This is a genomic window from Methylobacterium sp. C1, from assembly GCF_001854385.1.
Taxonomy (GTDB): domain Bacteria; phylum Pseudomonadota; class Alphaproteobacteria; order Rhizobiales; family Beijerinckiaceae; genus Methylobacterium; species Methylobacterium radiotolerans.
This window is the reverse complement of the sequence record NZ_CP017640.1, coordinates 3,091,205-3,201,319: the sequence shown is the minus strand read 5'-3', so window position 1 is coordinate 3,201,319 and position 110,115 is coordinate 3,091,205. Positions and strand designations below refer to the sequence as shown.

Genomic DNA, 110,115 nt, shown 5'->3' with positions numbered 1-110,115 from the left:
CAGATCCGACGGGCGGGCAGCGATGCCCGCCCTTTTTCGTTGTGCCGGATCGCGTTCGCCGTCGCTGTTGCGGCGAGGCGCAAGATTCCCCGCGCGGCCCGGTGTAGGGTGGCGCCCGTGTCGTCCGCTCCGCTCCTCGCCGAACCGCCGCCCTTCCTGGGTGTCGCCGCCTCCGTGACCGGTCGGCGCTGGCAGGAGCGCTGCGGCGGCGCGGCCGTCCAGAATCAGATCGCCAAGATGGTCCAGGCCCACGGCCTCCCGGAGTTGCTGGCCCGGGTCCTGGCGGGACGGGGCATCGTCCCGGAAGCGGCGCCCCGTCACCTCGCGCCGCGGCTGCGGGACCTGATGCCGGATCCGCACACGCTGCTCGATATGGAGGCGGCCGTCCGCCGCCTCGTCCGCGCCGTGAAGCGCGGGGAGACGGTGGCGGTGTTCGGCGACTACGATGTCGACGGCGCCGCGAGCGCGGCGCTCCTCGCCGGCTATCTCCGCAACCTGGGACTGCGCGCGCCGATCCACATCCCCGACCGGATCACCGAGGGCTACGGCCCCAACGTCGCGGCGATCACCGCGCTGGCGGCGGAGGGCGCGACACTCCTCGTCTGCGTCGATTGCGGGACGAGCGGCCACGCGCCGCTGGAGGAGGCCGAGAAATCCGGTCTCGACGTCATCGTCCTCGACCACCACGCGGCTTCCGAGATCCTCCCCCCCGCCCGCGCCGTGGTCAATCCGAATCGCCTCGACGACCTGTCGGGCCTCGGCCATCTCTGCGCCGCCGGCATCGTCTTCCTGACCCTGGTGGCGCTGAACCGCGCCCTGCGGCAGGAGGGCTTCTTCGGCAGCCATCGTCCCGAACCGCAGCTCACCGATGCCCTCGACCTCGTGGCGCTGGCGACCGTGGCCGACGTCGTGCCTCTCACGGGCCTCAACCGGGCCTTCGTGACCCAGGGGCTCACGGTCATGCGCCATCGCGGCCGCACCGGGCTCGCGGCGCTGCTGGACGCGGCCTCGCTCGGCGAGCCTCCGGAAGCGTGGCATCTCGGCTTCGTGCTCGGGCCGCGCATCAATGCCGGCGGGCGCATCGGCGACTCGGCCCTGGGCGCCCGCCTGCTGACCACGGCGGACCCGGGCGAGGCGGCCCGGATCGCCGCCGACCTCGATCGCCTCAACCGCGAGCGTCAGGCGATCGAGGCGCAGGCCGTCCTGGAGGCCGAGGCCGAGATGGACCGGGCCCTGACGCTCGATCCGGCCCGTACCGTGCTGGTGACTGCCAGCGCCGAGTGGCACCCCGGCATCGTCGGCCTCATCGCCTCCCGGCTGAAGGAGCGCTTCAACCGGCCGGCCTTCGCGTTCGCGATCCGTCCGGACGGGACCGCCACGGGCTCGGGGCGCTCGATCCCGGGCGCGGATCTGGGGCTCGCGGTCCGCGCCTGCGTGGAGGCCCGGCTCGCCAGCAAGGGCGGCGGCCATGCCATGGCGGCCGGCGTGACCGTGCGGGCCGACGACATCCCCCGCTTCGAGGCGCATCTGGCGATGCTGCTCGGGGCGAGCGTCGCGGTGGCCCGGACCGCCGATGCCCTGCTGATCGACGGCGGCCTCAGCGCCGGCGGCGCCACTGCGGAGACGGTCCGGCTGCTGCAGCGGGCCGGCCCGTTCGGCCAGGGTGCGCCCGAGCCGATCTTCGCGCTGGGCCGGCACCGCCTCGTCGACGCCGGTCTGGTCGGCTCCAGCCATGTCAGGGCCCGGCTGCGCAGCCGCGACGGGCAGGTGGTGGGAGCGATCTGTTTCCGCGCCGCCGAACGACCGCTCGGCCTGGCCTTGCTGAACGGGATCGGCCGGGAGATGCACGTGGCCGGGACCCTGTCCTGCGACCGCTGGCGCGGCGCCGAGCGCGCCCAGCTCCGGATCGTCGATCTGGCGCCGTCCGAATCCTGAGACGTCCGGCGTCAGCCGCCGGCCATCACGAGCGCCCAGAAGCGCTTGTACCGGGTGGTCGGGGCATCGACCCGGGCGATCCCGATCCTGCGGATCTGCGGCAGCAGCATGTTCCTGTTGTGCTCGGGACTCGCCTTCCAGCGGGCGAGCACCTGCTCCAGGGTCTCGGACCCGGCGCTGAGATTCTCGGCCGCCCAGGATCTCGCGAGACCGGCCGACGCCATGCGCGAGGTGAAGCTGCCGCCGACATCGTGGCTGAGCTGGCCGTGGCGGGCGTTGTTGCCGGCCTGGAAGGCCGCCGCCTTCACGAGAGCCGAGTCGACCACGACCGGGCTCAGGCCGTGCTGGACCCGGTAGGCCGAGATCGCCGCGGCGGCCGCGACCTCGTCGAGCACGGCGGTGTGCGTCGCGTTCTCGACGGGAGTCTCGGGCAGGACCGAGAGACCGCCGCACCCGGCGAGGGCCAGCGGGAGGGCGACAGCGAGGGCGAGACTGAGCTTGGGCACGGTCCGGTCGGCAAATCGTGTGACGGGATCGCCTCCCTCCGGCGCGGTTGCGGCGAAAGCGCGGCGCGCGGCGCGCCCGGACCATCCCGCCGAACAGCGTGGCGCCGGCGCCACGCCGGGCCCGGATCAGGCCGCCAGGGCGCTGCCCTTGAGCATGGAGGGCGCGAAGGCGCGCAGGAGATCCGGATCCAGGTGCCCGGTGTTGTCGGCCATGATCGACAGCGCCTCCGCGGGAGTGGCAGGCTGCCGATAGGTGCGCCGCTCGGTCAGGGCGGAGAACACGTCGCAGATCGTCACGATCCGCACGAGGTCCGAGATCGCCGCACCGGACAGCCGATCGGGATAGCCCTTCCCGTCAAGACGCTCGTGGTGGTGAAGGACCACGTCGATCACCGCCTCCTCGAAATCGCCGTGCACGCGAAGCAGATCGGCGCCGATATCGGGATGGCGCTGCATGAGGCGCGATTCCTCGGGATTGAGCGGTCCCGGCTTGTTGAGGATCTCCGCGGGGATGCGCGCCTTGCCGATGTCGTGCAGCAGCGCCGAGCGCACCAGCAACGCGAGGTCGGTCTGACCGAGGCCGATCTGCGAGCCGAAGGTGGCGGCGTGGCCGGCGACGCCGAGGGTGTGCTGGTAAACGCCGATCTCGTGGCGCCACACCGCGGTGAGCCACTCGGCGATCCCGACCTCCGAGACGGCCGCGAGGACCAGCTCGGTTCCGCGATCCGCGTCGGCGCGCTGCAGACGGGCGCCGAGGGCGGCGCTGTCGAAGATCTCGGCGACGACGGCGGTGGCGCCCGAGACGCGCTCCAGGAGCCGACGCTGCCGCAACTCGGCGGAGCGCGTCGCCTCCTCGATCATGGCGAAGACATTCGCCAATACAAGCTGGCGGGGCGACGCGGCCGGCAGCTGACGGAGGTAGCGAGCGGCCGGCAGGGGTTCGCCGCGCACGAGAACGAGGCGCGGGACCGGCGGTCCGTGATGGGCGAGGGTGGATTGCAGCTCGGCGCTACGGGCCGGCGGCAGGTCCAGGATGACGAGATGTGGCCGCCCCGACGGCAGCGGGACGCCGGGCGGAATCGCACGACAGTCCATCACTAGCGCGATCGCGCGCTCGAGGGCCGATCGTTCGGACGGACGATCCGAGACGATCAGGACGAAAGGCCCGTCCGAGAAACGCGATGCGGGGCCGAGGGCCAACGCGGTAGCTCCTCGCCCGCACGGTCAACGATCGGTTCACCCTACGCGTAAAATTTGAGGAAAGCGTTAACCCTACGCATTCTCAGACGCTGCGGACCGGCCTTGTCCTCAGGCGAGCTTCGCGGACGCGACGTCGGCGGCGGGCTCGACGGTCGCGTGACCACCCTCCGCGGCGGAGAGGAAGTCCGCGAACTTCACGGTCAGCAACGCCTGGCAGGCGGCGAAGGCGACAAAGATGGCGAGGAAGCTGGCGATCATCGGACTATCCGGCGCGGTTTCGAACGGGACATGTTGCGATGCGATACGTGTCATGCCGCGGCGCAACTTGGTATGCCAGATTACGAATACCGTTCATGCCGTGCATGCATGGAGAGCGCGTGCACGCCCGCTCGCGACGGTTTTCCCTCGGCGCCATGCTCTCGATCGGATAGGTGGCGCGCCACGTTTGAGCGCTCCGCGGCCGGATTTTTTGCAGCGCCGCAACGATCGTGCACGATTCGATTTGAGATCCCGTTAGACCGGGTCTCGACTGTGCATCGGAGCCGACAGACGCGACGTCGATGATGCCGCGCAAGTGCGCGCAGGCGTGCTGACGGATGAGCCGCGACGCAATCCCGGTCTCATCGCCGCCGGGCGTGAGCTCGGGCGGCGATCAGTCCAGGTAGTCGCCGTAGGTGTCGACGTGTTGCGCGAGACCGAGACCGTGCTCGCGGACGAGCCTCTCGGCCAGATCTGCATCGCGGGCTTCGAGCGCCGAGATGATGGCGACGTGCTCCCGTATCGAGCGCTCCGCTCGGTCGCCCTGCCGGAGCGCGGTGCTGCGGATGCCGCGGACATGCATCAGCAGATTGCTGGTCAGATCGGCGATCGCCTCGCAGTGACCCAGCGCGATGATGCGCTGGTGGAAGCGGATGTTCGCATCGGAGTACTCGTCGATGTGCTCGGACGGCTGCCCCTCGAAGAATTCAGGGAACGATTCGCGCAACGAGCGCAGTTGCGCGTCGGTGGCGCGCGCGCAGGCGAGACGGGCCGCCATGCTCTCCAGCGCCGTCCACGCGTGGATCATGCTGACGATCTCGCGCTTGTTCTTCTTGATCACGAAGACACCGCGCCGCGCTTCGGAGCGGACGAAGCCCTCCTGCTCAAGAACCGTCAGGGCCTCGCGCACCGGCGTGCGGCTGACACCGAGATCCTGCGACAGCTTCCGCTCGTCGAGACGCACCTCGTCCGGACGCCCGTAGATGTCCATGTTGGTGATGGCCGTTTTGAGCGCCTCGTAGGCCAATGTCCGGAGACTGGAGCTGGCGACGATGGGCTTCACGCTCAGCGGTTCGGAATTCGACATCCCTCGTCCAGTCGGCTCACACGCATGATGTCCCGCACGCATTCTCTGTCGTGCGCTCTCAAACGACCTAACCCAAACCTTTGCAAGATCCTAGTCGATTGCGGCGCGGTCCCACAGACCTGTGACCTTTGCCGCCTTCCGGCACGTTAGAAGTGGCGCGAACGCAACCGAAATCCGGGCCCCTCGCAGCCACGTGCGAGGCACGTTCGAGCCAAGTGTTTAATCCAACCCGGCTGAGGTGTGTTTTTTTGCAGGTTCGATTGACAGCCTGGGATTAAATCAGCACCATCTTGCTGGCATACCGTCGACCATCAGACATCATCGTCCGGTGCCAGGCGGGTGGCGGCTACTACAGAGATTATTTGCCCGCGGGCCAAGAATTTTTCTAAGAATTCCGGTCAAGTTGTTCTGCCAAGCTGCGCTCTGGCAAGGCATAAAGCTGGCCTGAGCGCGAACGCCAACAATAATACTGTCCAGGAGGGAACGGTATGTCCGAGATCGTCAAACCGGTGGGGCGCGGCCGCTGGCTGCAACTCGCCTTCGGCGTCGTCTGCATGTGCATGATCGCCAACATGCAGTACGGCTGGACCTTCTTCGTGAGCCCGATGCAGGAGCGCCACGGCTGGGATCGCGCGGCGATCCAGGTGGCCTTCACGCTGTTCGTCGTCACCGAGACCTGGCTGGTCCCGATCGAGGGCTGGTTCGTCGATAAGTACGGCCCGCGGATCGTCACGCTGTTCGGCGGTCTGCTCTGCGCCATCGCTTGGGTGATCAACTCCTACGCGGATTCGCTCACCGTCCTCTACATCGCGGCCGCGATCGGCGGCACCGGTGCGGGTGCGGTCTACGGAACCTGTGTCGGCAACTCGCTGAAGTGGTTCCCCGATCGCCGCGGCCTGGCCGCCGGCATCACCGCCATGGGTTTCGGCGCGGGTTCGGCGCTGACGGTCGTGCCGATCCAGGCGATGATCAAGTCCCAGGGCTACGAGGCGGCCTTCTTCTACTTCGGCATCGGGCAGGGCGTGATCGTCATGCTGATCGCGCTGTTCCTGCGCGCGCCGGCCAAGGGTCAGGTTCCGGAGGTCGCCCGGGTCAGCCAGTCGAAGCGGGACTACAAGCCGTCCGAGATGGTCCGCACGCCGATCTTCTGGGTCATGTACGCGATGTTCGTCATGATGGCCGCCGGCGGTCTGATGGCCACCGCGCAGCTCGGCCCGATCGCCAAGGACTTCAAGATCGCCGACGTCCCGGTCTCGCTCCTCGGGATCACGCTGCCGGCGCTGACCTTCGCGGCCACGCTCGACCGGGTGCTCAACGGCGTGACGCGTCCGTTCTTCGGCTGGGTCTCCGACCATATCGGCCGCGAGAACACGATGTTCCTGTCCTTCGCGATCGAGGGCCTGGGCATCTACGCGCTGAGCCAGTTCGGCCAGAACCCGATCGCCTTCGTGCTGCTGACGGGGCTCGTCTTCTTCGCCTGGGGCGAGATCTACTCGCTGTTCCCGGCGACCTGCGGCGACACGTTCGGGTCGAAATACGCGGCGACGAATGCCGGCCTGCTCTACACGGCCAAGGGCACCGCGGCGCTGATCGTCCCCTACACCAGCGTGCTCACGACCATGACCGGGAGCTGGCACACGGTGTTCCTGGCGGCCGCGGCCCTCAACATCCTGGCGGCCCTGCTGGCGCTGTTCGTCCTCAAGCCGATGCGCGCCGCCTACACCAAGAAGCCCGAGGCGGGCCTCGCGCCGGTGCTGGCGCAGTAGCAGGCCCCGGTCGTCCGGCGCCGCGACGCGGAACCGACGTGATGAGCCCGGCGCCGTCTTTACGGCGCCGGGCTTCCTGCATACCGGGAACCGGGCCTTCCGGAGACCGGGCATCATGGACAGAGACGAGCGGATCGCGCGGGAGAGCGTCGTGGCGGCGGCGCGGGCGCTCGACGCCCAGGGGCTGAACCGCGGCACCTCGGGCAATGTCTCGGTGCGCTTCCGCGACGGGCTCCTGATCACTCCGTCCGGCATGCCCACCGACCGGACCGGACCGGACGACGTGGTCCGGTTGGACCTCGACGGCACGCACCCGCCGGACCAGAAGCCCTCGTCGGAATGGCGCTTCCACCGAGACATCCTGGCGTCCCGTCCGGGATTCCACGCGGTGGTCCACGCGCATCCGGTCTACTGCACCGCCTTCGCGATGTGCGGGGAGGCCATCCCGGCGGTCCACTACATGATCGCGGCCTTCGGCGGCCCGACAGTGCGTTGCGCGCCTTACGCGCCGTACGGCACGGCGGAACTCTCGGACCTCGCCCTCGCGGCGCTCGTCGACCGCAACGTCTGCCTCCTCGCCAACCACGGCATGATCGCGGCCGGCGCGAGCCTGGAGAAGGCGCTGTGGCTCGCCGTCGAGCTGGAAACGCTCTGCCAGCAATACGCCGTCGCGCGGCAGATCGGGACGCCGATCATCCTGTCCGACGACGAGATCGGCGCCACGGTCGAGCGCTTCCGCGGCTACGGTCTGAACGCGGCGCGGCAGACCGCGCCGGAGACGACCTGACGCGAGGTTGGCCTAGCGCCCCAGGATCTGTCCGACCGCCAGTCCGGCTTCCCGGGCGAACTCGGCCGCCGCGACCTTCTTGCCGCCCTCCGCCTTGACCTTGCGGACTTCGATCTGGCCGCCCTGGGCGCAGACGCTGAATCCCTGATCGTCGACGGCGATCACCTCGCCGGGCTTGCCGACGACGTCGGCGAGCTTGCGGATGCGATGCAGGCTGCAGTCGAAGATCTGCAGCTTCTTGCCGTCGTGGGTGGTCCAGGCGCCGGGCGCCGGGTTGGCCGAGCGGATCAGGTTGTAGATCTGCTCGGCGTGGGAGGACCAGTGGATCTCCGCCTCGGCGGCGCGGAACCAGCCCTCGTAGCTCGCTGCGTCCTCGTCCTGATCGATCTCGACATGCTGGCCGGCCACGACGAGATCGGCTGCCTCGAGCATGGCCGCAACGCCCATCGGGAACAGGTTGTCGAAGTAGACGTCGCCCAGGGTCGCGTCGGCGCCGATCGGGCAGGATTTCTGCAGGATCACCGGGCCCTCGTCGAGGCCGTCGGTAGGCCGGAAGATGGTCAGGCCGGTCTGCAACTCGCCCCGGGCGATCGGCCAGTTGATCGACGACGGGCCGCGGTAACGCGGGAGCAGGCTCGGATGATACTGGATGGTGCCGTGCGTCGGGATGTTGACGAAGCTCTGCGGCGCGAACTGGAGCACGTAGGCCATGATGCCGATATCGGCGTTCAGGCCGCGCATCGCGGCCTCGGCCTCGGGGCTCTTCAAGCTGGGAAACTGGAAGACCGTCAGCCCCTTCTCGACGGCCGCCGTCTTCAGGACGTCCGGCTTGGCGCCGGGCTTCTCGGGCGCGCAGAACACCGCGGCAACCTCATCGCCTCGCTCGAGGAACGCCTCCAGGACCGCTTTTCCGAAATCCTGTTGACCGATGAAGGCGATGCGCATGCAGGCTCCTGGGTGTCGTCCGGGCCCTGCGCGGGACCGGGATGGAACGGACCGAGCGCTGGCTCGGCGGCGCGACCGTGCCCTGGCCGTCGAACGGCGTCACCCGGAATCCGGGGCCGCGCGGCACGCGCGCCCCCGGATTGTAACTTCAGCGATCCGGAGCCTCGGCCGCGGCTCGCCGGAGACCGATCACTCGGCCGCGATCTTCTGGACCGCGCCGATCGCGCCGGACTCGGAGATCTCGCCGACCTCGGCCTCGGAGTAGCCGAGCACGGAGCGCAGGATCTCCTCGGTGTGCTCGCCGAGGAGCGGCGAGCGGGTCACCTCGCTCGGGCTCGCCGACAGCTTGATGGGATTGCCGACCGTCAGGTACTTGCCGCGGGTCGGGTGATCGACCTCCACGATGGTGCCGGTCTTCCGCAGCGACTCGTCCTCGGCGATCTCCTTCATCGACAGGATCGGGCCGCAGGGGATGTCGTACTTGTTCAGGGTGTCCATCACCTCGAACTTGGACACCTTCATTGTCCAGGCCTCGATCCGCGTGAAGATCTCGTTGAGATGCGGCAGGCGGGCCTTCGGGGTGGCGTAGTTCGGATCGGTCTTCCAATCCGGCTCACCGATGATGTCGCAGATCGGCTCCCAGACGGCGGCCTGGGTGATGACGTAGATATAGGCGTTCGGATCCTGCTCCCAGCCCTTGCAGCGCAGGATGCGGCCCGGCTGACCGCCACCCGAATCGTTGCCCGCGCGCGGGGTCGCCTCGCCGAAGGGGATGCCCTCGCCGAACTGGCTGTACTCCTTGAGCGGCCCGTGCGCGAGCCGCTGCTGGTCGCGCAGCTTCACCCGGCACAGGTTCAGCACGCCGTCCTGCATGGCGCAGTCGACCTTCTGGCCGAGGCCGCTCTGGGTCCGATGATAGAGCGCCGTGACGATGCCGAGGGCGAGGTGCAAGCCCGTGCCGGAATCACCGATCTGCGCGCCCGTCACCATCGGGATGCCGTCGCGGAAGCCCGTCGTCGAGGCGGAGCCGCCGGCGCACTGCGCGACGTTCTCGTAGACCTTGCAATCTTCGTAGCGGCCCGGACCGAAGCCCTTCACGGAGGCCAGGATCATCCGCGGGTTGGCCTCGTGGATCTTCTCCCAGGTCAGGCCCATGCGGGCGAGGGCGCCGGGCGCGAAATTCTCGACGAGGACATCGCATTCCTTGATCAGGCGCCAGAGAACCTCCTTGCCCTTGGGGTTCTTCGAGTCGAGCGTGATCGACCGCTTGTTGTGGTTCAGCATCGTGAAATAGAGGCTGTCCACGTCCGGGATGTCCTGAAGCTGCTGGCGCGTGGCGTCGCCGACGCCCGGCCGCTCGACCTTGATGACGTCGGCGCCGAACCAGGCCAGGAGCTGCGTACAGGTCGGACCGGATTGAACGTGGGTGAAGTCCAGGATGCGGACGCCTTCGAGGGCCTTGGTCATGATCGGTCTCGGAGCTGGAGTCGGTGTGGGGATGACGGAGGGCGGCTCAGGCCGCGCGGGATACCGATTCGATGCCTGCACGGGCCCGTGACGCGCGTGCCGCGACGCCGGGGCAGGGGCCTTCCATCCTCGAACGGATCATGTCTGTTCTCCCTCCCGAAGCGCGGTCTCGTCGTATCGCGACACCGTCACGCGGACTCGGGGTGACGAGTCCGCCAATTTGTATACCACATGCCATCTGGCGGACGCGAGTGCCTATTGTGGACGTCTCCGGTGACGGCCGATGCCGGAGCGTAAGCCGGGGCGCGCCGACGCTCAACACGCGGCACAGCGCGAACGCGCGTCGCCGGCAGCGCCCCCTTGGCATTCCGGGACAGGCGGTCCATGATTTCGCCAAAATTGCCTCTGGCTGCGGGATGAAAAGCGTGCCGCAGCCGTAGGGGGCACGATGTAACGCTGCACGAGGAACGCCCATGCTCGCCAGCACCAGCCTGATCAAGTCGTCCTGGATCGCCGTCGACGTCGCCCACGACCGCGCCGAGCGCGTTCTCGTGGTCGAGACTTACATTGCCGTGAGCCCGCTGGAACCGAATTACGACGCCGCGCAGTACGAGCGCGTGCTCGCCTGCGTCCAGAAGGTGCTCAAGACCCATCCGGAGATCGACCGTGCGTCGATCCTGAGCATGCATCGCGGCTCCGGCTGCACGGCGCTGTTCCGAGACACGCCCGCGAAGCAGCCCGCGGCCGCCTGAGGTGCTCAGGCCTCGCCGCTCTCGGTCGGTCGGGACAGATCCGGCGGCTCGAGGGCGACGCGGGCCGCGTGGAACCACCACAGCGGGATGTCGCGATTGGCCTTCGCCAGTTCCGACGCCCATCCCTCCTTGGGCATGACGTCGGCGCGATCGGCGAAGAGGCGCAGCGCCGCCTCCGCGCGCTCCCGTCGGCACCGCTCCTCGATCGCTCGCCGCTCGGCCTCGGCGCGGGCGTCGGTCTGCTCGATGAGGCGCCGGGTCGCGAGATCGTCGGCGTCGAAGGCGAATTGCTGCCAGAACGCCTCCGCCTCCCGGGCGACGTCGCGCTCGCGGCGCAGCGTCACGAGCGCCTCTTCCGCGGCACTCCGCGCCGTCTCGGCCGCTTCGGCGCGGGCGAGGAGGCGGTTGTTGGCCTCGAGGAGTTCCCGCTCGCGCTCGGGCGACATCCGCTGCCGGCGCAGCACCCGCAACTCCTCCTCGTCGGCCCGTCGGGCCGCCAGCAGATCCGCCAGCGGGCCGGCCGCGAGGGCGTCGGCGGATCGACGATAGCGCTCGCGGAGACCGGGGTGCCGGGCCTCCAGGTCCGGGTCGGTCCAGAGGGCGCGATCCTCTCCCTCCGTCCGCTCAGACTCGTACAGAGCCTGCGCCAGGGCCTCGCGCAGGTCGTCCGGAAATCGTGCCGCCGCGTGTCCGTTCATGAACCTGCATTCGCGTTGAGCGATCGACAGAACCTAGAACGCGGGCGGACGCCGGGAGAGACCATCGCCGTGTGACGCACGCGAATTTTTCGTCGCGGCCCAGCCGCGCGTCGGCGTCGGGCGCCGATCGTGACCTGTCCGCCGAGACGCGCAGACTGCAATCGCCGCTCCGCCTCGACCCGGCCATGCGCGCACCCCGTCCGCTTGCCTACGCCGGGGCGGGTCCAAGGTGGATCGTGGCCGAACCTGCTTGCCCGGACCTGTCGCGCGCCCGCAGGCAGAGCCCCGGCCGCGGACCCGCACCCATCCCGGCCCCGCCCTCGGGCCTCGCGGCACAGTCTCGGTATCTCGGAGACTTGGCCGGCTCCGAATCGCGATGGCGCCCGCCATCTACCCGGGATACATCGCGAGGAGCGCCCCTCACGCGTCGATCGCAGTCGATGGTCCATATTGGCTACAACCCGGCGCTGGTCGCCCTGTCGATCGGCCTCGCCGTCTTCGCGTCCTACACCGCGCTGGACCTGGGGGCGCGGATCCGCGGGCCCGTCGCGGGGCCGCGCTGGCCATGGATCGCCGGTGCCGCACTCGCCATGGGCGGCGGCATCTGGTCGATGCACTTCGTCGGCATGCTGGCCTTCGAGATGGGCATGCCGGCCGCCTACGACATCGGCCTCACCCTCCTGTCTCTCGCGATCGCCGTCGCGGTGACCGGGGCCGCCTTCCTGTGGGTGGCGCGCGTCGGCGAGGGGCCGGGCGGACTTCTCGTGGCCGGCCCCCTGATGGGTCTGGGCGTCGCCGGCATGCATTACACCGGCATGGCGGCGCTCCGGATCCCGGGCGACCTCGCCTACAGCCCGGCGGTGGTCGCGCTCTCGGTGGCGATCGCCGTGACCGCGGCGACCGCGGCCCTGTGGCTCTCCTTCCGGCAGCACGGCGTCTGGCAGAAGCTCGCCGCGGCGTGTGTGATGGGCCTCGCGGTGGCGGGGATGCACTACACCGGCATGGCCGCGGCGACGATCACCGCCGAGGCGGCCGGCGCCCACGCCGCCCACGCGGCCACCGGCGTTCCGGGCCAGCAGAACCTCGCCCTCTACGTCGCCGGCGCGACGTTCCTCATCCTGTTCCTCGCGATGCTCGCCTCCTCGCTAGACCAGCAGCGCGTGCAGCGCGAACTCCAGGCGAGCGAGGCGCGGTTCCGCGCCGCCGTGCAGGCGGTGCGCGGCGTGCTCTGGACCAACGATGCCGAGGGCCGGATGCTCGGCGAGCAGCCGGGCTGGAGCGCGATCACCGGTCAGACGCGGGACCAATATCAGGGCTACGGCTGGGCCGACGCGGTCCATCCCGACGACATGGAATCGTCCATCGAGACCTGGAACGCGACCGTCCGGGCACGGCGTACCTACGTCCACGAGCACCGGGTCCGGTCCCGCGACGGAACGTGGCGACATTTCGCGATCCGCGCCATCCCGGTCTTCGACGCGCGGGGCGAGATCCGCGAGTGGGTCGGCGTCCACACGGACATCACCGAGCAGAGACTGGCCGAATCCGATCTGCGCGAGTCCAACGAGGAGATCCAGCGCTACGCCTACATCGTCAGCCACGACCTCCGCGCGCCGCTGGTCAACGTGATGGGATTCACGAGCGAACTGGAGGCGACCCGGACCGAGATCGCCGCGGCCCTCCGGGGACATCCGGAGGCGGATCGGCTCGACGCCGATCTCGGCGAGGCGCTCGGCTTCATCAAGGCGGCGGTGAACCGGATGGAAGGGCTGATCGCCGCCATCCTGAAGCTCTCCCGGGAGGGGCGGCGACAGTTCTCGCCCGAGCCCCTCGACATGACCGGCCTGCTCCGCGGCGTGGCCGATGCCCAGCGGCATCAGGCGGAGGCGGTCGGCGCCACGGTGACGATCGCCCGCGACCTGCCCGAGATCGTCGCCGACCGGCTCGCGATCGAGCAGGTCTTCGGCAACCTGCTGGACAACGCCGTGAAATACCTCGACCCGAGTCGGCCCGGACGCATCACCGTGACGGCCAAGGCCGTGGGCGAGCGCGGCGTCTGCTTCTCCGTCGCCGACAACGGTCGGGGCATCGCCGCCCGGGACCACGCCCGCGTCTTCGAGCTTTTCCGCCGATCGGGCACACAGGACCGCCCGGGCGAGGGGATCGGCCTAGCCCACGTGAAGGCGCTGGTGCGCTCGTTCGGCGGCCGGATCGAGATCCGTTCAGAACTCGGCGTCGGCACGACGTTCGACGTGACCTTGCCGCGCGGGACAGCTACAGCGGTCCGGTTAGACCCTGAACCGGCGCCCATCGCCGCCGAATGAGCGTGGAGCCACCCGTGCACCCCGTCAGCATCGTGATGATCGAGGATGACGAGGGACATGCGCGCCTGATCGAGCGGAACATTCGCCGCGCCGGCGTCAACAACGACATCGTGCAGTTCCGGAACGGCACGTCCGCGCTGGACTATCTGCTCGGCGCGGACGGCTCCGGCGAGGCGAGCGCCCGACGTCACCTGCTGATCCTGCTCGATCTCAACCTGCCGGACATGACCGGCCTCGACATCCTCGAGAAGGTCAAGGCGAACCCGCACACGCGGCGGTCACCGGTGGTGGTGCTGACCACTACGGACGACAGCCGCGAGATCCAGCGCTGCTACGATCTCGGGGCCAACGTCTACATCACCAAGCCGGTGAGCTACGACGGCTTCGCGAACGCGATCCGCCAGCTCGGGCTGTTCTTCTCGGTCATGCAGGTTCCGCAGAACCCATGAGTGCCGGGCGTGCCAGCGTGGGCGGCACCGCTGCGGCGGCACGCATCCTCTACATCGACGACGATCCCGGCCTCGGCCGCCTGGTCCGGCGCGCCCTGGAGGCGCGCGGCTACGCCGTCGAGCTCTGTCCCGACGGTGCCGCGGGGCTGGCGCGACTGGCGCAGGGCGGGATCGACGCCGTCGCCCTCGACCACCACATGCCCGGGCAGACGGGCCTCGACCTGCTGCCGGAGATCCGCGCGCTGCCCGAGGCGCCGCCGGTCATCTACGTGACCGGTTCCGAGGACAGCCGCGTCGCCGTGGCGGCCCTGAAGGCGGGGGCGGTGGACTACGTCTGGAAGGACGTCCAGGGGCAGTTCCGGGAGCTGCTCGGCGAGGCCGTCGCCACCGCCCTCCGGCAGGAGAGCCTGCGGCGCGACAAGGAGCGGGCCGAGGCCGAGATGCGCGAGGCGCGCGACCGCGCCGAGCTGCTGCTGCGCGAGGTCAATCACCGCGTGGCCAACTCCCTGGCCCTCGTCGCCGCCCTGGCGCACATGCAGCGCAACGCCGTCACGGATCCGGCCGCCAAGGCGGCGCTCGACGAGATGCAGGCCCGGATCTCGGCGATCGCCGGCATCCACCGGCGCCTCTACACCTCGGACGACGTCGAGTCCGTCGAGCTCGACGCCTACCTGCAGAGCCTCGTCGAGGAATTGCAGGCCGCCATGCGGGCGAGCGGGCGGGACCACGCGATCCGCCTCCGGGCCGAGCCGGTGCGGCTCTCGACCGACAAGGCTGTCTCGGTCGGCGTGGTCGTGACCGAGCTCGTCACCAACGCTTACAAGTACGCCTACCCGGTCGGCACCTCGGGCGAGATCCGCGTGGCGGTCGAGCGGGACGCCGCCGACACCGTGCTGCTCGCCGTCGAGGACGACGGCATCGGCTGGACCGGGGAGGGCGAGATCCGCGGCACCGGGCTCGGGTCGCGCATCGTGCGCGCCATGGCGTCGAACCTGCGCTCGGCCCTGTCGTACGCCCCCGGCCGTCCCGGCACCCGGGCGATCCTGGCGTTCCAAGCCTGAGCCCGAGGCTGAGCGTCGGGCTCTAGCCGCCCGCTCGCCCGGCGATGCGGTCGAGCGCGTCGAGCATCGGCGCCAGGGTGTCCTCGTCGAGTTGCTGGAAGCCCAGCGCCCGGCTCATGAACAGGCCCAAGATGGCGAAGTACAGGACCGAGCCCTCGCCCGGGGGCGCGCCCTCGATCCGTCCGAGCTGGTCCAGCTGATCCGCGACGAAAGCCTGAAAGTCCTTCTGCGCTTCCGGCGATTCCATCGATGCCAGGAGGAGCGCGCGCGCGGCTTCGTTATCCTCGCAATAGTGCCCGCGGATATGGGCCACCATCGCTCTGGGCAGTTGCGACGGGCCGGCCGGGATCTCCCGCGCGCAGGCATCGATCTCCGCGCGCACGTCCGCGAGCTTGCGGGCGACCAGCGCCGCCACCAGCGCGTCCTTGGACGCGTAATGGTGCAGAACCCCGCCTTTGCTCAGCCCGGCCTCGACCGCGACCGCGTCGATCGTCAGCCCGCGCACCCCCCCCTTCAGAAGAACGGCCGCGGCCGCCTCCAGGATGATCTCGGGCCGCGCCGCCAGTCGCTGTCGCTTCACCTGCATCACAAGCCTGCACTAAAGACCGTCTGGACGGTATGTAATGGATGGCGTAGGAACGCGCCACGCAATTCGCACGAATCGCGCCGACGCAGTCGATCGCATGAACCGCATCGCCTTCCTTCCATCGACATCCGTTCTGCTGGTGTTAACCGCGCTCGCTTCGATCGGGTGCGCCCGAGCCGAGCCGGAAACGGCCTTCGATCCGGCTCTGGCCCGGGTGCGGGTGGTGCAGGCGCACCGGACGCCGCTGGCGCTCGACGTCGTGGTGACCGGCGACATCCAGGCCCAGGCGCAGGTGAACGTGTCGTTCCGGACGAACGGAAAGGTCGCCGAGCGGCGCGTCGAGGTCGGCGACCACGTCGCCGCCAATCAGGTCCTCGCCGTCCTCGAACCCCTGACGCAGCAGGCCAATCTCGACAACGCCAAGGCCGCCCTCGCTTCGGCCGAAGCGCTGCTGACACAGGCCAAGATGTCCTACGAGCGTCAGAAGCAGCTCCTCGCCGGCGGCTTCACCACCCGCTCGACCTACGACAACGCCGAGCAGGAGCTGCGCACGACCCAGGCGGCGGTCGACTCGGCCAAGGCGGCGCTGGGGACCGCGCAGGAGCAGTTCTCGTACACGGAGCTGCGCGCGGGGGTGTCCGGCGTGGTGACGAGCCGCAGCTTCGAGGTCGGCCAAGTCGTCCAGGCGGGCCAGACCGTGCTGGTCGTGGCGCAGGACGGGCCCCGCGACGCGGTCTTCAACGTCTACGAATCGCTGCTGGCCCAGCCGCCGGCCGGCGACACCATCGCGGTGGCCCTCCAGTCCGACCCGTCCGTCACCGCGGTCGGGACCGTGCGGGAGATCTCGCCCACGGTGGACGCCGCGAGCGGCACGGTGCGGGTCAAGATCGGTCTGAAGGCGACGCCCGCCGCCATGGGGCTCGGCGCCGTCGTCGTCGGCCGCGGCCGCTTCGCGCCGCACGAAGCGGTCGTCCTGCCCTGGTCGGCACTGTACCGCTACGACGGGCGGCCCTCCGTGTGGATCTACGATCCGGACCGCAGGACCGTCTCGGTGCGCGCGGTGGAGATCGACCGCTTCGGGCCCGACATCATCGCGCTGAAGCGCGGCGTCGAGCCGGGCGAGCGCGTGGTCGTCGCCGGCATCCAGTTCCTGCGCCCCGGCCAGACCGTCGCGGCCGCCGAGATCGGAGACCGCCCATGAAGACGCGCGCGTATCTCGCGCTCGGACTCGTCACGGCGGCGCTTGCCGGCTGCAACGGTCACGGCGAGGAGGGCGGCGAGGCCGCTGCCGTCCGTCCGGTGCTGACGCAGGTGGTCGCGCCGAAGGACAGCATCACGTTCGGGCCGTTCGCCGGCACGATCGAGCCGCGCTACCAGGCGCAGCTCGGCTTCCAGATTCCCGGCCGCATGGTGGCTCGGGACGTCACGGTCGGCGACCTCGTCACCCGGGGCCAGCGCCTCGCCGCCCTCGACACCATCGTGACCCGTTTCGACCTGACCCGCGCCGAGGCTGACCTCGCCGACGCGAAGGCGCAGGCCGAGAACGCCGAGGCCGCGGAGTCGCGAACCCGGCGCCTGATGTCCGGCAACGCCGTCTCCCAGGCGACCCTCGACCAGGCGGTCGCCAAGCGCGAGACCGCCCGGGCCCGGGTGGATCAGGCGATGGCGAGCCTCCAGAAGGCCCGCGACCAGATGGGCTACACCGAGCTGAAGGCCGAGTTCGACGGCGTCGTGACCCAGCGCCTCGCCGAGGTCGGCCAGGTGCTCAGCGCCGGCCAGGGTGTCGTGACCGTGGCGCGACCGGACGTCCGCGAGGCCGTGGTCGACATTCCCGAAGCCCATGCCGGGGCCCTGCCGGCGGACGGCGTCTTCACCGTCGCGCTCCAGAGCGCGCCGGAGCTGACGGCGCGCGGGCGCGTCCGCGAGATCGCGCCGCTCGCCGAGTCGGGGACGCGGTCCAAGCGCATCCGGATCACCCTGGACGATCCCGGCCCGGCCTTCCGGCTCGGCGCGACCATCAACGTGTCGCTCATGCGCAAGGTCCCGCCCACCGTACGGCTGCCCGCCTCGGCGCTGCTCGAGGACGGCGCCCGCCGCTCGGTCTGGGTCGTGTCGCCCGACGGGAAGTCGGTGTCGCGCCGCGACGTCACCGTGGCCGCGGCGCGGGACAACGCGGAGGACGGCCGCGTCGCGGTCGTCGACGGTCTGAAGGCCGGCGAGCGCGTCGTCGTGGCCGGCGTCCACGTCCTCAAGGAAGGCCAGGCCGTGCGCCTGACCGACGGCGCCGTCTGATCCGGCCGCACGGGGTTTTCGCGTGAAGGACTTCAACCTTTCCGACTGGGCGCTCGAGCACCGCTCGTTCGTCTGGTTCCTGATGCTGGTCTCGCTGGTCGCAGGCCTGATGGCCTATACCCGCCTCGGCCGCGAGGAGGATCCGCCCTTCACCATCAAGACCATGGTGGTGCAGACCACGTGGCCGGGCGCGACCATCAAGGACACCCTCGATCAGGTCACCGACCGGGTCGAGAAGGAGCTCCAGCAGCTCAACGGTCTCGACTACGTCCGCAGCTACACGACCCCCGGATCGTCGACGGTGTTCGTCCAGTTCCGCGACACCCTCAAGAAGAACGAGATCCAGCCGGCCTTCTACCAAGTGCGCAAGCGGCTCGGCGACATCAAGGGCCAGTTCCCGGAGGGCGTCCAGGGCCCGTTCTTCAACGACGAGTTCGGCGACGTCTACGGCAACATCTACGCCTTCACGGCCGACGGCCTGACGCACCGGCAGTTGCGCGACTACGTCGAGGGCATCCGCACCGAGGTCCTGCGGGTACCCAACATCGGCAAGACCCAGCTGATCGGCACGCAGGACGAGACGATCTTCCTCGACTTCTCCACCCGGAAACTGGCCGGCTACGGCATCGATTTCCAGGCCCTGATCAAGGCCCTGCAGGCGCAGAACGCGGTCTCGGCCTCGGGCGTCGTCCAGGCCGGGCCGGAGCGCATCTCGCTGCGGGTCAGCGGTTCCTTCGCCTCCGAGGCCTCGCTCCAGGATTTCAACCTGCGGGTCAATGACCGCTTCTTCCGCCTCGCCGACATCGCCGAGATCAGCCGCGGCTACGAGGACCCGCCCGCACCGCTGTTCCGGGTGGACGGCAAGCCCGCGATCGGCCTCGCCATCGCGATGCGTCCGGGCGCCAACCTACTGCATTTCGGCGAGGCGCTGAAGGAGCGCATGCGGCGGATCGAGTCGACGCTGCCGGTGGGCGTCGGCGTCCACCTCGTGTCGGACCAGCCCAAGCAGGTCGAGCACGCGGTCGGCGGCTTCACTGAGGCCCTGGTCGAGGCCGTGATCATCGTGCTGGCGGTGAGCTTCGTGAGCCTCGGCGTCCGCGCCGGCCTCGTCGTCTCGGTGTCGATCCCGCTCGTGCTCGCCATCGTGTTCGTGGTCATGCAGATCATGGACGTCACCCTGCAGCGCATCTCCCTCGGCGCGCTGATCATCGCGCTGGGCCTCCTGGTCGACGACGCCATGATCACCGTCGAGATGATGGTGGCCCGCCTGGAGCGCGGCGACACGCTCCGGAAGGCCGCCACCTTCGCCTACACGTCGACGGCATTCCCCATGCTCACCGGGACCCTCGTCACCGTGGCGGGCTTCCTGCCGATCGGCTTCAACGGCTCCGGCGCCGGCGAGTACACCTACTCGCTGTTCGTGGTGATCGCGGCCGCGCTGCTCGTCTCCTGGGTCGTGGCGGTCCTGTTCGCGCCGCTCGTCGGCGTGACGCTCCTGCCGAAGACCATGAAGCACCACACCGAGAAGCAGGGCATCTTCACCCGCCTGTTCGTCCGGGCGCTCCGGATCGCCATGCGCTGGCACTGGACGACGGTGGTGGTCTGCCTCGGGCTGATGGCGGCGGCCATCGTCGGGATGGGCCACGTGCAACAGCAGTTCTTCCCGTCCTCGGACCGGTCCGAGGTGCTGGTCGACCTGACCCTGCCGCAGAACGCCACCATCGCCGAGACCCGGGCGCAGATGGACCGGTTCGAGGCGAACCTGAAGGGCGACCCGGACGTGACGAGCTGGTCGTCCTACGTCGGTGAGGGCGCGGTGCGCTTCTACCTTCCCCTCGACCAGCAGCTCGCCAACGCGTTCTTCGGGCAGATCGTCATCGTCACGAAGTCGCTGGAGGTGCGAGACCGCGTGATGGCGCGCCTCCAGACCATCGGCCTGCGCGACTTCGTCGGCACCGACGTGCTGGTGCAGCCCCTCAGCCTCGGACCGCCCGTCGGCCGGCCGGTGCAGTACCGTCTCAGCGGCCCGAACATGGAGACGGTGCGTCGCCTCTCGCTCGACCTCGCCAACGTGGTCGCGGCCGACAAGCGCCTCGACGTGCCGACCTTCGACTGGAACGAGCCCGGCAAGGTCCTGCGGGTCGAGATCCTCCAGGACAAGGCGCGCCAGCTCGGCGTCACCAGCCAGGACGTCGCCGGCATCCTGAACGGGATCGAGGGCGGGCAGGCGATCACGCAGGTCCGCGACTCGATCTACCTGGTCAACGTCGTCGGCCGCGCCCGCGCGGCCGAGCGGTCCTCCCTGGACACGCTGCAATCGCTGCAGGTCGGTCTCGCGAACGGCACGGTGGTGCCCGTGCTCGCCTTCGCGCGGATCGGCTACGATCTCGAGCAGCCGATCGTCTGGCGCCGCGACCGCCTGCCGACCGTGACGGTGCGCGCCACGATCCACGACGCGACCCAGCCGGCCACCATCGTGGCCGCCCTGCAGCCCGGCATCGACGCCTTCATCAAGGCGCTCCCGGAGGGATACACGGTCCAGACCGGCGGCGCCGTCGAGGAATCCGCCAAGGGCCAGGGGCCGATCGCCGCCGTAGTCCCGGTCATGCTGCTCGCCATGGCGTTCCTGCTGATGATGCAGCTCCAGAGCTTCGGAAGGATGCTCCTCGTCTTCACGGTCGCGCCGCTCGGCCTGATCGGCGTCGTGCCGGCGCTGCTCCTGTTCGACAAGCCGATGGGCTTCGTCGCCATCCTGGGCATCCTGGCGCTCATCGGGATCATCATCCGCAACGCGGTGATCCTGGTGAGCCAGATCGAGGAGTTCCGGGACGAGGGGATGGCGCCCTGGGAGGCGGTGTTCGAGGCGACGCACCACCGCATGCGGCCGATCCTCCTGACCGCCGCGGCGGCGAGCCTGGGCCTGATCCCGATCGCCCGCGAGGTGTTCTGGGGGCCGATGGCCTTCGCGATGATCGGCGGGATCCTGGCGGCGACCTTCCTGACGCTGCTGTTCCTGCCGGCCCTCTACATCGGCTGCTACCGCATCCGCCCGGAGGCGAGCGGCACGCCCACGGCTCACGCCGGCTGATCCGCCGGTTCACGCGATCGCAGCGCCTGCGGGCGCTGCGAGAAACGGTCGGCCCGCCCCTCCGCCCCCTCAGGGCGGGCCGACCGTGACGATCTTTCGCGCGGGCGGGGCCGCGTCGCCGGAAACCCGACGGTGCTCCGGCGCGTAGGGTGCGACGGAAACGAGGACCGTCCCGCCCATGAACGCCTTCATCGCCGTCGTCCTGGTCTGCGCCAACGGGATCGCCCAGGATTCCTGCACGGACGCCCAGGCGCTCGAAGTGCGCAAGGTCCGGGTCGCCAACGAGCTCGGCTGCGCCACCGGCTGGCAGGAGATCATCGCCCGCACCGAGCTGCGCGAGGAGATCGGCAAGACCGCCTACCTGAAGACGGAGTGCCGCCGGGTGAAGGAGCCCCGGTGACGCCGGCGGGCCGCTACTTCTCGTACTTGATGTAGGCGAAGCGCGGATCCGTCGGGGTGCCCTCGAGCCCCTGTCCCTCCAGGCCCGGCTGCCAGGACACGACCTCCTCGATCTTCCGGGCGAGGGCGAAGTCCTTGTCGGTGATGCCCTTGGCCGCGTGGTTCATCAGCCGGACCTCGACCCAGGCGTACGATGCCGTGATGTCGGGATGGTGCCACGCCGCCTCGGCGAGGTGCCCGACCGTGTTGATCACCATCAGGGTGCTCTTCCAGCCGGACGTCTTGTAGGTGCGCCGGATCCACCCGTCCTCCAGGCGCCACGCGGGCAGCTCGGCCTTCAGCCGCGCCTCCACGGTCGCCTGGTCCAGTGCGCCTTCGCGTCGCTCGCTCATGATCCCGTCTCCGATGAAGCCGTCGCGGCCGAGGGTGCCGCCGCGGCCAGTTGCGCGCAAGCGTGTTTGCCACGGTGGACGGAAACCGGTGTGAGCCCTATGACCTTTTGCCAATGGCGTCCGGCTCGGTCGGCACTCCAGTCTGCCGCCGCTGAAGACTGCGCAATACGATGGGAGAAGGCGTGATGCTGTCACGGCGCGCGATGCTCGCCGGGGGCCTGCTCGGCGGCCTCGGCCTGCGGGCGGCGCGCGCCGACGTGCCCACGATCCGACTCGGGAGCCTGCCCTTCGGCACGTCCACCTGGGAGGCGGCGGTGATCAAGGCCCGCGGCCTCGACACGGCCAACGGCTTCGCGCTCGACGCGGTCAAGCTCGCGGGCAACGACGCGGCCCGGATCAGCTTCATCGGCGGGCAGGTCGACACGATCATCGGCGACCTGCTCTGGGCCGCGCGCCTCGGCAACGACGGCCAGGCGGTGCGCTTCATCCCGTACTCGACCTCCGAGGGCGGCGTCATGGTTCCGGGCGACAGCCCGGTGAAGAGCCTCAAGGATCTCGCGGGCAAGCGCCTCGGGGTGGCCGGCGGCCCCCTGGACAAGAACTGGCTGCTCCTCCGGGCACAGGCCAAGGACGCGGCCGGCATCGACCTCGAGCAGGCCGCCGAGATCGCCTACGGCGCGCCGCCGCTGATCACGCTGAAGCTGGAGCAGGGCGCCCTCGACGCGGCGCTGACCTACTGGACCTACTGCGCCCGGCTGAAGGCCAAGGGGTACCGGCAGCTCGTCGGCGCGGAAGACATCATGCACGCCCTCGGGGTCCCCGGAGACGTGGCGCTGATCGGCTACCTGTTCCAGGACGCCACCGTGAAGGAGAAGCCCGCGGCCGTGGCGGCCTTCGCCCGGGCCTCGCGCGCCGCCAAGGACATGCTCGCGTCCGATCCGAGCACGTGGCAGATCGTGCGCCCGCTGATGGCGGCGGAGGACGAGGCAACCTTCGAGGCCCTGAAGCACGATTTCCTGGCCGGCATCCCGCGCCGCTCCACCGCGGAGGAGCGCGCCGACGCCGAGAAGCTCTACGCGGTGATGGCGCGGCTCGGCGGCGCCCGCCTCGTCGGCAAGGGCGACGCGCTCCCGCCGGACCTCTACTACACCGGCCGCAATGGTTGAGGCTCCCGTCCGGCGGGCGCGCGCGGCGGCCGTCCCGAGCACCGGGACCGCATGGGCGCGCTGACCCGCATCGCGTCCCTGGCCGTGCTCCTCGCCGCCTGGCAGATCGCCGCGCTCGAGGCGGGCTCGCGCCTGCTGCCGGCGCCCCTGGCGGTGCTGCGCTTCATCGTTCAGGAGGCGGAGCGCGGCGATCTCGCCCACAACGTGGGCATGACGCTGCTCCGCGTGGCGATCTCCTTCACCGTGGCGATGATCCTCGGCGTCGTCCTCGGCGTGGCGCTCGGACGGTCCAAGGCCGCCGACCTCATCCTCGACACGCCGCTGCTCGTCCTCCTCAACACGCCGGCCCTGGTGATCACGGTCCTGGCCTACGTCTGGGTGGGGCTCACCGAGACCGCCGCGATCCTGGCGGTGGTGCTCAACAAGCTCCCGAACGTCGCGGTGATCGTGCGCGAGGGGGCGCGGAACCTCGATCCCGGGCTCGACGAGATGGCCCGCGCCTACCGGCTCGACCGGCGCAGCTGGGCCCTCGACATCCTGATCCCGCAGCTCCAGCCCTACATGGTGACGGCGGCGCGGTCGGGCCTGTCGCTCGCCTGGAAGATCGTGCTGGTGGTGGAGCTGCTCGGGCGCCCGGACGGGGTCGGCTTCGCGATCAACTACTACTTCGTCCAGAGCACCGACGTGGCGGCGATCATCGGCTACAGCCTCGTCTTCATGGCCGTGATGATCGGCATCGACGTCCTCCTGCTGCAGCGGCTCGAAGCCTATGTCCGTCGCTGGCGCTGAGCCCGTCCTCCAGGTCGCGATCGCGTCGAAATGGTACCGGCCCGCCCGGGCCGAGCCGGTCGAGGCCGTTCGGAACCTCACCTTCGGCGTCGCCGCCGGGGAGATCGTCTGCCTGATCGGGCCGTCGGGCGCCGGGAAGACCACCACCCTGCGGATCCTGCTCGGGCTCGACACCGCGTTCGAGGGCCGCGTCTCCGGCGCGGACCGGGCGGGCATCGTGTTCCAGGAGCCGCGGCTGCTGCCCTGGCGCAGCGTCGAGCACAATGTCCGCCTCGGCCTGCCCCGGGCGCGGCGGAACCGCGATCTCGACGACCTGTTCGCGCGGCTCGGCCTGACGGCGTGGCGGACGCGCTACCCGAAGGCCCTGTCGCTGGGGATGCAGCGGCGCGTGGCTCTGGCGCGCGCGCTGGCCGACGGGCCGCGGGTCCTCGTGCTCGACGAGCCGTTCGTGTCCCTCGACGACGCCGCCGCCGCCGAGCTGCGCGGTCTCGTGGTGGACACGGTGGACCGGGCCGGCATGAGCGTCCTGATGGTCACGCACAACGTCGCCGAGGCGATCGGGATCGCCGACCGCCTGCTGCTGGTCTCGCGGCGCCCGGCGAGCCTCATCGCCGACGTGCGCCTCGACCGGCCGCGCCGCGACCGCGACCGCGCCTGGGCCGAGACGACCCGGGCGAACCTCGCCGCGCGGCATCCCGAGATCATCGCGCAGTGAGGCGTGCTGCGCCGGTCGTTCGGACGAACCCGCGCGTCCGGATCGCGCGCTGAGGTCCGGGCGCCACCGGAACCGAAGGACCATCCGACTTCGGCCCCGACGTCGGTCGATCCGGTGCCACACCCGCCGTTTCCCCGGGCCGCCCGAGCAGCGTAGGATCGATCCACGGGGGTGCGCATGGCCGACCTAGAGGCGAAACATCGGGTCTTCGTGGCGCTGCACGAGCGGCCGGGCGCGTTCGTCGTGGCCAACCCATGGGACGCGGGTTCGTCGCGGATCCTGACCGCCCTCGGTTACGAGGCGCTGGCGACGACGAGCGCCGGGTTCGCGTTCGCCGTCGGACGGCGTGACTCCACCGCCTCGCTGCCGCGCGACGCGATCCTGGAGAACGCCCGCGCCATCGTGGACGCGACCCACCTGCCCGTGACGGCCGATCTGGAGGACGGGTTCGGGACCGACCCGGAGGCGTGCGCGCTGACGATCGCCCGGGCCTCAGAGATCGGGCTGGTCGGCGGCTCGATCGAGGACGCCACGGGCGACGCCGCCAGTCCGATCTTCGATTTCGGTCACGCCGTCGAGCGAGTCGCCGCCGCGGCCGAGGCCGCGCGCCGGCTCCCGTTCGTGCTGACCGCGCGCGCCGAGAACCACCTGTGCGGGCGGCCCGACCTCGACGACACGATCCGCCGCCTCCAGGCCTTCGAGGAGGCGGGAGCGCACGTCCTCTACGCGCCGAACCTGCCGGACCTCGAGGCCATTCAGGCGGTCTGTGCCGCGGTCAGCCGCCCGGTGAACGTCGTCGCCGGCCTGTCGCCCCGGCAGTACACGGTGGCCGAGCTGGAGGCGGCGGGCGTCAAGCGGATCAGCGTCGGCGGGTCTTTCGCGCGGGCGGCCCTCGGCGGTCTCGCGCGCGCGGCGCGGGAGGTGCTGGACCGGGGCACCTTCACCTACGCGGCGGAGGCGATGTCGGGAAGCGAGGCGAGATCGTACATGGCGGAGGCGACTCGGTAGGGGCGACCGCTCGGCATCGCGGTCCTTCATCCCGCCAACCGGCGGCGAACGAGCGCCGCCGGGCCGATCGGCCCGAACGCTCGAGCCGAAGCCGACGACCGAGAGACACGGTTTGTCACCGCGTCGAGCTACGCACGGGCGGACGACCGCTATACCGATGCGCCCGTCGGACCCGATCCGTCCGCGGGCCACCCCGGGCATCGCGGGTCGCCGCCCCGCCCGACCGTGGCGACCCACCGAGACCCGAGCCTCCCGATGTCCCGCACGTCCCCTACGGCCATCGCCCTCGAACCCGTCGCCGCCGAACGGTCGGGGACCGGCAACGTGGTCCGACTGGCCGTCGCGCAGGCCCTCGCCGGGGCGAACTCGACGGTCGTGTTCGCGACGGGCGCGGTCGTCGGCAACATGCTCGCGCCCAGCAAGGTCCTCGCCACGCTGCCGATCTCGATCTTCGTCGTCGGGATGGCCGCCTGCGCCCTGCCGACCGGCAGCATCGCCAGGCGCTACGGGCGCCGCGCCGTCTTCATGGTCGGCACCGGCTGCGGTGTGCTCGTCGGCCTGCTCTCGGCCTGGGCGATCGTCGCGGCCGACTTCTGGCTGTTCTGCGCGGCGATGTTCCTCGGCGGCGCCTACGCCGCCGTTGTCTTCTCGTTCCGCTTCGCCGCGGCGGACTGCGTTCCGGCCGAACGGCGGCCGCGGGCGCTGTCGGCGGTCATGGCGGGCGGCGTCTTCGGCGGCGTGATCGGGCCGCAGCTCGTCACCCACACCATGAACCTGTGGCCCCCCCACCTGTTCGCGGCCACCTTCCTGGCCCAGGCGGCCGTCGCCGGTGCGGCCGCCCTCGTCCTGGCGGGCGTTCGCCTGCCGCGGCCGGCCGCAGAGACCGTCTCAGGCGGGCGACCGCTGGCCGTCATCCTGGCGCAGCCGCGCTTCGTGATCGCGGTGATCTGCGGGGCCGTGTCCTACCTGCTGATGAATTTCGTGATGACGGCCGCCCCGCTGGCCATGCGCCTGTGCGGTCACGCGCAGGAGGATGCCAATCTCGGCCTGCAATGGCACGTCATCGCCATGTACGGTCCGAGCTTCTTCACCGGGCGGCTGATCACGCGCTTCGGCGCGTCCCGCGTGGTGGCGACCGGCCTCGCCTTGACGGGCGCGGCCGCGCTCGTCGGGCTCGCCGGCGCGGATGTCGGCCATTTCTGGCTGTCCCTCGTCCTCCTCGGCGTCGGCTGGAACTTCGGCTTCGTCGGCGCCTCCGCAATGGTGCTGGACTGCCATCGCCCGGAGGAGCGGACGCGGGTGCAGTCGATCAACGACTTCATCGTGTTCGGGATGGTGGCCCTGGGCTCATTCTCGTCCGGCGGCCTTCTGACGAGCTACGGCTGGGACACGGTTCTCTGGGTCTCGTTCGCGCCCCTGGCGCTGGCCGCGACGGCGCTCGCACGCACGACGGCGCGCGGCGCGCCGCGGCCCGGCGGAGCATGAGCGCGGCGCGGCGGCCGGGCCCCGAACGGACCCCGCGGACGCGTGCCCCGACGGTCGCGGAGTCGATTGCGGAGTCGGTCGCGCGGTCTCAGCCCCCGCGGATTCCGTCCGGATCCCCGGCCTCGGGCAGGGCGACGAAGATCAGCACGCCGAGCACCGTCATGGCGAAGCGGAAGGCGGATTCCTGGCCGTTCCAGACCTTCGACATCCACATGCCGAACCACTCGCCGCCGATGCCCAGGAATCCGCCCTGCCAGACCAGGAAGCCGAGGCTGAGGCCCGCGATCGCCCAGGTCTTGGCCCGGGCGAACGCGCCGCGCGGGGCCTGCAGCCGCGCGAGCATCAGCGCCACGCCGATCCAGAGCAGGAGCGCCGTCAGCGCCTCCGCGACGACGATCAGCGTGAAGGCGCCGCGCTGCAGAACGGGATCCGTGATGGAGCGGTCGGCGATCCCCGAATCCGGCAGGATCGTATCCATCGACAGCACGTGCTGCACGAAGGCGAGGTTCACCGCGGGCTCCACGACGTTGCCGTACACGACCAGGGTGCAGGTCAGCGCCAGGGCGCCGACGAGGGCGGCCTTCGAGAGGCGGATGGCGAGCATGAAGTGGCCCTCCTGACACGCGGGCGTCGGTACCGGCCAGGGATCAGGGGCCGTCCGGTCCCGGCGTCTCTCAGTTCGCCTTCGCCTCGACCTCGAGCCGGTCGAGGACGGCGGCCGGCGAGCGCGCCGCGCCGAGGTCGATGAAGCCGATCCCCGCAGGCTCCTTCGACTTGGCGTGCACCACGAGCTTGCCGGGCTTCATCACGAACTGGCCCATGGCGGCGCCGATCCCCTTGGCCGCCGCGCTGTTGCCGAGGATGATCGGCACGCCGAGCAGGCTGGCAGTGACGTATTCCTTGCGCAGCTCGTCCGGCTTGAGGCTGAGATCCTTCGACTGCGCGGCGAGGAAGCGCTCGAACAGGCCGGCATTCTCCACCGTCAGGTCGAGGGACTTGGCGCTCCCCGAGAACATCACCATCGTCGCCGCCGGCAGGGTGCCGGAGAACAGCTCGGGCCCGATGCCTCCCAGCGTGCCGGAGAGGCGAACCGTGCCGATATCGCGCCCGGAGATCGTGACCTCGCGCAGGGCGAGGTCGCGGGCCTTCTCGTCGAGGCTCGCGTCGGCCACGAGGTTGAGGTCGAGGTCCCGGTAGCCGTAGGCCGGCAGCAGGCCGACGAGCGGCGCACCCGCGAGCAGGTCCGCGGGCAGGCTCAGGCCGGAGAGGCTGATGCGGGTCGCGCTGGGCACGCCCTCGGTCAGGGGGCCGAAGGCCAAGGCCGCCTCGCGCAGGGCGATGCGGGGAGCCGGCCGCGGCGACACCGTGACCGCGAGGGGGTCCCCGGTCTTATCGGCCGGCCTCGGCTCGGGCGTCCGCGCCGACCGGCCCGGCTCGGGCAGGGCGCCGCGGGCCGGGGGCCGGGCGTCGCGGGGCGGCGCCCGCTCGGGCTCAGCCTCGGGCGGCAGATCGATCGACAGGTCGGTGAGGGTGAGCGTGCCGAGCTTCGGCGTCAGCCGGCGCATCTCGACGTCGGAGAACCCGGCCCCGCCCGTCGGCTCGGCGGCGATGCCCTGGAGGGTCGCGACGGTCGGCGCCAGGGACGTCCCCAGGGCCGCGACGCGGCCGACATGGATCCGCAGCGCGCCGCGGGTCATCGACAGGTTGTCCAAGATGGTGCCGCCCTCCGGGCCGGCCGACGTGTAGGCGGCCCGGCCGATCTCGAACAGCACCGGCCCCTTCGGGTCGGTGTCGCTGACGCTCAGGCCCTGCATCTCGAGGCTGCCGACCGAGGTGGCGTCGATGAGATCGGCGGCGGCGGCGGCCAGCGGGCGCCGGTCGCTGGATCCGTCGAAGCCGTTGGCCACGATGGCGAAGGCGCCGCCCCAGCCGTCCGGCACCTGCCGGCCGCCGAGGTCCCGGCCGTCGAGGCGGGCGATCTTCACGGTGGTGCCGCGCGCGTCGGAGTAGGTGACGTCCGAGACCTGGACGGCGCCGTAGACGCGCTGGACCGGTCCCTTGCCGTCGCCGGGCACCGTGTAGAGCCGGCTGAGCGCCGCGAGATCCAGGTCCGTGGCGCGCACCTGACCGTAGGTTCCGGACCCGCGGTTCGGGCCCGCGACGGAACTGACGGTCGCGCCGGCCGCCGTCAGCTCGCCGACGCGGCCGGCCCGGATGTCGCGGGCGACCACGTCGCGGTAGGTGACGGTCTGCCGGTTGTCGCCGGGACCCGCGTTCTCGGAGGTCAGGACCGGGACTGTCAGGCTGCCGGCGTCGAGACGGGCGAGCCGCTGCTCCCAGGGCACGTTGGAATCGGGCCGCAGGATCGCCGCGAGATCCTCCTTGGAGAGGCGCGTGCCGCTCGCCGTCAGCTTCGGCGCCTTCAGCAGCGTGCCGCCGAGCGGGATCACCACGTCGTTGACGGTCACGTCCTGGACGGCGGCGGCGCCCTCCTGCGCGGCGAGCGGCGCCGGCGCGAGGCCGAGCAGGGCCAGCATGGCGGCCGTCGCCCGGGCCGACCGGAGGCGGAGACGGGCCTTCGGGTGGTTCATGGCAGCGTCCGGACCAGGGCTCTCGCGGGAATGCCCTAGCCGTGCCGCGTTTTGCCGGGCGAGGCAATCGCGCGCGCCGGCCCGGGCGATCGAGCCGGGACCGGTGTCGTACGGACGCAACGGCGCGGCGGCGCCGCGCCGCGTGCTACAACGAGAAGGAGGTGCCGCAGCCGCAGGAAGCGGTGGCGAGCGGGTTCTCGATCTTGAAGGACTGTCCGATGAGGTCGTTCACGAAGTCGATGGTCGAGCCGCTCATGTACTCGAGCGAGACCGGATCGACGATCACGGTGGCGCCGTCGCGCTCGATCGCGACGTCCTGCGCCTCGCGGGCACGGGTGATGTCGAAGGCGTAGGAGAAGCCCGAGCAGCCGCCGCCGTTGACACTGATCCGCAGCGACGAACCGGCCGGCTCCGACACCATGATCTCGTTGATGCGCTTGGCCGCGCGGGCGGTCAGGGTGATCTCAGCCATCGGTCTCTGGCCACGCATTCGTTCGGTGGACGGCGCGCCCGGCCCGTTGCCGAGTGCGCCCTGACCCACAAGATATGAGCCGCAAGCCCGCGCCGCAACGCGCCGGGCGGGGAGCCGTCATGAGCAGGGTGCGTGAGTTCGAGAGCGGATGCCGTGCGACCGAACGGTGAGCGCTGGCGCGCGCCCTACGCCACCGACCCGGCCCGGACCCGGGGACGCCTGATCCCGGAAGCCGGGTCGCCGACCCGCAGCGATTTCCAGCGCGACCGCGACCGGATCATCCACTCGACGGCGTTCCGGCGGCTGAAGCACAAGACGCAGGTCTTCGTCCATCACGAGGGCGACCATTACCGCACCCGTCTGACCCACACCCTGGAGGTGAGCCAGATCGGCCGGGCGCTCGCGCGCGCGCTCGGCCTCGACGAGGATCTCGCGGAGGCGCTGGCCCTCAGTCACGACCTCGGCCACACCTGCTTCGGTCACACCGGCGAGGACGCCCTCGACGCCTGCATGGCGCGCCACGGCGGCTTCGATCACAACGCCCAGGCGCTGCGGATCGTGACGCGGCTGGAGCGGCGCTACGCCGGGTTCGACGGGCTGAACCTCGCCTGGGAGACGCTGGAGGGCCTCGTCAAGCACAACGGCCCGCTGCTCACCGCGGACGGCCGGCCGACGCCCCGCTACGCCGCCCGCGGCATCCCGGCGGCGATCCTCGAGTACGACGCGCTGAACCCCCTCGACCTGTGGAGCCAGGCCGGCCCCGAGGCCCAGGCCGCCTCCCTGGCCGACGACATCGCCTACGCCGCCCACGACCTCGACGACGGGTTGCGCGCCGGGCTGTTCGAGATCCCGGAGCTGCGGGCGGTCCCCTTCCTGGCCGGACTGCTCGACGAGATCGACCGGCTGCATCCGGGCCTGGAGCCGTCGCGGATGATCCACGAACTCGCCCGGCGGGTGATCACCCGCTTCGTCGAGGACGTCATCCGCGAGGGCGGCCGCCGCATCGCCGCCCTGGACCCGGGCCGCGTCGAGGACATCCGGAACGCGGACCAGCCGGTCATCGTGTTCTCGCCGGAGATCGCGGCGGCCGACGCCGACATCATGCGCTTCCTGTGGGAGCGGATGTACCGGCATCCGGGCGTGGTGGCGGTGCGGAAGAAGGCCGACGCCATCGTCAACGACCTGTTCGCCGCGTTCACCGCGGCGCCCTCCCGAATGCCGGAGGAGTGGAGCGCCGGCCTCGAAGGCACCACCGAGGCGCGGGTCGCCCGCCGGGTCGCCGACTACATCGCCGGCATGACCGACACCTACGCGGTCCTGGCGCATCGCAAGCTCTACGCGACGACGCCGGACCTGCACTGGGAGCTGCCCAGCCGGGGGCTGCCCCTCGCCGAGCCCTGAGGGCCCGGCGCGGGGCGGTTCGGATCAGCAGCCGCAGCCGCAGGTGAAGCTGCCGTAGCACCCGCCGTAGCCGTAGCCACCGTAGGCGGCGGGGTAGCCGTAGCCGTACCCGCCGTAGGCGGCCGGGTAGCCGTACCCGTAACCACCGTAGCCGTAGCCGCCGTAGACGCTCCCGGCGGCGAGTCCGAGCCCGAGGCCGATCCCCGCGCCGGCCAGCCCGTAGCCGAGGGCACCGCCGTAGCCGCGACGGTAGCCGTACCCGTAGCCGCGCCCGTAGAAGCCGCGGGCCGCGTAGCCGCCGCGGTAGCCGTAGCCGCCCCGGAAACCGCCGCGGTAAGCGCCGCCGTGGAAGCCGCCACCGTGGAATCCGCCGCCGCGGAAGCCGCCCGCCTCGGCACTCGGCGCGGCCAGGATGAGGGCGCAGAGCGCCGTCCCCGCAATCGTCAAGGTCTTCATCAGTAACTCCGCGATCGGCACACTCACGATCGGCGGCGATGACACCGCTTCGTCTCGGTCAAGACAAGACGGACACTGCGCGATCCGTATTCGTCGCGCGGGATAACGCCGCGTCGGCGCCCACGTGGTTACCGGGGCGATGCCGCGAACGCGGACTCCGCGGGGCCGGCGCGCGGCCCGGCGCCGTGACACCCTCCCGCCCCCTTGCTAGACCGCCGGGGCGGGCGCCGGCCGGACGGGCCGGGCGACGAGACCCCCGCGCGAGCGAGATCGAGACCCATGAACATCTTCGCCCTGTTCGAGGCGCGCGTGCGCGAGGCCGTGGAGGCGCTGACCCGCGCCGGCCACCTGCCCGAGGGCCTCGACCTGGGCCGCGTGGTGGTCGAGCCGCCCCGCGACGCCTCGCACGGCGACCTCGCCACGAACGCCGCCCTGGTCCTTGCCAAGGAGGCGCGGGCCAACCCGAAGGCGCTGGGCGAGTCCCTGGCGGCCGAGCTCCGCGCGGATCCGCGGATCGTCGAGGCGAGCCTCGCCGGGCCGGGCTTCATCAATCTCCGGCTCGACCCCGCGATCTTCCACGCGGTCGTACGCGACGCCCTGGAGGCCCCGGAGGCGTTCGGCCGCGCGCGGCTGCCCGGCGGCCCGATCAACGTCGAGTACGTGTCGGCGAACCCGACGGGGCCGATGCATGTCGGCCACGGCCGGGGCGCGGTGTTCGGCGACGCCCTGTGCAACCTGCTCGTCGCGGCCGGCCGGCAGGTGACGCGCGAATACTACATCAACGATGCCGGCGTTCAGGTCGATGTGCTGGCCCGCTCGGCCTTCCAGCGCTACCGCGAGGCCCTCGGCGAGCCCTTCGCCATCGCGGAGGGCCTCTATCCGGGCGACTACCTGAAGCCCGTGGGCGCCCGGCTGGCCGAGACGCACGGCCGCGCGCTCCTCGACAAGCCCGAGGCGGAGTGGCTGCCCACGGTGCGCGAGACCGCGCTCGGCATGATGATGGACATGATCCGGGCCGACCTGGCGGCGATCGGCATCCGCCACGACGTCTTCTTCTCCGAGCGCACGCTTCAGGAGAGCGGGGCCGTGAAGGCCCTGCTCGCGGAGCTGCGCGCCAAGGGCCTCGTCTACGAGGGTCGCCTTCCGCCGCCCAAGGGGCAGCTGCCGGAGGACTGGGAGGACCGCGAGCAGACGCTGTTTCGCACCAAGGAATTCGGCGACGACAGCGACCGGCCGCTGCTGAAGTCGGACGGCTCGTACACGTATTTCGCCTCCGACATCGCCTACCACCGCGCCAAGTACCTCGCCGGCGCGACCGAGCTGATCGACGTCCTCGGCGCCGATCACGGCGGCTACGTGAAGCGCATGCAGGCCGCCGTGAAGGCGGTCAGCGACGGCAAGGCCACGCTCGACGTCAAGCTCTGCCAGCTGGTGCGGCTGTTGCGCGCAGGCGAGCCGGTCAAGATGTCGAAGCGGGCCGGCGAGTTCGTGACCCTGCGCGACGTGATCGACGAGGTCGGCCGCGACGCGATCCGGTTCATGATGCTCTACCGGAAGAACGACGCGACCCTGGATTTCGACCTCGCCAAGGTGCTGGAGCAGTCGAAGGACAACCCGGTCTTCTACGTCCAGTACGCCCATGCCCGCGTCCGCTCGGTGCAGCGGCAGGCCCGCGAGGCGTTCCCGGACGCCGACCTCTCGGCCGCCGCGCTGGCCCGCGAGGCGGACCTCGCCGTGCTGAGCGACCCGGGCGAGATCGAGATGATGCGCCTCATCGCGCAGTACCCGCGGGTCCTCGAATCCGCGGCGCTGGCGCACGAGCCGCACAGGATCGCCTTCCACCTCTATGAACTGGCCTCCGCGCTGCATAGTTTCTGGAACAAGGGCAAAGACTTGCCGCAATTACGGTTTGTTAATGCAACCGACCGAAAGTCGACGTGGGCCCGGCTGGCGCTCGTCGAAGCTCTGCGGAGCACGCTGGCGGCCGGCCTTGCGATTCTCGGTGTGACCGCGCCGGACGAGATGCGATAGGCCCGAGTGCATCGGGCCGGTCTTCGGCGTTGATGTGAGGATGCTGCCATGACGAACGCTTCGCGCGCTCAGGTCGATTTGGACGCCCTCGCGCGCGATCTGCGTCAGGATAAGGGCCAGACGCCGCAGGCGTCCGGCAAGGCCGACCCGCTGGCGGAACTCGCCCGCATCGTCGGCCAGGACGATCCGTTCCGCGCGCTGCTCGCCGCCCGCGACGAGATGCGCGCCGTGGCGCCCGCCGCGCCGCAGCAGGCGGGCTGGAATGCCCGGGTCGAGCCGAGCTTCGCCCCGGAGGCCGCCAAGGCGACGCCGGCCGACGCGTTCGACCAGTATCTCGCCTCCGTGGAACAGGACACGCACCGCGAGGGCTCCGGCTACGCCGCGGAGAGCGGCCCGACCGCCACCGGCGACGACGAGACCTACGCGGACAGCCGCGCGCTCCGTCGCGCCAATCCGCGGCGGCGCCTCGTCTCCGTGGGCGCCGGCGTGGCCGTGGTGGCGATCGCCGTCACCGGGGCGCTCACCTACAAGGGCCTGAGCAACTCGGGCCACGGCGGCGTGCCGGTGGTCCAGGCCGATTCCACACCCCTCAAAGTCGCCCCGAAGGTGGCCGACGGCGTCGAGATCCCGGATCAGAACCGGCAGATCTACGACCCGAAGGGCAAGAAGGACGGCCAAATCAAGATCGTGAACCGCGAGGAGCAGCCCCTCGACGTGGCCGAGGCCGCGCGGGCGGCCCAGGGCCCGTCGCAGCCGACCGGCGCCCAGGGCGGCACGACGCCGGGCAACGGCCCGTTCGAGGCGTTCGGTGAACCGCGCCGCGTGCGCACCGTCGCGGTCAAGCCCGAGGCGCCGCCCGCGCCGCCGCCGCGGGAGCAGCAGGCCGCCGATGCCGGGCCGGCCCCGATCCCCACCATGGTCCTGCCGAGCGACGAGCCGGCGGCCCCGCCGCCCGCGAAGTCCAAGCCCGTCCGCCAGACCGCCGCCGCCATGCCGGCGGCCACCGCGACGCCCGTCGACGCGCAGCCGGAAGCCGCGGTCGAGCAGCCGGCGCCCAAGCCGGTGGCCTTGAAGCCGCCGCCGAAGGCCGCCCAGCGCATCGCCGCCGTCGCCCCGCCCGGCGCGGCCGCGCCCGACACCACCGCCAGCACCACGACCGACGACGACGCCGTGAAGTCCGGCCCGGTGAGTGGCTTCTCGGTGCAGCTCGGGGTACGCAGCTCCGCCGCCGAGGCGAAGGCCGCGTTCCGACAGATGCAGGCCAAGTACTCGCAGCTCGCCGGCAAGCCCGAGCTGATCCGGCAGGCTGAGGTCAACGGCAAGACGATCTACCGCGTCCGCGTCGGACCGCTGGAGAAGGCCCAGGCCGCGAGCCTGTGCAGCGCCCTGCAGGGCGAGGGCGGCCAGTGCTTCGTGGCCAAGAACTGAACCCCTGACGTCGCGCCGCGGACGGGACATTGCGCCCGTCCGCGGTGATCCGCGCCGCACGATCGACCGAGTCCGCACGGCAACACGGGCGGTGCGATCGCCCCGGCCGGCGCCCCCGGGCCGCGGTTTGGTCTTGCCCACTCCCCGTTCCCGCCCGACTCTGTCGCCATCGATACGAACCGCCCGGCGGTCTCCGCCGTCCACGCGCCGTCGTCGCGCCGCCACCGAGCAGTGTCCGAGCCGTTCCTGATGACCTCCCGCGCCCTGATCCTCGGCTGCTCCGGTAAGTCGCTCTTGGCGGAGGAGAGGGCCTTCTTCCGGGACGTGAAGCCCTGGGGCTTCATCCTGTTCAAGCGCAACATCGGCACGCCCGACGAGGTCCGCGCCCTCACCGGCGCGCTTCGGGACTGCGTCGGCTCCGAGCAGGCGCCGGTCCTGATCGACCAGGAAGGCGGCCGGGTCCAGCGCATGGGGCCGCCCCACTGGCCGGCCTACCCCGCCGGCGGCCGCTACGGCCGCCTGAACGGCAGCGCCGCCACGGTCGCCCGCCTCGGGGCGCGCCTCATGGCGCACGACCTCGCCGAAGTCGGGATCAACGTCGACTGTGCCCCCGTCCTCGACGTGCCGGCGCCGGGCTCGCACGACATCATCGGTGACCGCGCCTACGGGACGAGCCCGGAGCGGGTGGCCGAGATCGGGCGCGCCGTGGCCGAGGGCCTGATGGCCGGCGGCGTCCTGCCGGTGATGAAGCACATTCCCGGGCACGGGCGCGCCACCTGCGACAGCCACCACGGCCTCCCGGTGGTCGACGCGACCCGCGCGGATCTCGCGGGTCAGGATTTCCGGACCTTCCGGGCGCTCGCCGACCTGCCGATGGCGATGAGCGCGCACGTCGTCTTCACCGCCATCGATCCCGACCGGCCGGCCACCCAGTCGGCGACCGTCATCCGCGACATCATCCGCGGCGCCATCGGCTTCGACGGCCTGCTGATGACCGACGACCTGTCCATGCACGCGCTGACCGGCACGTTCCGCGACCGGACGGAGCGCGCCTTCGCGGCGGGGATCGATGTCGGGCTCCACTGCAACGGCGGGATGGACGAGATGCGGGCCGTGGCCGAGGCGGCGCCCGAACTCACCGGCGCGGCCGCCCGCCGCGCCGCCGCCGCGCTGGCGCGGCTCGACCCCGCTGGCGACGGGCTGGACGTCGCGGAGGCCCGGGACCGCTTCGCCGCGGCCCTCGCGGCCGCCTGACCTGAGACACCTTGCGGCCTTCCACCGCGGCCTTCCACCGGCCGTGGCATCGCCTCTGCTTGTGTTCGGGCGGCGCGATCCCTAGGTTCGCCCCGAAATCCTCAACCGGACGTGGCGTCACGCTCCCGCTTCTTCGGGGCGCCCGCAGGAGGTTGCCATGGGCAGCATGAGTATCTGGCACTGGGTCATCGTCGCGGTCATCGTGATGCTGCTGTTCGGACGCGGCAAGGTGTCCGACCTGATGGGCGACGTCGCGAAGGGCATCAAAGCCTTCAAGAAGGGCATGGCCGAGGACGAGACGCCGCCGGCGGTCCAGGCCGCGCCGCCCCCGGCCGAGCCGGTCCGCACCATCCCGCACGCTACCGAGACGAGCCCCGGAACCGCGATCCCGGCGAGCCATCTCCCCGGCGGCGAGCGCAAGCCGGTCTGACGGCGAGCTGGACTGTAGGACTGTCAGAGCGCGCGCGCTCGTGTAGAGCCTGACGGGGTCCGGCCGCCGTGCCGGATCTCGGGGCAGCAGGACCGTCGACGACATGCTGGACATGAGCTGGGGCGAGGTGATGCTGATCGGCGGCGTCGCCCTCATCGTCATCGGGCCGAAGGATCTGCCGAAGGCGCTGCGCACCGTCGGGCAGATCACGTCGAAGCTGCGCCGCATGGCCGGCGAGTTTCAGATGCAGTTCAACGAGGCGATCCGCGAGGCGGAACTCGACGACGTCCGCCGCGAGGTCGACGGGATCCGCAACACCGTCCGCACGGCGGGCTCGACCTTCAATCCGGTGCAGACGATCCGCGACGAGCTGAAGGGCGCCGTCGAGGGCCGGGCCAAGATGGGTCCGGAGAAGATGGGTCCGGAGAAGCCCGGCCCCGAGACTCCTTCCGTCGAGACCCGGTCCCTGGCCGATGCCACGGCGCAGCTGAAGGCCGAGCAGGAAGCCGCGGCGCCTCACGCCGCCGGGACGCATCCGGACACGTCCGCCGCTGGGGCGACCCGGCAACCGGCGACCGAAGCCGCGGAGGCGCCCCTGCCCGTACCCGGATCGGTGGACGATCCGTTCGGGCCTCCGCCCGACCCGCCCGCCGCGCACCCCGCCTCCGAAGAGTCCAAGAACGGCACGACGGCCCGATGATCAGCGAGGCGGACGAGGCCGAGATCGAGGCGTCGCGGGCGCCCCTGCTCGAGCACCTGATCGAATTGCGCGCGCGGCTGATCAAGTCACTGATCGCGTTCGTGCTGATGTTCTTCGCGTGCTTCTTCTTCTCGCGCGATATCTACAACGTGCTGGTCTACCCCTACGTGTCGATCGTGGGCGCGCAGAACGCCGAGCTGATCGCCACGCACTTCCTCGAGCAGGTGTTCACCAACATCAAGCTCAGCGTCTTCGGCGCGGCCTTCCTGGCTTTTCCCGTGATCGCCACGCAGATCTACGCCTTCGTGGCGCCGGGCCTCTACCGCAACGAGCGCAAGGCGTTCCTCCCCTACCTGGTCGCCACGCCGATCTTCTTCGTCCTCGGCGCGCTGGTGGTGTTCTTCCTGGCGATGCCCCTGCTGATCAAGTTCTCGGTGTCGCTCCAGCAGGTTGGCGTGGCCGGCGAGCCGACGATCAAGCTGCTCCCGAAGGTCGACGAGTACCTGTCGCTGATCATGACGCTGATCTTCGCGTTCGGCATCGCGTTCCAGCTGCCGGTCATCCTGACGCTGCTCGGGCAGATCGGGATCATCGACGCTGCCTTCCTGCGCGAGAAGCGCCGCTACGCGATCGTGCTGGTCTTCGTCGCCGCCGCGATCCTGACGCCGCCGGACGTGATCTCGCAGCTCTCCCTCGCGATCCCGATGCTGCTCCTCTACGAGGCTTCGGTGTTCTCGGTGGCGCGGGTCGAGAAGCTGCGGGCGGCGCGGCGCGCGGCGGAAGGCCTCGAGCCGTGAGGCGGCCGGCGCGCCGGACTCAGTCCGGCGCGCGCAGGCGGTAGCCCACGCCGGTCTCGGTGAGCAGGTAGCGCGGGCGCTCCGGGTCCGGCTCGAGCTTCTGGCGCAGCTGCCGGATGTAAACGCGCAGGTACTGCGGATCCGACGAGGCCGGCGCGTGGCGCATGAGCTGCGCGTGGGTGAGCACCTTGCCGGCATGCTGCACCAGCACGCGCAGGAACTCGTACTCTCGCGGCGACAGCTTGACGTCCCGCTCGCCCACCCGGACGACGCGTCGGACGAGATCGACCGAGAGGTCGTCGACCCGGAAGACAGGCCGCTCGCCCTGCATGGCGAGGCGGTGGCGCAGGGCCGTGCGGATGCGCGCCAGCAGCTCGTTCATGCCGAACGGCTTGGTGACGTAGTCGTCTGCACCGAGATCGAGGGCCTCGACCTTGCCGCGCTCGTCGTCGCGGCTCGACAGGATCACGACCGGCAGGTCGGGCCAGCGCTCGCGGATCGCCGCCAGGAGGGCGTGGCCGGCCATGTCGGGCAGGCCGAGGTCGAGGATCGCGAGATCCACCCCGCCGGCCTCCAGGGCGGCGAGGGCCGCGGCCCCGTCCGCGGCCTCGACGACCGCGTAATCCTGCGTCCCGAGGCCGGTTCGGAGCAGCCGGCGGATCGGCGGCTCGTCGTCGATCACCAGGATGCGGGCGGCACTCACTTGGGCCGCCCCTCGTGGCGGATCCGGGCGGCCGGACGGGTCATTCCGGCCGAAGCAGCACGTGCCGCTTCTTGCCGAAGGAGAGCTTGATCACGCCGTCCGCGGTCACGTCGCCGCGGCCGAGGACTGCCTTCTCGTCCGTGACCGGCACGTCGTTGACCCGCAGCCCGCCGCCCTTGATCTGCCGCCGCGCCTCGCTGGTGGAGGGCACGAGCTTGGCGACCTCCGGCCCGAAGGCCGTCAGCACCCCGAGCCCGGCCTCCAGGGTCGCGGACGGCACGGTCACGCTCGGGAGGTCGGCGGCGAGCGTGCCCTCGACGAAGGTCTTGCGGGCGGTCTCGGCTGCGGCCTCCGCGGCCTCGCGGCCGTGCATCAGCGCGGTGGCCTCGGTGGCGAGCACCGTCTTGGCCGCGTTGATCTCGGAGCCGGCGAGGGCGGCGAGGCGCGCGATCTCCGCCATGGGCAGCAGGGTGAACAGCTTGAGGAAACGGGCGACGTCCGCGTCCTCGGTGTTCCGCCAGAACTGCCAGTAATCGTAGGGCTTCAGCATGTCCGGGTTGAGCCAGACGGCGCCGGCCGCGGTCTTGCCCATCTTGGCACCCGACGACGTAGTCAGGAGCGGGCAGGTCAGGGCGTAGAGCTGCGGCGTGCCCATGCGGCGGCCGAGATCGATGCCGTTGACGATGTTGCCCCACTGGTCCGACCCGCCCATCTGCATGACGCAGCCGTAGCGGCGGTTCAGCTCCACGAAGTCGTAGGACTGGAGGATCATGTAGTTGAACTCGAGGAACGACAGTTCCTGGTCGCGCTCCAGGCGCAGGCGCACGCTGTCCATCGACAGCATGCGGTTCACCGAGAAATGGCGCCCCACATCGCGCAGCATCTCGATGTAGTTGAGCTTCGTCAGCCACTCGGCGTTGTCGACCATCACGGCGTCGTTCGCGCCTTCTCCGAAGCGCAGGAACCGGTCGAAGGTCTTACGGATCTCGGCCTTGTTGGCGTCGATCTGCTCGACGGTCAGGATCTTCCGTGTCTCGTCACGGCCGGACGGGTCGCCGACCCGGGTGGTGCCGCCGCCCATCAGGGCGATCGGCTTGCCTCCGGTGGCCTGCAGCCAGTGCAGCATCATGATCGACAGAAGGTGCCCGACATGGAGCGAGGGCGCCGTGCAGTCGTAGCCGACATAGGTCGTGAGCCGGCCCTCGAGGGCCGCCGCGTCGATGCCGGCGAGGTCCGAGGTCTGGTGAATATAGCCGCGCTCGGTCAGGATCCGCAGGAAGTCGGATTTCGGCGCGAAGCTCTCGGCGGTCATGGATGCGATCTCGGGTCGCGCGCTGGCGCGACAGGCCGAGGCCCCGCATGCTAGCTCGCGCTGGGTTCAGGATACGGCGCGCTCTTAGCAGGGCGTTGGCCGAAAGGCACGGGGCAGGACGGCATGGCGATGATGCGCGCGATCGGACTGATGAGCGGCACCTCGCTGGACGGCGTGGACATCGCGCTGATCGAGACCGACGGCGAGCGGGTCCACGTGGTCAAGGGCCACAACAACTTCCTCGAGCCGCTGGGGCCCACCGGCTACCGCGGCTACGCCGACGACGAGAAGACGCTGCTGCGCGCCGCCACCAAGGACGCCGAGTCCGTGCTCCATCCCGGCGACCGGCCCGGGCGACTGCCGGAAGCCGAGGCCTTCGTCACCCTCGCCCACGCCGAGGCCGTGGAGCGCTTCCTGGAGGAGCACGGCCTGACCGCCTCCGAGATCGACGTGATCGGCTTCCACGGGCAGACCGTGATCCACCGTCCGGACCAGCGAATCTCGATCCAGATCGGCGACGGCCAGGCACTGGCGACCCGGCTCGGCATCCCGGTCGTAGCGGACCTGCGCCGGGCCGATATCGAGGCGGGCGGGCAGGGGGCGCCGCTGGTCCCGGTGTTCCACAAGGCGCTGGCCGAGGCGTCGGGCTTCGACGGGCCCTTCGGCATCCTCAACATCGGCGGCGTGGCCAACGCGACGCTGATCGACTCGAAGGGCGGCGTCATCGCCTTCGACACCGGACCCGGCAACGCGCTGATCGACGAGTGGATGCAGGAGCGCGAGGGCAAGAACCTCGACGACGGCGGCCGCACCGCCGCCCGCGGACGGCCCGACGAGCAGCTGCTGGCCTGGCTCCTCACCCACCCGTTCTTCTTCCGCAAGCCGCCGAAGTCGCTGGACCGGAACTGGTTCTCCCACAAGCTCGCCGGCCAGCTCTCCACCGAGGACGGCGCCGCGACGCTGACGGCCTTCACGGCACGGGCCGTGGCCCGCGCCCTCGACCATGCCCCCGAGGTCCCGACCCGCTGGATCGTGGCCGGCGGCGGCGCCCGCAACGGCGAGCTGGTGCGCCTCCTGAACTACCACCTGCGCGCCGAGATCACGACCGCGGACGCGATCGGCTGGTCCTCCGCCTACCTCGAGGCGCAGGCCTTCGCGTACCTGGCGGTGCGCTCGCTCCGCGGCCTGCCGATCACCTTCCCGTCGACCACCGGGGTGCGCGAGGCCATCACCGGCGGGGTGCTGGCGCGGCCGTGAGCCTCGGCTACGCGCTGCGGCGGATCGTCGAGGAGTACCCGCTCGCCCGGCTCGATCCGCCGGCCGGCCACCCGTTGGCCACCGTCATCCGCAAGGGCGCGCCGGACGAGCTGCGCGCGGCGCTGGCGCCGATCGACGGGCCGTTCCTCGTGAAGGGCAGCCCGGGGCGCGGGAGCAAGTGGGCGGCGGTCCCCTGGATCGCCGTGTTCGATCCCGCCGTCACCACCAGCGCGACGCGGGGCTACTACCTCGTCTACCTGTTCCCCGCGCATCGCGAGGCGGTACACCTCTCGCTGGCGCAGGGAACGGTGGCGGCGATCCGGAGCCACGGCCCGGCGGCGGCCGGCACCCATCTCCGCACCAGCGGCGCGGCGCTGCGGGCGCGGCTCTCGGACTTCGCCGGCGCGCTGCCGAACGCGACGATCACACTCGGCAGTGCGGGCGAATTGCCGGAGGGCTACGAGGCCGCCCACATCCTCGGCCTGACCTACGACCTGGCCGATCTCGGCGACGAGCGCCGGCTGCGCCGGGATCTCGCCGCGGCGGTCGCGGCGTACCGGGCGCTGAAGGCGCGGGGCGGGCTCGATCTGCCCGGTCCGCCGAGGGCACCATGAGGCCTCAGGCCGCTCCGGCCCGTCGCCGAGCGCGGCAGCCTCAGCGCGTCTGCCCGGCCGCCCTGCACGGACCGCGTTTGTGCCCCCGGCGCTCCCGCGCTAAGGCAGCCGCGCCATGTCGCACAACACCTTCGGCCACCTGTTCCGCGTCACGACCTTCGGCGAGAGCCACGGAGTCGCGCTCGGCTGCGTCGTCGACGGCTGCCCCCCGGGCCTGCCCCTGGAGGCCGAGGAGATCCAGGCCGAGCTGGATCGCCGGAAGCCCGGCCAGTCGCGCTTCACGACCCAGCGCCGCGAACCCGATCAGGTGAAGATCCTGTCCGGCGTGTTCGCGGACGACCGCACCGGCGGCCGCCAGCTCACCACCGGCACGCCGATCGCGCTGATGATCGAGAACACGGATCAGCGCTCGAAGGACTACTCGGAGATCCGCGACAGCTACCGTCCCGGCCACGCCGACTACACCTACGACGTGAAGTACGGCATCCGTGACTATCGCGGCGGCGGCCGGTCCTCGGCGCGGGAGACCGCCGCGCGGGTCGCGGCCGGCGCCGTGGCGCGCAAGGTCATTCCGGGCGTGACCATCCGGGCGGCCCTGGTGCAGATGGGCCCGCACGCCATCGACCGATCCCGCTGGGACTGGGACGCGGTCGGCAACAACCCGTTCTTCTGCCCCGATGCCGAGACGGCTTCCTTCTACGAGACCTATCTCGACGGGCTCCGGAAGGACGGCTCGTCGGTCGGCGCCGTCATTGAGGTCGTGGCCGAGGGCGTGCCGCCCGGCCTCGGCGCGCCGGTCTACGGCAAGCTGGACGCGGACCTCGCCGCCGCGATGATGTCGATCAACGCCGTGAAGGGCGTGGAGATCGGCGACGGCTTCGCCGCGGCAACCCTGCGCGGCGAGGACAACGCGGATGAGATGCGCGCCGGGAACGGCGGCCGGCCGCGCTTCCTGGCGAACCACGCGGGCGGCATCCTGGGCGGCATCTCCAACGGCGAGCCGGTCGTGGTGCGCTTCGCCGTCAAGCCGACCTCCTCGATCCTGACGCCGCGCCGCTCGGTCACGCGCGACGGCGCCGAGGTGGATCTCGTCACCAAGGGCCGGCACGATCCCTGTGTCGGCATCCGCGCCGTGCCGGTCGCGGAGGCCATGATGGCCTGCGTGCTGGCCGATCACTATCTGCGCCATCGCGGACAGGTCGGATCCCAGCCCTGATCCGGGTCCGTCCCAACGATTCGAGAATGCCCGTGCCCCACTGCTCCGTCACAGAGGCCATCGCGGCCTTCGCCCGCGGCGAGATCGTGGTCGTCACCGACGACGACGACCGCGAGAACGAGGGCGACCTCGTCGTCGCAGCCTCGCTCTGCACGCCGGAGAAGATGGCGTTCATCATCCGCAACACCTGCGGCATCGTCTGCGCGCCGCTCACGCAGAGCGAGGCGCGGCGGCTCCACCTCGCGCCCATGGTGGCGTCGAACGACGCCCCCCTGGGCACGGCCTTCACCGTCACGGTCGACGTCAAGCACGGCCTGACGACGGGGATCTCGGCGGAGCAGCGCTGCAACACGGTGCGGGCGCTCGCCAACGGCAACATGGGCGCGGGCGACTTCGTGCGGCCAGGCCACGTCTTCCCGCTCATCGCCCGCGACGGCGGCGTGCTCATGCGCTCGGGCCACACGGAGGCGGCGGTCGACCTGTGCCGCCTCGCCGAGCTGCCGCCCGTCGGCGTGATCTGCGAACTCGCCAACGACGACGGTACGGTGATGAAGGGGCCGCAGATCGAGGCCTTCGCCGAGAAACACGGCCTCAAGCAGGTCTCGGTGGCCGACCTCATCGCCTACCGACAGGCGCGCGACCGGCTGGTGGAGCGGGTCGGCCACTTCACGGTCCGCTCGAACCACGGCGACGTGAACGCCTACGTGTTCTCGACGCCCTTCGAGTCGATCCAGCAATTCGCCTTCGTGATGGGCGAGATCGGCGACGGTCGGGACGTGCTGGTGCGCCTGCACCGCTCCAACGTCGCCGCCGACGTGATCGGCGGCGGCAAGCAGATCGACGCCGTGCTGAAGCGCTTCGCGGCCGCCGGCCGCGGCGTGCTGGTCTATCTCCGGGACGGAACCGCTGGCGTGCCGGTCAAGAACGTCACCGAGGAGGGGACGGAGGCGCTGCGGGCGCGGCAATGGCGCGAGATCGGGCTCGGCGCCCAGATTCTGCGCGATCTGGGTGTTGTCTCCATCCGCAACCTCGCGACCTCGTCGCGCTCCTATGTCGGCCTCTCGGGCTTCGGCATCGAGCTCCTGGGCGACGAGCCTCTCGAAGGCTGAGGCAGGACCGGGACGCCCGGTCAAGCGCGGCGCAGGACGGTCCAGACCGCGGCGCCGGCCATGATGGCGGCGGCACCGCGGTTCAGCCGCGCGCGGAAAGCCGGCCGTCGCAGCGACTCGCGCGCCCGCGCCGCGAGCGCCGCGTAGGGCGTCGTCACGGCGAGCAGGATCGCGGCCGTGACGATGACGAGGGTCGCGAAATCCGCCGCCGTCACGCCGCGCAGGTCGACGAGCGTGGGCAGGATCGCGAGGTAGAAGACGATCGTCTTCGGGTTGCCCAGGGTGACGGTCAGCCCGGCGACGAAGCTGGCCAGCGGCCGGTCGCGGGCCGCTGCCTCGACCCGGGCCCCCGCTCCGGCCGCGCGCCAGAGGCGGCACGCTAAGTAGGCCAGGTAGAGCGCCGCACCGTAGCGAACGACGACGAAGACCGCGCCGAACGCCTCGGCGACGAGCGACAGGCCGAAGATGGCGGCGGCCAGGTACGTCAGGTCGCCCAGGATCAGGCCGGCAGCGAAAGCCATTGCGGCGCCGAAGCCCGCGCCCAGGGCCCGGGCGACCAGGGCGACGATTCCGGGCCCGGGGATCGCGGCCGCGACGCCGAGGGCGAGCGCGTAGGTCAGGAATCCCGCCGGCGTCATCGCCCCGAACCCGCGCGAGCGCCGGGGGCGCGCCGATGCACCGGCGGCATCGTTCGGTTCCGTGGCGGCATGGCTGCGATCTCCCCCGAGCCGCCGATTATGGCTTGCCGGCGGACGGCCGCAACGGCCGCGTCAGCGCCCCATCAGGGCGTCGACATGGGCCGCCACCGACTTGCCGAGCCCTTCGAGGCTGTAGCCGCCCTCGAGGATCGAGACGATCCGGCCGCCCGCGCAGCGCTCCGCGAGGTCCATCAGGCGGCGGGTCGCCCAGCCGAAATCCTCGGCCTCGAGGCGCAGGTTGGCCAGAGGATCCAGCTTGTGCGCGTCGAAGCCGGCGGAGATCACGATGACGTCGGGCCGGAAGGCTTCCAGACGCGACAGGATTCCGGTCTCGAAGGCCTCCCGGAAGACCTCGCCGTCGTCGTTCGGCCGCAGCGGCACGTTGACGATCGTGTCCTTCTCGCCGCGCTCGGAGGGCGACCCGGTCCCGGGATAGAGCGGCATCTGGTGAGTCGAGCAGTAGAGCACCGAGGCGTCGTTCCAGAAGATGTCCTGACTGCCGTTGCCGTGGTGGACGTCCCAATCCACCAGGGCCACCCGCTCGGCGCCGTGCTTCTGCCGGGCGTGGCGGGCCGCGATGGCGGCGTGGTTGAACAGGCAGAAGCCCATCGCGCGGGTCCGCTCGGCGTGGTGGCCGGGCGGGCGCATGGCCACGAAGGCGTTGCGGCACTCGCCGCCGACGACCGCGTCGACCGCGTGCATCCCTCCGCCCACCGCGCGGAGCGTCGCCTCCAGGCTGCCCGCCGACAGGATCGTGTCGGAATCGATGCCGACCATGCCGTGCTCGGGCACCGCCGCCACCAGGGCGTCCACGTAAGCGCGCGGATGCGCGAGGGTGACGGCCTCGATCTCGCCGCGGGGCGCCGTGGCCCGCACGAGACCGGCGAAGCGCTCGTCCTCCAGGGCCCGCTCCACGGCGCGCATCCGGGCCGGCCGCTCCGGATGCCCCTCGGGAACCTCGTGATCGAAGCTGGCGGGATGGCTCACGTAGAGGGTGGTCACGAGGGTCGCTCCCGGATGCTCGCCTGTCGCGCACCGGCAACAGGAGCCGGCAATGTGCCACGGGCCCAACGCGCGGACTACGGCGGGGTGCCGTTGCCCCCTTATGGTTGCGCGATTCGTCAACGGGACGGATCCGGATCGCCGATCCTCCGTCCGCGGCCGCGACGATCCTCGAGGCGGGACATGCGCATCATCTCGGTACTCGGCTGCGCCCTGCTCCTGGCAGGCTGCACCTTCAAGGGCGTGCCCGATCCCGCCCTCTCGGCCCGCGACGCCGAGTACATGGCCCTCGTCCCAGAGGCCGAGTTCGATCCGCACTTCGCGCGCTACGAGATCGCCGACCCGACCCGGGAGGCGCCCGGCACGATCGTGGTCGAGACCAAGGAGCGCCAGCTCTACCTCGTCCTGCCGAACGGCCGGGCGATGCGCTACGGCGTCTCGGTGGGCGACGAGGCCTATGGCTGGACCGGCACCGCCCGGATCGACCGCAAGGCGGAATGGCCGGCCTGGAATCCGCCGGCCGAGATGATCAAGCGCTGGCCGCACGTCCACGCCATGCAGGGCGGCCCGATGAATCCGCTCGGCGCCCGGGCCCTGTACCTGTCGGATCGCGGCCGCGACACGCTCTATCGGATCCACGGCACCAACGAGCCGGAGAAGATCGGTCAGGCGGTCTCCTCCGGCTGCATCCGGATGCGCAACATCGACGTGGTCGACCTCTACAACCGGGTCCCCGTCGGGGCCACGGTCATCGTCCGGTAACGCAACCGGTCAACGTCCCAATAAGCCTGCTTGCTCGGGGGGTGTTTACCTGAACTTCCGTTCAGATCTCGCCATTAACCTCTGGAAGGGGGGCGGTCCCGTAAGTTGAAGACACACAGGGACTAGAGCCGACCGCAACAAAGGTCGGGGAGGCAGGCGATCATGACCACCATTTCCGTTCAACAGTTCTGCAACCATGCTGTCTCGGCCGGCACGATCAGCGACGAGGACCTGCTCGTCCTGAAGCGCGAAGTTCTCCCGGACGGCCTGATGAGCCGCGAGGACGCCGACCTGCTGATCGCCCTCGAGCGGGCGGTGATCGGCTCCGACGCCTTCGCCGACTTCCTGGTCGCCTCGGTCGTCGACTTCGCGGTGTGGGGCTCGCGCCCGACCGGCTACATCGACCGCGACGTCGCCGCGTGGCTCGCCGCCTCCCTCAGCGGCCGCGACGGCCCGAGCGCCGTGGGTGCCCGGATCGCCATGGAAGTGGTCCGCGAGGCCGAGAGCAGCGCCGAATCGCTGGTCGCCTTCGCCCTGGAGGCCAACCGTCGCGTCCGCGACACGGCCCAGGCCCCCCGCATGACCTTCGCCCTGGCCGCCTGAGCCTCAGACCAAGGCGCAGCTTCCGTCCGCGGCGCAACTGATCTATCGGGACAGTCAAGCCGGTGCGCAATCCGGCGATCTCGAAAGCAGTGCGCCAGCGATGTTCGACAAGATCCTGATTGCCAACCGGGGCGAGATCGCCTGCCGGGTGATCAAGACGGCCCGGAGGATGGGCATCAAGACCGTAGCGGTCTACTCGGATGCCGATCGCGACGCCGTGCACGTCGCCATGGCCGACGAGGCCGTGCATATCGGGCCCGCTGCCGCGTCCGAATCGTACCTCGTAATCGAGAAGATCGTCGAGGCCTGCAAGAAGACCGGCGCCCAGGCCGTGCATCCCGGCTACGGCTTCCTCTCCGAGCGCGAAGCCTTCCCGAAGGCGCTCGAGGCCGCCGGCATCGTGTTCATCGGCCCGAACCCGGGGGCCATCGCCGCCATGGGCGACAAGATCGAGTCGAAGAAGGCGGCAGCCGCCGCCGAGGTCTCGACCGTTCCGGGATTCCTCGGCGTGATCGAATCACCCGAGCACGCCAGGAAGATCGCCGACGAGATCGGCTACCCGGTGATGATCAAGGCGTCCGCTGGCGGCGGCGGCAAGGGCATGCGCATCGCCTACTCGGGCGAGGAAGTGGCGGAGGGCTTCGCCCGCGCGAAGTCGGAGGCGGCCTCCTCCTTCGGCGACGACCGGGTCTTCATCGAGAAGTTCATCACCGACCCGCGCCACATCGAGATCCAGCTGATCGGCGACAAGCACGGCAACGTTGTCTACCTCGGCGAGCGCGAGTGCTCGATCCAGCGCCGTAACCAGAAGGTGATCGAGGAGGCGCCGTCGCCGCTCCTCGACAAGAAGACCCGCCGCAAGATGGGCGAGCAGGCGGTCGCGCTCGCCAAGGCGGTGAACTACGATTCGGCCGGGACGGTCGAGTTCGTCGCCGGGCAGGACAAGTCGTTCTACTTCCTGGAGATGAACACCCGTCTGCAGGTCGAGCACCCGGTCACCGAGATGATCACCGGCCTCGACCTCGTCGAGCTGATGATCCGGGTCGCGGCCGGCGAGAAGCTTCCGATCACTCAGGACGACGTGAAGCTGAACGGCTGGGCGGTGGAGAGCCGCGTCTACGCCGAGGACCCGACCCGCAACTTCCTGCCCTCGATCGGCCGGCTGACCACCTACCGTCCGCCGGAGGAGGGCCAGCAGGGCACGGCGATCGTGCGCAACGATACCGGCGTGGAGGAGGGCGGCGAGATCGCCATCCACTACGACCCGATGATCGCCAAGCTGGTCACCTGGGCGCCGACCCGGGCGGAGGCGGTGGCTGCCCAGGCCGAGGCCCTCGACGCCTTCGCGATCGACGGCATCCGCCACAACATCCCGTTCCTCTCGGCGCTGATGGCCCATCCGCGCTGGCAGGAGGGCCGGCTGTCCACAGGCTTCATCGCCGAGGAATTCCCCGAGGGCTTCACGGCGCCGGAGCCGGCCGGCCCGGTGGCGGTCCGCATGATGGCCGCCGCGGCGGCGATCGACCACAAGCTCAACCAGCGCAAGCGCGGCATCTCCGGGCAGATGCGCGCGCCCGGCCTCTTCGCCTTCGAGCGTGAGCGCGTCGTGATCCTGGCGGGCCAAGCCTTCCCGGTGACGGTCGAGCCGGAGGGCGAGGACATCCTCGTCACCCGCGACGACGGCGCGGCGCTCGCGGTGGCGAGTGCGTGGCGCCCGGGCGAGCCGGTCTGGATCGGCACGATCGGCTCGGAGCGGGTGGCGATCCAGGTGCGCAGCCTCCTCAACGGCGTGTTCCTGCAGCATGCCGGCGCGGCCGCCGAGGCCCGGGTCTACACCCGGCGCGAAGCGGAACTCGCCGCCCTGATGCCGGTGAAGGAGCAGGCGGGCTCGGGCAAGCAGGTGCTCTGCCCGATGCCCGGTCTCGTGAAGCAGATCCTCGTCACCGAGGGCCAGGAGGTGAAGAACGGCGAGCCGATCGCGGTCGTCGAGGCGATGAAGATGGAGAACGTGCTCCGCGCCGAGCGCGACGCCACGGTGGGGAAGATCCACGCCAAGGAGGGCGACAGCCTCGCCGTCGACGCGGTGATCCTGGAATTCGCCTGATCGCGGCGCGCGTCGCGCTCGCGGCCCTGACTGCGTTCGCGACGCGCAGACGAGATTGTCGGCGCCGGCGCCGCGCACCATCGCCGTCGCGTCCGCGGTGATCGGCTTCGTCACGCCGATCACCGCCCTAGGCTTCGGGATCGCGGATGCGCCTGCCCGGCGGCCGGCGACCGCCTTCTTCGCGGCGATCTGGCCTTGCGCGGCGATGCCCCGGCCTCGGGCCGGGAGGCGCGTGCTTCGAAGCATCAGACCCTGTATTCGGGCGAGATCGTCGTGACATGCGTGAGTCGCGCCGTCACGCTGGCGCTCGCCGCTGCGGCCATGCGCGCCAACGGGTGGTCCGCGCAGCGCGACGCGCGCGGGTCTGTGCAATAAGTCTGAAGCTCGGCCAACGAATCGCGGCTGCATGCCCCTCTATTTCGCCTACGGCGCCAACATGGATGCCGCCGCGATGGCGCTGCGCTGCCCGGTTTCGCGGCTGATCGGCGGCGGACATCTGCCGCGCCACCGCTTCATCATCATGCGCGAGGGCTACGCCTCCGTGGTGCCCGATCCCCGACGCACCGTCTGGGGCGTCCTGTGGGAGCTGGCTGTCGACGACGTCCCGGCGCTCGACCGCTACGAGGGCGTCGCCGGCGGCCTCTACACCAAGGCGGCGCTCCCGGTCCGCACGGGAGAGGGCGTCAAGCGCGCCCTGATCTATCGCGGGTGCTCGACCGCGCCCGGCCGCCCGCGGCCCGGATACCTGGAGGCGGTCGTCGCGGCGGGGCGCGCGGCGCAGCTGCCCCCGGCCTATCTGCGGGAGCTCGGCACCTGGGCCCGCGGCCTGCCGGCCTGAGCGCCGCGCAGTTGGTACGCGACATGCTTGCCCACGATCGAGCTGGGGGGCGAACGGCAGCACCGCGCCCGGCCAGCCATCCGTGATTGCGCGGCGCGCCCGTCGGTCAACGACGATCGGCGTGCGCCCGCGAGGGAGAGTTGTGCATGTCGTATCTGGCGCCCGCCGATTTCGTGAAGAAGGCCGTCGATGCCGGTGAGGCAAAGGTCTTCATGGCCACCAAGGACACGTTCATCCGGGCCTACATGGCCGGCGCGATCCTGGCGCTCGCCGCTGCCTTCGCGGTGACCATCAATCAGACGACCGGCCAGCCGCTGGTGGCGGCCCTGCTGTTCCCGGTCGGCTTCTCGATGCTGTACCTGCTCGGCTACGACCTGTTCACCGGCGTCTGCGTGCTCACCCCGCTCGCCCTCATCGACAAGCGCCCCGGCGTCACCGTGGCCGGCGTCGCCCGCAACTGGGTGCTGGTCTTCTTCGGCAACTTCGCGGGCGCCCTGACCACGGCGGTGATGATGTCGATCGTCTTCACCTTCGGCTTCGCCACCGAGCCGAACGCCGTCGGCAAGCTCATCGCCGGCATCGGCGAGGCCAGGACCCTCGGCTACGAGAAGTACGGCGCCTCCGGCATGCTGACGCTCTTCGTCCGCGCCATGCTGTGCAACTGGATGGTCTCGACCGGCGTCATCGGCGCCATGCTGTCGACCTCGGTGCCCGGCAAGGTCATCGCCATGTGGATGCCGATCACGGTGTTCTTCTTCATGACCTTCGAGCACTCGGTGGTGAACATGTTCCTGTTCCCGTCGGCGATCCTCATGGGCGGCCACCTGACGGTCATGGACTACCTGCTCTGGAACGAGATCCCGACGCTGATCGGTAACATCGTGGGCGGCATCGCCTTCACCGGCCTGATGCTCTACTCCACCCATGTCCGCACCGGCGCGACGCGGAGCCAGACCCTGGCTGCCGGCGTCCGTCGCCCGATCGCGGCCGAGTAAGGCCCCTCCGGCCCGCGCCGCCCGGCGCGGGCCCCGTCAGACGAGACCGCGCCCGCATGAGTGAGACCCGGACGATCTCCGTCATCGTCACCGGTCGCGTCCAGGGCGTGTCCTACCGGGCCTGGACGCAGTCCGAGGCCCGCGCCCGCGGCCTCGCTGGCACGGTGCGCAACCGCGACGACGGCTCGGTCGAGGCGGTCTTCAGCGGCGCGCCGGAGGCCGTGGCGGAGATGGAGGCCCTGTGCCGGTCGGGTCCGCCGGGCGCGCGCGTGGCCGACGTGACCGCGCGGGACGGCGGCGACGTGCCGACCGGCGGCGCGTTCCGGATCCTGCGCGACTGACAACGGCGCCGCGGGTTCAGCGCGCGCCCGCGGACTGGTATGGCGGACCGCCCCTTCACGCATCCGCCATCCGGAGACCATGACCGACCTGTCCGCCGGCAGCGCCGCCTTCTCGCACCTCGATCTCGCGGCGCTGCTCTACTTCATCCTCGCCTGGATCGCCTACGGCCTGTCCGTCGGCCGATTGCGCGGCAGGATGGTCTCCCTCAGCCAGATCATGAACGGCCACCGGGCCAACTGGGCGCGCCAGGTCATCGGCCGCGACAACCGGGTGGTCGACACGCAGATCAACGCCTCGCTGCAGAACGGCACGGCGTTCTTCGCCTCGACCTCGCTCATCGCCCTGGGCTCGGTCCTGACCCTGTCGCGCTCCGGGGACGATGTCCTGAACCTGTTCGCCACGCTGCCGTTCGGGACGGCGGCCAACCGCCTGACCTGGGAGCTGAAGGTCGCCGGCCTCGCACTGATCTTCGTCTACGCCTTCTTCAAATTCGCCTGGGCCTACAGGCTGTTCAATTACACGGCGATCCTGCTCGGCGCCGTGCCGCACAAGGGATCCGGCACGAGCGAGATCGAGATGCTGCGGGCGGTGCGGCGGCTCGCGGCCATGAACGTCAGCGCCGGGCGTCACTTCGCCCGCGGGCAGCGGGCGTTCTTCTTCGCGCTCGCCTATCTCGGCTGGTTCATCAGCCCCTACGTGCTGTTCGTCTCGACGACCGCCGTCGTGATCATCATGTGGCGCCGCCAATTCGCCTCGGAGATCCGCAAGGCGCTCCTGGAAGCCGGGGAGGGACCTCACGAGGGGCCGCTCGAGGCTCCGCTCCTGTCGCCCGCCGAGGAGGCCCGCACATGACCGACCCACGACCCGACGACGCCGCGATCGAGACGACGATGCTGCGCCTCGTGGCCGAGCGCGGCGCCGACAAGACGGTCTGTCCCTCGGAAGTCGCCCGCGCCCTCGGCGGCCCGCACCCGGACGGCTGGGGTCCGCTGATGCAGCCCGTGCGACGGGTCGCGGTGCGACTGGCCCACGCGGGGCAGATCGCGATCCTGCGGAAGGGGAGACCCGTCGACCCGGACGATTTCCGCGGGATCTACCGATTGTCGCTGCCGGTTTCCGGCGCGGCCTCGGAAGCCCCCTCGGCATCCGGGCCCGGCAGCCAGTCCGGCGTGTAGCCGGACAGGCGATAGGCGACGAGGCCGATCCACTCCTTGACGGCCAAATCGAACTGGAGCAGCCCGTCCGACGCGAAGCCGTGGAAGTGCGCGACGTCGCTCCAGCCGCGGGTCCGGTAATCTACCGGGAAGGCGTCCACCGCGAAGCCGGCTTGGCGGAAGCAGCCGACCGCCCGAGGCATGTGCCAGGCCGAGGTCACGAGCAGCCAGCGCTCGCCGGGCTTCGGCTTCACCAGGGCCGCCGAGAAGGCGGCGTTCTCGTGGGTGTTGCGCGAGCGGTTCTCCAGGATCAGGCGCGTCCGCGGCACGCCGATCACGTCCGCCTGCCGGCTCACGATGTCGGCTTCGGCCATGCCGCCCGCGATGAAGCCGCTGCCACCGGAGAAGACCAGCCGCGCCGCCGGGTAGCGCCGGGCGAGGTCGCCGAGATAGATCGGCCGCTCGCCGGCATCGTTGACGACGATCTGGCGACGCGCCTCTGACAGACCCGCCTCGATGCCGCCACCCAGCACGATGATCCCGGTCGGGGCCGGGCCGTCGTCCGGATAGGCCGGGAAGCGCTGCTCGAGCGGGATCAGGGCCACGTCCGAGAGGGGCGCCAGTCCGGCGGCGCCGAGCAGGAAACTGCCCAGCAGCGCGAGGCCGAGACCGCTCCTCCGCCAGCGCGTCACCGCCGCGACGGCGATCCCGAGCAGGATCGCGAAGATGCAGAAATTCGACGGGGTGATCAGGAAGAAGATCACCTTCGAGGCGGGGAAGAACACGGGGCTCAGGCCGGCCTCGTCTCGGCCTCGAACCGGGCGAGGGCCGCGGCGTCCGGCGGGAGGAGGCTCGCGAGGTCCGCGCCGCGCTCGACCTCGCGCTGGATCCAGAGGTCGAGGCGCTGCTGCTCCACGGCCTCCAGGGCGACGCGCTCGGCGAGCGCCGCCGGCACCGCGACGAGGCCGGTCGTATCGCCGACCAGGATATCGCCGGGATGGATGGCGGCACCGCCGCAGGCGACGCGCTCCTGCGTGCCGACCAGGGCCAGGGCCCCGGTGGCCGCGACCGTCCGGCACCAGGCGGGGAGGCCGACCTCCTCCGGCAGGGCCGCGTCGGTGATCAGACCGGCGGCGCCGCGCTGGGCAAGGCGCGCCGCCAGGATCGCCCCGAAGGGAAGGACGAGGCCGGAGGATCCCGCATCGATGACCACGACGGCCCCCTCGGGGACGGCTTCGACGGCGGCGGCGAGATCACCCGCGGCGTCGTCGCGGGCCGGGATCATCCGCATCGTGTAGGCGGCTCCGACCACGGTCGCGCTCCCCCGCGCCGAGAGACCGTGCGGGGTGCAGGCCTTCACCCCGGCCCGCGCCAGGGCGCGGGCGAGGCTCGCCGGGGTCACGGCGGAGAGCGCGTCGCGCAGGGTCGGGTCGATCGCCATCGGGGGCTCCGTGAAAGGCCGGTCCGGATCCGGGCGGCGCGGTCGAGGAAGGTGGATCGCGCGGGCGCGCCGGCAAGGCTCGGGGCGCCGCGGCGACCGTCAGGCGATGGGCTCGCCGAGCGCCCGGGCGGCACCGGGGCGGGCCGCGACCCGCTCGTACCAGCGACGCAGCGCCGGGCGCTCGATCCGCTCGGTCGGAAGGTTCAGCCAGCGATGCGCCGCGCAGCCGAGAGCGATGTCGGCGATGCTGAAGCTGTCGCCGACCACGTAGGTCCGGCCCTCGAGATGATGGTCGAGGATCTCGGCCATGGCCTCGCTCTTCTCGACCGAGGCGGCGATCAGGCCGCGGTCCGGATCGGCCGCGCGGTAGAGCTGCCAGAACGCGTCGCGCATGGCCGGCGTGAAGCTCGTGGCCTGCCAGTCGAGCCACTGCTCGACTTGGGCGCGCGCCCGCGGATCCGCCGGCAGGGCCAGGGCCGGGCCGGTCGCCGCGAGGTAGCGGAGGATCGCGTTGGACTCCCAGAGGACGAAACCGTCCTCTTCCAGGGTCGGAACGAGGCCGTTCGGGTTCATCGTACGGTAGCCGGGGTCGTTGACGACCCCGTGGGCGCCGCCGGCCTCGACCCGGTCGTACGGCAAGCCCGTCTCGTCGAGTCCCCACACCGCCTTCTGCACGTTCACCGAGGTGAGGCGGCCCCAAAGCCTGCGCATAATCGAAGAGTCTCCGTCACGCCTTCGGCGGGTAGGCGTGGTCCTGCCCGCCCGGATCGGTCACGCGCACCCCGTCGGGGGTGTCGCGCAGGTAGCCGGGTCCGATCGGCACCTTGCCGTGGCCGCCGGGAATGTCGAGCACGTAGGTCGGCTGGGCGAGGCCGGAGAGGCGGCCGCGCAGCGCGCGCATCAGCGCCTGCCCCTCGGCCACGTCCGTGCGCAGGTGGGCCGTCCCGGGCGCGAGGTCGCCGTGGTGGAGGTAGTACGGCTTGATCCGGTTCTCGACGAGGGTCCGCATCAGCGCCTCGAGGGTCGCGGCCTCGTCATTGACGCCGCGCAGGAGCACCGACTGGCCGACCAGGGGAATGCCGGCATCGACCAGCCGGGCGCAGGCGGCGCTGGCGGCGGCGGTGAATTCCCGCGGATGGTTGGCGTGGACGGCGACGAAGACCGCGCGCCCGAACCGCTTGAGCGCCCGAACGAGGGCGTCGGAGACGAGGTCGGGCTTCACCACGGGCACGCGCGTGTGGACCCGCATGACCCGGACGTGGGCGATGGCGGCGAGGCGCTCGGCGATGACGCCGAGCCGGCGCGGCGAGAGCGCGAACGGGTCGCCGCCGGTGAGCACCACCTCCCAGATCCGCGGGTCCTGCGCGATGTAGGCGAGGGCGGCGTCGAGTTCGGCGTCGGTGAGCGTCCCGAGCCCGTCGGGCCCGACCATCTCCCGGCGGAAGCAGAAGCGGCAGTAGACCGGGCAGACGTGGAGCGGCTTCAGCAGCACGCGGTCCGGGTAGCGGTGCACGATTCCGGTCACCGGGGCGTGGGCGGCATCGCCGATCGGGTCGGCGCGCTCCTCCGGCGTCGCGACGGCCTCCGCGACCCGGGGCACGAACTGGCGGCCGATCGGATCGTCGGGATCCTGCGGGTCGATCAGCTCGGCCATGTCGGGCGTCACCGAGACGGCGTAGCGCGCGAGGACGGCGCCGAGGGCGTCGGCCTCCGCCCCGGAGATCAGGCCGGCGGAGAGGAGGTCGTCCGCGCTGCGCAGCGCCCGGTTCATGGCCGCGTCTCCGCCACCGGTGTCCAGATCACATCCTCGACCCGGCTTGCCCCGCAGGCGAGCATCGCCAAGCGGTCGAAGCCCAGGGCGATCCCGGACGCTTCCGGCATGACGGCGAGCGCCGCGAGGAACTCGTCGTCGATCGGGTAGCGCTCGCCGTAGACGCGCTGCTTCTCGGCCATCTCGGCCTCGAACCGGCGGCGCTGCTCCGCCGGGTCGGTCAGCTCGCCGAAGGCGTTGGCCAGCTCGACGCCGCAGGCGTAGAGCTCGAAGCGCTCGGCCACGCGCGGGTCGTGCGGCGCCGGCCGGGCGAGGGCGGCCTCGCTGATCGGGTACTCGCACAGGATGGTCGGGCGGCCGAGGCCGAGATGCGGCTCGACCCGCGCGACGAGGACGCGGGAGAACAGGTCGGCCCAGGTATCGTCCGGCGCGACCCGGAGCCCGGCCCCCGCGACGGCGGCGGCCAGGGCCTCGCGGTCCGTCCCGCCGCCCGGCGCGACGCTCGCCAGGAGATCGATCCCGGCGAAGCGGTCGAAGGCCTCGGCCAGGGTCAGGCGCTCCGGCTCGGCGAAGGGGTCCGTCTCCCGGCCGCGGAAGGCGAAGCGGCGGGCGCCCGCGGTCTCGGCCGCGCCGGCGAGCAGGTCGGCGCAGTCCGCCATCAGCGCCGTGTAGGGGGCGCCGGCCCGGTACCACTCGAGCATCGTGAACTCGGGATGGTGCAGCGGCCCGCGCTCGCGGTTGCGGAACACCCGGGCGACGCAGAACAGCCGCGTCTCGCCCGCGGCCAGGAGCTTCTTGCAGGCGAATTCCGGCGAGGTGTGCAGGTAGAGCGGCGTGCGGGCGCCGCTCGCCCCGATGGCTTCCGTGGCGAAGGCCGACAGATGCGCCTCGTTGCCGGGCGAGACCTGCAGGCAGGCGGCCTCGGCCTCGACGAAGTCGCGGTCCGCGAACCACCCGCGGAACGCCGCGAGGACGCGGTTGCGCAGGAGCAGCGCCGGGCGCCGGTCGGCGTGGCGACCGGCCGTCCACCAGGGGGAGGCGGCTCCGGTCACGACCGGCCTCCGCGCCGGGGCGGGACCGGCCGGCTCCGACCGGGCGGCGTGGCGTTCTGGAGCACTCTCATCCTCGGCCCTGACTGGCTCCGGACCGCGGAGACGCGCCGCGGCCGAGCCGCGTTGCCATCGACGGTTCATGCCCGCCCGCTGGCAACCGCGGCGCAGATGCGATAGTGGCGGGGTCCGAGATGCAGCGCCCGCGCTTGGCGCGTGCCGGCCCCCATGTCAATGCAGGACGCAATTCCGTGAAGGTGATCGCCTCAACGCTCCGTAAGGGCAACGTCGTCGAGAAGGACGGCAAGCTCTACGTGATCCTGTTCGCCGAGAACATCCACCCCGGCAAGGGCACTCCGGTGACCCAGCTCGACATGCGCCGGATCACGGACGGCGTGAAGGTGTCCGAGCGCTACCGGACCACCGAGCAGGTCGAGCGCGCCTTCGTGGAGGATCGCGAGCACACCTTCCTCTACAGCGACGGCGAGGGGTTCCACTTCATGAACCCCGAGAACTACGAGCAGATCGCGGTGCCGGAGGACGTGGTCGGCGACGCCGCCCCGTATCTCCAGGAGGGCATGGCGGTGATGCTCTCCGTCCATAACGGCGTCCCGCTGACCATCGAGCTGCCCCAGCGCGTGACCCTGGAGGTCGCCGAGACCGAGCCGGTCCTGAAGGGCCAGACCGCCTCGTCGTCCTACAAGCCCGCGACCCTGTCGAACGGCGTGCGCACGACCGTGCCGCCCCACATCGCCGCCGGCACCCGCGTCGTCGTCATGACGGCCGACGGCTCCTACGTCGAGCGCGCCAAGGACTGATCCGGTCCCCGCCGGCGGCCGGCCCCGAAAGGTCGGACGCCGGCCATCACCGCGCGGATCGCGCGGCGGCCTCCAGGGTGGCGTAGCAGCCCTGCGAGATCGCCTGCGCGCGCAGGCGCTCCGTCCCGCTGAAGGGCCGGCCATCCTCCCGGAACAGATCCTCGCGCAGCAGCGCCTCCGATGTGCAGCGGGCCGCGATGCGGCAGAGCGGCGGCTCGCCGCCGGTGCGCGCGCAGATCGTCACGTAGTCGGCGCGGAACGCCCGCAGCCCGGCGCGCGGATTGGCACCCACCACCGTCACCAGCCCGGTCAGCAGCGCCAGCAGCAGCGGCTGGTGGACGAGGTAGATCGCGAGGCTGTGGCGGCCCGCGACGGTGGCGGCGCGGCCGAGCCGCGTGCGCGGCGCCCAGGCTCCCAGACGTGAACGGGCGAGCCGCGGCAGCGCCAGCCGACCCAGGACGATCCCGGCAAGCACCAGCCCGAACCACGGGAAGAGCGGCACATAGTCGTTCGTCCGCGGCACGACCGAGCCCAGGCCGAGGAAGAACAGGGCCGGCGCGTCGAGGATCGGCGCGTGCACGACGTGCGGCGCGGCAAGCACGGCTGCGGACGCGAGGGCGGTGACCGGAATCGGCAGGAAGAGGAACGGCAGCCCGAGCAGGCTCGAGACCGCGATGCAGTGGAGCACGCCGAAGAACACGAAGGCGTCCGGGAACATGACCCAGGTGCCGAGGGTCACGAGGAGCGCCGCCCCGCCGATCCGCGCGAACCGCAGGAGGGTCGGCCGGGGCCGGATCCCGCGACCGTTCATCAGCACGAGGCCGACGCCGACCAGGACCAGGAAGCTGCCGGCGATCATCTCGGCGGCGTGCCGTCCCGTCGGGGTCAGCGCGTAGTTCTCCGCGGTCAGCCGCAGATGACCGAGATCCCAGAGCGTGTGATAGCTCGCCATCGCCAGCAGGGCGGTCGCCCGGGCCGCGTCGATGACCGGCAGGCGACGCGGCGGAGAGGGGATCGCGGCCGGCGGCGCGGAGACGGGGCGATCGAGGGTGACGTCGACGGACATGATGGTTCACCCAAACCATGTCGGGGCCGCCCTTTCCATCGCGGCCTGCACCGGAGAGCTCGCCCGGGCCCGAATCGGGTGCCGCGGCTCTCAGAAACGTGAACGCCACCGGGGCCGGCACGCGCCGCCGAGGCGGGCCTCGCGGGATCCGGAAAACCCCTCGACGGTCCCGGCGCTTAAACACCGCTCACGCCGTAGCCTGCGACCGATCGACTGTTGCGATCCGGCCTCCTTGCGCCGAGATTGCAACTTGGCGGCCCTGTTCTGCCGGTCAAATGGGCTTCCCGGACATCAGGACTTCGTTAATCTTCCCGGGAGAGCGCGCGGCGTGATTCGGTGTAGGTTGCTCGGCCATGTCTGACGAACGCGGATCCGGGCCCGAGAACCCCGAGCGGGGGATGATCGCCCGTACCGGCGAGACGGGACAGCACGAGGATGAGGCGCTCGACCTCGTCGAGGTGGCCGGCCGCATCAAGTGGTTCGACGTTTCGAAGGGCTTCGGGTTCATCGTGCCCGACGACGGCGCGCCCGACATCCTGCTCCACGTCACCTGCCTGCGGCGCGACGGCTACCAGGCCGCCAGCGAGGGCGCCCGCATCGTCGTGGAGGCCGTGGAGCGGCCCCGCGGCTGGCAGGCCTTCCGGGTGATCTCCCTCGATCAGGCGACGGCGGTGCATCCCTCCGAGCTGCCGATGCCGCGCACGCACGTCACCGTAACGCCGACCAGCGGGCTCGAGACCGCCGTCGTGAAGTGGTTCAACCGCCTCCGCGGGTTCGGATTCCTGACGCGCGGCGACGGGACGCCGGACATCTTCGTGCACATGGAGACGCTGCGGCGCTACGGTATCGCCGAGCTGAAGCCCGGCGAGTCCGTACTGGTCCGCTACGGCGACGGCTCGAAAGGCGTGATGGCGGCCGAGGTGCGGCTGATCGACGGAGCCATGCCCTCGTCCCACTGAGGACGCGTTTTCCCGCCAAGCACAGTGCGTCCTATCTCCTTGGTGGGGCTCGGAAAACCCGGGATCGGATTCCCCTCGCGCGCATCCTGGTCTATCACCGGGCGACGGACCCCGCGGTCCGCGCGCCATCCCACGAGAGGCATGAGCCTGTGAGATCCCTCTTCCGCACGGCCCGGGCGGCCGCCATCGCCTGCCTCGCCCTGACCGCGATCGCGCCGGCCCCCGCCGCCGTCGCGCAGGCGGCCGCCCGGGCCGCCACGGCCAGATCGGAGCCGCTGACGATCGTCACGAAGGCCGGGCCGAAGCGCTTCGACGTCGAGGTGATGCGCGACGACGCCGCCCGCGCCCGCGGCCTGATGTTCCGCCGCCACATGGCGGCCGACCACGGCATGCTGTTCGACTTCGAGCAGGACCAGCCCGTGACCATGTGGATGAAGAACACCTACCTGCCGCTCGACATGGTGTTCATCCGCCCCGACGGGACCATCAGCCGGATCGCGGCCGATACCGAGCCCCTGTCCACGGCGATCATCTCCTCGGGCGGCCCGGTCCTGGCGGTGCTGGAGCTGAACGCCGGCACCGCGGCGAAGCTCGGGATCGCGCCCGGAGACCGGATCGAGCACGCCATGTTCAAGGCCCGCTGAGGCCAGCCTCCGGGCTTTCGCGAACGCACCGGGAACAAGCGCCTTGACCCCCGCCGAATTCCGCGCCAGTGTTCCGGCAATGTTCCGGTGCGCCGGAAGGCTGGTGCAGGGCGGAGGACCCGATGGGCAACGCGGCTGAGGTCGAACTGTTCGGCAACGACGACTGGTCGGTGCAGGCGGACGGGATCGAGCACCGCGAGACCGGCTATTTCATCGCCCGCACGGCGCTGGCGATGCGCCGATCCGAGGGCCTGTGGGACTGGCCGCTTCAGATGGCCGAGAAGCGCTGGTGCCGGCCGAGCCTGTTCCGCGAGGCGTTCCTCGCGGCCCTCGACCGGTTCGGCATCCAGCGGGACGCCGAGCTGATCCGGTCCTTCGCGCTGGGCTACGGCATCCGCGCCGTGGTCGCCCCGGCCGCCGAGACCTTCGTCAGCCTGGGCGACATGCTGAAGCCACGCGAGATCGCCGCGCCCGTGCGCGCTCCGGCCCCGCGGCCGGTCCGGGCCCTGGCGGCTGCCGGGGCCTGACGGCCCGGTAACGGCGGGCGATTTGACCCGGGCCGCCGCGCGCGGGTAGCCCTCATCCTCGAACCGAGGGAGAGAGCACCATGGCGGATCACGACCGGGCCGGACTCGACGGGCTGATCACGCCGCCCCTGTCGCGGCGGGGCTTCGTGATGACGAGCCTGATGAGCGGCCTGACGCTCGCGACCACCCGCGTCGAGGCCCAGGTGATCCACACGGACAGTGCGGGCATCGAGGCCGGCGAGGTGAAGATCCCGGCCGCGGACGGCCCGATGCCGGCCTACCGGGCGGTTCCGGAGGGCGCGGGCCCGTTCCCGATCGTCCTGGTGATCGAGGAGATCTTCGGCGTCCACGACTACATCAAGGACATCTGTCGCCGGCTCGCGAAGGCCGGTTACTGCGCCGTGGCCCCCGAGCTCTACGCCCGCCAGGGCGACCTCTCGACCATGTCGGATCCCAAGCAGATCATCCGGGACGTCATCGCAAAGACGCCGGACGCGCAGTGGATCGGCGATCTCGACGCGACGGTGGCCTGGGCGGCCTCCGCGGCGAAGGGCGACCCGAACCGTCTGGGCGTCATGGGCTGGTGCCGCGGCGGGCGCGACGCGTGGCTCTACGCGGCCCATCGTCGCGACCTGAAGGCGGCCGTGGCCTGGTACGGACCGATCGGCGGCGAGCGGACCGACATCCAGCCGCGCACCGCCGGAGACGTGGCGGCCGAGATCCACGCCCCGCTCCTCGCCCTCTACGGCGGGGCCGATGCCGGGATCCCCGTGGCGGCGGTCGAGGAGGCGCGCGACCGCGCCAAGGCGGCGGGCAAGAGTGTCGAGCTCGTGATCTACCCGGAGGCGCCGCACGGCTTCCACGCGGATTACCGTCCGAGCTACCGGCGCGAGGCCGCGGAGGATGGCTGGGCGCGCGCGCTGGCCTTCCTGAAATCGCACGGCGTCGGCTGAATAGACGCCTCAGGACGCCCGATCGAGCGCGTTCCGGGACGGCTGTGTTACCCAAGACACGGCCACAACTTCACAATCGTGCAAGGATCCAAGGAGGATCTGTGCCCGCGCGGGTCTGGCCCTTCGCGGCGCTCGGGCGTTGAACCGATCGAAGCGACCGCCGTTCAGCCCCTGTAGAGTGTCCTGGTCCATGAGCGATTCGGTACAGCCTGGCCAGAAGCCCGTGATCCTCGTCGTGGAGGACCAGCCCGACGAGCGCTTCCTCGCGGCCACGCTGCTGGAGGATACCGGCTTCACGGTGATCGAGGCCGAGACCGCCGACCGCGCCCTGGCCATCCTCAACGATCGCGCCGACGAAGTCAGCGTCGTCTTTTCGGACGTTCGCACCCCCGGGCCGATCGGCGGCTTCGAGCTCGCGCGGATCATCGGCGTCACCTGGCCGCGCGTGCGGGTCCTGCTGACTTCGGGCGATGCGGGCGACCAGCCGAGCGACCTTCGCGTCTCCGCCACCTTCATCCCGAAGCCCTGGCGCGCCGAGGACATTCTCGCCTGGGTGGAGCAGGCCGCGGGGCGGCCCTCCACCGGGTCCGGACCGTCCGTTATCGGACCGGGGGGCAAAATAATCCCGTCCGGTCTGGAAACCTGACGCGGCCCCACAGTTGTACGCCACTCCGGTGCGCGCCGCGCCCGGACTTGCGCAGTACAACTGATCCACGACGCCGCCATGAAGATCGTCTCAGCCAACCATGCCGATTCTCTCCGCCGGCCCGGCGCGCGGGATACGGTGGAATCCGCCGTTCTCGACACGGTTCGCGAAGGTCTGCTCACGGTCTACGGCGCCGCGGATGGCGACATCCCGGCCGAGTTGGCGGCCCTCGCGCAGCGGCTCGACCGCGCGGGTCCGTCGGCCTGCGGCCACGTCTAGGTCCCACCGCCGAGCTTGACGGGAGACTGGGACAGCGGGTCGCCAAGACGAGAGAATCTGCTATTCAGCGCTTTCTGACCTGCCGACGCAGTGCGTCTCTCAGTCGAGTCCTGGATGCGTCTCTCAGTCCTTCGCGGATCGTTCACAGCCGCCGCGATCATGACCCTGGCCGGTCTGGTGTCCGTTCAGGCGGCGACCCCGCCGGCCCAGCCCGCCGACGGTGCGGGCGGTGTCGGTGACCGCAAGGCGACGGTGACCAAGCGGCTTCTCGGCCGCGGCACGGCCTCCACCTACGCGTTCTACGCCGCGGGCGCGGCCCCCGAGGCGGGGCGGCCGGTCGCGATCTTTCTGCACGGGTGGGGTGCGGTCAATCCGCAGAGCTACGGCGGCTGGATCGACCATCTCGCGCGCCAGGGCTGGCTCGTCCTCTACCCGCGGTTCCAAGAGGTGAACCGGACCCGTCCGGCCGACGCGCCCGCCATCGCCGAGTCCCTGGTCAAGGCGGCCCTCGCCGAGATCTCGACGGACGGCGAGGCGAAGCCCGACCTCGGCCGCGTCGCGATGATCGGCCACCTGGCCGGGGCGCCGCTCGCCATGGATCTTGCGGCCGCCGCCAAGGCGCAGGGGCTGCCGGTTCCGAAGCTGATCTTCGCGGTCACGCCCGGCGGCATCGCCAGCGGGCCGAAATCCCGCGGTATCGCCCTCACCGACCTGTCGGCGATCGATCCCGCCACGCTGCTCGTGACCATGGTCGGCGACAAGGACACCCGGGCCGCCGATCTCGCGGCGAAGCGCCTCCTGCGCGAGGCGAGCGCCGTGCCGCTGGAGCGCAAGCTCTTCGTGCGGGCCCTCTCGGACGACCACGGCTTCCCGGCCCTGACGGCGACCCTGGCAGCCCCCGCGGGGGTCGACACCGCCTACGACGGCGGTGCCATCAAGCCGGGCCCGGAGCCGAAGGACGCGCCCAAGGACGCCGCGAAGCCGCCGCCGTTCCGCTGGTCCGCCGACATGGCGCTGTCCGGCGAGCAGCAGACCCTGGTCTCGCAGATCAACCTCGCCCGGGTCGACGCGCTCGATTACCTCGGGTTCTGGAAGACCTTCGATCTCGCCGCCGCCGCCGCCTTCGCCGGGTCGGACGCGACGGCGCTGAAGAACAATCCGCGCCTCGCCGACATGGAGCGCTGGAGCGACGGTTGGCCGGTGAAGCGGCTCGCCGTCGAGACGCCGCGGCCCACGCCGGCCGCGCAGGCCGGGACGCCGGCACCCGCACCCGCCGGCCGCAAGCGCTGAGATCGGCGACCGCGACAGCTTGGCCTTGGCGCGCGGCTTGCTAATCTCCCCCCGTCCGACACGGGAGGGAGATCATGCCCGAGTTCGTCGCCAGCCTGCTCGCCGCGGCCGCCTTCTGCCTGACGCTGCTCGCCCTGAACGCGCTGACACGGCTGCTGATCCAGGCGCATGTCGCCCCCTCGGATCTCGGCGAGAGCGGCTTGCTGCAGGTCGGCGGCGCGCTCCTGGTGGCCCGCGCGGCCTACCGTCGGGCACCCCGGCGCCACCCGGGCTGACGCTCAGCGCAGGAACGCGCCGAACGAGCGGGGGCCGTTGCCGGTCGGGATGGTCGCCAGCACCTTGAGCGTCTTCGAGTCGAGGATGCTCAGCGTGTTGTCGCCCCAGTTGGCGACGTAGAGGCGGCCGTCGGAATCCGCCGCGATCCCTTCCGGATGGTCGCCGACATCGACGTCCGCGATGGGCTTGAGCGTGGCGAGATCGAAGGCCGTGACGCTGCCGGCATACTGGTCCGTGACGAAGCCGCGCCCTCCCGCGAGGGCGATGACGTAGGGGCGGCGGCCGGTCGGGACGCGGCCGATCTCCCGCCCCGTCCGGAGATCCAGGACGGAGACGTCGTCGCCGGTGACGTTGGCCGTGTAGGCGCGCGCCGCCGCGGCATCGAGCGTGATGCCGAACGGATGCTGCCCCACCGGGATGACCTTGGTCTCCCGACGGGTCGCCGCGTCGACGACCGAGACCGTGTCGGCCTCGCGGTTGGCGACGTAGAGCGTCGCCCCGTCGGGGCTGACGGCGATTCCCGAGGGCGAGGCGCCCACCGCGATCTCGCCGTCCGGGACCAGCGCCCCGTCGCGCTCGGTCAGCACGAACAGGCGGTGCCCGTACCAGTCGGCGACGTAGACCGTGCCGCCGCGCGGGTCGGCCGCGACGCCGAGCGGGCCGCCGGGCAGCGGCACCTCGGCCAGGACCTTGCCGACATCGAGGTCGAGGATGGCGAGACCGTGCCCTTCCGGGCGCGTGACGTAGGCGCGCCGGCGATCGGGCGACAGCGCGATCCCGGCCGGGGCGCCGTCGACGGGGATGCGGCGCACCACCGTCCCGGCGGCCAGATCGACGATCTCGACCGCGCCGCCGAGCTGGGCGGTGACGATGGCCTCCCGGGCCGGTTCGGCCCGGGAGGCGGTCGCGACGAGGACGAGGCCGGCGGCGAGGGCCGCGCGGCCCCGAGCCGGGCTCACGAGCCCTTCTCGACCTTGGCCTTCAGGTTGGCGAGGCTCGCCTTGATCCAGTCGCCCACGCCCTTCTCGGAAGCCTCGTCGTTCAGATCCGGCGGCGGATCGTTGTTCATGTAGCCGCGATAGAAGGCGGCCTTCCACTCGACCTTCGACTTGGCGTTGCCCTCGGGCTCGACCGTGATCGTCGCCGAATAGTCGTTCGCCGGAAGATCCTTCACGTCAACTTTGTCGATGTAGTAGGAGAACATCTTGTCCTCCGGCTTGTACTTGTTGCTGGTCTCGGAGATCTGGTTTCCGTTCTTGAGCGTCAGCACGCGCTTGAACTTGCCGGCCGGGTCGCCGGTCAGCTCGGTCTTGGTCACGTTCTGCATCCAGTCGGCATTCTTCAGGTCGCCGACCACGGCCCAGACCTTGTCGGCGGGGGCGTTGATCTCGATCGACTCGGTGATCTTGCGCCGGGTCGGCCCGTGGGCCTGCGCGGTCGCCGCCACCAGGGCCGCCGTGGCCGCCAGGGCCAGGGTGATTTTCTTCATCTTGTCCTTCTCCTCCCGCCCTCAGCGGTCGTCGCGATCAAGGACGCGCGCCTCGGGGCCGAGCGCCGCCGCGACCTTGTCCTCGATCCAACCCCAGGCCTCGCGCTCGCGCGGTCCCGCGGTCTTGCCGATGGCGATGGCGAGGTAGGCCATCTCCGTCAACACCTTCTCGGGCTCCAGCATGTGGAGCCGGGTCGAAAGAATGGCGGCCTCCAGGACGGCCGCCTGCGCGCGGTTATAGCCGATGAACGGCGCGTGCGCGGCGCTGTGGACCATCCGGCCGCGGAAGCGCGGCCGGGTCTCGTGGGCCTCGACGGAGGCGACCGCGAACTCCGCGTGGCCGAAACTGTCGGCGAGGCGGCGGCCCTCGATCGCCGCGCACGGCAGCGTCGGCCATTCGCGCCGGCCCGTCACCGCGCCGGCGATCACCCGGATGTCGCGCGGGCTCGAGGCCGCGAAGCAGGGATTGGCCTCCAGGTTGGCGATGGTCGGCGACGGCCGGAACGGCGCGAGGACGTAGCCCTCCGCCTCGCCGATCAGCCCGAACGGGACGAGGTGCAGCTCCCCCGACGGGGACAGGGTCGTGACGACGGTCTCGAGGATCAGCGGCATGGCCTCACGCCTTGTCGGCGGGGACGAGACGCCCGCAGACCAGCTTGGCCGGCGGGTCCTGCGGGCCCTCGGGCGCGCCCGCGGCGCGCGCCTCGCCGTCCGGGATCGTCTCGGGCGCGGTCGCGCCGGCCTCGGGCCCGACCAGGCGGGCGTCGCGCGTGCCGGGCGCCGGCGCGTCGGGTCCGGAATGGCGGGTATGGCCGGCCTTCTTGAAGGCGGTGGCATCCTCGACATCGGCGTCGGCCGCGCAGCCCCAGTCGAGCGCCTCGTCCTGGACGTAGCGCTTGCCGAGGCGCCACGCCGTCTCGGCCTTGGCGAGTTCGGCGCCGAGGTAGAAGGCGTGGGCGCCGTCGCTCGCGACGTCGAGTTCGGGGAAGAAGGCCATCGCGTCGGTGCCGACCCTGTGGATGTCGCGGTTGTAGAGGTGGATCCCGTCCTCGGCGATCACGATCCGGTAATTCGGGTCGCGCACCTCGGCGGCCGCCTGGGCGATCTCGTCGGCGGTCTGCACGAACGGGCGCTTGTCGTGGAGGGCGAGCAGCGCCCGGCCGTAGCCCTTCGGCAGCGCCGAATCGGCTTTTGCCGCGTACATGACCCGCCGGGCGGCGTCGTGCTCCTCGACGGTGCGGCGGGTGTGGTTGGAGACCTGCACGATCAGCGCGTTGCGGATCGACAGTTCCGAGCACATGCCGACGAGCAGCGCGGTGACGCCGAGGGAGTCGGCCTCGGTCAGCTCGGTCAGGTTGCCGGTGCCCATCATCATGTCGATATCGGGCCAGCGGGCGCGGGTGTCGCGGTAGCGCGCGATCGAGTCGACGAAGCCGTGGTGGATCGGCTCGAGGATCGGGTCCGCCATGAACGGACGCCCCGCCTTGAGCATGCGCTCGATCGCCCGATCGAGGGAGGGCAGGTCGTCGGGCCGCATCGGCACGAGGATCGGCACCGCGTCGGTCTCGAAGGCGAGATCGAGGGTCTCCTCGTTCAGGCTCAGCAGGAAATCGGCGCCGGCGCCGGCGCCCCGGACCAGTTCCTCGCTCGAGAAGGAATCGACGCTGACCTTCAGGCCGGCGCCCTTCAGCGCGCGCACGGAATCCTCGAGGTGCGGGAACGGGGTATCGGGCAGCCCGCCGAGATCGATGACGTCCGCGCCGCGCCCGGCGAGATCGAGCCCCTTGGCGAGGATCTGGTCGACGCTCATCTTCGACGCGTCCACGATCTCCGAGAAGATCCGGAGGTCGTGCCGGGACAGGTCGACCTTGCGGGCGGTCAGGCCGAGCCAGGCCGGCAGGTCGACCACCTCGTCGGGTCCGCGCTCGACCGGGACGCCGAAATGCGCCGCGAGATGCTCGGGATTCGCCCGGCACCGGCCCGGCAGGACGATCCGCGTGGCGCCCTCGGGCAGGACGACCCGCCTGCGGATGATCTCCTCGGTCATCAGCGCCGCGACCTTCACCCCCGCATCCGCGATGCTCCAGCGCAGCGTCTGAGGGAGCCCCGCCGCGACCTTCTCGAGCCGCGCCCGGGCGAGACGGCCGGTCACGAAGACGATGTGCTCGGGGGTGCTCACGCGGCGGCCCTCGTTTCGACCGCGACGCGGCGGTGCGGTCCCCAGATCTCGATCGTCCCCCCGTATCCCGCTGCGAAGCCGGGGAAGGCGGCGTCCACGATCCCGTCCCGCGCCAGCGCGGCCGGGTCGAGGCCCGGCGGCGCGTCGACGGATTTCACCAGGGCGCAGCGCTCCGCCCGGACCCGCGCGGCGAGCCAGAGGGCGAGGCTGTCCGAGGTGACGTCCCACGTCTCAGGAATGTCCGGGTGGCCGGCCCGGAGCGCGCGCGGGTTCCAGATCCGGATCCGCGCGGGCGCGGCCTCCGCCCAGGGCTCCAGGCTCTGCACCAGCCGCGGCTCGATCCCGCGGAAGATGCCGGCCGCGTCGCTCATGGCGTCGAGCGCCCGGCGATGGGCCTCGGCGTCGCCGAAGCGCTCCCGCGCCTGCGCGGCCCGGACGGCGTCCGCGAAGGCGCCGCCGCCCGGCACCACGATGCAGCGACCGTGCGCGCCGTCGCCGATCGCCTCCAGCAGGGCGCGGCGGCGATGCGGATCCGCCTCGAGGCTGCCGCCGATCTTGACGACGGTGGTCACGCCGCGTCCTGCCGGCTCGGACGCAGGGCGCGCAGCGCCTCGGCCACGCGCAGGGGATCGATGCCGTTGCGGCGGTCGAAATCCCGGCACAGGCCGCCGCGGAAGCCGAGGTAATCCGGCCGGTGCGCGCAGAGGCCCGCAATGTCGATCACCCGGAGCGACCCGGCGAGGCCGCTCATCAGGCCGTGCGCCCGGCAGGCGGCGGTGAAGGCCGAGAGATCGGAGGGCGCGGCCAGATCCGGCAGGCGGGCGCCGGTCTTGCCGGCGGTGTCGATCATGGCGCCGGCGAAGCCGGCCGCCGCGAGGGCGGGCACGTGCCGGGCCGCCGGCCCGTCCTCGGCGAACAGCACGGCGATCAGCCGGCCCGGCGCGGCCGCGACCCGATCCGCCAGGGCCGACGCGTCCCGGAGCTCGGCCGGCGCGAGGCCGACCTTCACCCAGTCGACGCCGGTCCGCGCCAGGGCGGCGACGGACTCGGCCGCCGGATCGGCCACCGCGCTCGTCGCGGCACCGCCGGACACCCGGGCGACGATCTCCCGCACGACGTCCTCATCCAGGGCGCCGAGCGCCCCGCGCTCCGGATCCTTGGCGTCGATCAGGTCGGCGCCGGCGAGGCGGGCGGCCTCGGCCTCGGCCGGGTCGCGGACGCTGACGAGGAGCCGGGGCAGTGGGTGTTGCGGGATGGAGGACGCGGACACGAAACACTCGGACTTGAACGGGCGGTCTCAAGACTTCCCGGGCAGCGGCTCGGCGAGCAGGCGGTTCTTCACCACCCAACGCATCGCGTGCGCCCAGGTATCGTCGGTGTCGGCCCGGATCGTCACCTGCCCGCCGCGCACCACCTTGCCGGTATCGGCCTCGGCGATCGAGACGCTCAGGTTGAAGATCTGACCGGACCCCTTCTCCACATAACCGGTCACGACGAGGTCCGCACCCAGGCTCTTGGCGATGTCCGCCGCGCACCCGTTGCATTTGAACAGCGGGCCCTCCTTCGCCACGACGTCGGCCTTGGGCGCGGTGTCGACGATCTCCAGCCCGGCCTTGTCGCGCAGGGCGTTGCGGAGTTCGTCGGTGACGAGGGTCAGTTTCCGGGCATCCACCGGCCGCGTCCGGGTGCCGTAGGAGGCGCCGGGATCGAACAGCTCGACCGGGAACACGGCGGCCTTCTCGCCGGCGCTGGCCGCGCCGGGCAGGGCGGCCCACAGGGCGACGACGCTGCAGGCGAGCGCGGCGCGGAGAGACGTGTGGCGCATCGGCGGGAGCTTCCTCTCGAGGCGTTCGACCGCCCGAGGCGGCGGCATCGTTCCCGCCATAGGTCGGGCGAAGGGACAATTTGGCAATGTACTTCCGCGCCCGCCTATCCCACGACGGTAACGTGAACGTCGGGACGACACGCCGCGGTTGAGCGGCCTGAGCGGAAGCTGATAGAGGCCGCCCACATGCACCATCCTGCACCCGACACGGCCCTCCGGCCCACGACGCGCCCGTCCTGGCTGCGCGCCGCCGCCGTCGCGCTGGCCCTCGCTCCGGCGGCGGCGCGGGCCGAGGATCCGGCGCCGGCCGCGGCGGCGCAACCGGCCCAGCCCGCCGCTCCGCAGGCGCTCGAGACCCGTATCGGCCTGATCTACCGGCCGCAGCCCGCGCCCTCCTCGTACGATGCCGAGGCGGCGCCGGAGGACGAGGGCCTGGCCGGCGCCAAGATGGGCATCACGGACAACAACACCACCGGCCGCTTCACCAAGCAGACCTACGTCCTCGACGAGGTCGCCCTGACCGACGACAGGCCGGACGCCGTGGCGGCCGCCAAGGATCTGATCGGCAAGGGCGTGCGCTACCTGGTCCTGGCGCTGCCCGCCGACGCCGTCCTGGCCGTGGCCGACGCCGTCAAGGATTCCGGCGCGGTCGTCCTCAACGCTGGGGCGCCCGACGACCGCCTGCGCGGCGCCGAGTGCCGCGCCAACGTGTTCCACATCCTGCCGTCGCGGGCCATGCTGACGGACGCCCTGGCGCAGTACCTCACGGTGATGCGCTGGCGGAAGCTCTTCCTGATCGTCGGCCCGACGGACGCCGACAAGGCCTACGCCGACGCGATGCGCAACTCGGCGCGGAAGTTCGCGCTGAAGATCACCGCCGAGAAACCCTGGACCTTCGGTCCCCTCGCCAAGGCGCGCGGCGACACGCCGACCCGGGCGGAGGCCATGGTCTTCACCCGGGGCCTCGACTACGACATGGCCATCGTGGCCGACGAGGAGGGCGACTGGGGCGACTACGTTCCCTACCGCACCGTCGACCCGCGGCCCGTCGGCGGCACCCAGGCGCTGACGCCGACGACCTGGTCGCCCGTGCTGGAGACCTGGGGCGCCGCGCAGGCCCAGAACCGGTTCCGGCGGCTCGCCTCGCGGCTGATGCGCCCGCTCGACTACCAGGTCTGGGCGGCGGTGCGGACGGTGGGCGAGGCCGTGACGGCCAAGAAGACCAACGACCCCGCCGTGATCGCCCCGTACCTCGTCGAGCCCGCCTTCACGCTGCCGGCCTACAAGGGCGTGCCCCTGAGCTTCCGGCCCTGGGACCACCAGCTCCGCCAGGCGATCATCGTGGTGCAGCCCAAGGCGCTGGTCTCCGTCGCGCCCGAGCAGGGGTTCCTGCACCAGCGCACGCCCCTCGACACGCTGGGCGTCGACCTCCCGGAGACCACCTGCAAGTTCAAGTGAGCCCGGGGCCTGCGGCGATGGCGAGCGGCCAGGGCCCTCGCAACGCGCGGGAATCGCACTACAAACGTCCCCCGAGAATGTCCGTCCAGGACGCCGGGCCGTCGCAAGGGAAGGAAGTCGTATGAGCCGCCGCGTCGAGGCATGTCTGACTGGGGTCGCCCTCGGTGCGTGGTTCGCCCTGTGCGGGCCGGCCGCGGCCTTCACCGCCTATGTCACCAACGAGAAGGGCAACTCGGTCAGCGTCATCGACACCGCCACGATGGCCGTGACGGCGACGTGGAAGGTCGGGCGGCGCCCGCGCGGCGTGACCGTCTCCAAGGACGGCAAGGAGCTGTTCGTCTGCGCGAGCGACGACGACCGGATCGACGTGCTCGACACGAGCACCGGCAAGGTGGTGCGCTCGCTGCGCTCCGGGCCGGATCCGGAGCAGTTCATCCTCGACGCCTCCGGAAACCCGCTCTACGTGGCCAACGAGGACGACAGCCAGGTCACGATCATCGACATCGAGAAGAACAAGGTGCTCGCCGAGGTGCCGGTGGGCGTCGAGCCGGAGGGGATGGGCCTGTCGCCGGACGGGAAGATCCTCGTCAACACCTCCGAGACGACCAACATGGCCCACTTCATCGACACCAAGACCTTCCAGGTCATCGACAACGTGCTGGTCGACGCCCGGCCGCGCTTCGCCGAGTTCACCGCCGACGGCAAGTACCTGTGGGTCTCGGCGGAGGTCGGCGGCACGGTGAGCGTGATCGACGTCGCCCAGCGCCGCGTGATCAAGAAGATCACCTTCAAGATCCCGAGCGTGAACGACGAGGCGATCCAGCCGGTGGGGATCCGGATCACCAAGGACGGTACCAAGGCCTTCGTGGCGCTCGGGCCGGCGAACCGCGTCGCCGTGATCGACGCCAAGACCTACGCGGTCGAGAAGTACCTGCCGGTCGGCCAGCGCGTCTGGCAGCTGGCCTTCACGCCGGACCAGAAGCAGCTGTTCACCACGAACGGCACCTCCAACGACGTCTCGGTGATCGACGTGGCCGCCGAGAAGGTGGTGAAGAGCATCCCGGTCGGGCTCCTGCCCTGGGGCGTGGCGATCTCGCCGAACTGATCCGCGCGACCTCCGGGCGCCAAGCGAGGACGGCCGCGCGCGAAGCGGCCCTAGGGTGGAACACGACATGACGCGCATGTTTCGAACGGCGGCCCTCGGCCTGGCAGGGCTGCTCGCCGCGGCACCGGCCAGTGCCCTCGACCTGACCAAGAAGCGGGAGAACCTGCCCGACCTCGTCCTGGGCGACGATCAGGGCAACGACTTCGTGGTCGAGAACAAGGACATCACGCTGGAATCCGGCAAGGCCTATCGCCTGCGGATCGTCGCCAAGGGGCGCCAGGAATACAAGTTCTACGCGCCGGAGTTCTTCCGCTACATCTGGTTCAACCAGATCGTGATCGAGCACAAGGAGATCCACGGCGGCGGGCCGCCCGATCACCTGGAGTTCGACGATCCCGGCGAGATCGCCATCGAGTTCGTCGCGATCAAGCCCGGCACCTACACCTGGTCGGTGCACGGCCTGGAGGCCAAAGGCATGACCGGCACGCTGACGGTGAAGTGATGCGCGCCCTCCTGCTCTCCGCCAGCCTGCTCGCCGCCGGTCCGGCCCTCGCGGCCGACGATGCCTCCTCCTGCGCCGAGGGCATCACGATGATCCGCGACGCGCTCGCCCTGAACCCGCCCGAGACGGCGGTGCCGAAGCTCAAGAAGGCCCTGCGGGTCGCGGAGCGGGAGCAGAAGGAGGGCGAGTTCGACGAGTGCCTCGACGCCGTGACCGACGCCCGGAAGGTCCTGGGCCGATGAGCGCGTCCGAGTCGGCGGCCCTCCTGATCGAGCATGTCGGCCACCGGTTCGGCGCCCGCGCCGCGCTGGACGACGTCTCGATCACGGTGGAGCGCGGGCACTTCGCCGCGCTGCTGGGGCCGAACGGCGCCGGCAAGACGACGCTGTTCTCGGTCATCACCCGGCTCTACAACAACCAGACCGGACGGGTCTCGATCTTCGGCCACGCCCTCGATCGCGAGCCGTCCCGGGCGTTGGCGCGGCTCGGCGTCGTGTTCCAGGCCCGGACGCTCGACACCGACCTCACCGTGGAGCAGAATCTCCTCTACCACGCGAGCCTGCACGGCATCGCCCGCGGCGCCGCCAAGGGGCGCGTCGGCGCGCTGCTCGACCGCGTCGGTCTGGCGGACAGGCGCCACGACAAGGTGCGCACGCTCTCGGGCGGCCAGTCGCGCCGGATCGAGATCGCCCGCTCGCTGATCCACCGCCCCGACCTGCTGCTCCTCGACGAGCCCACCGTCGGCCTCGACCTCGAGTCGCGGGCCGACATCGTGGCGATCGTCCGCGCCCTGGTGCGCGAGGAGGGATTGTCGGTGCTCTGGGCGACCCACATCTTCGAGGAGATCGCGGACGACGACGACGCCGTGGTGCTGCACCGGGGCCGGATCGTCGCCCGGGGCCGGGCCGGCGGGATCGGCCGGCCGGGCGAGGCGCTCGCCGACGCGTTCCGGCGCCTGGTCGCCGAGCCGGGGAGGGCGGCGGCATGACCAATCCGACATCCTACGCCACCCGGATCGGCGCGGCCCCGCCACGCGGTCAGGCGGAGCGGATCGGGCGCCTCGACGCGGTCGGCTACCTGATCTGCCTCGGCGGCATCGTCCGCCGCGAGCTGCTGCGCTTCTTCCATCAGAAGGAGCGGTTCTTCTCGGCGCTGGTCCGGCCGCTGGTCTGGCTGTTCATCTTCGCGGCGGGCTTCCGCAACACGCTCGGCGTGTCCATCGAGCCGCCCTACCAGACCTACGTGCTCTACGAGGTCTACGTGGTGCCGGGCCTCGCCGTGATGATCCAGCTGTTCAACGGCATGCAATCGTCGCTGTCCATGGTCTACGACCGCGAGGTCGGCTCGATGAAGGTGCTGCTCACCTCGCCCTATCCGCGGTGGCTTCTCCTGCTCGCCAAGCTGATCGCCGGCGTCGCCGTCTCGATCGTGCAGGCCTACGCCTTCCTGGCCGTGGCGTTCTTCTGGGAGAGCGACATCCCCTGGCTCGGCTACCTGACGGCCCTGCCGGCCTTCCTGGCCACCGGCCTCATGCTCGGAGCGATCGGGCTGTTCCTCTCCTCGCTGGTCCGCCAGCTCGAGAACTTCGCCAGCGTGATGAACTTCGTGATCTTCCCGATGTTCTTCGCCTCGTCGGCCCTCTACCCGCTGTGGCGGATCCGGGAATCCTCCGAGACGCTGTACTGGATCTGCCAGCTGAACCCGTTCAGCCACGCGGTCCAGCTCGTCCGCTACGCGCTCTACGTCCAGTTCGAGCCGGTCGCCTGCGCCGTGGTGGTGGGCGTGGGGCTCGCCTTCTTCGGCATGGCGGTGGTCGCCTACGACCCCGGCCGTGGCATCATGGCCCGGCGCGGCGGCCCGGCCGGCGACAACACCTGATGGAGTCCGCCCAATGAACGTCCTCCTGACCCGCATCCTCGGCCCGGCGCTGGGGCTGGCGCTCCTCGCCGGTCCCGCCCTGGCCCAGCCGAAGCCGGATCCGGACTGGCCCTGCGTCCAGCGCAAGGTCGCGACCCTGAGCCCCGGCCAGTTCTGGACCGGCCCCGACGTGGAGGCGGCCGGCGACTGGGGCAGCGACAACGACGCCGCCGCCCTGGCGCAGAAGATCGCGTCCCGCCGCACGGACCTCTCGCAGGTCGGACCGCTCCTCGACACGTTCGCGCAGAAATTCGGCTCCGACAAGGACGCGAAGGACAAGGCCCTGACGCGCGTCTACGCGGGCGTGTTCGAGGTGCTGAACGGCGAGCGCAACAAGGTGGTCGGCGGCATCGCCCGCTACGCGCAGGGCCAGCGCCGGATGGCCGAGCGGATCCGCGACGAGGCCGATAAGATCAGCCAGGTCAAGGACGCGCCGAGCGCCTCTGACGCGACCGAGCTCCCGAAGGACCAGTCCGAGCTGGAGACGAAGTTCGCCTGGGATCGCCGGATCTTCCAGGAGCGGAGCCAGTCGCTGACCTATGTCTGCGAGGTTCCGCAGCTGCTCGAACAGCGGCTCGGTGAGATCGCGCGCCTGATTCAGGCTCGCCTGTGACCTGCGCCGGCCGTCATTGCCAAATTATCCCGGTCGGGTTGCCAAAACATCCCTAAGTGGCTGAAATCTTTACCGAAACTGTTGCTGTTTAACCACGTGACGCCGCGTTCGGTCGACGCGGGCCGGAAATGAGGCCGAAACGCGTCTCACGTGTTCTTGAACCAATTGTGCGTGATCCCGGCACCCGCCAAGAGAGACCCAAGCTCGGCAGTCACGAGCACGTGTTTGGGTTTGAGGGGGTAGGGGATGTCACTTCGGGCGCTTCGGAGCAGCCTGGTCGCGTCGGCATCGGTTCTCGCCGGGACGGTCCTTCCCGCGGCGGTGCAGGCTCAGCAATCGGTGACGCTCGGCGAGATCAGCGTCGTCTCGACGTCGCCGGTCGGGGCCGGCGGCGGCAGTTCGAGCCAGGCGCAGATCTTCAACGGGCCCGGCCCGGTGCCGCCGGCCGGCTCGGTGGGACCGAGCGCCGGCGTGCGGCTGCGCGGCTCCGAGCAGCCCCTCTACAAGATCCCCAGCACCGTCGAGTCGGTCACGGCGAGCGATCTCACGATCGATCGCGCCAGCGACAACCTGACCACGACGCTGGCCCGGCGCACGCCCGGCATCAACGTCTCCGACTCGCAGGGCAACAACAACCGCGTCGACATCACCTACCGCGGCTTCACGGCCTCGCCCGTGCAGGGCGTGCCGCAGGGGCTGGCCGTCTACCAGAACGGCGTGCGCATCAACGAGGCCTTCGGCGACATCGTCAATTTCGACCTCATCCCCCCGCAGGCGATCCAGCGCATCGACGTCGTCACCGGCAACCCGGTCTTCGGCCTCAACGCCCTCGGCGGCGCGGTCAACATCCAGATGAAGAACGGCTTCACCTGGCAGGGCACCGAGATCTCGGCCTGGGGCGGCTCGGACGCGCGCACCGCCGGCTACCTCGAGTACGGCAAGGTCTCCGGCCCCTGGAGCGTCTACTTCACCGGCGACGGCCTGAACGACCGCGGCTGGCGCTACGAGAGCCCGAGCACGATCGGCCGGCTCTACGGCGACATCGGCTACCGCTCGCAGGATTCGGAGTTCCACCTGATCGGGCTCGCCGCCCGCAGCTTCTACGGTGCGGCCGCCGCCACGCCGGTGGACTTCACCCACCGCGACCCGCGGGCGATCTTCACCTACCCGCAGACCACCACCACCGAGGTAGGCACGCTCCAGCTCACCGGCCGGGTCGACATCTCGCCGACCTGGGACCTCGCCGGCAACGCCTATTTCCGCCGCTTCAGCCAGACCTACGTCGACGGCAACGACGGCAACTTCGAGAACTGCAGCACGCGCTCCAGCTTCCGCGGCAACCTCTGCTTCGAGGATGACGGCTTCAGCCCGGCGGCCGGCCAGTCGCAGACCGCGTTCCGCAACCAGTTCCTGATCCTGGGCCAGCAGAACCAGCGCATCCCGTTCCGGTCCGGCATCCCGTACGGCACGCTGGACACGACCCGGACGGAAGCCACCGGCTTCGGCGGCTCGCTCCAGGCCGCCAACCGCGACCGGATCTTCGGCCTGTCCAACAGCTTCGTGGTCGGTGGCAGCATCGATGCGGCCAACTACGGGTTCAAGTCGTCCAGCACCCTGGGCGTCATCAACCCGAACCTGTCGATCACCACCGATCCGAGCAACCCGTTCTACGGCAACATCCCGGGCCTCGGCACGCCGCAGCTGCGGACCGCGGGCGCGCTCGGCATCGCGCCGAGCTCGGTCAACGGCTCTAATCTCTACATGGGCCTCTACACCCTCGACACGCTCGACGTGACCGACCGGCTGTCGCTGACCGCCGGCGCCCGGCTCAACTTCGCGCGCATCCAGAGCGAGGATCTGACCGGCTTCTCGCCGGACGTGACCGGCACGCACTACTTCAACAAGATCAACCCGGTCGCCGGCCTGACCTACCGGTTCTTCGACGCGCTCAACCTCTACGGCAGCTACTCGGAATCGAACCGCGCCCCGACCCCGCTGGAGCTGGCCTGCGCAAACCCGGACCGGCCGTGCCTGCTGCCGAACTCGCTGGTGGCCGACCCGCCGCTCAAGCAGGTCACCGGGCGGACCTACGAGGTCGGATTCCGCGGCCAGCTGCCGAACACCTATGACGGCGGCATCATCACCTACAAGATCGGCGCCTTCCGCACCGACCTCGCCAACGACATCCTGTCGCTGGCCACCCCCGGCAACACCGCCCGCGCCTACTTCGTCAACGTGCCGTCGACGCAGCGGCAGGGCATCGAGGTCGGCGGCGAGTACACGGCCGATTACCTGCGGGTCTACGCCAACTACGCCCTGGTCGACGCGACCTTCCAGTTCAACGGCACCCTGTCGTCGCCCAACAACCCGCTCGCGGATGACGGCGCGATCCAGGTCCGCAAGGGCAACGTCGTGCCGCTGGTGCCGACCCACCAGATCAAGGCCGGCTTCGACTACTTCGTCACGCCCGACTGGCAGTTCGGCCTCTACCTCCAGGCCTTCTCGTCGTCCTACTTCCGCGGCGACGAGTCGAACCTGAACCGCAAGCTGCCGCCCTACTACGTGCTGAACTTCCAGACCAAGTACCAGGTCACGAAGAACCTCGAGGTGTTCGGCCTCATCACCAACCTGACCAACAACCGCTACGCCACGTTCGGCACCTTCGCCGAGCCGGGCGCGGTGGCCGGCAACCTGCGGATCAGCGATCCGCGGACCACGACCCTGGCGCAGCCCTTCTCGGTCTACGCCGGCATCCGCTACGCCTTCGGCGCCGATCCGGTGCCGATGTCGCCGGAGCCGATCATCCGGAAGTACTGACCCGTCCGCGATGGCGAGGGGCGGGCGCCTCCCGCGGCCTGAGGGCCGCGCGGGGCGCCCGTCGCGTTCCGGGGCTGGCGCATGCGGCCTCCTGTCTCGGGAACGGGCCCGTTCGTCCGGCGTCTCCCCGGTAGCCGCACCGGCGCATCACCGCCCCTCGCGCACGAGGGGCCGGCGCCGGCCGCACCCCGACACCGTGGAGCCTCGTCCCGATGATCATCCGTTTCGCCGTTGCAGCCCTCGCCCTGGCGGCCGCGACGCCTGCCCTGGCGACCCCGTGCTCTGACGAGGTCGATACGCTGCAGCGGCGGCTCGACAGCGCCGGCGCCGCCGCGGTGACCGGGACGACCCCGCCCGGCGGCACGACGTCGTCCAACTCGCCCAAGGCCCTCGACACGCCGCCGGCGCTCACCAAGTCCGACGCCGCCGTGAAGCCCACAGCCTCGGGCGTCGAGGAGGCCAAGAAGCTGGTCGCCCAGGCGCGCCAGCAGGACAAGTCCGGGGACGCCCAGGGCTGCCGCGACACGATCATGAAGGCCAAGGAGAAGGCCGGCGCCCTGCCGTAGCGGCGCGCACGGCCGGCACCGCTCCGGTGCCGGCCCCACCGCTCAGTAGGCGTTCTCGGTCCTGAACAGCGCGAACGGCGTGGTCAGCAGGATCTGCAGGTCGAGCAGTACCGACCAGTTCTCTATGTAATAGAGGTCGTGCTCGACGCGCCGCTGCAGCTTCTCCGAGGTGTCGGTCTCGCCGCGCCAGCCGTTGACCTGAGCCCAGCCGGTGATGCCGGGCTTGACCTTGTGGCGGGCGAAGTAGCCGTCGACCACCTGATCGTACAGGGTGTTGGCGGCTTTCGCCTGGAGCGCGTGCGGTCGCGGGCCGACCAGCGACAGGTCGCCCTTGAGCACGTTGAACAGCTGCGGCAGCTCGTCGAGCGAGGTCTTCCGGATGAACCGGCCGACCGGTGTCACGCGCGGGTCGCCCCGGGTCACCATCCGGGCCGCGCCGGCGTCGCACTGATCCACGTACATCGAGCGGAACTTGTAGACCTCGATCAGCTCGTTGTTGAAGCCGTGGCGCTTCTGCCGGAACAGCACGGGCCCGCGCGACGTGAGCTTCACCGCGAGGGCGATCGCCAGCATGAGCGGCGACAGCGCCAGCAGCATCATCAGGCCGACGCAGCGGTCGAACAGCGCCTTCACCACGACGTCCCAATCGGCGATCGGACGGTCGAACACGTCCAGCACCGGGACCGAGCCGAGATACGAGTAGCTGCGCGGGCGCAGGCGCAGCTTGGCGGCGTGCGCCGAGAGCCGGATGTCGATCGGCAGGACCCAGAGCTTGGCGAGCATCTGGAGGATCCGCGCCTCCGCGGTGATCGGGATCGTGAACACGATCAGGTCGAGCCGGGCGTGCCGCGCGTAGGCGACGAGGTCGTCGACGTTGCCGAGCTTCGGGTGCCCCGCCACCACGTCGGAGGACCGGTCGGCGTTGCGGTCGTCGAACACGCCGACGATGCGGATGCCGCTCTCGCTCTGCGTCTCCAGGGCGGCGATCAGGTCCTCGGCGGGCTGGCCGCCGCCCACGATCGCGGTGCGCCGGTCGAACCGTCCGGCCCGGGTCTGGGCGTCGATGATGCGGAAGAGCACGAAGCGCCCGAGCAGCAGCGCCGCGAGGCCGGTGCCGAAGAAGGTCGCGAGCCAGAGCCGCGAGTAATGGTCGGCCACCTTAGCCAGCACGAGTCCGGCGGCGACCATCAGGAAGGTCATCGACCACGCCGCGATCAGCCGGATGGCGGTCTTGAAGAAGCTCCGGAAGGCGGCGACCCGGTAGCCGCCCGACGCCTGGATCAGCGTCACGGTGATCACCGCGATCATGCCGATCGCGCCCGCGTAGGTCAGCCCGAACGGGACGCGCCCGCGGAGCATCAGCAGGTGCAGCAACGCGCCCAGGCCGAAGATCAGCGTGCATTCCAGGGCGCGCACCAGCCCGGCCACAACGACGGGTGAGATCGCCGTCGGCTCCGGCGCGGCGGTCTCGGCGAGCGGCGCGCCGCCGGCGGCCGGGACCGAGGACGCCTCCATCGGGACGGCGGCCTCCAGGAGATCGCGGATGTCGAACGCGCTCATCGATCGGCTCCCCCCGAGCCTTGCGGTCGCTGCCTCGAAGGAAGCTTGGCACGGGGCGTTGTGGGAACATTTAAGAGCGAGGGTGCCGCCGCCTTTTCCACCGCGGCGCACAGGCCCCGATCCTCTTCCGGCAGGTCTCGCCGTCAGGCGGTCCGGGCTCCGGCGATCGCCCGCGGCGCGGGATCGCGGCGCTCCGCGCGGGCCTCGAAGGCCGCAGCGTAGCCGGAGACAACCTCGCTGCCCATGCGGTCCAGGGAGAAGCGCTGCCGGATCGAGGCGCTCAGGCCCTGGGTCCGCGCGGCCAGGGCCTCCGGCGCGGCGTCGAGAACGCGACGGATCCCCTCGGCGAGCGCCGCCGGGTCCCGCGACGGGACGAGGTCGCGGGCGGCCGCGCCGAAGATTTCCGGAATTCCGCCGACCCGGGTGGCGACCAGCGGCTGCGCCGCCGCGGCGGCCTCCAGCACGACGTAGGGCAGCGACTCCGCGAGCGATGGGACGACGAGGATCCGGCCGCGGGCCAGCACGGAGCGGATCGCCTGCGGCGGCTCGAACGCCACCGCGTCGGCGAGGCCGAGGCGGGCCACGGATTCCCGCAGGATCTCGGCGTCCGGCCCGGATCCGACCAGGAGCAGGCGCAGCGCCCGACCCTCGGCCCGCAGCCGGACCAGCGCCTCGAGCAGGTAGGGCAGCCCCTTGGCCTCCCGCAGCTCACCGACATAGAGCAGGTCGAAGGGCTCGGCGACGCGGTCGAGCGGCGCGAACTCGGCCTCGGCGATGCCGTTGTGCACGATCCGCGTCACCCGCTCGGGACCGCCGACGAAGCTCCGGTGGCGGCCCGCGACGTACTCGCTCTCGAACAGGAACGCGTCCGTGCGGCGGGCGAGCACCGCCTCGGCCCCCATGTAGAGGCGGTGCAGTGGGCTGCCCGGCCGGTAATTGTAGCTGCCCCCGTGCGGCGTGTAGGCCCGGATCGCCGGACCCGCCGCGGCGAGCCGGGCATAGGCGCCGCCCTTGGCCCCGTGTCCGTGCAGCACGTCCGCGCCGACCTCCGCGGCCCGCTGGGCGACGGCGCGCAGACAGGACCAGTCCGACGGGTGCGGATTCCGGCGCATCGGCAGCCGGACGAGGCCGAGATCCAGGCAGGGCATCAGGTCCGCCAGGGCGCCCGCGGCGCGGTCACCGCCGGTGCTGGAGTCGCAGACGAGGCCGACATGGTGTCCCGCGGCCGCCTGGAGGCGGGCGAGATCCATCACGTGCCGGAACAATCCGCCCACGGGCGCCCGGAACACGTGCAGGATCCGGTAACGGTGAGCGAGGCCAGAGTCGTTCGTCTTCGGGACCACGGTCCAGCTCCCGGGAATATCAGTCCCCGAGTTGTGGTGCACCCGCGGTCGCGGGAAACTTAAAGCAGGTCGCCCGCGCTCGACCTTTTCAGCGGAACGGTAACCGGAGTTTTACGCGCGACGTCGCAATCGATTGCGACGCTAGGTCATCGGCGAGCCGTTCAGGCTGGCCCAGATCGTCCCGTAATGGCAGGCCGTGGCGGCGAGGACGAAGCCGTGCCAGATCGCGTTCTGGAAGGGCAGGGTCCGCCAGACGTGGAACACGACGCCGATCGAGTAGAGCGCCCCGCCGATGCCGAGCAGCCACAGGGCCGTGGGCTGAAGCGCCGCGATCACCGACTCGTAGGCGAACAGCCCGCTCCAGCCGAGCATCAGGTAGAGCCCGATCGACAGGCGGTCGAACCGGCCCGGCAGGAAGAGCTTCACCGCGATCCCGATCAGCGCCACCAGCCAGATCATCGCCAAGAGGGCGTAGGCCCGCGGCCCCGATCCCACGAGGGCGACCAGCGGCGTGTAGGTCCCGGCGATCATCAGGTAGATCAGGGCGTGGTCGGCGCGGCGCAGGAGCCATTTGCGCGGGCTGACCGGATAGAGATTGTAGAGGGCTGAGACGCCGAGCATCAGGACGAGGGCCGTGGCGTAGACGACCACCGCCGCCCGCTCGCCGAGCCCGAGATGCGCCGTGACCGCGGTCGCCACCAGGGCCACAGCACCGGCGAAGCCGAGCAGCACGCCGAGACCGTGGATCACGCCATCCGCCATGATCTCCCGCGGCGTGTAGTGCCAGGTCAGGGAGAGCGGTCGACCATCCTCCGCGAGAGACATCTTGAAGCCTCCTGCAACGCGTGCAGCTTAAAGCTTGAGAAGTCTTGGTCGTTCCATGTGCAGATTGCTGATGGGGAGTTATCCCAAGGTTCCACTGAAAGCGGTAAAAGTCTCGTGCGGCGCAGCGAGACCGCTGCACCGCACGAAAGCCTAGATCCGGCCTCCGGCCAGACCCTCGAACCCCAGCGGCGGCTCGGCGGCGGCGGGCTCGACCAGGCCGAACCCGCGGCTGAGCCGGGCATGGACGGTGGCCATCGTCAGCACCGCCATGGCGAGCACCTGATGCGCGAGCGCCGCCCAGAGGGGGACGGCGAGGAGAAGCGTCGCGATCCCCAGCGCCATCTGGGCGAGGACGAGGATCACGACGCCCGCGGCCCGCCCGGCCGCGCTCTTCGGGCCGGTGAGCCGGGCATCGACGGCGTGCAGAACCGCCACGACGAACACGAGGTAGGCCGTCACCCGATGGTCGAACTGAACGAGGGCGTGGTTGTCCACGAAGTTCTCGATCCACGGCCGGATCGCGAAGAGGCTGTCCAGCGGCGGGACGAGCTGGCCGTCCATGGTCGGCCAGGTGTTGTAGACGAGGCCGGCATGCGAGCCGGCGACGAGGCCGCCGAGGAAGATCTGCACCAGGACCAGGATCGGCAGCAGCAGGGCGGTAGCCCGCAGCCGTGCCGGGGCCGGCGCAAGGACGCCGCGGCGCTCGCCCGCGGCCAGCCAGACCAGGCCGGCCAGGATGAGGCTCGCGGTGGTGAGGTGCAGGGCGAGCTTGAGCGGCGCCACGGCCGTCATGCCGGGCTGAAGGCCCGAGGCGACCATGATCCAGCCGATGGCGCCCTGGAGGCCGCCGAGCAGGCCGAGGCCGAGCAGGCCGAGACCGAGCCGCCGGCTGATGCGGCCCTGCCACCAGAACAGGATCAGCGGCAGGAAGAACACGAGGCCGATCACGCGGCCGAGCAGGCGATGGCCCCATTCCCAGCCGTACAGCACCTTGAACGCCGACAATCCCATCCCCTGGTTGAGGATGTTGTATTGCGGCGTGTCCCTGTACTTGGCGAACTCGGCCGCCCAGTCGGCCTCGGTGAGCGGCGGGATCGCGCCCGTGACGGGGCGCCACTCGGTGATCGACAGGCCGGACCCGGTCAGCCGCGTCGCGCCGCCGACCGCCACCATGGCGACCACCAGGGCCGCGACCACGTAGAGCCAGGTCCGCACCGCCCCCGACCGCCGGTCGCCCGCGCCACTCATGTCCATGCACGTCCCTTCCGCGGATGCCAGGATGCGCCCGCCTGACCCGGGTTAGGGGATGTCCGAACGACCAGCAACGGCGCCGGCGCCGCAGCCCGCGTCAGCGGGCGCGTTGCCAACCGGATCCCGGAGCGGTAGCCGTCGCCTGTCCGCGCCCGCAGCGCCGGCCGCCAGGCCAGCGGCCCAGTCCGAAGGCGCGGCCCAGGAAGTCAACCATGCGCCGCCGCACCCGGACCCTGATCGGCACCCTCGCCATCCTGGTCTTCGTCTGCCTGTACGGCCCCCTGGCGATGACCCTGGCCGATAGCCGCATCTCCGAGACGCCGGCGGCGGTGCAGGCGGTGATCTACTCGATTCTCGGCATCGCGTGGATCTTCCCGCTGATGCCGCTGATCCGGTGGATGGAGCGGCCCGATCGCTGAGTCCAACCCTCGATTTTGCCGCACTCGGGGATCACAAGCCTGCCGTCCCCGCTCGAGACCCCTCCGTGCACCGCCCGACTCTCTGCCTCAAGCCGCTGGCTGCCCTCGTCGTGCTGCTCGCGCCCGTTCCGGCCCTGGCGCAGGGGACACCGCGCTCCATCGGCGAATGCGAGCGCCTCAAGAACGACCTCGCCTACAACCAGTGTCTCGCCATGTTCGGCCCAGCGGCCAAGAACGTCGCCGGCGGCTACGCCTCGGCCGACACGACGGTCGCCGCGGCGGCCACGCCCGCGGCCGCCATGGCCGAGCCGATCCCGCAGGTGGACGAGGCGGTCGAGGCCAGCACCGGCCGCCGGCGGCGCTACCGGTCCGTGCGCGGCCGGCAATACGCCTCGTTCTCGACCGGCTACCGCCACCGGCGTCGGCGCTAGGGCCGGCTCGCGCCGGTCGCGGCCCTAGCGGGCATCCGGCGCTTCGAGCGCCGCGAGGACCTGCGCGCCCGGCACCGAGCCGTCTCCGGGCCAGACGCCCCAATCGGCGACCTGATCCAGGGCGTCGGCGAGGCGACGCTTGTAGACGTGCCGCGGCACCTCCTCGGCGCCGAACTGCGTCAGGTGTTCGGTGACGAACTGAGTATCGGCGAGCCGGTAGCCCCCGGCGCGCAGGCGGGCCATCAGGTGGACGAGGGCGACCTTCGAGGCGTCGCGGACCTCGTGGAACATGCTCTCGCCGAAGAAGGCGGCCCCCAGCGAGACGCCGTAGAGGCCGCCGACGAGCCGGCCGTCGGCGCCCGCGTAGACCTCGACCGTGTGGACGTGGCCGATGTCGAACAGGGCACCGTAGAGTTCGCGGATCCGCCCGTTGATCCAGGTGCGCTCGCTGTCCCGGCGGGGCGCGGCGCAGCCGTCGATCACGCCGTCGAAATCGGTGTCGCAGCGGACCACGAACTGGTCGGACCGCACCGTCCGGGCGAGGCGCCGGGGAACGCGGAACGCGTCGAGGGGGAGAACGCCGCGCGCCTTGGGCTCGACCCAGTAGAGCGTGGGGTCGTCGGCATCCTCCGCCATCGGGAAGATGCCCGCCGCGTAGGCCTTCAGCAGGATCTCGGGGGTGATGTCCACGCGGGCGGTGTCGTGCATGCCGTGAATGTCGCGCGCGGCCGGCGCGAAGACCAGATCCCGCGCGCGCCGCTCTCGCCGCAGCCCCGCCCGGTTCCGGTCAGGCTTTCATGCCGCCGTCTTCCAGGAAATGCTCCAGCCAGTGGATGTCGTAAAGGCCGTTCTGCACGTCCGGGTTACGGACCAGGGTCCGGAACAGCGGCAGCGTCGTGTCGATCCCGTCAATGACGAACTCGTCCAGGGCCCGGCGCAGACGCATGAGGCACTCGTTGCGGGTCCGGCCGTGGACGATCAGCTTGCCGATGAGCGAATCGTAGTTCGGCGGGATGCGGTAGCCCTGGAACGCCGCCGAATCGACCCGGACGCCGAGGCCGCCGGGCGTGTGGTAGTGGGTGATCTCGCCGGGCGAGGGCCGGAAGGTCTCCGGGTGCTCGGCGTTGATCCGGCACTCGATGGCGTGGCCCTCGACCTTGATGTCCGCCTGGCTCACCGAGAGCGGGCCGCCCGAGGCGACCTGGATCTGCTCGATGACGAGGTCGATCCCGGTGATCATCTCGGTGACCGGATGCTCGACCTGGATACGGGTATTCATCTCGATGAAGTAGAACCGCCCGTCCTCGTAGAGGAACTCGATCGTGCCGGCGCCCAGATAGCCGAGCTCCTTCATCGCGTTGGCGCAGATGCCGCCGATCTCGGCGCGCATCGACTCGTTGAGCGCCGGCGAGCCGCCTTCCTCCCAGACCTTCTGGTGGCGGCGCTGGAGGGAGCAGTCGCGCTCGGCGAGGTGCACGGCACCGCCGCGGCCGTCGCCGAGCACTTGGACCTCGATGTGGCGCGGCTTCTCCAGGTACTTCTCGAGATAGACCGCGTCGTCCCCGAAGGCGGCCTTCGCCTCGGACTTGGCCATGCCGATCGCCTGCTCCAGCTCGGCCTCGGAACGCGCCACCTTCATGCCGCGGCCGCCGCCGCCCGCCGCCGCCTTGACGAGGACGGGGTAGCCGATCTCGGCGGCCACGCGCTTGGCGGTGTCGGCGTCCTCGACCCCGCCCTCGGAGCCCGGCACGCAGGGGATGCCGAGCTTCAGCGCCGTGCGCTTCGCCTCGATCTTGTCGCCCATGGTGCGGATGTGCTGCGCCTTGGGGCCGATGAAGCCGATCTGGTGGTGGGCCAGCACCTCGGCGAAGCGGGCATTTTCCGACAGGAAGCCGTAGCCGGGATGCACGGCATCGGCCCCGGTGATCTCGCAGGCCGCGATGATCGACGGGATGTTGAGGTAGCTGTCGCGGGCGGCCGGCGGCCCGATGCAGACGCTCTCGTCGGCGAGGCGCACGTGCATGGCGTCGGCGTCGGCTGTGGAGTGGACCGCCACGGTGGCGATCCCGAGCTCCTTCGCCGCCCGCAGGATGCGCAGGGCGATCTCGCCGCGGTTCGCGATCAGGATCTTGTCGAACATCGGACCCGTTAGGGCGTCCTGGCGATCCCGGACCGCGCAGGATGCTCTATCCTCTCGTGTTGCGGCGTCGTCCGGGACTGGGCGGCGAGCGCCCGGCGGACGTCCTAGGTGATGACGAGCAGGGCCTCGCCGAACTCGACCGGCTGACCGTCCTCGACGAAGATGGCGCTGATCGTGCCGGCGCGGGGGGCCACGATCTCGTTGAAGGTCTTCATCGCCTCGATCAGCAGCAGCTTGTCGCCGACCTCGACCTTCGAGCCGACGTCCACGAACGCCTTGGCGTCGGGCGAGGGCCGGAGATAGGCGGTCCCGACCATCGGCGAGGGCACGGTGCCGGGCTGCGCGCGGGCCGGCTCGGCCGGGGCGAGGGGGGACGAGGCGGCGGGCGCCGCCGGCGGCGCGGCGACGGCCGCGAGCGGGGCCGGCGCCGCGACCTGCACGCTCACGGGTTCGAGCCGCCGCGCGACGCGGATGCGCAGGTCGCCCTTCTCGACCTCGATCTCGGAGAGGCCGGTCTCGGTGACGAGGTTGGCGAGCTCGCGCACGAGCTCGGGATCGATGGCGTCGTTCTTTGGCATCCGGCCTACTTCGTCTCGCGGCACATCGGTGCGTCCATCCGGGCTCGGCCCTGGACCCCCACCGCGGCCCTGCGGCTGGCGGCTCTTAGACGAAGGCGCCCCGGCGCGACAAGGCTGCGCGGAACGCCTTCGGGGTCCCTCGGTCCGTTCCGTCAGCTCAGCAGGAGGCGTGGCCGCACTGGCGCACGTCGGCGATGGTCTTGCGCATCGGCTCGACGCCGACGGCACCCGGGATCACCTCGTCGCCGATGATGAAGGCGGGCGTGCCCGAGAGGCCCAGGCGGTCGCCCAGGCCGCGGTTCTCGCTGAGCGCGGCCTTCACCTCGGGGGAGGCCATGTCCTTCTGCAGCTTGGCGGTGTCCACGCCCATGTCCTTGGCGACCTGGATCGCCCGGGCGCCGTTCACGCGGCCCTTGGTCTCCAGCAGCTTCTGGTGGAACTCGAACAGCTTGTCGCCCTTGAGCTGCTGGCGCACCGCGACGGCGACCTGGCTGGCCTCCAGCGATTCCGGGCCGAGCACCGGGAAGTCCTTGATGACGACCCGCAGCTTCGGGTCGGACTTGATCAGCGCCTGGACGTCGCCCAGCGCCTTGCGGCAGTAGCCGCAATTGTAGTCGAAGAATTCGACCAGCGTGACGTCGCCCGTCGGGTTGCCGGCGACGACGTCGTGGGGCCCGTTGATGAGGGCCTCGCGCGATTCCTTGAGGGCGGCGGCCTGGGCGAGGCGCTGCGTCTCGGCCTGCTGCTTCTCGGCCTCGGCGAGGGCCTCCTGAAGCACCTCGGGATGCTTGATCAGGTAGTCCTTGACGATCGCCTCGATGCCGGCGCGCTGCGCGTCCGTGAACGGCGCGGCGGGGGGCGTCGCGGTCTGAGCGAGAGCGGGGACGGCGACGAGGCCGAGCGCCAGGACCAGCGCGGGCAGGGGGCGGATGAAGGGCATAGATCCTCGCTTGCGCGGCGGGGCGGCCCGCGCGTGGCGCGAGCGGTAGGGGCTGGGTTAGGCGTTTTCGCGGCGTCCGGTCAAATCCCGCGGTGGCCGCGGCGCGCGGTGCGGCAGCGCTCGCCGCGGCCACCGCTCCGCCTGCCGAGCCGAGGGGCCGCCTCCGCGGATCGACGGCCCCGCCGTCGCGGGGGCGCGCGGCCGAACCCGGCTCCGGCTTGAGGCAGGGGCCGCGAGCGTCTAACCCCCGCGGCGCCAGCTTCGTCCGGCGCAGAGCAGACCCCATGATCCCGATCTCCCGGCGCGCCGCCGCCGTCCAGCCGTTCCTCGCGATGGATGTCATGGCGGCCGCCGCCGCCAAGGCGCGGGCGGGCAGCGACGTGGTGCGGATGGAGGTCGGCCAGCCGTCGGCGCCGGCGCCCCGAGCCGTGATCGCGGCCGCACAGGCTGCGCTCGCCAGCGGCCGCGTCCCCTACACCGAGGCCCTGGGCCTGCCGTCCCTGCGGGCCCGCATCGCCCGGGACTACGCGGAGCGGCACGGCGTCGCGGTGAGCCCGGAGCGGGTGGTGATCACCACCGGATCCTCGGCGGGCTTTGTGCTCGCCTTCATGAGCCTGTTCGATTCCGGCGCCCGGGTCGCCGTCCCTCAGCCGGGCTATCCGGCCTATCGCAGCATCCTGGCCGCCCTCGACCTCGTGCCGGCGCCGATGGTGCTGCGCGCCGAGGACCGCTTCGCGCCGACCGCGGCTTTGCTGCGCGAGACCCACGCCCGCGCGCCGGTCGCCGGGGCGCTGGTGATGAGCCCGGCCAACCCGTCCGGCACGGTGATCACGGAGGGCGCCCTGCAGGATCTCTGCGCGGCGGCGCGCGGCCTCGGCCTGCCGCTGATCTCCGACGAGATCTATCACGGCCTCAGCTACGGCGAGCCCACCGTCACGGCGCTGCGCTTCGACCCCGACGCCGTCGTGATCAACTCGTTCTCGAAGTACCACTGCATGACCGGCTGGCGCGTCGGCTGGATGGTCGTGCCGGAGGCGCTGGTCCGCCCGATCGAGCGGCTGGCGCAGAACCTCTACATCTCGGCGCCCTACCTGTCGCAGGTCGGCGCGCTGGCGGCCTTCGACGCGACGGACGAGCTGGACGCCGTTCGCGACGGCTACGCGCGCAACCGCGCGATCCTGCTGGACGCCCTGCCGGGCCTCGGCCTCGGCCGCGTGCACCCGGCAGACGGCGCCTTCTACCTCTACGCAGACGTCTCGAACCTCACCAACGACGCCGCGGATTTCTGCCGGCGCATGCTCGACGAGGCGCACGTCGCGTCGACGCCCGGCCTCGACTTCGACCCGGACGTGGGCAACCACCACGTCCGCTTCTCCTTCGCGGGCTCGGAGGCCGAGTGCCGCGAGGCGGTGGCGCGGCTGAAGGCGTGGCTGCGCTGACCGGTCAGGCCGCCGGCACGAGCGCGCCGACCGCCTCGACCAGCTCCGAGAAGTGCTCGATCACCCGGTCGGGGCCGAGTTCGGCGACCGGCCGGTCGGTGTAACCGAAGGTGACCGCCACCACCGGGATGCCGGCGGCCTTGGCGGTGTCGATGTCGGTCCGGGAATCGCCCACCATGACGGCGCGGGCCGGGTCACCGGCGGCGCGGGCGATGGTGCCCGTCAGGTGGCGGGGATCGGGCTTGGCTTGCGGGAAGGTGTCCCGGCCGCAGATCGCCGCGAAGCGGTGGCCGATCCCGAGGAGGCGCAGCAGCTCGACCGACTGTCCCTCGTACTTGTTGGTGCAGACCGCGAGCCGGAAGCCGGCCGCCTCGAGGGCGTCGAGCGCCTCGACGACGCCCGGGAAGAGGTGGGACGTGTCGGCGAGATGCGCGCCGTAATGGGCGATGAAGGCGTCGAAGAGCCGGTCGTGGTCCTCCGGCGACAGCGGCCGCCCCTCGGCCTCGAAGCCGCGCCGGATCAGCGCCCGGGCACCGGCGCCGATCAGCCCGCGCGCCTGCGAGAGGGGCAGTTCGGCCAGCCCCTCGCGCTTCATCAGCACGTTCAGGGTGCCGATCAGGTCGCCCGCGGTCTCCGCGAGGGTCCCGTCCAGGTCGAACACGGCGATCGGGGGTTTGCGCGTCGGTTCGGTGGACATGCGGGACAGGCTCCGGGCTCGGCTGGATCTCGAACGGCGTCGCTATCGGGGTGGGGGAACCGGGGCAAGCCAGCCTTCGGTGTGCGGCGGGGCGCGGATCGTCTCACCGAGCGCCCCAGACTCGCCCGAAAGCGCGGACAAACGCAGCGCGTACCAGCCCCGGGACCCGCGATGAAACCCTCCCTGCCCTTCCTGCTGCCGCTCCTGGCCGCCTGCGCCGCGCTGCAAGCCCTGCCGGCGGCCGCGACCTCCTTCGAGTTCGTTCCCGCCCCGCAGACCGACCTGAACCGGATGTACCGGGTCGACAAGGTGACCGGCGAGGTGACCTCCTGCCAGTACGGGCTCCAGGAATCGGCGGGCGGCATCGGCCAGACGGTGTGCTTCGGGCCGGGGGAGGGCGCCGGGCCGCAGACCCCGTCGGAATACGGGCTGGTCGCGAGCCGGCACACCCGCGAGGCCGGCGTCTTCCGCGTGAACTACCGGACCGGCGAGATGAGCATCTGCTTCGTGCTGGTGAAGAAGGAGCAGGTCGTCTGCACCCAGCAGGGCAAGCCCGGCGCCGAGGGCGCGTCCGACACCCCGCTCACCGGTCCGGCCCCCGGTCGCGCCGGCGCCAGCGCCACCCCGACACAGGGCGGCCGCCCGTGACGCGGACGTGCGGGCGCGGGCGTTCCGGTCGGCCCGGTCCCGTGCTACGGGCCGCCCGACGCTCACGGAAAGACCGGCTGCCCATGACCCGCGCTCCCTCGCTCACCCTCGCCGACCGGGCGGTGTCCCGGTGAGCGGGCCGGACCTGCGGCGGGCCGCGGCCGCCCGCGCCCTCGACCTCGTCGAGCCGGGCATGCGGCTCGGCCTCGGCACGGGCTCCACGGCGGCGGCCTTCGTGGCGCTCCTCGGCGAGCGCGTCCGTGCCGGCCTCGACATCGTCGGCGTACCGACCTCCGAGGCCACGCGCGCGCAGGCCGAGAGCCTGGGCATCCGCCTCGCAACCCTGGACGAGCAGCCCGAGCTCGACCTGACCATCGACGGCGCCGACGAGGTCGACGACCGGCTCCGCCTGATCAAGGGCGGCGGCGCGGCGCTCCTGCGCGAGAAGATCGTCGCCTGCGCGAGCCGCCGCATGGTGGTGATCGCCGACGCGGCCAAGCACGTGGCGCGGCTCGGCGCCTTCCCGCTCCCGGTCGAGGTCAATCCCTTCGGCCTCAAGGCCACGCACCGCGCCGTCGAGGCGGCGGTCGCGGGGGCCGGCTGCTCCGGTGACGTCCGGCTGCGCGCCCAGGCCGATGGCAAGCCCCTGGTCACGGACGGGGGCCATTACATCCTCGACGCGCGCCTCGGTGCGATTCCCGATCCGGAGGCCCTCGGCGCCGCCCTCTGGGCCGTGCCGGGCGTCGTCGAGCACGGCCTGTTCCTCGGCATCGCCGACGCCGCGATCCTGGCGGCGGCGCGGGACGGGCAGGCCGAGGTCACCGTTCTCGGCAGCCTCACCTGAGGCGCCGCCCTCCATCGCCGGCCATCCTCGCAAGAAAGTCCAGCATGTCCCGTCGACCCACCGCCGTGCCAGGCCTCCTCAGCCTCGCGCTCGGCCTCGCGCTCCTGGCGCTCCCCCACGCGGCGGCCGCGCAGCCGCAGAAGGCCGCGCAGGCCAAGCCGGCGGCGCAGCCGGCCGCCGGCACCCCCGCGGCCAACAGTCCGGCCGCGGCCACCTACACGCCGGCCCACCTCGCGCTGGCCCGCGAGGTGATGCTCAGCTCCGGCATCGCCCGGTCGTTCGACTCGGTGCTGCCCGCCTTCGCCGACCAGATCCGGAAGCAGACGGTCACCCGCCCCGAGCTCTCCAAGGACCTCGAGGAGGTCCTGGCCTCGCTGCAGCCGGAGATGGAGCTGCAGAAGCAGCGCATGATCGACATCGCGGCGCGCACCTACGCGTCGAAGTTCTCCGAAGCCGAGCTGAAGGAGATCGCGACCTTCTTCCGCTCGCCCGCCGGCAAGCACTACGTGGAGGCGCAGCCGCAGCTCCTCGACGAGATGGTGCAGGAGATGCAGGACTGGACGCAGGACGTCTCGGAATACGTCATGGTCCGCGTCCGCGCCGAGATGGGCAAGCGCGGGCACCAGATGCAGTGAGGGCGGCCGCTTCTGCGGGCGGATCGCCGTGAGAGACCGTCCGTGAACGCGGCCGGCCGCATGTACGCGGCGGGCGGCGCGCTGCTCGCGGCCACGCCGCTCGCCATGGTGCTCGCCAACCGGTCGAGCCCGCTGGTCGTCGGCCTGGCGGCGCTCGCCTTCCTGGCCGGACGCTGGGCGGAGGACGCGTCCGCCCTGCGCGGCGCGCTGCTGTCCCCGCTGCGGACGCCGCTCGCCGGCGCGGCGCTCGCCTTCCTGGCCTGGGCGCTGGTCTCCCTGGCCTGGAGCCCGTTCCCGGTCGTCTCCCTGCGGGTGCTGGGCGAGTTCCTCCCGACGCTGCTCGCCGCCTACCTGCTGGCCTGCCTGGCGCCCGGGCGGATCCCGGCCTTCGCGCCGCGGCTCGGCGCGATCGCGATCGGGCTGTCGGGACTCCTGATCGCGGCGGATCTCGCCGCCGATCTCGTCCTGGAGCGGGCGCTCGGGCGCCGGGTCGCCGCCTTCGTGCACAACCGGCCGGCCCTGACCCTCGACCTCGTGGCCGGCCCGCTGGCACTCGTGCTCTGGAAGGGCCGCGCCCGCGGGCTCGCCGCCGCGACGCTCGCCTTCGCGGGCCTCGGCGTGCTCCGCTCGATCAGCGGCGCCGCCCAGCTCGGCCTCCTGGCGGGTGCCGCGACGGCCACCCTGGCGCGGCTCCTGCCCCCGCGGGTCGGCCTGGGACTCGCCGGCCTCGGTCTCGGTCTCGCCGTGGCGCTCGCTCCGGTCGAGGGCGACCTCCTCGCCCGCGCCATGCCGGAAGCCGCCCACGAGCGCCTCGTCCAGTCCTCGTCCCGGGCCCGGGTCGCGATCGCGCGCAGCTTCGGGGCCGCGGTGGCGGCCGATCCCTGGCGCGGCGCGGGCGTCGGCACGAGCGCGCACTTCGCCGAGACGCCGGTCGCCCGAACGGTGCCGCCGGAGATGCGCGTCCTCCTCGGGGTCGGGCACCCGCACAACAGCTTCCTGCAGGTCTGGGCCGAGCTCGGCCTGCCCGGCGCGATCCTCGCGGCCCTGACGCTGCTGCTGCTGCTCGCGCGGATCGCGCCGCTGCCGCGGCCGGACCGCGCCGCGGCCCTCGGCCTCCTGGCCTGCGCGGCGGCGATCGCCTTCGTCGAGCACAACGGCTGGGCGGCGTGGTGGACGGCGGGGCTCGGCGCTGCCATCACCTGGATGCGCGCGGCCTCTCCGGCCGGCGCGCGCGAGAGATCCGAGCGGGACGGTCCGGCATGAGCGCGTTCGACGTCGACCTCTTCGTCATCGGCGGCGGGTCCGGTGGTGTCCGCGCGGCGCGGATCGCGGCCGGGTACGGCGCGCGGGTGATGCTGGCCGAGGAGTACCGGGTGGGCGGCACCTGCGTGATCCGCGGCTGCGTGCCGAAGAAGCTGATGGTCTATGCCGGCCGCTTCGCCGACGAGTTCGAGGACGCCGCGGGCTTCGGCTGGACCGTGGAGAAGCCCCGCTTCGACTGGGGCACCCTCAAGACGCGGCGCGACGCGGAGGTGACCCGGCTCGAGGGCATCTACGACGCCAACCTGATCCGCGCCGGCGTCGAGATCGTGCCCGAGCGGGCGGTGATCGAGGATCCCCACACGGTCCGCCTCGTGGCGTCCGGCCGCACGGTCCGCGCCGAGCGGATCCTGGTGGCGGTCGGCGCGCATCCCGTGAAGGAGCCGGCGGTGCCGGGGATCGACCTGGCGATCACCTCGAACGAGGTGTTCGAGCTGGAGAGCCTGCCGGAGCGGATCCTGGTGATCGGCGGCGGCTACATCGCGGTGGAATTCGCCGGCGTCTTCGCGGCGCTCGGCAGCCGCACGACGCTGCTGCACCGGGGCGACAGGCTGCTGCGCGGGTTCGACGACGAGATCCGCGACGCCCTGGCCGAGGCCTACGGCCAGCGAATGGACCTGCGGCTCGGTCGCACGCTGCGGCGCGTCGAGCGCCGGGACGGCGGGCTGTGCGCGCAGCTCGACGACGGCAGCGACATCCTGGTGGATCAGGTGCTCGTCGCGACGGGCCGGCGGCCGAACGTCGAGGGCCTCGGCCTCGACCGCGTCGGCATCGCGACCGACGCCGCCGGCGCGATCCCGGTTGACGCCTTCTCGCAGACCCGAGTTCCCTCGATCTACGCGGTGGGCGATGTGACCAACCGCGCCAACCTCACGCCGGTGGCGATCCGCGAGGGCCACGCCTTCGCCGACACGGTCTACGGCGGCAAGCCCGCCTGCGTCGATCATCGCCTGATCCCGACCGCGGTGTTCTCGACCCCCGAGATCGGCGTCGTCGGCCACAACGAGGCGGCCGCCCGCGAGATCTACGGCAAGATCGACGTCTACAAGGCGCGCTTCCGCCCGATGAAGGCGACCCTGTCCGGCCGCGAGGAGCGGATCCTCATGAAGGTGCTGGTCGACTGCGCCAGCGACCGGGTGGTGGGCGTCCACATCTTCGGCCACGACGCCGGAGAAGTCATCCAGGCGGTGGGGATCGCCGTGACCATGGGCGCCACGAAGGCGGATTTCGACCGGACCATCGCGGTCCATCCGACCGCCGCCGAGGAGCTCGTGACCATGCGGGTCCCGGAAGTCACCAAGCACCCGGTCGGCGTCGGCTGAGACCTCCGCGCGGCCGGGGCCTCGACGCGGTGCGCGACCGAGCCATATCAGGGGCATGGGCAAGCAGGGCACCGGCAAGGGACGACGCGAGGACGACGCGCACGCGCGGCGGCAGGCGGTCATCGACGGCCTGCTGGAGGACGCCCTGCGGCCGGCCTTCCACCGGCCGCCGAGCCACGAGGCGCTCTCGCCGGACATCCGGCAGGCGATCGACCGTCTCCTCGCCAAGGCGGAGGCGCAGCGCAGCCGCAACCTGACCTACGACGACCTGGAGGAGGCCTTGCCGCCCCGGGACGTCTCGGCCGAGGACCTGGAGGCGATCTTCTGGATCCTGGCCGAGCACGGGATCGAGGTCGAGGACGGCGAGGCCTGACGCGAGACCCGACTCCGGGACGCGCCTGCCCCCCTCTCGCGGCACTCGCATGTCCGCGGGAACCTCTCTATAAGCCGCGCTTCGCGCGTAGGGCGCGATCGCACGAAGGGGTGCGCGGAGAGAGGTCATGGGCGAGCGTTGGACACCGAAGAGCTGGAGGCATCTGCCGATCGAGCAGGTCCCGGCCTATCCGGACGCCGCCGCCCTGGGTGCCGTCGAGTCGCAGATCGCGAGCTTTCCGCCGCTCGTTTTCGCCGGTGAGGCCCGCAAGCTGAAGGCCGCGCTCGCGCGCGTCGCCGCGGGCCAGGCCTTCCTGCTCCAGGGCGGCGACTGCGCGGAGAGCTTCGACGAGCACTCCGCCGACAACATCCGCGACTTCTTCCGGGTGTTCCTGCAGATGGCGATGGTGCTGACCTTCGCGGGCGGCTCGCCGGTGGTGAAGGTCGGGCGCATCGCCGGGCAGTTCGCCAAGCCGCGCTCGTCGCCCACCGAGACTCTCGACGGCGTGAGCCTGCCGAGCTACCGCGGCGACATCGTCAACGGCATCGGCTTCTCGGAGGAGGCGCGGGTCCCGGATCCCCGCCGGCAGCTCGAGGCCTACCGCCAGTCGGCCGCGACGCTGAACCTGCTGCGCGCCTTCGCCACCGGCGGTTACGCGAACCTCGAGAACGCGCATCGCTGGATGCTGGGGTTCGTGAAGGATTCGCCGCAATCCTCGCGCTACCAGGACGTGGCCGGCCGCATGACCGACGCCCTCGACTTCATGCGGGCGATCGGTATCAACCCGGAGACGCATCCGGAAGTGCGGACCACCGACTTCTACACCAGCCACGAGGCCCTGCTGCTCGGCTACGAGGAGGCGCTGACCCGCGTCGATTCGACGACCGGCGACTGGTACGCCACCTCCGGCCACATGCTGTGGATCGGCGACCGGACCCGGCAGCCGGACCACGCCCACGTCGAGTACGCCCGCGGCATCAAGAACCCGATCGGCCTGAAGTGCGGCCCGTCCATGAAGGCGGAGGGCCTGATCCGGCTCATCGACCTGCTCAACCCGGAGAACGAGCCGGGGCGCCTCAGCCTGATCTGCCGCTTCGGCGCCGACAAGGTCGGCGACCACCTGCCGGCGCTGATCCGGGCGGTCGAGCGGGAAGGCCGCTCGGTCGTGTGGATCTGCGATCCGATGCACGGCAACACGATCCCGGCCGGCCGCTACAAGACCCGGCCGTTCGAGCGGGTCATGCAGGAGATCGAGGGCTTCTTCGGCGTCCACCGGGCCGAGGGTACCTTCGCGGGCGGCATCCACCTGGAGATGACCGGCAAGGACGTGACCGAGTGCACGGGCGGCGCCCGGGCCCTGACCGCCGACGACCTGCAGGACCGCTACCACACCTACTGCGACCCGCGCCTCAACGCGGAGCAGGCGCTGGAGGTGGCGTTCCGCACGGCCGAGCTGGTGAAGGCCGAGCGCAGCCACGTGGAGCGCCCGCGCCTCGACGCCGCCGAGTAGGGCGGATCACCGGACCGCGCGTCCGGCCGGCCATCGGCGCGCGCTGCCCTTAGCGGGGCGGCGCGCGCCGCCGGACGCCGCGGCGTTCAGGCGATCGCCCGGAGCGCGCCGTTCCAGCGGCGGATGACCGACGCGACCTCCGACACGGGGACGGGGCGGCTGAACAGGTAGCCCTGGACCTCGTCGCAGCCCTCGGCGCGCAGGTGCGCGAGCTGCGCCTCCGTCTCGACGCCCTCGGCGGTCGTCGTCATGCCGAGGCTGGCGCCGAGGCCGATCACCGCCCGCACGATGAAGTCGGTCCCGTCCTTCACGCACAGGTCGCGCACGAAGGACTGGTCGATCTTGATCTTGTCGAAGGGGAACGAGCGCAGGTAGCTGAGCGACGAGTAGCCGGTCCCGAAATCGTCCATCGCCACGCGCACGCCCAGCGCGCGGAGGCTGTGGAGGATCGCCGTCGTGGCGCCGGGATTGGCCACCAGCACCGTCTCGGTGATCTCCAGCTCCAGGCGCCGGCCCGGCAGGCCGGTGCGCCGCAGCGCCTCGCGCACGGCGGTGACGAGGCTCGCCGAGGTGAACTGCACCGCCGAGACGTTGACCGCGACCTTGAGCTCGTCCGGCCAGCGGGCGGCCTCCTCGCAGGCGCGGCGCAGCACCCACTCGCCGAGCGGCACGATCAGCCCGAGCTCCTCGGCGATCGGGATGAACTCGGCCGGCGAGACGAAGCCGCGGACCGGGTGGTTCCAGCGCAGCAGCGCCTCGAAGCCGCAGATCCGGTCCGTCTCGAGGCTGTAGATCGGCTGGTAGTAGACCTCGAACGCCTCCCGGGCGAGGGCGTCGCGCAGGTCGCGCTCCATGATTCGCCGCGCCATGAGGCGGGCATCCATCGCCGGCTCGAAGAAGCGGAAGGCGCCGCGCGCCTCGGTCTTGCCCCGATCGAGGGCGACCTCGGCGTTCTTCAGGAGCTTGTCCGCGTTCGACCCGTCGCTGGGGGCGAGGGTGATGCCGATGGTGAGCCCGACGCTGATCGTGTGGTGCGTGAGGCTGTAGGGCGCGCCGACGACCTCGATGATGCGCCGGGCGAGGATGGCGGCGTCCTCGGGCCGGTCGACGCCGCGCTGGACCACGATGAACTCGTCGGCCCCCAGGCGGGCGACGCAGTCGATCTCGCGCACGCAGGCGGTGAGCCGGTTGGCGACCGCGACGAGCAGCTCGTCGCCGATGCCGTGGCCGAGGGTCTCGTTGACCGGCCGGAAGTCGTCGAGGTCGATGGCGAAGACCGCGAAGCCCTGGTCGCGCCCGGCCTGGGCCACGGCCACGTCGATCTGCTGACCCACCACCACCCGGTTGGGCAGCCCGGTCAGCATGTCGTGATGCGCCATGAAGGCGATGCGGGCCTCGGCCCGGCGGCGCTCGGTGACGTCCTCGTAGGTGGCCACGAAACCGCCATCGGCGGCCTCGCGACGGTCGATGGCGACGATGCGACCGTTGCTCAGTTCCTGGAAATGCGTCTGCCACGCGCCGTTGCTGAAGGCGTCCCGCTGCTGCCGCAGCAGGGCCTCGAGATCGCAGCCGGGGTGGTTGCCGGCCGCTAGGCTGGCGCTCAGGACCTCGAGCGCGGTCATGCCGGGCACGACCGCGCCGGGCGGCAGGCCGTAGATCTCGCTGTAGCGCCGGTTGACCACCATCAGCCGGCTCTGCCCGTCGTAGAGGCAGAGCCCCTGGGACATGGTGTCGAGGGCCGCGTCGAGGCGCAGGTTGGTCTGGGTGAGGCGGCGCTCCTGCTCCTTGAGGACGCTGATGTCGCTGCACACCGCGATGAAGCCGCCCTGCCGGGTGGCGCTGCGGCTCACCCGCAGCCAGCGGCCGTCGGCCAATCGGATGTCTCCGTCCCGGGCCAGGGCCCTGAAGCAATCGTCCAGCACCTCCCGGTGCTTGTCCCGTGGCTGGTCCGCAATCCGCGTCAGGGACAGACCGGCCTCGATGGCGGCATCGAGCCCAACGAAGAAGCGGAGGGCCTGCGCGTTCGCCAGGGCGATCCGGCCGTCGGCATCGACCACCACCACGCCTTCCCGCGACGTCTGCAGCGCGTCCGTCACGAGCGCCTCGGCGACCCGGCGCTGGCTGACCTCGCGCAGCGTCAGCGCCCGGATGGTCGACCGCATCGCCGCGACGGCATCCAGCAGCCTGCTCAGTCCGTCGCGACCGCCGGTGGGGATCCGATCGTCGAGCTGACCGCCCGCGATCCGTTCGGCCGCCTCGGCCGCCGCGCTCACCGATCCGCTGATGCGGCGGGTGAGCAGCCAGGCGATCAGCCCGCAGGCAAGGATCACGAGGGCGACCGCGGCGGCGTGCCATCGGATCGCGCCCACCACCCGCTGCCGCGCCGCCTGCCTGAAGGTGAAGCCGTCGCCGGCCATGACGTTGATCAGGAGATCGATCTGGCCCTCGACGGCGTCGGCCTGCTGTTCGAGGGCCGCCGCCTGATCCGGCCGCACCGTCACGGGGTCGAGCTCGCGGCGCAGGCTCTCCCAGGAAGCCACGCCGGCCTGGACCGCCTGGGCCGTCCGCGCCGCCCGCTCGGACTGGGCACGCTCGGCCGCGATGACGAGATCCTCGGCCAGAACCGCCGAGAGATCGGTGATCTCCGAATCCCGCTTCGCCACCTCGGCACCGTCGCGGGCCTGCATCCGCCGGATGAGGGTCGTGCGCATCTTGGCGAAGTCGGCCGCCGCCGCGCGGGCGAAGCTGATCGACGTCAGGGACTCGTCGTAGGTCCGCGTGGCGAGCCCGCCCACCTGCAAGATCGCCAAGCCGGTCGAGAGCGCGAGCGCGCCCAGGAGGAGGGCGACACAGAGGAATGCGACGCCGACCGCGGCGCGGATCGTCGTGACGCGGCCCGTCAGCGTCGCGGCCGCGCGAGAACGCCCTGCTCGGTCTCCGCAATCCGTCGGCGTCTCGGGGTCTCGCATCGCACCGGTCGCTGGGTCACACGTCCGGCCAGCGATAAATGACACCTGTTAAGAGGCAATTAGCCGGCGGCCTCGCGATCTCAGATCAGTCGCGCACGCCTGGCGCACAGCAATCGGCAGATTCCGCCCAGTCGACCGCGCGATCGCGGAGATCTGCGGCACCGCGTTTCTGCCGCTGGGCGGATCCTGTCGGCCGAGCTCAAGTTTTCATCTTGATTGGCGCGCAGTTCAGCAGCGGATTCGGACGGGCCGCTTGCCGTGATGCCCATGTCGCCGCCTCGACACCGGCGTATCGAACGGTATCCGCCGCGCCGGAGGCCGTATCCGCGGACGCGCACGCGCGGATCAGTCCGGCGTTCACCGCTGAGCCGAGCGGAGCGGCCCGGGCGCGGGCGACGGTTTCAGGGGTTCGACGGACTGGCCGTCGCGCAGGTCCGGGGCGGGGCTGTAGATGATCCGGGTCTCGGCGGGCAGCCCAGATTCCAGCTCCAGCGTGCGCCCGAGATCGCGCCGCACGCGGATCGTCCGCCACGTCACCCGGTCGTCGTCGGTTAGGGTAGCGACCCTGAGGTCGTTGCCGCTGAACACCGTCGCCTCGGCGGGGATCGTCACGCCGGGCTCGGCCCGCGGGATCTTGAGGGTGACGTAGGCGTAGAGCCCGGCCCGCAGCGCCCGATCGGCGTTGGGGACATCCACCTGGGTGGTCAGCGTGCGCGACGCCGCGTTCAGCGCGACGGAGCTGCGCTCCACGAAGCCGTCGAAGCGCCGCCCCGGCATCTGCGGCACGGTGATCTCGGCCCGGACACCGGGCTCGACGCCGACGGCGTCCTTCTGCGGCACGTTGACGGTGATGCGCAGCAGGCTGTCCTGATCCATGCTCAGGAGCGGCGTGCCGCCGTTGTCGGCGCGCACGAGATCGCCGACATCGACGTTGCGCACCGTCACGACGCCGTCGAACGGCGCCACGACCCGCTCGAAGGCGGTAAGTGCCTTCAGGCGGTCGACCACGGCCTCCTGCGCCTTGATGTTGGCGGTCGCGACCTTCACGCCGGCCTCGGCGGCGGCGAGCGCCGCGGCCTGGCTGAGCACGCCCGCCTGGGTGTTGTCGGCATTCTGCCGCGAGGCCCAGCCCTGGACGGCCAGCGTGCTCGTGCGGTTGTTGGTGAGGTTGGCGAGGTTGACGTTGGCGCGGGCCTGCTCGACCTGCGCCCGCGCCTGGAGCAGCTGCGCCTTCAGCTGGCCGACCTGCGCCTCGGCCTGGGCGAGCTGCTGGTCGAGATCCGGGGCGGCGATGCGCAGGAGGAGATCGCCCGCCTTCACCCGCGACCCGATATCGACCCGGCGTTCGGCGACGTAGCCGGTCGCGCGCGCGGCGATCGCCGCCGTTGTGAAGGCCTGCATCTCGCCCGGAAGTACGAGATCGAGGGGGCCCTCGGCGCGCTCGACCGCCACGGTGCGCACCTGGGGCACGAGGGTCTTGATCCGCTCCAGAGTCGCGGTCGCCGCCGCGTCGCGCTGCCAGTGGCCGTAGGCCCCCCAGGCGAGCAGGCCGAGTCCGGCGAGGCCGACCAGCAGGAACGGGGCCTTGCCGGGCGGCGGAGGGACGTCCGCGCCCGCGTCGTGCGCCTTCATCGATCGGCTCTCCGCCCCGGACATCCGGCCGGGTCACGGTGAAGGTAGCGGTCGGCGGCCCGGACGGCCAGCGTGTGGATTGGCCGCATCGGCGCGCCGGCCTAGCGCCCCGGACCGGCCACCAGCAGGCGCCGGCTGAGGCGCTTGTGCAGGTGGACCATCAGGGCGATCCCGAAGAGGGGCGTCAGCAGGTTGAGGATCGGAACGATCATCAGGCCGGCCAGCAGGCACCCGGCGCCGAGCGTCCGGATCGAGAAGGCGCGGCGCATCTCGGCGGCCTCCGGGAGGGGGCGGAACCGGGCCGCCGCCATCTCGAAATACTCGCGGGACAGCAGGTAGGCGTTGGCCGCGAAGAAGGCGGCGATCCCGATCACCGGGATGAAGAAGATCACCAGGGCCGCGAGGTTCACCAGCAGCGTCACGCCGGCGAAGCGCAGGGCGTAGAGCATGGCCGTTCCGAACGGCATGGCGCGTCCGGGCGGCTCGTTCGGGAAATCGGTGCGCTCGACGATCTCGGCCGCGTCGTCCAGGAAGAAGCCCGCCACCAGGATCGAGACCGCCGGCATCAGGTAGGCGAGGGCCACGACGAGACCGAAACCCGCCAGGTAGTAGGCGAGGCTGTCGAGGATCGGGTACTGGGCGGAGATGTGGTGGCTCGCCTGGAACGCCTGGATCAGCCGGGTCAGGCCGAGCCAGATCAGGAGCAGGAGCCCGACCGTCAGGCCGAGGGATTTCCACAGGATCGCGCGCAGCGGCGGCGAGAAGGTCTGGCGCAAAGCCGCCGCGGCGGACTCGACGAGCATCGGGCGAGGATTCCGGCCTGCGCCGGAAGCGGCGCCGGCGCGTTGTGGAGCGGTGCGGCGACCGGTGCAAGATCGGGATCCGTCGCGGGGGCGTCAGGGTGCGGGGAGCGCGCGTGCAGGACACGACAGGACAGGTCTCGGCGCCCCGGGCGTCCGATCGCCGGTGGGTCGACCCGGTCGTCCAGCCGGCCTACAGGCCGCGCCTCGCGCCGCTGCCCGAGCACCCGGAGGTGCTGGTGATCGGCGCCGGCGCCGCCGGCATCGGGGCGGCCCGGACTCTCGCGGCCCGGGGTGTGTCCGTCGCGGTGCTGGAGGCGCGGGACCGCGTCGGCGGTCGCGCCCTGACGGTCTCCCTACGCGGCCACGCCCTCGATCTCGGCGCCCACTGGCTCCATGCCGGACCGATCAATCCCCTCGTGGCGCTCGGCCGCGCGCGCGGCGAGAGGCTCCGGCGGGCCGCGCAGGAGAGCCACGTCTGGGTCGGGGGCCGGCCCGGCCGCGCCGACGATGTCCGGGCCAACGGGCGCGCCTTCGACCGCGCGGACCGCGCCATGACCCGCGGCGCCGCGCGGCCCGGCCCGGACCGGCCGGCCTCCAGCGCCCTGCCGCCCGGGCTCGGCGCCTGGGGCGAGCGGGTCGCGCAGGTGCACGGTCTCGTCTCGGGCCGGCCGCTGGCGGAGGTCTCGCTCCACGATTTCCCCAGCCTGGAATACGGCGACAACTACTTCCTGGCCGACGGTTACGGCAGCTACATCGCCCGCTTGGCGGACGGCCTGCCGGTGGCGCTCGCGACCCCGGTGACGCGGATCGACTGGTCGGGTGGCCGCGTCCGCGCGACCGGCGCGGACGGGACCGTGTACGCCGCCCGCGCGGTCATCGTGACGGTGCCGATGATGGTGCTCCGGGACGGGCCGGCCTTCACGCCGCCGCTGCCGAACGCGGTCCGCGCCGCCATCGACGGCTTCACCACCGGCATCTACGAGCACGCTGTGCTGCACTGGCCGTCGAGCCCGTTCCGCGGCCGCGACCGGCTGGCGGCGATCCACGGCGGACGGCGCGCCCCGCCGGGGCTCCTCACCCGCATCGACGACACGCCGTTCCACTATTACGAGCTCGACCTGCACGAGGCCGCGGCGATCGATGCCGCCGGGTCCGGCGCGGACGGCGTGCGCCGCCACGTCCGCGCGGTCCTGACCGAGCATTTCGGCCGGGCGCGGCTGCGCGACCTGACGATCCCGGCGGTGAGCGCGTGGCGCCACGACCGATGGTCGCGCGGCTCGTGGGCCGTGGTCCCGCCGGGCCACGCACCGGCGCGAAAGGCCCTCCGCGCCTCCGTCGCCGACACCGTCTGGTTCGCCGGCGAGGCCCTGTCCCGCGAGCAGTGGGGCACGGTCGGCGGCGCCTACGAGGAGGGCGTCCGGGCCGCCGAGGCCGTGTCCGCCATCGTACCGGACGGCGCCCGGGAGCGTATCCGGGCGGGCACAGGCTGAGATGGGCAGGCCCCGGAAGCGGCCGGGGCGCTTGCCGCAGCCGGACAAGACGGGCATCCCCCGGCCGAAACGCGACAGGGGGCGGCGATGGATTGGGTCGAGGGCATCGGCTATCTCGGGACGGCGCTGACCATCTCGGCGACGGCCATGAGCACGATGATTCCGCTGCGGATCATCTCGCTCTGCGCGAGCTGCGCCGTGATCACCTACGGCATCATGATCGGCAGCATGCCGGTGGTGCTCACCGAGCTGATCCAGATGCCGTTCAACGCCTACCGGCTCTGGCAGATGCTGCGCCTCGTCCGCGACGTGGAGACGGCCGCCGACAACGACCTGTCCCTCGAGTGGCTGCGGCCCTTCGGCTCGAGACGCCCGTTCGGCATCGGCGAGGTGGTGTTCCGCAAGGGGGATCTCGCCACCGAGATGTACTACATCGAGAGCGGCGTGTTCCGGATCCCGGAGGTCGATCTCGAGGTGCGCCAGGGCGGTATCGTGGGCGAGCTCGGGCTCCTGTCACCGGGCAACGCCCGCACCGCCTCGCTGGTCTGCGTCGAGGCGGGCCACGCGCTGTGCGTGTCCTACTCCGACGTGAAGCAGCTCTACTACCAGAACCCGGAATTCGGGTTCTACTTCCTCAAGCTGACCAGCGAGCGCCTCTTCCAGGGGGTGCAGGGCATGTCCAAGCCCCAGGCGGTGGCCGGCGACGCGCTGTGAGGCGCCGCCGCCCAGGGCTCAGAGCATGCTCGGCAGGATGCGGTCCGGCGGCCGGTGGCCGTCCATGAAGGTCTTGATGTTGATGATGACCTTCTCGCCCATGTCGGTGCGGCTCTCGTAGGTCGCCGAGCCCATGTGGGGCAGGAGGACGACCTTGCCCTGGCGGGCGAGCTTGACGAGCCGGGGGCTGACGGCGGGCTCCTGCTCGAACACGTCGAGGCCGGCCGCCGAGATCTCGCCGCCCTCGATGAGGCGCGCCAGGGCGTTCTCGTCGATCACCTCGCCGCGGGCGGTGTTGACCACGACCGCCTCGGGCTTGAGCAGCTTGAGGCGCCGCGCCGAGAGCAGATGGTACGTCGCGGGCGTGTGCGGGCAGTTCACCGACACGATGTCGACGCGCGCCAGCATCTGGTCGAGGGATTCCCAGTAGGTCGCGTCCAGCGCACTCTCGATGGCGGCCGGCACCCGGCGGCGGTTGTGGTAGTGCACCTGCAGGCCGAAGGCGCGGGCGCGCTTGGCCAGCGCCTGGCCGATGCGGCCCATGCCCACGATGCCGAGGCGCTTGCCGGTGATGCGCCGGCCGAGCATCCAGGTCGGCGACCAGCCGGTGGTCCACTCGTCGTCCGGGATGATCCGCGCGCCCTCGGTGACCCGGCGGGCCACCGCGAGGATCAGCGCCATCGTCATGTCGGCGGTGTCCTCGGTCAGCACGCCGGGCGTGTTGGTGACCGTGATGCCGCGCTCCAGCGCCGCCGCCACGTCGATGTGATCGACGCCGTTGCCGAAATTGGCGATGAGGCGGAGGTTCGGGCCGGCCTGGGCGATCAGCCCGGCATCGATCTCGTCGGTCACGGTGGGGACGAGCACGTCGGCCTCGCGCAGGGCCGACGCCATGGCGTCCGGCGCCATCGGCGCGTCCTCGGAATTGAGCCGGACGTCGAACAGCTCGCGCATCCGCGTCTCGACGGCATCCGGCAGGCGCCGCGTCACGACCACCAGCGGCTTGCGCTTCGACACGTCTCTCTCCCCGTCAGCCCCGCGGCCCTGATCGCGGCTCGCGCCCGGCGGCTCCCGCCCGGACCGCTTCCCGCAAGCGTCCGTTAACCGAACTCGGCCAGACAGGATCGGTCACGGGGCGCCGGTTCCGGAGCCTGTTCCGACCCATCGGCCTCTCTACCAGAGGTGGGCCGGAACACAATCGGATGCGGACCGGTCCGCGCGTCGAACCGGCCCCGCTTTCGACATGTCCGGCGCCCACCAACACCACGTCTGGATAGGGAGACGACCATGCGCGTGTCACGCCTCAGCCTCGCCGTCGCGGCGGTGCTGGTCGGCGGCCTCGCGACCGGTGCCCGCGCGGCGCCGCCCGCCGGCCCCGAGGCCGGGGTCGGGCCGGTGACCAAGCTGCCGCTGCCGCGCTACGCGAGCCTGAAGACCGATCGCGTCAACCTCCGCGAAGGCCCCTCGAAGGATCACCGGACCCTCTGGGTGTTCCAGCGGGCCGGTCTCCCGGTCGAGATCGTGGGCGAGTTCGAGACCTGGCGCCGGATCCGCGATTCGGAGGGCACCGAGGGCTGGGTGCTGCACTCGCTCCTGTCCGGACGCCGCACCGCTATCGTCAACGCCGGCCCCGACAAGGGAGCCGAGAAGGCGGCCGTGTCGCTGCGGGCCAAGGCCGATGACGGCGCCGACGACGAGGCCAAGCTCCAGACGGGCGTGATCGGCAGCGTCAAGAGCTGCACCGGCACGTGGTGCCGCATGATCGTCGCTCTCCCGAACAAGCGGGACGTCGACGGCTACATCCGCCAGAATCGCCTGTGGGGCGTCTACCCGAACGAGGTCGTGGAGTAGCCGGGCGCCGCCGTGCGGCGGTACGCGCTCTCCGGAGTCGCCCAAAAGCGAAGGCCCGGACAATGCCGGGCCTCGCGTCGTCTCCGAAGAGGGTTGGATCCGAGCCTCAGCCCTGGCGGCGGCCCGCCGGACGGCTGCGGCGCAGGCGCACGATCACCTCGACACCGGCGATCTCCATGCCCTCGGGCGCCTCGGGCAGCGAATCGACCGTGATGCCGCAATCCGGCATGTCGATCACCTGGCTCTCGTCCTCCAGGTAGAAGTGGTGGTGCTCGGTCGGGTTCGTGTCGAAATAGGCCTTCGACCCGTCGAGCGCGAGCTGGCGCAGGAGCCCCGCCTCGGTGAACTGGTGCAGGGTGTTGTAGACCGTCGCCAGCGACACCGGCACCTTGGCGCGCATCGCCTCGTCGTAGAGCATCTCCGCCGTCAGGTGGCGGTCGCCGCGACCGAAGAGCAGCCAGCCCAGCGACAGGCGCTGCCGCGTCGGCCGCAGGCCGGCCCGACGCAGGCGGTCGCGCAGGTCGGACAGCGGGCAGCCGCGGCGCGGAGTCCCGTTGGCCTCCAACTGGGGAGCGGGGACCCGGCCGTTGAAGACGGCCTGGAATGGCACCGGTTCGGACATCGCTGGACTGAACGCTCGACGAGGGGCCTGAAGGAACGGATGTCTCCTCAGTATATTGAAGTGGTCGGACAGTCGCAACCCGAGCGTCGCCGCAGGCCCGCGGCTGCAGGCTTTGAAGGCGCGGCGCCCCGTGCTAACCCGCGCGCCAGCCGACGGGCCGAGTATAGTCGCCCGCGACGCGAAGATCGCGCTCATCCGAGGAAACAGCCAACGCAATGCCGCCAGACGCCGAGACACAAGCGCAGGGTGCGAACCGCCGGTCGCACTATTCCTACGAGGATCTTCTGGCCTGCGGGCGCGGCGAACTCTTCGGACCCGGCAACGCGCAATTGCCGCTGCCGCCGATGCTGATGTTCGACCGGATCACGTCCATCGGGACCGAGGGCGGCGCCCACGGCAAGGGGCACGTGACGGCCGAGCTCGATATCCGGCCGGACCTCTGGTTCTTCCCCTGCCATTTTCAGGGCGATCCGGTCATGCCGGGTTGCCTGGGGCTCGACGCCCTGTGGCAGATGCTGGGCTTCCATCTCGGCTGGCTCGGCTCGCCGGGCCGCGGCCGCGCCCTCGGCGTGGGCGAGGTGAAGCTCGCCGGCCAGGTGCTGCCGACGATCAAGAAGGTCGTCTACAACGTCGACGTGAAGCGGGTCCGTCAGGGCAAGCTCGTGCTCGGCATCGGCGACGGCTGGCTCGAGGCGGACGGCGAGCGCGTCTATCAGGTCCAAGACATGCGGGTCGGCCTGTTCCAGAGTTGAGCCGCGTCGCCGCGCGCCCGGCTCGCGGCTCGGCCGCAACGCCGGACGTTCTCGGCGGTTGAGATTGTGTCCGCGTCACCTTAGCTGACCGTGACGCGGCCCGGGCGACCGGGACCGCGACGGAGGTAGTGTCACCATCATGCGCCGTGTCGTCATCACCGGGATGGGCATCGTCTCGTCCATCGGCAACAACACGCAGGAGGTGCTCGCCTCCCTGCGCGAGGCCCGCTCGGGCATCGCGCGCGACGCCAGCTACGCCGAGCACGGCTTCCGCAGCCAGGTCTCCGGCGCCCCCACTCTCGATCCGGAGGGCGTGGTGGACCGGCGCGCGATGCGCTTCCACGGCGGCGGCACCGCCTGGAATCACGTCGCCATGGATCAGGCGATCCAGGATGCCGGCCTGGAGCAGGGCGACGTCTCGAACGAGCGCACCGGCATCATCATGGGCTCGGGCGGCCCCTCGACCCGCGTGATCGTCGAGGCCGCCGCCATCGCGCGGGACAAGGGTCCCAAGCGGATCGGGCCGTTCGCCGTGCCGAAGGCGATGTCGTCGACCGCGTCGGCGACGCTGGCGACGTGGTTCAAGATCCGCGGCGTGAACTACTCAATCTCCTCCGCCTGCGCGACCTCGAACCACTGCATCGGCAACGCCGCCGAGATCATCCAGGGCGGCCGGCAGGACATCATCTTCGCGGGCGGCTGCGAGGATCTCGACTGGACCCTCTCGGTGCTGTTCGACGCCATGGGCGCCATGTCGTCGAAGTACAACGACACACCGTCCCGGGCCTCCCGCGCCTACGACGCCAACCGCGACGGCTTCGTCATCGCGGGCGGCGCGGGCGTGCTGGTCCTCGAGGAGCTGGAGCACGCCAAGGCGCGCGGCGCCCGGATCTACGGCGAGGTCGCGGGCTACGGCGCCACCTCGGACGGGCACGACATGGTCGCGCCGTCGGGCGAGGGCGCCGTGCGCTGCATGCGCCAGGCGCTGGACGGTCTGAAGGGCGCGCGGATCGACTACATCAACCCGCACGCCACCTCGACCCCGGTCGGCGACGACAAGGAGATCGAGGCGATCCGCGAGGTGTTCGGCCGCGGCGAGGATTGCCCGCCGATCTCGGCCACGAAGTCGCTGACCGGCCATTCGCTGGGCGCCACCGGCGTGCAGGAGGCGATCTACAGCCTGCTGATGATGAACAACGGCTTCATCTGCGAGAGCGCGCACATCGACACCCTCGATCCGGCCTTCGCCGACATGCCGATCCTGCAGCAGCGCCGCGACAACGCGCAGCTCGGCCACGTGCTGACCAATTCCTTCGGATTCGGCGGCACCAACGCCACCCTCGTCCTGAAGCACGTCGACGCCTGATCGCCCCACGCGGAACCGCCGGCCTCG

At 71.4% G+C, this 110,115-nt stretch carries 112 protein-coding genes; 68 read left to right on the top strand and 44 right to left on the bottom strand.

What is annotated here, in order from left to right; all coding sequences use genetic code 11:
• Positions 1-117: 117 nt before the first annotated feature.
• A complete protein-coding gene (gene recJ / locus BKE41_RS14925; RefSeq protein ID WP_083374488.1) occupies positions 118-1,935 on the top strand; it encodes a single-stranded-DNA-specific exonuclease RecJ in 1,818 nt (605 codons plus the stop codon).
• 11 nt (positions 1,936-1,946) lie between these two features.
• On the opposite strand, the gene BKE41_RS14920 is transcribed toward recJ, so the two are convergent.
• The 4 genes from BKE41_RS14920 to BKE41_RS14910 all read right to left on the bottom strand — a co-directional run bounded on the left by BKE41_RS14920 (position 1,947) and on the right by BKE41_RS14910 (position 4,986).
• Positions 1,947-2,441 (bottom strand): CAP domain-containing protein, encoded by a 495-nt coding sequence (locus BKE41_RS14920; protein ID WP_012319749.1) that lies wholly within the window; start codon positions 2,439-2,441, stop codon positions 1,947-1,949.
• Positions 2,442-2,567: 126 nt separating this feature from the next.
• Positions 2,568-3,536 carry an HD-GYP domain-containing protein gene (locus BKE41_RS14915; RefSeq protein ID WP_245295961.1) on the bottom strand — a complete coding sequence of 323 codons (969 nt, stop codon included), beginning with the start codon at positions 3,534-3,536 and terminating at the stop codon, positions 2,568-2,570.
• Positions 3,537-3,749: 213 nt separating this feature from the next.
• On the bottom strand, positions 3,750-3,899 hold the full coding sequence (locus BKE41_RS31665) for a hypothetical protein (protein WP_164891374.1): 150 nt from the start codon (positions 3,897-3,899) through the stop codon (positions 3,750-3,752).
• 394 nt (positions 3,900-4,293) lie between these two features.
• Positions 4,294-4,986 (bottom strand): GntR family transcriptional regulator, encoded by a 693-nt coding sequence (locus tag BKE41_RS14910; RefSeq protein WP_012319746.1) that lies wholly within the window; start codon positions 4,984-4,986, stop codon positions 4,294-4,296.
• Positions 4,987-5,474: 488 nt separating this feature from the next.
• Here BKE41_RS14910 and oxlT point away from each other — a divergent pair, with 488 nt between their 5' ends.
• Both oxlT and BKE41_RS14900 read left to right on the top strand, forming a co-directional pair.
• The gene (oxlT, locus tag BKE41_RS14905; RefSeq protein ID WP_012319745.1) at positions 5,475-6,752 is read left to right on the top strand and encodes an oxalate/formate MFS antiporter; all 1,278 of its coding nucleotides are present in this window, start codon (positions 5,475-5,477) and stop codon (positions 6,750-6,752) included.
• Positions 6,753-6,867: 115 nt separating this feature from the next.
• Positions 6,868-7,539 carry a class II aldolase/adducin family protein gene (locus BKE41_RS14900; protein WP_029357432.1) on the top strand — a complete coding sequence of 224 codons (672 nt, stop codon included), beginning with the start codon at positions 6,868-6,870 and terminating at the stop codon, positions 7,537-7,539.
• 12 nt (positions 7,540-7,551) lie between these two features.
• On the opposite strand, the gene BKE41_RS14895 is transcribed toward BKE41_RS14900, so the two are convergent.
• Together BKE41_RS14895 and frc are read right to left on the bottom strand one after the other, a co-directional pair.
• Positions 7,552-8,484, bottom strand: a complete 933-nt coding sequence (locus tag BKE41_RS14895; protein WP_029357431.1) for a methionyl-tRNA formyltransferase — start codon at positions 8,482-8,484, stop codon at positions 7,552-7,554.
• Between the two features lie 189 nt (positions 8,485-8,673).
• Entirely contained in the window at positions 8,674-9,951 is a 1,278-nt protein-coding gene (gene frc, locus BKE41_RS14890) for a formyl-CoA transferase (protein ID WP_012319742.1), read from the bottom strand.
• A 473-nt stretch (positions 9,952-10,424) separates the two neighbouring features.
• Here frc and BKE41_RS14885 point away from each other — a divergent pair, with 473 nt between their 5' ends.
• On the top strand, positions 10,425-10,703 hold the full coding sequence (locus BKE41_RS14885) for a hypothetical protein (protein WP_012319741.1): 279 nt from the start codon (positions 10,425-10,427) through the stop codon (positions 10,701-10,703).
• 5 nt (positions 10,704-10,708) lie between these two features.
• Here the strand turns inward: BKE41_RS14885 and BKE41_RS14880 are convergent, their stop codons facing one another.
• The gene (locus BKE41_RS14880) at positions 10,709-11,401 is read right to left on the bottom strand and encodes a hypothetical protein (RefSeq protein ID WP_053622150.1); all 693 of its coding nucleotides are present in this window, start codon (positions 11,399-11,401) and stop codon (positions 10,709-10,711) included.
• 440 nt (positions 11,402-11,841) lie between these two features.
• Between BKE41_RS14880 and BKE41_RS14875 the strand changes: the two genes are divergently transcribed.
• Genes BKE41_RS14875 through BKE41_RS14865 form a run of 3 tightly spaced genes read left to right on the top strand, consistent with a single transcriptional unit; the run spans position 11,842 to position 15,235 of the window.
• Entirely contained in the window at positions 11,842-13,725 is a 1,884-nt protein-coding gene (locus tag BKE41_RS14875; protein WP_070999700.1) for an MHYT domain-containing protein, read from the top strand.
• A complete protein-coding gene (locus BKE41_RS14870) occupies positions 13,722-14,174 on the top strand; it encodes a response regulator (RefSeq protein WP_012319738.1) in 453 nt (150 codons plus the stop codon). Before BKE41_RS14875 ends, BKE41_RS14870 begins: the two co-directional genes overlap by 4 nt.
• Positions 14,171-15,235 carry a response regulator gene (locus tag BKE41_RS14865; protein WP_012319737.1) on the top strand — a complete coding sequence of 355 codons (1,065 nt, stop codon included), beginning with the start codon at positions 14,171-14,173 and terminating at the stop codon, positions 15,233-15,235. The genes BKE41_RS14870 and BKE41_RS14865 overlap by 4 nt, the downstream gene beginning before the upstream one ends.
• A 22-nt stretch (positions 15,236-15,257) precedes the next feature.
• Here BKE41_RS14865 and BKE41_RS14860 read toward each other — a convergent pair whose 3' ends face one another.
• Positions 15,258-15,821, bottom strand: coding sequence for a TetR/AcrR family transcriptional regulator (locus tag BKE41_RS14860; protein WP_012319736.1), 564 nt, complete (start codon positions 15,819-15,821; stop codon positions 15,258-15,260).
• A 97-nt stretch (positions 15,822-15,918) separates the two neighbouring features.
• Here BKE41_RS14860 and BKE41_RS14855 point away from each other — a divergent pair, with 97 nt between their 5' ends.
• The 4 genes from BKE41_RS14855 to BKE41_RS14840 all read left to right on the top strand — a co-directional run bounded on the left by BKE41_RS14855 (position 15,919) and on the right by BKE41_RS14840 (position 21,601).
• A complete protein-coding gene (locus tag BKE41_RS14855) occupies positions 15,919-17,022 on the top strand; it encodes an efflux RND transporter periplasmic adaptor subunit (RefSeq protein ID WP_053622148.1) in 1,104 nt (367 codons plus the stop codon).
• Complete coding sequence (locus tag BKE41_RS14850; protein WP_070999697.1) at positions 17,019-18,113, top strand: efflux RND transporter periplasmic adaptor subunit; 1,095 nt, start codon at positions 17,019-17,021, stop codon at positions 18,111-18,113. Before BKE41_RS14855 ends, BKE41_RS14850 begins: the two co-directional genes overlap by 4 nt.
• A gap of 22 nt (positions 18,114-18,135) precedes the next feature.
• Positions 18,136-21,201, top strand: a complete 3,066-nt coding sequence (locus tag BKE41_RS14845) for an efflux RND transporter permease subunit (protein ID WP_070999695.1) — start codon at positions 18,136-18,138, stop codon at positions 21,199-21,201.
• Between the two features lie 178 nt (positions 21,202-21,379).
• Positions 21,380-21,601, top strand: a complete 222-nt coding sequence (locus BKE41_RS14840) for a hypothetical protein (RefSeq protein WP_012319732.1) — start codon at positions 21,380-21,382, stop codon at positions 21,599-21,601.
• Between the two features lie 13 nt (positions 21,602-21,614).
• Here BKE41_RS14840 and BKE41_RS14835 read toward each other — a convergent pair whose 3' ends face one another.
• The gene (locus BKE41_RS14835; RefSeq protein WP_012319731.1) at positions 21,615-21,992 is read right to left on the bottom strand and encodes a 4a-hydroxytetrahydrobiopterin dehydratase; all 378 of its coding nucleotides are present in this window, start codon (positions 21,990-21,992) and stop codon (positions 21,615-21,617) included.
• A gap of 185 nt (positions 21,993-22,177) precedes the next feature.
• Here BKE41_RS14835 and BKE41_RS14830 point away from each other — a divergent pair, with 185 nt between their 5' ends.
• The 5 genes from BKE41_RS14830 to BKE41_RS14810 all read left to right on the top strand — a co-directional run bounded on the left by BKE41_RS14830 (position 22,178) and on the right by BKE41_RS14810 (position 27,155).
• Positions 22,178-23,158: an ABC transporter substrate-binding protein gene (locus tag BKE41_RS14830; protein ID WP_024829714.1), complete on the top strand. Its 981-nt coding sequence runs from the start codon at positions 22,178-22,180 to the stop codon at positions 23,156-23,158.
• A 51-nt stretch (positions 23,159-23,209) separates the two neighbouring features.
• Positions 23,210-23,947 (top strand): ABC transporter permease subunit, encoded by a 738-nt coding sequence (locus tag BKE41_RS14825; protein WP_012319729.1) that lies wholly within the window; start codon positions 23,210-23,212, stop codon positions 23,945-23,947.
• Complete coding sequence (locus tag BKE41_RS14820; RefSeq protein ID WP_012319728.1) at positions 23,928-24,662, top strand: ATP-binding cassette domain-containing protein; 735 nt, start codon at positions 23,928-23,930, stop codon at positions 24,660-24,662. The genes BKE41_RS14825 and BKE41_RS14820 overlap by 20 nt, the downstream gene beginning before the upstream one ends.
• Before the next feature lie 177 nt (positions 24,663-24,839).
• Positions 24,840-25,670 (top strand): isocitrate lyase/phosphoenolpyruvate mutase family protein, encoded by an 831-nt coding sequence (locus tag BKE41_RS14815; RefSeq protein WP_070999694.1) that lies wholly within the window; start codon positions 24,840-24,842, stop codon positions 25,668-25,670.
• A gap of 255 nt (positions 25,671-25,925) precedes the next feature.
• On the top strand, positions 25,926-27,155 hold the full coding sequence (locus BKE41_RS14810; RefSeq protein WP_070999692.1) for an MFS transporter: 1,230 nt from the start codon (positions 25,926-25,928) through the stop codon (positions 27,153-27,155).
• 88 nt (positions 27,156-27,243) lie between these two features.
• On the opposite strand, the gene BKE41_RS14805 is transcribed toward BKE41_RS14810, so the two are convergent.
• The 3 genes from BKE41_RS14805 to BKE41_RS14795 form a co-directional block, all read right to left on the bottom strand.
• Positions 27,244-27,759, bottom strand: a complete 516-nt coding sequence (locus BKE41_RS14805; RefSeq protein ID WP_029357422.1) for a DUF2165 domain-containing protein — start codon at positions 27,757-27,759, stop codon at positions 27,244-27,246.
• Between the two features lie 70 nt (positions 27,760-27,829).
• Positions 27,830-29,746, bottom strand: coding sequence for a hypothetical protein (locus BKE41_RS14800; protein WP_070999689.1), 1,917 nt, complete (start codon positions 29,744-29,746; stop codon positions 27,830-27,832).
• 145 nt (positions 29,747-29,891) lie between these two features.
• A complete protein-coding gene (locus BKE41_RS14795; RefSeq protein ID WP_012319723.1) occupies positions 29,892-30,218 on the bottom strand; it encodes an iron-sulfur cluster assembly accessory protein in 327 nt (108 codons plus the stop codon).
• 153 nt (positions 30,219-30,371) lie between these two features.
• Between BKE41_RS14795 and BKE41_RS14790 the strand changes: the two genes are divergently transcribed.
• Complete coding sequence (locus tag BKE41_RS14790) at positions 30,372-31,619, top strand: deoxyguanosinetriphosphate triphosphohydrolase (RefSeq protein WP_012319722.1); 1,248 nt, start codon at positions 30,372-30,374, stop codon at positions 31,617-31,619.
• Between the two features lie 24 nt (positions 31,620-31,643).
• On the opposite strand, the gene BKE41_RS14785 is transcribed toward BKE41_RS14790, so the two are convergent.
• Positions 31,644-32,075 (bottom strand): hypothetical protein, encoded by a 432-nt coding sequence (locus BKE41_RS14785; protein WP_029357420.1) that lies wholly within the window; start codon positions 32,073-32,075, stop codon positions 31,644-31,646.
• A gap of 279 nt (positions 32,076-32,354) precedes the next feature.
• On the opposite strand from BKE41_RS14785, the gene argS reads away from it, so the two are divergent.
• The 6 genes from argS (at position 32,355) to tatC (ending at position 38,715) form a co-directional block, all read left to right on the top strand.
• The gene (argS, locus tag BKE41_RS14780; RefSeq protein ID WP_070999687.1) at positions 32,355-34,106 is read left to right on the top strand and encodes an arginine--tRNA ligase; all 1,752 of its coding nucleotides are present in this window, start codon (positions 32,355-32,357) and stop codon (positions 34,104-34,106) included.
• A gap of 48 nt (positions 34,107-34,154) precedes the next feature.
• Positions 34,155-35,534, top strand: coding sequence for an SPOR domain-containing protein (locus tag BKE41_RS14775; protein WP_070999685.1), 1,380 nt, complete (start codon positions 34,155-34,157; stop codon positions 35,532-35,534).
• Positions 35,535-35,783: 249 nt separating this feature from the next.
• Positions 35,784-36,788, top strand: coding sequence for a beta-N-acetylhexosaminidase (gene nagZ / locus BKE41_RS14770; protein WP_043073955.1), 1,005 nt, complete (start codon positions 35,784-35,786; stop codon positions 36,786-36,788).
• 157 nt (positions 36,789-36,945) lie between these two features.
• Positions 36,946-37,218, top strand: a complete 273-nt coding sequence (locus tag BKE41_RS14765) for a twin-arginine translocase TatA/TatE family subunit (protein ID WP_012319717.1) — start codon at positions 36,946-36,948, stop codon at positions 37,216-37,218.
• Positions 37,219-37,321: 103 nt separating this feature from the next.
• Complete coding sequence (gene tatB / locus BKE41_RS14760) at positions 37,322-37,918, top strand: Sec-independent protein translocase protein TatB (protein WP_029357415.1); 597 nt, start codon at positions 37,322-37,324, stop codon at positions 37,916-37,918.
• Positions 37,915-38,715, top strand: a complete 801-nt coding sequence (gene tatC, locus BKE41_RS14755) for a twin-arginine translocase subunit TatC (RefSeq protein WP_012319715.1) — start codon at positions 37,915-37,917, stop codon at positions 38,713-38,715. The genes tatB and tatC overlap by 4 nt, the downstream gene beginning before the upstream one ends.
• 19 nt (positions 38,716-38,734) lie before the next feature.
• Here tatC and BKE41_RS14750 read toward each other — a convergent pair whose 3' ends face one another.
• Positions 38,735-39,418, bottom strand: a complete 684-nt coding sequence (locus tag BKE41_RS14750; protein ID WP_012319714.1) for a response regulator transcription factor — start codon at positions 39,416-39,418, stop codon at positions 38,735-38,737.
• Positions 39,419-39,458: 40 nt separating this feature from the next.
• Positions 39,459-40,730, bottom strand: coding sequence for a tyrosine--tRNA ligase (gene tyrS / locus BKE41_RS14745; RefSeq protein WP_070999683.1), 1,272 nt, complete (start codon positions 40,728-40,730; stop codon positions 39,459-39,461).
• Positions 40,731-40,853: 123 nt separating this feature from the next.
• Here tyrS and BKE41_RS14740 point away from each other — a divergent pair, with 123 nt between their 5' ends.
• The 4 genes from BKE41_RS14740 (at position 40,854) to ribB (ending at position 44,926) form a co-directional block, all read left to right on the top strand.
• Positions 40,854-41,987, top strand: coding sequence for an anhydro-N-acetylmuramic acid kinase (locus tag BKE41_RS14740; protein WP_024829728.1), 1,134 nt, complete (start codon positions 40,854-40,856; stop codon positions 41,985-41,987).
• Positions 41,984-42,601 carry a DUF3578 domain-containing protein gene (locus tag BKE41_RS14735; protein ID WP_043073903.1) on the top strand — a complete coding sequence of 206 codons (618 nt, stop codon included), beginning with the start codon at positions 41,984-41,986 and terminating at the stop codon, positions 42,599-42,601. The genes BKE41_RS14740 and BKE41_RS14735 overlap by 4 nt, the downstream gene beginning before the upstream one ends.
• A 115-nt stretch (positions 42,602-42,716) precedes the next feature.
• Positions 42,717-43,817 carry a chorismate synthase gene (gene aroC / locus BKE41_RS14730; protein WP_029357410.1) on the top strand — a complete coding sequence of 367 codons (1,101 nt, stop codon included), beginning with the start codon at positions 42,717-42,719 and terminating at the stop codon, positions 43,815-43,817.
• 32 nt (positions 43,818-43,849) lie between these two features.
• Complete coding sequence (gene ribB / locus BKE41_RS14725; protein ID WP_012319708.1) at positions 43,850-44,926, top strand: 3,4-dihydroxy-2-butanone-4-phosphate synthase; 1,077 nt, start codon at positions 43,850-43,852, stop codon at positions 44,924-44,926.
• 20 nt (positions 44,927-44,946) lie between these two features.
• On the opposite strand, the gene BKE41_RS14720 is transcribed toward ribB, so the two are convergent.
• Positions 44,947-45,564, bottom strand: a complete 618-nt coding sequence (locus tag BKE41_RS14720) for a LysE family translocator (protein WP_024829731.1) — start codon at positions 45,562-45,564, stop codon at positions 44,947-44,949.
• 132 nt (positions 45,565-45,696) lie between these two features.
• Positions 45,697-46,626, bottom strand: a complete 930-nt coding sequence (locus tag BKE41_RS14715) for a histone deacetylase family protein (protein WP_012319706.1) — start codon at positions 46,624-46,626, stop codon at positions 45,697-45,699.
• A 183-nt stretch (positions 46,627-46,809) separates the two neighbouring features.
• On the opposite strand from BKE41_RS14715, the gene BKE41_RS14710 reads away from it, so the two are divergent.
• The 8 genes from BKE41_RS14710 to BKE41_RS14670 all read left to right on the top strand — a co-directional run bounded on the left by BKE41_RS14710 (position 46,810) and on the right by BKE41_RS14670 (position 53,445).
• Entirely contained in the window at positions 46,810-47,388 is a 579-nt protein-coding gene (locus BKE41_RS14710) for a L,D-transpeptidase (protein WP_024829733.1), read from the top strand.
• A gap of 162 nt (positions 47,389-47,550) precedes the next feature.
• Positions 47,551-47,991: a hypothetical protein gene (locus BKE41_RS14705; protein ID WP_012319704.1), complete on the top strand. Its 441-nt coding sequence runs from the start codon at positions 47,551-47,553 to the stop codon at positions 47,989-47,991.
• A 100-nt stretch (positions 47,992-48,091) separates the two neighbouring features.
• Positions 48,092-50,095: an acetyl/propionyl/methylcrotonyl-CoA carboxylase subunit alpha gene (locus BKE41_RS14700; protein ID WP_059408885.1), complete on the top strand. Its 2,004-nt coding sequence runs from the start codon at positions 48,092-48,094 to the stop codon at positions 50,093-50,095.
• Between the two features lie 406 nt (positions 50,096-50,501).
• Positions 50,502-50,933: a gamma-glutamylcyclotransferase family protein gene (locus BKE41_RS14690; protein ID WP_012319701.1), complete on the top strand. Its 432-nt coding sequence runs from the start codon at positions 50,502-50,504 to the stop codon at positions 50,931-50,933.
• A 146-nt stretch (positions 50,934-51,079) separates the two neighbouring features.
• Positions 51,080-51,928 carry a formate/nitrite transporter family protein gene (locus BKE41_RS14685; RefSeq protein ID WP_012319700.1) on the top strand — a complete coding sequence of 283 codons (849 nt, stop codon included), beginning with the start codon at positions 51,080-51,082 and terminating at the stop codon, positions 51,926-51,928.
• 56 nt (positions 51,929-51,984) lie between these two features.
• Complete coding sequence (locus BKE41_RS14680) at positions 51,985-52,269, top strand: acylphosphatase (RefSeq protein WP_012319699.1); 285 nt, start codon at positions 51,985-51,987, stop codon at positions 52,267-52,269.
• 79 nt (positions 52,270-52,348) lie between these two features.
• Positions 52,349-53,122, top strand: a complete 774-nt coding sequence (locus BKE41_RS14675) for a DUF599 domain-containing protein (protein ID WP_012319698.1) — start codon at positions 52,349-52,351, stop codon at positions 53,120-53,122.
• The gene (locus BKE41_RS14670) at positions 53,119-53,445 is read left to right on the top strand and encodes a DUF3253 domain-containing protein (RefSeq protein ID WP_012319697.1); all 327 of its coding nucleotides are present in this window, start codon (positions 53,119-53,121) and stop codon (positions 53,443-53,445) included. The genes BKE41_RS14675 and BKE41_RS14670 overlap by 4 nt, the downstream gene beginning before the upstream one ends.
• Here BKE41_RS14670 and BKE41_RS14665 read toward each other — a convergent pair.
• The 5 genes from BKE41_RS14665 to epmA all read right to left on the bottom strand — a co-directional run bounded on the left by BKE41_RS14665 (position 53,364) and on the right by epmA (position 57,688).
• Positions 53,364-54,209, bottom strand: a complete 846-nt coding sequence (locus tag BKE41_RS14665) for a YdcF family protein (RefSeq protein ID WP_012319696.1) — start codon at positions 54,207-54,209, stop codon at positions 53,364-53,366. The two genes, BKE41_RS14670 and BKE41_RS14665, sit on opposite strands and share 82 nt — an antisense overlap.
• Before the next feature lie 5 nt (positions 54,210-54,214).
• Positions 54,215-54,865, bottom strand: a complete 651-nt coding sequence (locus BKE41_RS14660; RefSeq protein ID WP_070999681.1) for a dimethylmenaquinone methyltransferase — start codon at positions 54,863-54,865, stop codon at positions 54,215-54,217.
• A gap of 99 nt (positions 54,866-54,964) precedes the next feature.
• A complete protein-coding gene (locus tag BKE41_RS14655; protein WP_070999679.1) occupies positions 54,965-55,576 on the bottom strand; it encodes a glutathione S-transferase family protein in 612 nt (203 codons plus the stop codon).
• A 16-nt stretch (positions 55,577-55,592) separates the two neighbouring features.
• Positions 55,593-56,636: a lysine-2,3-aminomutase-like protein gene (locus BKE41_RS14650; protein WP_012319693.1), complete on the bottom strand. Its 1,044-nt coding sequence runs from the start codon at positions 56,634-56,636 to the stop codon at positions 55,593-55,595.
• Positions 56,633-57,688, bottom strand: coding sequence for an EF-P lysine aminoacylase EpmA (gene epmA / locus BKE41_RS14645; protein ID WP_070999677.1), 1,056 nt, complete (start codon positions 57,686-57,688; stop codon positions 56,633-56,635). The genes BKE41_RS14650 and epmA overlap by 4 nt, the downstream gene beginning before the upstream one ends.
• A gap of 191 nt (positions 57,689-57,879) precedes the next feature.
• On the opposite strand from epmA, the gene efp reads away from it, so the two are divergent.
• Positions 57,880-58,503 (top strand): elongation factor P, encoded by a 624-nt coding sequence (gene efp / locus BKE41_RS14640; protein WP_197739341.1) that lies wholly within the window; start codon positions 57,880-57,882, stop codon positions 58,501-58,503.
• Positions 58,504-58,549: 46 nt separating this feature from the next.
• Here the strand turns inward: efp and BKE41_RS14635 are convergent, their stop codons facing one another.
• Positions 58,550-59,569 (bottom strand): heparan-alpha-glucosaminide N-acetyltransferase, encoded by a 1,020-nt coding sequence (locus BKE41_RS14635; protein WP_059408889.1) that lies wholly within the window; start codon positions 59,567-59,569, stop codon positions 58,550-58,552.
• 398 nt (positions 59,570-59,967) lie between these two features.
• Here BKE41_RS14635 and BKE41_RS14630 point away from each other — a divergent pair, with 398 nt between their 5' ends.
• The 8 genes from BKE41_RS14630 to BKE41_RS14595 all read left to right on the top strand — a co-directional run bounded on the left by BKE41_RS14630 (position 59,968) and on the right by BKE41_RS14595 (position 65,142).
• Entirely contained in the window at positions 59,968-60,528 is a 561-nt protein-coding gene (locus tag BKE41_RS14630; protein WP_085985313.1) for a cold-shock protein, read from the top strand.
• A gap of 185 nt (positions 60,529-60,713) precedes the next feature.
• The gene (locus tag BKE41_RS14625; RefSeq protein WP_234742109.1) at positions 60,714-61,172 is read left to right on the top strand and encodes a DUF192 domain-containing protein; all 459 of its coding nucleotides are present in this window, start codon (positions 60,714-60,716) and stop codon (positions 61,170-61,172) included.
• 122 nt (positions 61,173-61,294) lie between these two features.
• Positions 61,295-61,699: a hypothetical protein gene (locus tag BKE41_RS14620; RefSeq protein ID WP_012319687.1), complete on the top strand. Its 405-nt coding sequence runs from the start codon at positions 61,295-61,297 to the stop codon at positions 61,697-61,699.
• Positions 61,700-61,779: 80 nt separating this feature from the next.
• Positions 61,780-62,652 carry a dienelactone hydrolase family protein gene (locus BKE41_RS14615; protein ID WP_012319686.1) on the top strand — a complete coding sequence of 291 codons (873 nt, stop codon included), beginning with the start codon at positions 61,780-61,782 and terminating at the stop codon, positions 62,650-62,652.
• A 190-nt stretch (positions 62,653-62,842) separates the two neighbouring features.
• Positions 62,843-63,298 carry a response regulator gene (locus BKE41_RS14610; protein ID WP_012319685.1) on the top strand — a complete coding sequence of 152 codons (456 nt, stop codon included), beginning with the start codon at positions 62,843-62,845 and terminating at the stop codon, positions 63,296-63,298.
• Positions 63,299-63,376: 78 nt separating this feature from the next.
• The gene (locus tag BKE41_RS14605) at positions 63,377-63,577 is read left to right on the top strand and encodes a hypothetical protein (protein ID WP_070999676.1); all 201 of its coding nucleotides are present in this window, start codon (positions 63,377-63,379) and stop codon (positions 63,575-63,577) included.
• A 114-nt stretch (positions 63,578-63,691) separates the two neighbouring features.
• The gene (locus tag BKE41_RS14600) at positions 63,692-64,867 is read left to right on the top strand and encodes an alpha/beta hydrolase (RefSeq protein WP_012319683.1); all 1,176 of its coding nucleotides are present in this window, start codon (positions 63,692-63,694) and stop codon (positions 64,865-64,867) included.
• 74 nt (positions 64,868-64,941) lie between these two features.
• The gene (locus BKE41_RS14595) at positions 64,942-65,142 is read left to right on the top strand and encodes a hypothetical protein (protein ID WP_012319682.1); all 201 of its coding nucleotides are present in this window, start codon (positions 64,942-64,944) and stop codon (positions 65,140-65,142) included.
• A gap of 3 nt (positions 65,143-65,145) precedes the next feature.
• Here BKE41_RS14595 and BKE41_RS14590 read toward each other — a convergent pair whose 3' ends face one another.
• From BKE41_RS14590 to BKE41_RS14560, 7 genes are read right to left on the bottom strand one after another with little or no spacing between them, the layout of a single operon-like run.
• Positions 65,146-66,102, bottom strand: coding sequence for a YncE family protein (locus BKE41_RS14590; protein WP_012319681.1), 957 nt, complete (start codon positions 66,100-66,102; stop codon positions 65,146-65,148).
• Positions 66,099-66,632 (bottom strand): SRPBCC family protein, encoded by a 534-nt coding sequence (locus BKE41_RS14585; protein WP_012319680.1) that lies wholly within the window; start codon positions 66,630-66,632, stop codon positions 66,099-66,101. The genes BKE41_RS14590 and BKE41_RS14585 overlap by 4 nt, the downstream gene beginning before the upstream one ends.
• Positions 66,633-66,653: 21 nt before the next feature.
• Positions 66,654-67,244, bottom strand: coding sequence for a DUF447 domain-containing protein (locus BKE41_RS14580; RefSeq protein ID WP_012319679.1), 591 nt, complete (start codon positions 67,242-67,244; stop codon positions 66,654-66,656).
• A gap of 4 nt (positions 67,245-67,248) precedes the next feature.
• Entirely contained in the window at positions 67,249-68,811 is a 1,563-nt protein-coding gene (locus BKE41_RS14575) for a DUF6513 domain-containing protein (protein WP_029361497.1), read from the bottom strand.
• A complete protein-coding gene (locus BKE41_RS14570; RefSeq protein WP_012319677.1) occupies positions 68,808-69,383 on the bottom strand; it encodes a uridylate kinase in 576 nt (191 codons plus the stop codon). Before BKE41_RS14570 ends, BKE41_RS14575 begins: the two co-directional genes overlap by 4 nt.
• Positions 69,380-70,081: a (5-formylfuran-3-yl)methyl phosphate synthase gene (locus BKE41_RS14565; RefSeq protein ID WP_070999674.1), complete on the bottom strand. Its 702-nt coding sequence runs from the start codon at positions 70,079-70,081 to the stop codon at positions 69,380-69,382. The genes BKE41_RS14570 and BKE41_RS14565 overlap by 4 nt, the downstream gene beginning before the upstream one ends.
• A 27-nt stretch (positions 70,082-70,108) precedes the next feature.
• A complete protein-coding gene (locus BKE41_RS14560) occupies positions 70,109-70,636 on the bottom strand; it encodes a DUF3280 domain-containing protein (RefSeq protein ID WP_012319675.1) in 528 nt (175 codons plus the stop codon).
• A gap of 186 nt (positions 70,637-70,822) precedes the next feature.
• On the opposite strand from BKE41_RS14560, the gene BKE41_RS14555 reads away from it, so the two are divergent.
• The 9 genes from BKE41_RS14555 to BKE41_RS14515 all read left to right on the top strand — a co-directional run bounded on the left by BKE41_RS14555 (position 70,823) and on the right by BKE41_RS14515 (position 79,614).
• Complete coding sequence (locus BKE41_RS14555) at positions 70,823-72,094, top strand: ABC transporter substrate-binding protein (protein ID WP_024829745.1); 1,272 nt, start codon at positions 70,823-70,825, stop codon at positions 72,092-72,094.
• A gap of 121 nt (positions 72,095-72,215) precedes the next feature.
• Positions 72,216-73,199, top strand: coding sequence for a YVTN family beta-propeller repeat protein (locus BKE41_RS14550; protein WP_012319673.1), 984 nt, complete (start codon positions 72,216-72,218; stop codon positions 73,197-73,199).
• A 67-nt stretch (positions 73,200-73,266) separates the two neighbouring features.
• On the top strand, positions 73,267-73,701 hold the full coding sequence (locus tag BKE41_RS14545; RefSeq protein ID WP_012319672.1) for a hypothetical protein: 435 nt from the start codon (positions 73,267-73,269) through the stop codon (positions 73,699-73,701).
• A complete protein-coding gene (locus BKE41_RS14540) occupies positions 73,701-73,943 on the top strand; it encodes a hypothetical protein (protein ID WP_012319671.1) in 243 nt (80 codons plus the stop codon). The genes BKE41_RS14545 and BKE41_RS14540 overlap by 1 nt, the downstream gene beginning before the upstream one ends.
• Complete coding sequence (locus BKE41_RS14535) at positions 73,940-74,689, top strand: ABC transporter ATP-binding protein (RefSeq protein WP_012319670.1); 750 nt, start codon at positions 73,940-73,942, stop codon at positions 74,687-74,689. Before BKE41_RS14540 ends, BKE41_RS14535 begins: the two co-directional genes overlap by 4 nt.
• Entirely contained in the window at positions 74,686-75,579 is an 894-nt protein-coding gene (locus BKE41_RS14530; protein WP_012319669.1) for an ABC transporter permease, read from the top strand. The genes BKE41_RS14535 and BKE41_RS14530 overlap by 4 nt, the downstream gene beginning before the upstream one ends.
• A 13-nt stretch (positions 75,580-75,592) precedes the next feature.
• Entirely contained in the window at positions 75,593-76,231 is a 639-nt protein-coding gene (locus BKE41_RS14525; protein WP_070999672.1) for a hypothetical protein, read from the top strand.
• Positions 76,232-76,477: 246 nt separating this feature from the next.
• Complete coding sequence (locus tag BKE41_RS14520; RefSeq protein WP_070999670.1) at positions 76,478-79,048, top strand: TonB-dependent receptor; 2,571 nt, start codon at positions 76,478-76,480, stop codon at positions 79,046-79,048.
• A gap of 212 nt (positions 79,049-79,260) precedes the next feature.
• On the top strand, positions 79,261-79,614 hold the full coding sequence (locus tag BKE41_RS14515; protein ID WP_012319666.1) for a hypothetical protein: 354 nt from the start codon (positions 79,261-79,263) through the stop codon (positions 79,612-79,614).
• Positions 79,615-79,656: 42 nt separating this feature from the next.
• On the opposite strand, the gene BKE41_RS14510 is transcribed toward BKE41_RS14515, so the two are convergent.
• The 4 genes from BKE41_RS14510 to BKE41_RS14495 form a co-directional block, all read right to left on the bottom strand.
• A complete protein-coding gene (locus BKE41_RS14510) occupies positions 79,657-81,174 on the bottom strand; it encodes an undecaprenyl-phosphate glucose phosphotransferase (RefSeq protein WP_070999668.1) in 1,518 nt (505 codons plus the stop codon).
• A gap of 143 nt (positions 81,175-81,317) precedes the next feature.
• Positions 81,318-82,517 (bottom strand): glycosyltransferase family 4 protein, encoded by a 1,200-nt coding sequence (locus BKE41_RS14505; RefSeq protein ID WP_058606789.1) that lies wholly within the window; start codon positions 82,515-82,517, stop codon positions 81,318-81,320.
• A 141-nt stretch (positions 82,518-82,658) separates the two neighbouring features.
• Positions 82,659-83,342, bottom strand: coding sequence for a hemolysin III family protein (locus tag BKE41_RS14500; RefSeq protein ID WP_012319663.1), 684 nt, complete (start codon positions 83,340-83,342; stop codon positions 82,659-82,661).
• Between the two features lie 150 nt (positions 83,343-83,492).
• Positions 83,493-84,596: a COX15/CtaA family protein gene (locus BKE41_RS14495; RefSeq protein WP_012319662.1), complete on the bottom strand. Its 1,104-nt coding sequence runs from the start codon at positions 84,594-84,596 to the stop codon at positions 83,493-83,495.
• 209 nt (positions 84,597-84,805) lie between these two features.
• Here BKE41_RS14495 and BKE41_RS14490 point away from each other — a divergent pair, with 209 nt between their 5' ends.
• A complete protein-coding gene (locus BKE41_RS14490) occupies positions 84,806-85,012 on the top strand; it encodes a DUF2842 domain-containing protein (RefSeq protein WP_012319661.1) in 207 nt (68 codons plus the stop codon).
• A gap of 65 nt (positions 85,013-85,077) precedes the next feature.
• Positions 85,078-85,443 (top strand): hypothetical protein, encoded by a 366-nt coding sequence (locus tag BKE41_RS14485; RefSeq protein WP_012319660.1) that lies wholly within the window; start codon positions 85,078-85,080, stop codon positions 85,441-85,443.
• A 24-nt stretch (positions 85,444-85,467) separates the two neighbouring features.
• Here BKE41_RS14485 and aat read toward each other — a convergent pair whose 3' ends face one another.
• The 4 genes from aat to BKE41_RS14465 all read right to left on the bottom strand — a co-directional run bounded on the left by aat (position 85,468) and on the right by BKE41_RS14465 (position 89,101).
• Entirely contained in the window at positions 85,468-86,151 is a 684-nt protein-coding gene (aat, locus tag BKE41_RS14480) for a leucyl/phenylalanyl-tRNA--protein transferase (RefSeq protein WP_012319659.1), read from the bottom strand.
• A 79-nt stretch (positions 86,152-86,230) separates the two neighbouring features.
• Positions 86,231-87,583 (bottom strand): acetyl-CoA carboxylase biotin carboxylase subunit, encoded by a 1,353-nt coding sequence (gene accC, locus BKE41_RS14475; RefSeq protein ID WP_012319658.1) that lies wholly within the window; start codon positions 87,581-87,583, stop codon positions 86,231-86,233.
• 104 nt (positions 87,584-87,687) lie between these two features.
• Positions 87,688-88,161, bottom strand: a complete 474-nt coding sequence (gene accB, locus BKE41_RS14470) for an acetyl-CoA carboxylase biotin carboxyl carrier protein (RefSeq protein WP_058606788.1) — start codon at positions 88,159-88,161, stop codon at positions 87,688-87,690.
• 157 nt (positions 88,162-88,318) lie between these two features.
• Positions 88,319-89,101, bottom strand: coding sequence for a DsbA family protein (locus BKE41_RS14465; protein ID WP_012319656.1), 783 nt, complete (start codon positions 89,099-89,101; stop codon positions 88,319-88,321).
• 284 nt (positions 89,102-89,385) lie between these two features.
• On the opposite strand from BKE41_RS14465, the gene BKE41_RS14460 reads away from it, so the two are divergent.
• A complete protein-coding gene (locus BKE41_RS14460; RefSeq protein WP_053622121.1) occupies positions 89,386-90,540 on the top strand; it encodes an aminotransferase class I/II-fold pyridoxal phosphate-dependent enzyme in 1,155 nt (384 codons plus the stop codon).
• A 4-nt stretch (positions 90,541-90,544) separates the two neighbouring features.
• On the opposite strand, the gene gph is transcribed toward BKE41_RS14460, so the two are convergent.
• Positions 90,545-91,237 carry a phosphoglycolate phosphatase gene (gene gph / locus BKE41_RS14455; protein WP_012319654.1) on the bottom strand — a complete coding sequence of 231 codons (693 nt, stop codon included), beginning with the start codon at positions 91,235-91,237 and terminating at the stop codon, positions 90,545-90,547.
• 171 nt (positions 91,238-91,408) lie between these two features.
• Here gph and BKE41_RS14450 point away from each other — a divergent pair, with 171 nt between their 5' ends.
• The 7 genes from BKE41_RS14450 (at position 91,409) to BKE41_RS14420 (ending at position 97,889) form a co-directional block, all read left to right on the top strand.
• Positions 91,409-91,885: a hypothetical protein gene (locus BKE41_RS14450; RefSeq protein ID WP_070999666.1), complete on the top strand. Its 477-nt coding sequence runs from the start codon at positions 91,409-91,411 to the stop codon at positions 91,883-91,885.
• Between the two features lie 130 nt (positions 91,886-92,015).
• Positions 92,016-92,729, top strand: a complete 714-nt coding sequence (gene rpiA, locus BKE41_RS14445; RefSeq protein WP_012319652.1) for a ribose-5-phosphate isomerase RpiA — start codon at positions 92,016-92,018, stop codon at positions 92,727-92,729.
• Positions 92,730-92,773: 44 nt separating this feature from the next.
• Positions 92,774-93,364: a DUF2059 domain-containing protein gene (locus BKE41_RS14440; RefSeq protein ID WP_012319651.1), complete on the top strand. Its 591-nt coding sequence runs from the start codon at positions 92,774-92,776 to the stop codon at positions 93,362-93,364.
• A gap of 60 nt (positions 93,365-93,424) precedes the next feature.
• Positions 93,425-94,627 carry an O-antigen ligase family protein gene (locus tag BKE41_RS14435; RefSeq protein WP_071000691.1) on the top strand — a complete coding sequence of 401 codons (1,203 nt, stop codon included), beginning with the start codon at positions 93,425-93,427 and terminating at the stop codon, positions 94,625-94,627.
• Positions 94,624-96,006 (top strand): glutathione-disulfide reductase, encoded by a 1,383-nt coding sequence (gor, locus tag BKE41_RS14430; RefSeq protein WP_012319649.1) that lies wholly within the window; start codon positions 94,624-94,626, stop codon positions 96,004-96,006. The genes BKE41_RS14435 and gor overlap by 4 nt, the downstream gene beginning before the upstream one ends.
• 55 nt (positions 96,007-96,061) lie before the next feature.
• A complete protein-coding gene (locus BKE41_RS14425) occupies positions 96,062-96,379 on the top strand; it encodes an RNA polymerase sigma factor region1.1 domain-containing protein (RefSeq protein WP_012319648.1) in 318 nt (105 codons plus the stop codon).
• A 127-nt stretch (positions 96,380-96,506) separates the two neighbouring features.
• On the top strand, positions 96,507-97,889 hold the full coding sequence (locus tag BKE41_RS14420) for a 3-deoxy-7-phosphoheptulonate synthase class II (RefSeq protein ID WP_012319647.1): 1,383 nt from the start codon (positions 96,507-96,509) through the stop codon (positions 97,887-97,889).
• 86 nt (positions 97,890-97,975) lie between these two features.
• On the opposite strand, the gene BKE41_RS14415 is transcribed toward BKE41_RS14420, so the two are convergent.
• The 3 genes from BKE41_RS14415 to BKE41_RS14405 all read right to left on the bottom strand — a co-directional run bounded on the left by BKE41_RS14415 (position 97,976) and on the right by BKE41_RS14405 (position 103,293).
• Entirely contained in the window at positions 97,976-100,858 is a 2,883-nt protein-coding gene (locus tag BKE41_RS14415; protein WP_070999664.1) for an EAL domain-containing protein, read from the bottom strand.
• 357 nt (positions 100,859-101,215) lie between these two features.
• Positions 101,216-102,490 (bottom strand): efflux RND transporter periplasmic adaptor subunit, encoded by a 1,275-nt coding sequence (locus BKE41_RS14410; protein WP_058606785.1) that lies wholly within the window; start codon positions 102,488-102,490, stop codon positions 101,216-101,218.
• Positions 102,491-102,591: 101 nt separating this feature from the next.
• On the bottom strand, positions 102,592-103,293 hold the full coding sequence (locus BKE41_RS14405) for a sulfate transporter family protein (RefSeq protein ID WP_012319644.1): 702 nt from the start codon (positions 103,291-103,293) through the stop codon (positions 102,592-102,594).
• Between the two features lie 230 nt (positions 103,294-103,523).
• Between BKE41_RS14405 and BKE41_RS14400 the strand changes: the two genes are divergently transcribed.
• Both BKE41_RS14400 and BKE41_RS14395 read left to right on the top strand, forming a co-directional pair.
• Positions 103,524-104,783: an NAD(P)/FAD-dependent oxidoreductase gene (locus BKE41_RS14400; RefSeq protein ID WP_245295974.1), complete on the top strand. Its 1,260-nt coding sequence runs from the start codon at positions 103,524-103,526 to the stop codon at positions 104,781-104,783.
• Between the two features lie 87 nt (positions 104,784-104,870).
• Positions 104,871-105,497 (top strand): cyclic nucleotide-binding domain-containing protein, encoded by a 627-nt coding sequence (locus BKE41_RS14395; protein WP_012319642.1) that lies wholly within the window; start codon positions 104,871-104,873, stop codon positions 105,495-105,497.
• A gap of 18 nt (positions 105,498-105,515) precedes the next feature.
• On the opposite strand, the gene BKE41_RS14390 is transcribed toward BKE41_RS14395, so the two are convergent.
• On the bottom strand, positions 105,516-106,514 hold the full coding sequence (locus tag BKE41_RS14390; RefSeq protein ID WP_012319641.1) for a D-glycerate dehydrogenase: 999 nt from the start codon (positions 106,512-106,514) through the stop codon (positions 105,516-105,518).
• Between the two features lie 270 nt (positions 106,515-106,784).
• Here BKE41_RS14390 and BKE41_RS14385 point away from each other — a divergent pair, with 270 nt between their 5' ends.
• Positions 106,785-107,348, top strand: coding sequence for an SH3 domain-containing protein (locus BKE41_RS14385; RefSeq protein WP_012319640.1), 564 nt, complete (start codon positions 106,785-106,787; stop codon positions 107,346-107,348).
• A gap of 106 nt (positions 107,349-107,454) precedes the next feature.
• Here BKE41_RS14385 and irr read toward each other — a convergent pair whose 3' ends face one another.
• Positions 107,455-107,970, bottom strand: a complete 516-nt coding sequence (irr, locus tag BKE41_RS14380; protein WP_012319639.1) for a Fur family transcriptional regulator Irr — start codon at positions 107,968-107,970, stop codon at positions 107,455-107,457.
• Positions 107,971-108,185: 215 nt separating this feature from the next.
• Between irr and fabA the strand changes: the two genes are divergently transcribed.
• Together fabA and fabB are read left to right on the top strand one after the other, a co-directional pair.
• Complete coding sequence (gene fabA, locus BKE41_RS14375; RefSeq protein WP_012319638.1) at positions 108,186-108,722, top strand: 3-hydroxyacyl-[acyl-carrier-protein] dehydratase FabA; 537 nt, start codon at positions 108,186-108,188, stop codon at positions 108,720-108,722.
• Positions 108,723-108,861: 139 nt separating this feature from the next.
• Positions 108,862-110,088: a beta-ketoacyl-ACP synthase I gene (gene fabB, locus BKE41_RS14370; RefSeq protein WP_012319637.1), complete on the top strand. Its 1,227-nt coding sequence runs from the start codon at positions 108,862-108,864 to the stop codon at positions 110,086-110,088.
• The last annotated feature ends 27 nt before the right edge of the window (positions 110,089-110,115 follow it).

Excerpts from the sequence above, each read along its gene's own strand:
- BKE41_RS14915 (WP_245295961.1), bottom strand. The coding sequence starts at position 3,536 with ATGGACTGTCGTGCGATTCCGCCCGGCGTCCCGCTGCCGTCGGGGCGG.
- BKE41_RS31665 (WP_164891374.1), bottom strand. The coding sequence starts at position 3,899 with ATGATCGCCAGCTTCCTCGCCATCTTTGTCGCCTTCGCCGCCTGCCAG.
- BKE41_RS14910 (WP_012319746.1), bottom strand. The coding sequence starts at position 4,986 with ATGTCGAATTCCGAACCGCTGAGCGTGAAGCCCATCGTCGCCAGCTCC.
- oxlT (WP_012319745.1), top strand. The coding sequence starts at position 5,475 with ATGTCCGAGATCGTCAAACCGGTGGGGCGCGGCCGCTGGCTGCAACTC.
- BKE41_RS14900 (WP_029357432.1), top strand. The coding sequence starts at position 6,868 with ATGGACAGAGACGAGCGGATCGCGCGGGAGAGCGTCGTGGCGGCGGCG.
- BKE41_RS14895 (WP_029357431.1), bottom strand. The coding sequence starts at position 8,484 with ATGCGCATCGCCTTCATCGGTCAACAGGATTTCGGAAAAGCGGTCCTG.
- frc (WP_012319742.1), bottom strand. The coding sequence starts at position 9,951 with ATGACCAAGGCCCTCGAAGGCGTCCGCATCCTGGACTTCACCCACGTT.
- BKE41_RS14885 (WP_012319741.1), top strand. The coding sequence starts at position 10,425 with ATGCTCGCCAGCACCAGCCTGATCAAGTCGTCCTGGATCGCCGTCGAC.
- BKE41_RS14880 (WP_053622150.1), bottom strand. The coding sequence starts at position 11,401 with ATGAACGGACACGCGGCGGCACGATTTCCGGACGACCTGCGCGAGGCC.
- BKE41_RS14875 (WP_070999700.1), top strand. The coding sequence starts at position 11,842 with ATGGTCCATATTGGCTACAACCCGGCGCTGGTCGCCCTGTCGATCGGC.
- BKE41_RS14870 (WP_012319738.1), top strand. The coding sequence starts at position 13,722 with ATGAGCGTGGAGCCACCCGTGCACCCCGTCAGCATCGTGATGATCGAG.
- BKE41_RS14865 (WP_012319737.1), top strand. The coding sequence starts at position 14,171 with ATGAGTGCCGGGCGTGCCAGCGTGGGCGGCACCGCTGCGGCGGCACGC.
- BKE41_RS14860 (WP_012319736.1), bottom strand. The coding sequence starts at position 15,821 with ATGCAGGTGAAGCGACAGCGACTGGCGGCGCGGCCCGAGATCATCCTG.
- BKE41_RS14855 (WP_053622148.1), top strand. The coding sequence starts at position 15,919 with ATGAACCGCATCGCCTTCCTTCCATCGACATCCGTTCTGCTGGTGTTA.
- BKE41_RS14850 (WP_070999697.1), top strand. The coding sequence starts at position 17,019 with ATGAAGACGCGCGCGTATCTCGCGCTCGGACTCGTCACGGCGGCGCTT.
- BKE41_RS14840 (WP_012319732.1), top strand. The coding sequence starts at position 21,380 with ATGAACGCCTTCATCGCCGTCGTCCTGGTCTGCGCCAACGGGATCGCC.
- BKE41_RS14835 (WP_012319731.1), bottom strand. The coding sequence starts at position 21,992 with ATGAGCGAGCGACGCGAAGGCGCACTGGACCAGGCGACCGTGGAGGCG.
- BKE41_RS14830 (WP_024829714.1), top strand. The coding sequence starts at position 22,178 with ATGCTGTCACGGCGCGCGATGCTCGCCGGGGGCCTGCTCGGCGGCCTC.
- BKE41_RS14825 (WP_012319729.1), top strand. The coding sequence starts at position 23,210 with ATGGGCGCGCTGACCCGCATCGCGTCCCTGGCCGTGCTCCTCGCCGCC.
- BKE41_RS14820 (WP_012319728.1), top strand. The coding sequence starts at position 23,928 with ATGTCCGTCGCTGGCGCTGAGCCCGTCCTCCAGGTCGCGATCGCGTCG.
- BKE41_RS14815 (WP_070999694.1), top strand. The coding sequence starts at position 24,840 with ATGGCCGACCTAGAGGCGAAACATCGGGTCTTCGTGGCGCTGCACGAG.
- BKE41_RS14810 (WP_070999692.1), top strand. The coding sequence starts at position 25,926 with ATGTCCCGCACGTCCCCTACGGCCATCGCCCTCGAACCCGTCGCCGCC.
- BKE41_RS14805 (WP_029357422.1), bottom strand. The coding sequence starts at position 27,759 with ATGCTCGCCATCCGCCTCTCGAAGGCCGCCCTCGTCGGCGCCCTGGCG.
- BKE41_RS14800 (WP_070999689.1), bottom strand. The coding sequence starts at position 29,746 with ATGAACCACCCGAAGGCCCGTCTCCGCCTCCGGTCGGCCCGGGCGACG.
- BKE41_RS14795 (WP_012319723.1), bottom strand. The coding sequence starts at position 30,218 with ATGGCTGAGATCACCCTGACCGCCCGCGCGGCCAAGCGCATCAACGAG.
- BKE41_RS14785 (WP_029357420.1), bottom strand. The coding sequence starts at position 32,075 with ATGAAGACCTTGACGATTGCGGGGACGGCGCTCTGCGCCCTCATCCTG.
- argS (WP_070999687.1), top strand. The coding sequence starts at position 32,355 with ATGAACATCTTCGCCCTGTTCGAGGCGCGCGTGCGCGAGGCCGTGGAG.
- BKE41_RS14775 (WP_070999685.1), top strand. The coding sequence starts at position 34,155 with ATGACGAACGCTTCGCGCGCTCAGGTCGATTTGGACGCCCTCGCGCGC.
- nagZ (WP_043073955.1), top strand. The coding sequence starts at position 35,784 with ATGACCTCCCGCGCCCTGATCCTCGGCTGCTCCGGTAAGTCGCTCTTG.
- BKE41_RS14765 (WP_012319717.1), top strand. The coding sequence starts at position 36,946 with ATGGGCAGCATGAGTATCTGGCACTGGGTCATCGTCGCGGTCATCGTG.
- tatB (WP_029357415.1), top strand. The coding sequence starts at position 37,322 with ATGCTGGACATGAGCTGGGGCGAGGTGATGCTGATCGGCGGCGTCGCC.
- tatC (WP_012319715.1), top strand. The coding sequence starts at position 37,915 with ATGATCAGCGAGGCGGACGAGGCCGAGATCGAGGCGTCGCGGGCGCCC.
- tyrS (WP_070999683.1), bottom strand. The coding sequence starts at position 40,730 with ATGACCGCCGAGAGCTTCGCGCCGAAATCCGACTTCCTGCGGATCCTG.
- BKE41_RS14740 (WP_024829728.1), top strand. The coding sequence starts at position 40,854 with ATGGCGATGATGCGCGCGATCGGACTGATGAGCGGCACCTCGCTGGAC.
- aroC (WP_029357410.1), top strand. The coding sequence starts at position 42,717 with ATGTCGCACAACACCTTCGGCCACCTGTTCCGCGTCACGACCTTCGGC.
- BKE41_RS14720 (WP_024829731.1), bottom strand. The coding sequence starts at position 45,564 with ATGACGCCGGCGGGATTCCTGACCTACGCGCTCGCCCTCGGCGTCGCG.
- BKE41_RS14710 (WP_024829733.1), top strand. The coding sequence starts at position 46,810 with ATGCGCATCATCTCGGTACTCGGCTGCGCCCTGCTCCTGGCAGGCTGC.
- BKE41_RS14705 (WP_012319704.1), top strand. The coding sequence starts at position 47,551 with ATGACCACCATTTCCGTTCAACAGTTCTGCAACCATGCTGTCTCGGCC.
- BKE41_RS14700 (WP_059408885.1), top strand. The coding sequence starts at position 48,092 with ATGTTCGACAAGATCCTGATTGCCAACCGGGGCGAGATCGCCTGCCGG.
- BKE41_RS14690 (WP_012319701.1), top strand. The coding sequence starts at position 50,502 with ATGCCCCTCTATTTCGCCTACGGCGCCAACATGGATGCCGCCGCGATG.
- BKE41_RS14685 (WP_012319700.1), top strand. The coding sequence starts at position 51,080 with ATGTCGTATCTGGCGCCCGCCGATTTCGTGAAGAAGGCCGTCGATGCC.
- BKE41_RS14680 (WP_012319699.1), top strand. The coding sequence starts at position 51,985 with ATGAGTGAGACCCGGACGATCTCCGTCATCGTCACCGGTCGCGTCCAG.
- BKE41_RS14675 (WP_012319698.1), top strand. The coding sequence starts at position 52,349 with ATGACCGACCTGTCCGCCGGCAGCGCCGCCTTCTCGCACCTCGATCTC.
- BKE41_RS14670 (WP_012319697.1), top strand. The coding sequence starts at position 53,119 with ATGACCGACCCACGACCCGACGACGCCGCGATCGAGACGACGATGCTG.
- BKE41_RS14660 (WP_070999681.1), bottom strand. The coding sequence starts at position 54,865 with ATGGCGATCGACCCGACCCTGCGCGACGCGCTCTCCGCCGTGACCCCG.
- BKE41_RS14655 (WP_070999679.1), bottom strand. The coding sequence starts at position 55,576 with ATGCGCAGGCTTTGGGGCCGCCTCACCTCGGTGAACGTGCAGAAGGCG.
- BKE41_RS14650 (WP_012319693.1), bottom strand. The coding sequence starts at position 56,636 with ATGAACCGGGCGCTGCGCAGCGCGGACGACCTCCTCTCCGCCGGCCTG.
- efp (WP_197739341.1), top strand. The coding sequence starts at position 57,880 with ATGCAGCGCCCGCGCTTGGCGCGTGCCGGCCCCCATGTCAATGCAGGA.
- BKE41_RS14635 (WP_059408889.1), bottom strand. The coding sequence starts at position 59,569 with ATGTCCGTCGACGTCACCCTCGATCGCCCCGTCTCCGCGCCGCCGGCC.
- BKE41_RS14630 (WP_085985313.1), top strand. The coding sequence starts at position 59,968 with ATGATCGCCCGTACCGGCGAGACGGGACAGCACGAGGATGAGGCGCTC.
- BKE41_RS14620 (WP_012319687.1), top strand. The coding sequence starts at position 61,295 with ATGGGCAACGCGGCTGAGGTCGAACTGTTCGGCAACGACGACTGGTCG.
- BKE41_RS14615 (WP_012319686.1), top strand. The coding sequence starts at position 61,780 with ATGGCGGATCACGACCGGGCCGGACTCGACGGGCTGATCACGCCGCCC.
- BKE41_RS14610 (WP_012319685.1), top strand. The coding sequence starts at position 62,843 with ATGAGCGATTCGGTACAGCCTGGCCAGAAGCCCGTGATCCTCGTCGTG.
- BKE41_RS14605 (WP_070999676.1), top strand. The coding sequence starts at position 63,377 with ATGAAGATCGTCTCAGCCAACCATGCCGATTCTCTCCGCCGGCCCGGC.
- BKE41_RS14600 (WP_012319683.1), top strand. The coding sequence starts at position 63,692 with ATGCGTCTCTCAGTCCTTCGCGGATCGTTCACAGCCGCCGCGATCATG.
- BKE41_RS14595 (WP_012319682.1), top strand. The coding sequence starts at position 64,942 with ATGCCCGAGTTCGTCGCCAGCCTGCTCGCCGCGGCCGCCTTCTGCCTG.
- BKE41_RS14585 (WP_012319680.1), bottom strand. The coding sequence starts at position 66,632 with ATGAAGAAAATCACCCTGGCCCTGGCGGCCACGGCGGCCCTGGTGGCG.
- BKE41_RS14580 (WP_012319679.1), bottom strand. The coding sequence starts at position 67,244 with ATGCCGCTGATCCTCGAGACCGTCGTCACGACCCTGTCCCCGTCGGGG.
- BKE41_RS14560 (WP_012319675.1), bottom strand. The coding sequence starts at position 70,636 with ATGCGCCACACGTCTCTCCGCGCCGCGCTCGCCTGCAGCGTCGTCGCC.
- BKE41_RS14555 (WP_024829745.1), top strand. The coding sequence starts at position 70,823 with ATGCACCATCCTGCACCCGACACGGCCCTCCGGCCCACGACGCGCCCG.
- BKE41_RS14550 (WP_012319673.1), top strand. The coding sequence starts at position 72,216 with ATGAGCCGCCGCGTCGAGGCATGTCTGACTGGGGTCGCCCTCGGTGCG.
- BKE41_RS14545 (WP_012319672.1), top strand. The coding sequence starts at position 73,267 with ATGACGCGCATGTTTCGAACGGCGGCCCTCGGCCTGGCAGGGCTGCTC.
- BKE41_RS14540 (WP_012319671.1), top strand. The coding sequence starts at position 73,701 with ATGCGCGCCCTCCTGCTCTCCGCCAGCCTGCTCGCCGCCGGTCCGGCC.
- BKE41_RS14535 (WP_012319670.1), top strand. The coding sequence starts at position 73,940 with ATGAGCGCGTCCGAGTCGGCGGCCCTCCTGATCGAGCATGTCGGCCAC.
- BKE41_RS14530 (WP_012319669.1), top strand. The coding sequence starts at position 74,686 with ATGACCAATCCGACATCCTACGCCACCCGGATCGGCGCGGCCCCGCCA.
- BKE41_RS14525 (WP_070999672.1), top strand. The coding sequence starts at position 75,593 with ATGAACGTCCTCCTGACCCGCATCCTCGGCCCGGCGCTGGGGCTGGCG.
- BKE41_RS14520 (WP_070999670.1), top strand. The coding sequence starts at position 76,478 with ATGTCACTTCGGGCGCTTCGGAGCAGCCTGGTCGCGTCGGCATCGGTT.
- BKE41_RS14515 (WP_012319666.1), top strand. The coding sequence starts at position 79,261 with ATGATCATCCGTTTCGCCGTTGCAGCCCTCGCCCTGGCGGCCGCGACG.
- BKE41_RS14510 (WP_070999668.1), bottom strand. The coding sequence starts at position 81,174 with ATGAGCGCGTTCGACATCCGCGATCTCCTGGAGGCCGCCGTCCCGATG.
- BKE41_RS14500 (WP_012319663.1), bottom strand. The coding sequence starts at position 83,342 with ATGTCTCTCGCGGAGGATGGTCGACCGCTCTCCCTGACCTGGCACTAC.
- BKE41_RS14495 (WP_012319662.1), bottom strand. The coding sequence starts at position 84,596 with ATGGACATGAGTGGCGCGGGCGACCGGCGGTCGGGGGCGGTGCGGACC.
- BKE41_RS14490 (WP_012319661.1), top strand. The coding sequence starts at position 84,806 with ATGCGCCGCCGCACCCGGACCCTGATCGGCACCCTCGCCATCCTGGTC.
- aat (WP_012319659.1), bottom strand. The coding sequence starts at position 86,151 with ATGCACGACACCGCCCGCGTGGACATCACCCCCGAGATCCTGCTGAAG.
- accC (WP_012319658.1), bottom strand. The coding sequence starts at position 87,583 with ATGTTCGACAAGATCCTGATCGCGAACCGCGGCGAGATCGCCCTGCGC.
- accB (WP_058606788.1), bottom strand. The coding sequence starts at position 88,161 with ATGCCAAAGAACGACGCCATCGATCCCGAGCTCGTGCGCGAGCTCGCC.
- BKE41_RS14465 (WP_012319656.1), bottom strand. The coding sequence starts at position 89,101 with ATGCCCTTCATCCGCCCCCTGCCCGCGCTGGTCCTGGCGCTCGGCCTC.
- BKE41_RS14460 (WP_053622121.1), top strand. The coding sequence starts at position 89,386 with ATGATCCCGATCTCCCGGCGCGCCGCCGCCGTCCAGCCGTTCCTCGCG.
- gph (WP_012319654.1), bottom strand. The coding sequence starts at position 91,237 with ATGTCCACCGAACCGACGCGCAAACCCCCGATCGCCGTGTTCGACCTG.
- BKE41_RS14450 (WP_070999666.1), top strand. The coding sequence starts at position 91,409 with ATGAAACCCTCCCTGCCCTTCCTGCTGCCGCTCCTGGCCGCCTGCGCC.
- BKE41_RS14440 (WP_012319651.1), top strand. The coding sequence starts at position 92,774 with ATGTCCCGTCGACCCACCGCCGTGCCAGGCCTCCTCAGCCTCGCGCTC.
- BKE41_RS14435 (WP_071000691.1), top strand. The coding sequence starts at position 93,425 with ATGTACGCGGCGGGCGGCGCGCTGCTCGCGGCCACGCCGCTCGCCATG.
- gor (WP_012319649.1), top strand. The coding sequence starts at position 94,624 with ATGAGCGCGTTCGACGTCGACCTCTTCGTCATCGGCGGCGGGTCCGGT.
- BKE41_RS14425 (WP_012319648.1), top strand. The coding sequence starts at position 96,062 with ATGGGCAAGCAGGGCACCGGCAAGGGACGACGCGAGGACGACGCGCAC.
- BKE41_RS14420 (WP_012319647.1), top strand. The coding sequence starts at position 96,507 with ATGGGCGAGCGTTGGACACCGAAGAGCTGGAGGCATCTGCCGATCGAG.
- BKE41_RS14415 (WP_070999664.1), bottom strand. The coding sequence starts at position 100,858 with ATGCGAGACCCCGAGACGCCGACGGATTGCGGAGACCGAGCAGGGCGT.
- BKE41_RS14410 (WP_058606785.1), bottom strand. The coding sequence starts at position 102,490 with ATGAAGGCGCACGACGCGGGCGCGGACGTCCCTCCGCCGCCCGGCAAG.
- BKE41_RS14405 (WP_012319644.1), bottom strand. The coding sequence starts at position 103,293 with ATGCTCGTCGAGTCCGCCGCGGCGGCTTTGCGCCAGACCTTCTCGCCG.
- BKE41_RS14395 (WP_012319642.1), top strand. The coding sequence starts at position 104,871 with ATGGATTGGGTCGAGGGCATCGGCTATCTCGGGACGGCGCTGACCATC.
- BKE41_RS14385 (WP_012319640.1), top strand. The coding sequence starts at position 106,785 with ATGCGCGTGTCACGCCTCAGCCTCGCCGTCGCGGCGGTGCTGGTCGGC.
- irr (WP_012319639.1), bottom strand. The coding sequence starts at position 107,970 with ATGTCCGAACCGGTGCCATTCCAGGCCGTCTTCAACGGCCGGGTCCCC.
- fabA (WP_012319638.1), top strand. The coding sequence starts at position 108,186 with ATGCCGCCAGACGCCGAGACACAAGCGCAGGGTGCGAACCGCCGGTCG.
- fabB (WP_012319637.1), top strand. The coding sequence starts at position 108,862 with ATGCGCCGTGTCGTCATCACCGGGATGGGCATCGTCTCGTCCATCGGC.